The sequence below is a fragment of the Micromonospora globbae genome, assembly GCF_036184225.1.
Taxonomy (GTDB): Bacteria; Actinomycetota; Actinomycetes; order Mycobacteriales; family Micromonosporaceae; genus Micromonospora; species Micromonospora globbae.
Genome location: NZ_CP108084.1, coordinates 1,947,341 through 2,060,488, shown reverse-complemented (window position 1 = coordinate 2,060,488; position 113,148 = coordinate 1,947,341). Strand labels below are relative to the sequence as shown.

Genomic DNA, 113,148 nt, shown 5'->3' with positions numbered 1-113,148 from the left:
TCGACCTGACCACCGCCGACGAGGAGAAGCTGCGCGAGCTGCGCTGGGTGGACCTGTCCACCGTGTTCCAGAGCAGCATGAACTCGCTCAACCCGGTGATCCGGGTGCACGCCCAGTTCGCCGACACGTTCGCCGCGCACAAGGTGCCCGGCGACGTCACCGAACGCGCCACCGAACTGCTCGAACTGGTCGCCCTGGACCGGCGGGTGCTGCGGGCGTACCCGCACGAGCTGTCCGGCGGCATGAAACAGCGGGTGGCCCTCGCGCTCGCCCTCGCCCTGCGCCCCAAGCTCGTGCTGCTCGACGAACCCACCACGGGGCTGGACGTGGTGGTCCAGCGGGGCATCCTCACCCGCCTCGCCGAGCTGCGCCGCGAGCTGGGCTTCGCGGTGCTGTTCATCAGCCACGACCTGGGCACCGTGCTGGAGATGGCCGACCGCGTCATGGTCATGTACGGCGGCGAGATCGTCGAGGACCGCCGCGCCGCCGACATGCTCCGCGAGCCCCGGCACCCGTACAGCCGTGGTCTGCTCGGGTCGTACGCCGACCCGCGCCTGCCCGACGTCCGGGTCAGCTACATCCCCGGCCGGCCGCCGGACCTGTCCCGGCCGCACACCGGCTGCCTCTTCGCCGCCCGCTGCCCGCACGTGGAGGACGCCTGCCGGACGACGCACCCGGACCTGCTGCCCGACCGGCACGGGCTGGTCCGCTGCCTGGTCGCCCAGTCCGACCGGCTGCCAGTGGTGACGCTCGGCAGCGCCGACGCCGCCGCCACCCTCGGCAGCCACTTCCCGGCCACGGGCACCCTCGACCGGCCGGCCGACGCGGCCGAGGCCGCCCCCGTGCTCACGGTCACGGGGGTGAGCAAGCGCTACACCACCCGGCGGGGGCTGCGGACCAGCAGCGTCGAGGCGGTCCGCGACGTGTCCTTCGCGCTGCGCCCCGGCGTCGTGACGGCCCTCGTCGGGCAGAGCGGCAGCGGCAAGTCCACCCTCGCCCGGATCGTCACGGCGGTGGAACGCCCGACCAGCGGCGAGGTCCGGTTCACCGGCGACGACGGCACCGACGTGCGGGTGGACCGGCTGCGGGGCGCGGCCCTGCGCGACTACCGCCGCCACGTGCAGATGGTGTTCCAGGACCCGTTCAGCGCGCTGAACTCGACCCGCACCGTCGCGTACGCGCTGTCCCGGCCGCTGGCCAACTTCGCCGGCCTGCGCGGGGCGGCCGCCCGCGAGCGCGCCGCGCAGCTGCTGGAGAGCGTCGGACTCGCCCCGGCCGGCCAGTTCCTCGACAAGCTGCCGCACCAGCTCTCCGGCGGTCAGCGGCAGCGGGTCGTGACCGCGCGGGCCCTGGCGCCCGACCCGCGGGTGCTCATCGCCGACGAACCGATCTCCATGCTGGACGTGTCGATCCGCGCCGAGATCCTCGAACTGCTCGGCGACCTGGTCCGCGACCGCCGGCTGGCGATGCTCTACATCACCCACGACCTGCTCAGCGCCCGGCTGCTGGCCGACGAGGTGCTGGTGCTCAACCAGGGCGTGCTGGTCGAGCGCGGCCCCACGCGGGAGGTGATCGGGGCGGCCCGCGACGAGTACACGAGGCTGCTGCTCGACTCGATCCCGAACCCGTTCGCGAAGGCGGCCGCCGGTTAGGTCACGCCGCCGACCGGGTGTCACGAAGGGGCCCCCGCGCCACCCGAGGCGTCCGCGGGGGCCCCTTCGCTCACGCGAGCCAGGCGGTGGCCGGCGCTCTCACGCGAGCCAGGTCTGTCGCGCGCGCTCTCACGCGAGCCACGCGGTGGCGCGCGCCGGCAGCTTCTCCTCCGTCGCCGGGGCGCTGGCCAGCAGCAGCCGCCGGCCGTACGGGCGCCAGTCCACCGGCGCGTCCCCGAAGTTGACCAGGCAGGTCGGGCCGTGCTGCCCCCGACGGAAGGCCAGGCAGTCGGCGGGTGCGTCCCGCCAGGTCAGCTCCTCCGGCCGGCCCCGCCACCACGCGCCGCGCAGCGCCAGCGCGGCCCGGGTCACCGCCAGCGGGGAGGCCGGGTCGTCGCTCTGCCGGGCCACCGACCGCGCGCCCCAGCCGGCGGGTTGCGGCAGCCACGGGGTCGCGCCGTCCGGGCCGAAGCCGTACGGCGCCGGGCCGTCGGTCCACGGCAGCGGCACCCGGGCACCGTCGCGGCCCCGGTCGGCGCCGCCGGAGCGCCGGAACACCGGGTCGCGGATCTCCCCGTCGGCGAGCGCCACCTCGGGCAGGCCGAGTTCGTCCCCCGCGTACAGGTAGACCGCGCCGGGCAACGCCAGCATCAGGAGCAGCACCGCCCGGGCGCCGTCGGGCCCCCACCGGTCGGCGGCGCGGCGCACGTCGTGGCTGCCGTGCACCCAGGTGGGCAGCCGCCCGTGCCGTCCCGTGGCGGCCAGCAGCGCGTCGACGCCCTCCCGCCACGGCTGTGCGCGCAGCGGCCAGTAGAGCGGGTCCATGGCGAACGCCTGCCCCAGCTCGTCGGGGCGCAGGTAGGGCGCGAGCACGTCCGGCCCGCCCCAGGTCTCCGCCACCCCGAGCCGGTCGCCCGGGTACGACGCCAGCACCCGCGCCCAGCGGCGGTAGATCTCGTGCACCTCGTCCCGGTCGCTGTACGGCGCCGGGTCGCCCGGCCGCCACCCGTCGGGCAGGTCCGGGTACGCGGGGTCCTTCGACAGCGAGCCGGCGGCGTCGAAGCGCACCCCGTCCACGCCCCGGTCCAGCCAGAACCGCAGCGTCGCGAGGGCGTCGGCGGCCACCTCCGGGTGCTCGTGCCGCAGGTCGGGCTGCTCGCGGTCGAACAGGTGCAGGTACCACTCGCCGTCGCCGAACGGCGTCCACGCCGGGCCGCCGAAGATGGACGGCCAGTTGGTCGGCGGGGTGGCGCCGTCGGGGCCGCGTCCGGGCCGGACGTGGAACCGGGCGCGCTCGGGCGCGCCGGGGCCGGCCGCGCGGGCGGCCACGAACCAGGGGTGCGCCGACGAGACGTGGTTGAGCACCAGGTCGACGACCACCCGCAGGCCCAGCCGGTGCGCGTCGGCGATCACGCCGTCGGCGTCGGCGAGGGTGCCCAGCCGGGGGTCGACGTCGCGGTGGTCGGTGACGTCGTAGCCGGCGTCGTGGTCGGGGCTGGGGTAGAACGGGGTGATCCACAGCGCGTCGACGCCGAGGGAGGCCAGGTAGGGCAGGCGCCCGCGCAGGCCGGGCAGGTCGCCCAGGCCGTCGCCGTCGCCGTCGGCGAACGAGCGGACGTACGCCTCGTAGGTGACGGCCTCGCGCCACCAGGGTGCGGTCATCGCGGGGTCAGCTCCAGCAGGGACAGCGACGGCATGGGCAGGGTCAGCGTCAGGGCCAGCCGGCCGTCGTCGGGTGTGACGGTCCGCGGGGACGCCGCGTCGGCGAGCGTGTCGGCGGCGCGCAGCGCGGCCCACTGCTCCGCGGTGGGCCAGCCGTCGACGCCGAGCCGGCGGGCCGTCGCGGCCAGGTTGGACGTCTCGTCGTCCAGCCGCCGGTGCCGCAGCGTGTACGCCCCGCCGGGCAGGCCGCTCAGCCGCAGCCGTACGTCCCGGCCGAGCCGGCGGCGCTGCGCGGGCCGGTCCAGCACCCCCTGGTCGAGCGTGCCGTTCCACACCACCACGGCCACCCGCCCCGTCTCCGGGTCGACCGACGGCCAGGCCCGCACGAGGGTGCCGGCGCCGTCCCCGACCAGGCGGGCGGGCAGCCGGAGCGGGCCGAGCCGCTCCAGCATCCACAGTGCCCAGAACCGGGGCTTGGCCAGGTTGCCGACCGACAGCAGCCCGAACCCGCCGTGCAGCAGCGCGGGTGGACGGCCCAACTCCTCGAAGTGGTCGCTCGCCACCCAGCAGGCCAGCGCGTCGACCCGGCCGGCCGCCTCCTGCATGCCGGTGGCCACGAACGCGGCCGAGAGCACCGAGTCGTTGACCGGGGCGAAGTGGGTGGGGGAGGGGCCCCACTCGGTCCAGAGCAGCGGGGTGCCGGCGCGCCCGTGCCGGGCCAACGCGGGGCGCAGGTCCAGCGGCGGGCTGCCGTACACGTGGGTGGAGAGGAAGTCCAGCGGCGCGCCCGAGGCGTCGACGTGGTCGAGGAACGGCTCGATCCACCTGGTGGCCGCGGTCGCCGGCCCGCCGACGGGCAGCCCGGGGCAGGCCGCGCGGACCGCGCGGGCGGTCACGTCGTACATCCGCAGGTACTCCTCGCGGGTGCCGGTCCAGAAGCACTCCAGGTCCGGCTCGTTCCACACCTCGACGGCCCAGCGCCGCAGCTCCGCGTCCCCGACCCGGGCCCGCAGGTGCCGGATCAGGTCACCGACCAGCGCCGCCCACCGGTCCCAGTCCTTCGGCGGGCTGGACACCCCGGCGGCGGTGACCTCACGGGACGGGTCGCGGGCCAGCGCCCGGGGCACGAACGACAGCTCCAGCACCGGCCGCAGGCCGGTGGGGGCGAGCGCGTCCAGCACGGCGTCGACGCCCGTGAAGTCGTGCACCGGTTGGCCGTCCACCTCCCGGTAGACCCCCAGGTCGTCGCCGAGGATGCCGTGGGCGCGCACCCGCCGTACGCCCAGCTCGCGGTGCACCCGCCCCAACGCGGCCGCCAGCCCGGCGCCCATCGGTTCGCCGCCGACGCGGTCGGTGCTGAGCAGCAGGCTGAGGTGTTCGGAGCCGACGGTGTCCCGCCACGGCCGGTGCACCGGCCCGGCCGGGCGGGACACGTCCACGTCGACCTCGACACGCGCGTCACCGTCGGCCCGTGCGGCCACCGGCACGGACGCCGTCCCCAGCGGGCCGTCCCCGGGCCGGTCCGGGTCGTGCACCGGGCGCACGGCGTACCGCACGGTCCGTCCGGGCTCGACGGTGGTGTCGGCGTACGGCGGGCCGGGCACCGCGAGCAGGTCCCCGCCCCGGTGGTCGACCACCCGGAACGGGCCGTCGCCGTCGGCGCGGTGCACCAGGTAGCCGGCGGCGCCCGGCACGGGGTCCCAGTCGACGTCGACCTGGCCCCGCCCGGGGCGTACCCGGACACCCCCGGCCGTCCCGGCGGGGGCGTCCGCCGGGGCGCCGGAGGCCGTCGCGCGGGGTGCGGGCGTGGCGGTCACGGCCTCAGCTCCCGGCCACCTCGACGAGGACGGCGCCCGGCTGCGGCAGGTGCAGCTCCACCACGGCGGCCCCGCCCTCGGTGCCGGTCTCGACCTTCTCCGCCGTCAGCGAGTCGACGGCGCGCAGCGCGTCCCACTGCTCGCCCACCGGCCAGTCGCCGATGCCGAGCCGCTCGGCGAGGGTGGTGATGTCGCCGTGCTCGCGGTCGAGGCGGGTCACGGTGACGGTCCGGCCGGCCGCGCCGTCCACGGCGAGGCGGATCCGCCGGGCGAGCGCCGGGTCACCGTCCCGCTTGGACTGGTCGAGGGTGTGCGCCCAGACCAGGACGGCCAGGGTGCCGTCGGCGCGCCGGCTCGCCCAGGTCTGGACGAGGCCGCCGGCGCCGTCGCCGGACGCGCGCACGGGCAGCTCGGTCTCGCCGAGCTGGCTGAGCATCCGCAGCGCGTGGTAGCGCGGCTTGGCGATCCCGCCGACGGTGATCAGGCCGAAGCCGCCGTGCAGCAGCCGCGGCGGGCGGCCCAGCTCCTCGAAGTGGTCGCTCGCCACCCAGTACGACAGGGCGTCGACCCGCCCGGCGGCCGAGCGCATGCCGCTCAGCAGGAAGGTCGCGGCGGACGTGCCGTCGTTGACGGGGTGGAAGTGGGTCGGGGTGACGCCCCACTCGGTCCAGAGGATCCGCGCGTCCGGGAAGCCGAGCCGGGCGAGGGTGGGGCGCAGGTCCAGCGGCGGACTGCCGTACGTGTGGGTGGAGACGAAGTCCACCGGCGCGCCGGAGCGGCGGGCGTGGGACAGCAGCGCGTCGACCCAGCCGGCGGCGGCCGACGACGGCCCGCCGACCGGGATCCGGGGATCGACGTCCTTCACGGCGCGGGCGGTGACGTCGTAGAGCCGCATCCACTCGTCGCGGGTGCCCGACCAGAACACCTCGAGGTTGGCCTCGTTCCACACCTCGAAGTCCCAGGTCAGGACCTCCTCGCCGTACCGCTCCAGCAGGTGGGCGACGAGGGCGCGGACGAGGGCCGCCCAGCGGTCCCAGTCCTTGGGCGGCGAGATGACGCCCCGGTACTCGAAGACCGTCCGCTGCGGGTCGCTGGCCAGGTCGCGGGGCATGAAACCGATCTCGACGACCGGCCGCAGCCCGGTGGAGAGCAGCAGGTCGTAGACCCGGTCGACGCCGGTGAAGTCGAGGACGGGCTCGCCGTCCACCTCCCGGTAGACGCCCAGGTCGTCGTGGAGGATCGAGTGGGCCCGGACGGTCTCGACGCCGATCTCGTCGCGGACCCGGCGCAGCGCCGCGAGCAGTTCCACGCCGATCTCCCGGCCACCGGAGGTGTCGGTGCAGAGCAGTTGGGACAGGCGCTCGCTGCCGATCATCGGCTGCCACGGACGGGCCAGGGGCGCGCCGGTGGCGGCCGCGTCGACGGTCAGGTCGACGGTGGGGACGGTGGCGGCGGCGGGCAGCGAGGCGCAGGTGACGGTGGCGCCGAGCGGCCCGGTCACGGTGACCTCGGGGACGGCCGCCACGGCGTACGCGTAGGGCTGCCCCGGCTCGCCGGTGGTGTCGACGTACCACGTGTCCGGCACGGCGAGGACGTCACCGCCGAGGTGGTCCACGGGGACCAGCTCGCCGTCGACGGCGCCGTCGCGCACCGGCGCGCGGTGCACGAGGTAGCCGACGGCACCGGGCACCGGCGCCCAGGAGAGGTGGACGTGGCCGACCCCGGGGACCGCGGTCAGCCCGTCCGGCGGCGCGAGGACGGGCGTGCCGTCCGTCGTGCCGTCCTCGTCGCTGCGCAGCGCGATCCGCGCCTCCCAGTCGGTCCGGGCGTCGGCCGGGTGGTGGTCGCTGGTGCTCGTCACCGGGGGCACCTCCTGGTGTGTCGGGTCATCCGGTCCGAGCACTGTAACCGGTTTCTGTCGCGGTCGCGCCCCCCGGTCCGCGACTTTTTCGACCAACCTGATCGGCTCCGGTCACCCCGTACGCCGACGCCGGCCGCCGCCCCGGCAGCGATGATCCCTTCCGGACCGGCGCCCGTCGGGCGGCCGCACGTCAGTCCGGCAGGCGGGGCATCTCCGGCCCGGTGTCGCGGCCGAGCAGCACCGCCCGGGTGAGCGCGCTCGTGCCGAACCGGTCCCGCACCGCGTCCACGGCGGCGTCGAGGCGGGCGCCGGGATCGGGGGTGAACGGCAGCGTCAGCTGCACGTGGCTGTCGTCCAGGTTGGTCACGGCGACGCCGACGAGCGTGACGCCGCGCCGCCCGATCTCGGGCAGCGCGGCACACAGCAGCGCCCGGGCGGTGTCGCGGACGAGCCGCGTGTCGTCGGTGGCCTTGCCGAGCGTGTGCGAGCGGGTCGCCCGGGTGTAGTCGGCGAAGCGCAGCCGCAGCACCACCGTCCGGCCGCTGCGTCCGGCCGCGCGCATCCGCCGCGTCACCCGGTCCACGAGGCCCGCGAGGATCGCGTCGAGGTCGGCCGGCGCGTGCGGTCCGCGGCCGAGCGCGTGCTGCGCCCCCATCGATCCCCGCCGGCGGCCCACCTGCACCGGGCGGGGATCGCGGTTGTGCGCGAGCGCGTGCAGGTGGCGGCCCGCGCCCGCGCCGAGCAGCGACACCAGGGCCGCCTCGCCGAGGCGGGCCACCTCGCCGACGGTGCGGATGCGCCGCTCCCGCAGCTTCGCCGCGGTGACCGGCCCGACGCCCCACAGCCGCTCCACCGGCAACGGGTGCAGGAACGCCAGTTCCGCCTCCGGCGGGACGACCAGCAGACCGTCCGGTTTCGCCACGCCGCTGGCGACCTTCGCGAGGAACTTCGTCCGCGCCACCCCCACGGTGATGGGCAGGCCGACCCGCTCGCGCACGGTGCGGCGCAGTCGCGCCGCGATGTCCTCCGGTGGCCCGGCAAGCCGGCGCAGGCCACCCACGTCGAGGAACGCCTCGTCGACCGAGAGCCCCTCGACCAGTGGCGTGGTCTCCCGGAAGATGTCGAACACGGCGCGGCTGGCCGCCGTGTACGCCGACATCCGCGGCGGCACCACGACCGCGTCCGGGCAGAGCCGGCGCGCCTGGCGCCCACCCATCGCGCTGCGTACGCCCCGGGCCTTCGCCTCGTAGCTGGCGGCGAGCACGACACCGCCACCGACGATCACGGGTCGGCCGCGCAGCCGAGGGTCGTCCCGTTGCTCGACCGAGGCGTAGAACGCGTCCAGGTCGGCGTGCAGGATGGTGGCCCCGGTCGACACGAACACATGTTCGCACGGCCGCCGCGATCGTGGCACTGACCTGCCGGAACGTCCGGCGGAGCGCGACCGGTCAGGCGACCCGCGGCGTGGGCGCGACGCGTGGCGCGGGCTCCCTGCGCGGCGCGGACTCCACGCGCGGCGCGGGCACGACGGGCGGCGCGTCGCGGTGCGCCGGCCCGCCGGCCGGGTCGCCGCCCGCCGCGACGGCGGGGCGTCGCACGACGCCGACCCGGGGGTCGGTGCGGTCGGGTGGGGTGGCGTCCGGCGGCGTGGCGGTCGGGTCGGCGGCCGTGACCGCGGCGAGCAGCGCCAGCAGTCGCGGCACGTCGCCCCGCGCCATCCGGAACGAGCCCCGGCAGACCGCGCCGCTCCACAGGGACAGGACCAGGGCCTCCCGGTCCGCGTGGTAGCTGACCCGCATCGTCCGGTCCCCGCCCCGGGTGTCGGCGAACAGGTCACCGAAGCCGGGGATCGGCAGCACCTCGCCCATGGCAACCAGAATGCAACACCCCGGTCACGATCGGCTAGGTCACAGTTGCCGGAACGGCTCCGCGTACGCGAACTCGCCCCGGATCGCCGGCGACCACGCGCTGAGCGGGCGGGCCATGAAGTAGCGCGGTCCCCACTCGGGGACGGGCGGGGTGACACCGTGGTCGACGGCGGGGCGGAAGCCGAACCGCGGGTAGTACTCGGGGTGGCCGAGCAGCACCACGAGCGCCTCGTCGCGGGCGTCGGCCGCGCCGAGCACCGCGTGCATGAGCGCCGAGCCCACCCCGCGGCGCTGCCACTGCGGCAGCACGCCGAGCGGGCCGAGCCCCAGCGCGACCGGCTCGCCCGCCACCCACCCCCGCGTGCACACCACGTGCCCCACCACCTGGCCGGCGGAGTCCGTGGCCACCAGCGACAGGGCGGGCAGCCAGGCCGGGTCGGCGCGCAGCGCGTCGACGAGGGTGGCCTCGACCGGTACGGCGGCGTCCGGCCGGGCGAAGGCGGCGGTGTGCACCGCGCGGACGGCGTCGACGTCGGCGGGGGTCTCGCGTCTGATCAGCACCGGCCCACGATAGGGGCGTCCCCGGATCCGGCGCCGCCGATTTTTCCTCCGGCGTCCGGCTCAGGTCCGGGCGGTCGGCGAGGGTGGGGCGCTGCCGCCCTGCGGCGCCTCGCCGGTCATCAGGCGGACGATCTCGGCGCGGTCCGCGGCCGACGGCAGTCCCCATCCGGGGCGGTAGCCGTACACCTCGTGCAGCGGGGTGGAGCCGGTACGGCCGTCGAGGATCTCCGCGGCGTCGGTGTCGATGAGGCCGGGGTGCTCGACGCCGCAGGCCTCGGCCACCTTCACGAGGTCGCGGCGCAGCGTCCGGACGTAGTTGGCCGCCCGCACCGACTTCCGCGCCGGGTCGAGGCCGCGGGCCAGCCACGCGTTCTGGGTGGCCACACCGGTGGGGCAGGTGTCGGTGTGGCACTTCTGCGCCTGGATGCACCCGATGGCGAGCATGGCCTCCCGGCCGACGTTCACCATGTCGCAGCCGAGCGCGAACGCGACCACGGCGTTGTCGGGCAGGCCGAGCTTGCCGGCGCCCACGAAGACCACCCGCTCGTGCAGACCCCGCTCGGCGAAGATCCGGTAGACCCGGGTGAAGCCCTGCTGGAAGGGGAGCGAGACCGAGTCGGTGAAGATCAGCGGGGCGGCGCCCGTGCCACCCTCGCCGCCGTCGACGGTCACGAAGTCCACGCCTCGCCCGGTGTCCCGCATGAGGTCGGCGAGTTCCTGCCAGAAGGTGAGGTCGCCGACCGCGGACTTGATGCCGACCGGCAGCCCGGTCTCGGCGGCGAGCAGTTCCACCCAGTCCAGCAGGCTGTCGCAGTCGGAGAACTCCGCGTGCCGCGACGGGCTGACGCAGTCCCGCCCCGCCGGGATGCCCCGGGTGGCGGCGATCTCCGCCGAGACCTTCGCGCCGGGCAGCAGGCCACCGAGGCTCGGCTTGGCGCCCTGGCTCAGCTTGATCTCCAGCGCCCGCACGGGCGCCGAGGCCACCAGCTCCTTGAGGCGGGCCAGGCTGAACCGGCCCCGCCCGTCCCGGCAGCCGAAGTACGCGGTGCCGATCTGGAACACCAGCTCACCGCCGTTGCGGTGGTACGGCGACAGTCCACCTTCCCCCGTGTTCTGGAGGCACCCGGCCAGCGCGGCGCCGCGGTTCAACGCCTCGACGGCGTTGCCGGACAGCGACCCGAAGCTCATGCCGGAGATGTTCACGACCGACTCGGGCCGGAAGGCGTGCGTCCGGCCGCGGGCGGCGCCCAGCACCTTGGCGCAGGGCAGCCGCACGTCGTGCCCGGCCTCGGGGGCCGACGGCGGGACGGCACGCCCGAAGGTGCGGTGCTTGATGATCGGGTACCCGGGGGTGTACTCGATGTCGTTGTCCGTGCCGAAGCCGAAGTAGTTGTTCTGCTGCTTCGCCGACGCGTACACCCAGCGGCGCTGGTCCCGGGTGAACGGGCGCTCCTCGTTGTTGCCGGCCACGATGTACTGGCGCAGCTCGGGCCCGATGGCCTCCAGCAGGTACCGCGCGCGGCCCACGACCGGGAAGGTGCGCAACAGCGCGTGGTCGCGCTGGACCAGGTCCCGCGCGGCGAGGGCCGCGACGGCGGCGGCCGCCGCGGGCAGGACTCGACGTGCCCATCTCATGCCCGGACTCTTTCCGGGATCACCGGCGGGCAAACGGCGTGGCGGCGGATCAGCCCTGGGGCGGGGTGATGTCGACCATCCACGGGATGCCGAAGCGGTCGGTGCACATGCCGAACTCGTCGCCCCACATCTGCTTCTCCAGCGGCATGGTCACGACACCGCCCTCGCTGAGCCGCTCCCAGTAGCGGCGCACCTCGTCGGCGTCGTCCCCGCTGACGCTGACGCTGATGGTGGTGCCGGGCGTGTGCTCCATGCCGGGCGGCAGGTCGGACGCCATCAGCGTGAAGCCCCGGTCGGTCTCCAGCATGGCGTGCATGATCTGGTCGGCCGTGCCCGGCTCCGCGGCGCCGAACTCGCCGAACGTGCTCATCCGCAGCGAACCGCCGAAGACCTGCTGGTAGAACTCCATCGCCTCCCGGGCGTTGCCGGGGAAGTTCAGGTACGGGTTGAGTCGCGAAGCCACAGCACCCTCCTTGGTCGTGACCTGCGTCATCGTGGCAGACGAGGTGGCGGTGGACAACGAGGCGCGAGGGCGTTTCCCCTGTTCGGGGCGGCGGGGGGAGCGACCGACCGGCGGTCGACCCCCCGCCGCTTCTCAGCGGTGCCGGAACGACTGCCGGACGACGCCGCCGACGATGGCGCACCAGGTGCTGGCGTTGACCTTGCCGTTGCGCGGCAACCCGTGCAGGGCCTGGAGGTCCTGCACCGCCTTGCGGGTCGCGTAGTCGTACTCGCCGGTGACGGTGACCTCGGCGTACCCCTTGATGTTGAGGATGAACTGGACGGCGCTGACGGGCAGCCCGCTCGCGTCCTTGTCCAGCTCGGGAACCAGGGTCTCCCAGGTCTGCGGGGTGAGGGTGGCGTCGACGTCCACCGGGATGCCGTTGCGGTACTGCCAGTCCTGCACGGCGGCCACGGTGGCGGCGTCGAAGACGCTGTTGACCGGCACCGTGTAGCCCCGGTGGGCGAGCAGGTACTGCACCACCTGCACGGCGGGGGAGCTGACGAAGCGCCACAGGTCGGGCCAGCGGCGGGCCGGCACGTCCGCGAGGTCGGTGCCGAGCCGGGCGAACACCCGGCGGCGGAGCATGGGGAACTGGCGGTAGAACGCGGCGCCGGGGCACTGCGTGTTGCGGAAGTCCCAGTGGCCGAAGATGTCGTGGGCGTGCAGGCCGTACTGCCGGCAGACCGCGACGCAGAGCTTGACCAGGGAGTCCAGCAGCGCCTGCGGCGGCGTCTCCGTGACGTACGTGCCCTCGTTCTCGATCCCGATGGCACGCCCGTTCTCGCCGGGGCAGTGCGCCGCGATCATCTGCCGGTCGCCGGCCTGCAGGCGCTCCAGGCTGCCCCGCCGGCCCTCCAGCACGTAGCCGCCGCGGCTCACGGTGAAGTGCTGCCCGGTGTCCGACCAGCCGTTGCCGTCCATGTGCAGGTCCTGGCAGTCCCGCGCCAGCTTGACGGCCTGCGCCTCGGAGTAGTCGGTGACGTTCGGGAACGCCATGTGGTGGACGATGATCTTGTTGGTGGCGATGGCGCTGACCGACAGCGGGTCGGCCGGCGGGCGCGCCCCCCACTCGTCGCAGCTGATGATCCAGTCGAGGTCCGCGCCCGGGGCCGCCTTCGCCGCGGACGGGAGGGCGAGTTCGCTCCCGACGACCGCGACCGTCGCGGCGCCGAGGCCGGCCCGCAGCAGGGTGCGGCGGTCCAGTTCGGAATGGTCGACGTGCATGGCATCTCCTCTGCGGCCGAGCGGGGGTGTGTGAAAAGTAGCTCCAGAGGCCGCGCGTGATGTGGAGGATATTGCCAGGCGTCGGTGTCGCGCTAGGCCTGTCCTCACTCCTCGATGGCGCCGCCGGTCCGCCGCAGGTGGCGGCGGAACGTGTACGCGGGGTCCGCGGCCCGGCGGGCCAGGTAGTCGTCGAAGGCGGTCTGCCGGCGCAGGGTCTCGCCCGCCCGGATCCGCGCGGCCTGGTCCCGCTCGACCTCCCGGATGCCGGCCGCGGTCGCCAGCACCTCCTCGGCCCGGGCCGCCGGCACGAAGAGCACCCCGTCGTCGTCGCCGAGGACGACGTCGTCCCGGCCCACCTCGTGGCCGCCCACCCGGGCGCTGGTCAGCGCCTCCGGCTCGCGCGGGTCCACGCGGACCGGCCCGAGTGGACAACTGCCGTAGCTGAAGACCGGCACCCCGATCTCGACCAGCTCCGCCGTGTCGCGGTGCAGCCCCCACACCACCAGTCCGGCGACCCCGGCCGCGGCGGCCTCGAGCACCGCGAGGTCACCCACGCACGCCTCGTCCGACCGGCCGCCGTTGTCGACCACGAGCACGTCACCCGGCGCCGCCACGCCGAACGCCTCCAGGAACACGTCCACGCTGCCGTAGTGCCGCGCCGGCAGCACCCGCCCCGCGATCCGCTGGCCCACCACCACGGGCCGCACACCGGCCGGCGCGGCCCGCAGCGGCACCCCGAGGCGTACGCAGGCGTCGGCCAGCAGTGGCGTGGACAGGTCGGCGAAGCGCTCCAGCATGACGGCCTCCTCGGTGCGGGGCCGTCATCGTAGGAGGGGCGGCGCGGTGGGCGGCCAGATCCAATTCCGGGGGCCTGGTCCCGTGCCCCGGGCCGGGGCCCGTCGGGATCGGAGGACTGACGGGCGGAACAGCGGGTATGCGCGGTTCCGCAACGTGGGTGTCGGTCGGGATCGGGGGTGCCATGGGAGCCGCCGTGGTGGTCGCCGTGGTCGTCGTGGTCGTGATCGCGGTGCTCGTGCTGACGCTCAGCCTGCGGATGGTCCAGCAGTACCAGCGCGGGACGTCTTCCGCTTCGGCCGGGTGCTGGAGGGCGTCCGCGAACCCGGCCTGCACCTGATCGTCCCGATCGCCGACCGGATGGTCCGGGTCAGCATGCAGACCACGGTGATCGGCGTGCCGGCGCAGGGAGCGATCACCCGGGACAACGTGACGCTCACCGTCGACGCCGTCGTCTACTACCGGGTGGTCGACCCGGTCAAGGCGCTGGTCAACGTCCACGACTACCCGTCGGCCGTGCTCCAGGTGGCGCAGACCGCACTGCGCTCGGTGATCGGCAAGGCGGACCTGGACACCCTGCTCGGCGACCGGGACCGCATCAACGCGGAGCTGAAGGCGGTGATCGACGCGCCGACGGAGAAGCCGTGGGGTCTGCTCATCGAGCGGGTCGAGGTCAAGGACGTGTCGCTGCCCGAGGGCATGAAGCGGTCGATGTCCCGGCAGGCCGAGGCCGAGCGGGAACGGCGCGCCCGGGTGATCGCGGCCGACGGCGAGTACCAGGCGTCGCGGCGGCTCGCCGACGCCTCGCGGGCGATGGCGGCCACGCCGGGCGCGTACCAGCTCCGTCTGTTGCAGACCGTGGTGGACGTGGCGGCCGAGAAGAACAGCACCCTCGTGATGCCGTTCCCGGTCGAGCTGCTGCGCTTCTTCGACAAGTTCACCCGGTCGCCGGGCGGGCCGGCCTCCGCCGCGCCCCAGGTCGGTTCGCCGGAGCAGCGGGATCTCGGGCCGCTCACCGGGGACGTGGCCGGCGCCGCCGAGGGCGACGGCCACGGGCGCCGGTCGTGACGGTGACCGTGTCGGGAGTGTCCTCCCCGGGCGTTTGAAGCCCGGTGCGCGCCGGGTAGATGCCGGATTTCGACATCCGCGACCTACCCCGGTGTGGAGGACCTTGAATGAGAGACAACGTCGGCGACGCGGTGGGCGACGCCCTCCGCTCGGTGATGCTCTTCGTGCCCAAGGCCGTCGCCTTCGTGGCCATCCTGGTGGTCGGTTGGCTGATCGCGCGGGCCGCGTCGAAGGTCGTGAACCGGATCCTGGAGCGCGTCGGCTTCGACCGTGCCGTCGAGCGGGGCGGCATCCGCCGGGCGCTGAGCCGGTCCCGGTACGACGCGAGCGATCTCGTCGCCCGGCTCGTCCAGTACGCGCTGCTGCTGGTCACCCTCCAGCTCGCGTTCGGCATCTGGGGGCCGAACCCCGTCTCCGACCTGATCGCCGCGGTGATCGCCTGGCTGCCCCGCGCGTTCGTGGCGGTCGTCATCGTCGTGGTGGCCGCCGCCATCGCCAGCGCCGTCCGCGACGTCATCGGTGGCGCGCTCGGCGGCCTCTCGTACGGCCGGGCGCTCGCGACCGTCGCCTACGTCTTCCTCCTCGGGCTCGGGGCCATCGCGGCGCTCGACCAGATCGGCGTCGCCACGGCGATCACCACACCGGTGCTGATCGCCGTGCTGGCCACCCTCGGCGGGATCCTCGTCGTCGGCGTGGGTGGCGGCCTGATCCGTCCGATGCAGAGCCGCTGGGAGACGTCTGACGCGGGCCGAGCAGGAGTCCCGGCAGATCGCCGAGCAGGCCCGCGCGTACCGGGCCGCCCGCCGCGACGCCGAGCGGTCCCGGGCGGCCACGGACGACCCGGACGCCACCCAGGCCACCACGCCCGCCGACCCGGAGGCGACCCAGGTGGTGTCGCCGGCGGCCGACCCGGACGCGACCCAGGTGGTGCCCCGGCCCGCGGACGCCGCCGCGAGCACCGGCACGTCGGTCCCCGGTCCGCGCGGTGCGGACGACAGCGAGGCCACCATGGTCATCCCGCCCGTCGAACGCCCGTCCGACCACCGCTGAGCCGACCGCGACGGGCGTGGGGCCGGCGCCCCACGCCCGTCGCGTTCCCGACCTGTTCGCGATCACGCTGGGATCGGCGGCCTGCCGCCGTTACGATCCTCGGCATGACCTGGCGACATTGATGCACTGTCGACGGCCGCACCCGTGGGCCGCCGCGGACGCCACACCACCGGCGTCCGCTTCGATCCCACGGGAAAGGCCTCATGACCATCACCACCACCCGCGTGCCGGGCGTCCGCCGCGTGACGGCGACGCTCTACGGGTACGCGTTCCTCACGGACTTCGTCCTGCTCTACCCGGTGTACGTGCTGCTGTTCGCCGACGCCGGGCTGTCGGTCGGGCAGATCTCCTCGCTCTTCGTCATCTGGTCGGCCAGCGCCATCCTGCTGGAGGTGCCCTCCGGCGCCTGGGCCGACGCCGTGTCCCGGCGACTGCTGCTGTGCCTCGCGCCGCTGGTCACCGCCGCCGGCTTCGCCGTCTGGGTGCTCCTGCCGTCGTACCCGGCGTTCGCGCTCGGCTTCCTGCTCTGGGGCGCGGGCGCGGCGCTCGGCTCCGGCGCGCTGGAGGCGCTGGTCTTCACCGAACTCGACCGCCTCGGCGCCGCCGGCCGGTACGCCCGGATGATGGGCCGGGCCAGGACCGCCGGGGTGGTCGGGGCGGCCGCCTCGGCGCCGCTGGCCGCTCCGGTGCTCGCCGCCGGCGGCTACCCGGCGGTCGCCGCGGGCAGCATCCTCGCGTGCCTGCTCGCGGCGGCCGTCGCCACCCGGTTCCCGGAGCACCGCGACACCGACGGCGGGGCCGGGTCCGACGAGGACGACCTGGGCTGGGCGGCGAGCCTGCGCGCCGGGCTGGCCGAGGCGCGCACCGTGCCCACCGTCCGCGCGGCCGTGCTGCTGGTCGCGGCGGTGGCCGCGGGCTGGGGCGCCCTCGACGAGTACACCCCGCTCCTGGCCCGGGACACCGGCCTCGACACCGCCACGGTGCCGCTGCTGCTCCTGCTGGTCTGGGTCGGCACGACCGCCGGCGGGCTGCTCGCGCCGGCCGGGGAGCGGCTCACCACCCGCGGGTACGCGGCCCTGCTCTGCCTCGGCGCACTGACCCTCGCCGGTGGGGCGTTGACCGGGCACCCGGCCGGCTTCGTGCTGGTGGCGGTGGCGTTCGGCGCCTTCCAGCTCGCCACCGTGCTGGCCGACGCCCGGTTGCAGGCCCGCATATCCGGCCCGAGTCGCGCCACCGTCACCTCGCTCGCCGGCCTGGCCACCGACGTCACCATCATCGCCGTGTACGCCGGCTACGGGCTCGTCGCCTCGGGCGCGGGCAACGCGGTGGCGTTCGCGGCGGTGGCCGTGCCGTACCTCGGGGTGGCGCTGCTGCTGATCGGCCGTCGCCGGAACCGGAGCCGGCCGCGGCCGGCCGCCGAACCGGCGGCCGTGGGGGACACCGCCCCGGCCACGGCGCCGCCCGCGTGATGATGTGACGGGGGTCACTTCATCGGGTGTCGGGTCGCCGCCGCCGGCTCCGACCCTTCGGTGAGCGGACATCCGGCCGGGGTGCCGCCGTGAGCGACGAGGAGCGACGGGATGACGGCGGTGCCGGGCATGGGTTTCGACGGCTGGTGCGACGAGATCGTCACACAGGCGGAGGCGATGGCGTCGTACCTGAACGGGGCCGACCTGCGGACGCCGGTGCCGTCGTGCCCCGGCTGGACGGTCGGCCAGCTGGTGCGGCACGTGGGCGCGGGGCACCGCTGGGCCGAGGAGACCGTGCGCACCAGAGCCACGTCCCCGCTGCCCGACACCGACCTGCGGGAGCTGTCCGGGCACACCGGCGGCGATCCCGCGGTGCTCGGGCCGTGGCTCGCCGAGGGCGCCGTGGCGCTCGCCCGGACGCTGCGGGCCGCCGGGCCGCGGGCCACGGTGTGGACGCCGATCCCGGGCCGGACGGACGCGGGCTTCTACGCCCGCCGTTTCGCCCACGAGACGCTGGTGCACCGGGCCGACGCCGCCCTCGCCCTCGGCGTGCCGTTCACCGCCGGGCAGGAGGTCGTGATCGACGCGCTGGACGAGTGGATGGCGCTCGACGCGCTGCCCGTCATGCTGGAGCTCAAGCCCGAGCGGCGCGAGCTGCTCGGGCCCGGGCGCACCGTGCACCTGCACGCCACGGACACGGCGCCCGAGGTGGGAGCGGAGTGGCTCGTGGACCTCACGGGGGACGTCGGCGCGTGGCGGCGCGGCCACGCGACGGCCGCTGTCGCCGTGCGCGGGCCCCTCACCGAGCTGCTGCTCACCGTGTACGGGCGCCGCCCGCTCACCGACGGCACGGTCCGGGTGCACGGCGACCGCGGGTTGCTGGAGTTCTGGCTGGCGCGGGTCAGCTTCGGCTGACCCGCGCCAGCTCCCAGGTCACCGTCGGTCGGCCCGCGCCGGCTCCCGGGTCGGCCTCGGTCGGCCGGCGTCTCGTTCCGGTCAGCCGGCCAGGTGCAGGAACGACCACTGGTGGCCGTCGAGGTCGCGGAAGCCGCGCATGTAGAGCGGGCCGGAGTCCTGGCCGGGGCCGAGCGTCGTGCCGCCGGCCGCGACGGCCCGGTCGACCATCTCGTCGACCTGTTCGCGGCTCGACGCGGCGAGGCCGACGATCACCTCCCGGCTGGTGCCGGTGTCGGTGACCGCGACGCCCGTGTACCCGGCGAAGGCCGACGCGATGTGCAGGATCAGCTGCGTCGTCTCGTTGAGCGGCAGCATCATGCTCGTCCCGTCCGGCGCGGGTCGCTCGCCGGTGAACCCGAGCGACCGGAAGAACTCGGCCGAGGTGGCGAGGTCGCGTACCGGCAGGTTGATGAAGGTGCTGATGGTCATCGGTCGTCTCCGTCCGCCTCCAGGAGCCGCTTGAGCGCGGCCAGCCGGTCCCGCCAGTACGCCTTCAGCTGCGCCGCCTGCTCCGCGTCGGTCACCTTCTCGTGCTGCACCGCCACGCGGGACCTCGTCTCGCCGACCGCCTCGAATCCGGCGACGATCCGCGTCGGCCCGCCGGCCCAGTCCGCCCGGAACGTCCGTGGCGGGGTCGCCGTCCGCAGCCGCACCTCGACGTCGGGCAGCCACCGGGCGCGCAGCGACCCGTCGGCGAACGCGGCGAACAGCCGGTCCACCGGCACGGCGACCGTCCGGCTGCCGCCCGCCGTGTAGTCGCCGCCGCGCCGCTGGCCGGGTGCGCGCAGCCCGCGGGCCTGCTCGTACCCCACGGTCACGGTCTGCGCCCACCAGCCGGGCACGTCGTGCACGGTGACGAGCCAGCGGGCGATCTCGGTGTGGGTGTGGGCGGTGCCGCCCCAGTCGTCGAGCAGGCCGAACCACTGCGCCCAGTCCCGCCCGGTGCGCTCGCGCAGCAGGGCGTCGGCGATGCGGTCGGTCTGCGTGGCCGCCGCCGTGGGCGGCGGGGTCGGGGTGGGCGTTTCGCCCTCGTCGGGCCGGTCGGCCCGGGCCAGCAGGTGTCGGCGGGCCGTCGTGTAGCTCTCGCCGGTCTTCACCATGCGGGCGCGTACCCGCGACTTGAAGGACTTCTGACTGGTCATCACATGCTCCCTGGCAACGGCGCGACCGCAGGGACTCACGCTCCCGTCGGCCCCGCCGGCGGTGGGGCATGTGGCACGCGTCCCGAGAGCTCAGGGCCCCCTTTGCCTCCGCGGAGCCGGCGGCGTGAGCGCCGGGAGGGAGGTGCGGCGCGGGACGGCGCCGCCGTCATCGTAACGCCCCGGGAGGGCCGTGCGCAGGCGCCGGGCCGGTCAGCCCGGTTCGGCGTCCAGGTACACCCAGCGCCCGTCGGCCCGGACGAAGCGGCTGCGCTCGGTCAGCGTGCCCGGCCGCCCCGCCGCGCGGTAGTGCGCGCGGAACTCGACGGCGCCGACGGTGTCGAGCAGGCCGCCGCGGTCCGTGGCGAGGATCTCGAGGCGGGTCCAGCGCCGGTCGGGGTCCAGCGTGATCCGGGCGGGTCGGGTGCGCTCGTGCCAGCTCCGCAGCAGGTATCCGGCGTCACCCACGGCGAAGGCGCTGAACCGGGAGCGCATCAGCGCCTCGGCCGTGGCGGCGTCGACCTCACCGCGGTGCAGCGGCCCGCAGCACCCGGCGTACGGCCCGCCGGACCCGCAGGGGCAGGGCGCCGCCCGGTCGCCGGGCGCGCTGCTGCGTCGGCCGCGCTTCGCCACGGTGCCCATCCTGCCGTACCGGTCCGGCCCGCCTGCGTCGCACCCGGGCCGGCGTCAGCCGGTGCGGGTGGCGAAGACGACGACGTTGTCGACGTAGCCGCCGGTCCGCTCGTCGAACCGGCCGCCGCAGGTGACCAGCCGGAGGGTGGCGCCGCCCGCCGGGCCGTAGACCAGGCCGGTGGGGAAGCGGTCCTTCGGGTACCTGCCGACACCGTCCACGGAGAACGTCGCGACCCGCGCGTCGGCGCGCGTGACGCGGATCGTCTGGCCCGGCCGCAGCCGGCCGAGGTCGAAGAAGACGGCGGGGCCCGCCGCGGAGTCCACGTGCCCGACGAGCACGGCGGCGCCGGTCTCGCCCGGGCTGGGGCCGTGGCGGTACCAGCCGGCGACACCGGGCCCGGGCGGCACCTCGAGGGCGTTGGCGGCGTCCACGCCCACCGGGACGACCTCGGCCCGGACACCGATCGCGGGAATCTGCACGAGCGTCGGCGTGGCGTGCGGCAACGCCGGCAGGTCCGGCGCGGACCGGGTGGCCGCCGGCGTGGCGGCCCCCGGCTGCGGTGGGCGGGGCGGGTCGGCGGTCAGCCCGGCGATGACCAGCCCGACGCCACCCGCGCCGAGCAGGGCGACGGCCGCGACGGCGGCACCCCGCCGGCGTGTCGTGCCGTGCCACCGCACGTGCTCACCTCCTCCGGGCGGGCGGATGCCCGCCCCGGCTCGTCGCCGGTGCGGGCACCCGTGGCGTGGTCGAGGTCAGGCGACGGCGGACGCGGCGCGCCGGCGGCGCAGCAGCAGGACGCTGCCGAGGGCGGCGGCGCCGAGCAGCGTGCCGCCGGCGGCCAGCGCGCCCGTGCCGTCGGCGCGACCGCCGGTGCCCGCCGCGGCGCCGCCGATCGGGGTGACGGTGAACGTCGCGCTGCCGGCAGCGGCGCCGTCACCGCAGGTGGCGGTCACGGTGTAGGTGCCGAGCGTGAACCCGGCGGTGAACAGTTCGGCGCTCAGTCCGCCGCCCGGGGCGGTCGTGGTGGAGCGGACGTTCTGGTCGCGGTTGGGGCCGGTGACGTGGAAGATCGCGTCACCGGACGCCGGATCGCAGGTTGTGGCGGTGAGCACCACCGTGCCGCCCACCGGCGTGCTGGCCGGCGACACGACGGTCTCGGCGAGCGCGGCGCCCGGCAACAGGAGTACGCCGAGACCCACGCCGGCCGCCGCCGACACGAGGACTGTCTTCGTCTTCATACGCGTCTTCCCTCACTCTTCGTCCGCTGAGCACGTGGGACGTCGTTCGGGTGGCCAACTCCGCGACTAGCACCGGTGTGCCCAACACTAGGGCGGTTGGCCCCCCGATCCGGTGAAAACGAGAAATCTTCGTTGCCGTCACGTGTCCACCCGGGAGGCAGAGGGAGCTGCGAAAACGCCGGATGGTGGATGCTCAGCCGGCCGGGGCGGGCTCCGGCAACGGGGCGCCCGTCTCCAGCAGCGTCTTGAGGCTGGCGAGCAGCTCCGGCCAGCCGCCGCTGCCGTCGAGCTGCCCGCTGATGGCCCGGTGCATCTCGCTGTCGGGCGAGAAGTCGTCGTGCACGACGGTGAGCCGGACGGCCGCGCCGTACGGCTCGATCTCGAAGGTCACCTTCGAGCGGCGCTCGCCGAGCCGGGCGGCCAGTTCCTCCTCCGACCAGCCGAAGTGCGCGGCGTGTTCCGGCTGGAATCCGTGCCAGCTGTAGCTCAGCCGCCGGTACGGCTCGGCCACCAGCACCCGCTGGCCGAGATCGCGGAACTCGCCGCCCGGCGCGTCCTGCCAGAGCACCGGCGAGCCGGCCCGCCAGTCCGACTTCAGGGCGACCCCGCCCCAGTACCGGCGGGTGAAGGCGGGCTCGGTCAGCGCGGCCCACAGCCGCTCCGGGGTGGTGTTGATGTAGGTGGTGTAGACGAACGTGGGGCTCTCCACGGGCGCACCCTCCAATGCTGCGCGCAGGTCGGCGAGCGCCTCGGCCCGCTGACGGTCGTAGCGACTCATCCACCGGTCGGTGATGGCGACGATCGGCGCCGCGTCGAGGTAGTGCAGCTTCTCCCGGCCCTGCCGTCGCGTGATCACGAGGCCGGCCGACTCCAGCACCGCGAGGTGCTTGCTCACCGCCTGCCGGGTCATGCCGAGCCCGGCGCAGAGGTCGCGCAGGCTCTGCCCGTTGCGCGTGTTCAGGCGGTCGAGCAGCCGCCGGCGGCTGACGTCCGCCAACGCCCGGAACACCTCGTCCACGCCCCACCTCTCAAGGCAACCGATCGGTTGCCTGTCACGTTAGGCAGCCGTGCGGTTGCCTGTCAACCGCGTCGCCGCGTCACCCCGCCGTGTGGCAGCGTGGACGGATGCGATCCTCGGTCGACGTGGACCTCGCCCTCCTCGGGGGCGGCGGCGCGGCCTCCCTGGTCCTGGCCGCGCTCGACCGGCACGGCGTACGGGGGCTGCGGATGGCCGTCGTCGACCCCGTGCACCGGCGCGGCCAGGACCGGACGTGGGCGTTCTGGGACCGGCCCGGCGGCGACCTCGACGCGCTGCTGAGCGCGAGCTGGCCCCGCGCCGAGGTGCTCACGCCCACCGGACGCCGGGTGCTCGACCTGGCCCCGCTGCGGTACGCGATGCTCCGCTCCGGCCCCGTCTACGAACGGGCCGCCGCCGCGGAGCGGCGCCTCGGCGCGACCCGCATGGTCACCGCCGTGGACACGGTCGACGACGACGGCGACCGGGTCCGGGTCCGTACCTCCGACGGGCGGACCCTGCGCGCCGGCTGGGTGCTCGACTCACGGCCGTGCCCGCCCGCCCGGCCCGGCCGCACGAACTGGCTGCAACACTTCCGCGGCTGGTGGCTGGAGGCCGACGCCCCGGTCTTCGACCCCGGGCGGGCCGTGCTCATGGACTTCCGCACCCCGCAGCCCGCCCGCGGCGTCTCCTTCGGCTACGTGCTGCCGGTCAGCGACCGGTACGCCCTGGTGGAGTACACCGAGTTCTCACCCACCCTGCTCACCGGCGCCGGGTACGACGCCGCGCTGGCCGGCTACCGCGACCTGCTCGGCCTCGACCCGGCCCGGCTGACCGTGCGCGAGGTCGAGAACGGCGTCATCCCGATGACCGACGGCCCGTTCGTCGCCCGCCCGTCGCCGCGGGTGGTGCGGCTCGGCACCGCCGGCGGCGCCACCCGGCCCTCCACCGGGTTCACCTTCTCCGCCATGCGCCGGCAGGCCGACCAGATCGCCCGTGCCCTCGCCGCCGGGCGCCCGCCCGTGCCGCGACCCGCCTACCCCCGCCGGCACCGCTGGATGGACGCCGTGGCGTTGCGCGCCCTGGACCGGGGATCGGTCGGCGGCCCCCAGTTCTTCGCGCGCCTCTTCGACCGCAACCCCGCCGAGCGGGTGCTGCGGTTCCTCGACGGCACCACGACGCCCGCCGAGGAACTCGCCGTCATGAGCAGCACCCGGCTGCGGCCGATGGTCACCGCCGCCGTGGGGGACGCCGCGCACCGGCTGCGCGACCGGCTGCGCCCGCCCCGACCGGCGCCCCTGGTGCCGGCGCCCGTGCGCGACGGGGCCTCCCCGCCGGAACGGGCCGGCGCCTGAGCGGCCCGCGCCCGGCCGGCGTCGACCCCCTCAGCGGGCTCCGGCGACCGCGTCGCGGATCAGCACCCGCAGGTCCTCCATCGGGTCGCCGTCGCCCGCGGAGAGCAGCGTCTTCGTCGCCGCCACGGTCAGACCCAGGTCCGGATAGGCGTACGCGACGCTGCCGCCGCTGCCGGAGGACCCGAAGGCGCCGTCGGGCTCCAGCGCGTACCCCAGACCCCAGGCCATGTCCTGGCCGAAGACCCACTCCGGGCCGGGGGCCGTGGCGCGGGTCGTGACCTCGCGCAGCCGCGCGGGCGAGATCAGCCGTACGCCGTCCACCTCGCCGATCAGCGCCGCGAACATCCGCGCGACGGCGCGGGCGGACATCGTGCCGGTGGCCGGCACGTCGGCGGCGAGGAAGTCCCGGCGGCGCCCCACCTCGGCGCCCGGCCGGACACCGGGCGGCGCGACCCGGTCGAAGTGCGGCAGGTTGGCGCTCGCGACGTCGAACAGCGCGGACAGGTTGCGGTCCGCGACCGGGGCGACCCGGTCCAGCCGCGTCTCCGGTACGCCGAGGAACAGCTCGTCGGCCACGCCGAGCGGCCCGGCGACCTCCTCGGCGAGCACCTGCGACACGCGCCGGCCGGTCACCCGGCGGACCACCTCGCCGACCAGCCAGCCGAACGTCCAGGCGTGGTACGCGGTCAGCGCGCCGGGCGGTGCGATCGGCTCGGTGTCCGCGACGATCGCGCACATCCGGTCCCAGTCGGTGAAGTCCTCCACCGTGACGTCGGCCGGCAGGGTCGGCACCCCGGCCGTGTGGGCGAGCACGTGCCGCAGGGTGATGGCGTCCTTGCCGTGCCGGGCGAACTCCGGCCACACCTCGGCGATCCGCAGGTCGTAGTCGAGCCGGCCCTGCTCGGCCAGCACGTGCACCACCGTCGAGGTGAGACCCTTCCCGGTGGACACGCTCCAGATCGGCGTGTCCGCGTCGAGCGGCCGCCCCGTGGCCGGGTCGGCCACCCCCGCCTGCACCTCGACGATCGCCCGACCGTCCAGGTACGCGACGACCTGCACAGCCGACTCCCGCCCGTCGGCGACCAGCTCGTCGATCGCCTTCCGCACCCGCGCCCGCAGGCCGCTCCAGTCGTCACTCACGACGATCAACCCTGCCAGAGCGGGCCCCGTGCCGGCGCGGCAATTTCCGCCGGTCGCGTCCGGCCCGGTCGCGGGGGCCGGGCCGGCCGGCGAGCCGCGCCGGCTCCGGGGCCGGCACCCGGCCCCGGCCCGCCGCCACTACCCTCGGCGGGATGGATCTCGACGATCTTCCCCGGGCCCGGTTCGCGTTTCCCGGCCCGCTGCGGGACCGGCTGGTGGCCGCGATCCTCGCCGGCACGAAGACGTCCACCACCGGCCTCCTGCTCGGCTACGAGCGGGAGGGGGAGCCCCTGCCCCGCGTGGGCCAGCGCTCGGTGGTGGTCGACTCCGCGGAGCGACCGGTCGCGGTGATCGAGGTGACCGAGGTGCGGGTCCTCCGCCTCGCGGACGTCGACCTGGCGCACGTGGTCGACGAGGGCGAGGGCGACACGTCGGTGGCCGGGTGGCGGGCCGGGCACGAGGAGTTCTGGCACGGTCCGGAGGTCCGGGCGGAGTTCGGCGACCCCGACTTCACCGTGGACGACGACACGCTCGTCGTGGCGGAGCGCTTCCGGCTGGTGCGGACCCTCGCGTAGGAGGCGGGACACGCGGGGCCCGACCGCGTCCGGCCGCCCCGGCGGCAGGTAGGTTGCCGGCATGGTGGACGCGGGCAACGTGGTGCGGATCTGGACCGACGGGGCGTGCAGCGGCAACCCCGGCCCGGGCGGCTGGGGCGCCGTCCTGCGCTACGGCGCGCACGAGCGCGAACTGTGCGGCGGCGAGGCGACCCCGACCACCAACAACCGGATGGAGCTGATGGCCGCCATCCAGGCCCTGGAGAGCCTCACCCGGCCGGTCACCGTCGAACTGCACACCGACAGCACGTACGTGCGCAACGGCATCACCAGCTGGCTCGCGTCGTGGAAGCGCAACGGCTGGCTCACCGCGGCGAAGCAGCCGGTGAAGAACGCCGACCTGTGGCAGCGGCTGGAGGCGGCGTGCGCGCGGCACCGGGTCACCTGGCTGTGGGTGAAGGGGCACAACGGCCACCCGGAGAACGAGCGCGCCGACGCCCTGGCCAACCGGGGCATGGCCGAGGCCCGGGCGGCGGTCGGCGCCCGCTGACGGCCGCCGTCACCGGTTGGGGTCGACGGCTCCGGAGACGTCGTCCACGTCGTACCCCGCGCGGCTGGTCTCCCGCGCCGGGAGCGTGTCCTCGGCCGGCAGGTCGGCGAGGTCGTCGCCGGTGTCCGCGCCGGGCAGGGACTCGCCGGGCCGGCGCAGCGACGCCTGGAGTGCGGTGGTGCCGTCCGGCTCGTCGGTGCCGGACCGGTCGAAGCGTTCGTCGGTCATGCCGGACTCCTGCCCTCCTCGGCGTCCCGCAAACACGGCCGCCGGGCGGGATCAGCGGGCTGCGTCGGGGTGGCCGGGCATCCCGGAGCCGCCGGCGCTGCTGCCGGAGGCGCCGCCGGCCACGCCGGATCCGTCGTCCTCGGTGACCACGTCCGGCCGTACGTCGGTGTCGTCCGGGGGCGGGACGTCGGTGTCCGCCTCGACCTGGACCAGCCGGGCCTGACCGGCCTCGTCCTCGGCGTGCTCCGGGTCGACCGGCTGCTCGCCCTGCCGCGTTCTGAACCCCACGGTCGCCTCCCGTCCGCGCCGTCTCCGGTCGGCCGTACCTACCCGGGGGCAAACCGGCGAAACGTCAACCGGCCGGACCGGCCGGGGCGACCGGATCGGGGATCCGGTCCGTCCCGACCGGCGGCGTGCCGGGGTCCCGCAGCGTGCGGCGGCGGGTGACGGCGGTGGCGAGGGCGAGCACCAGCGCCGCGCCCACCACCAGGAAGGCGGCCGCGTTGCCGAACCGGTCGTTGACCGCCCCGCTGGTCGCCGCGCCGAGGGCGGTGCCGAGCTGGCCGGCGGTGAGCAGCCAGCCGTACGCCTCGGCGAGCCGTGGCGCGGGTGTGGCCCGGGCGAGGATCTCGTCGGTGACCGCCAGCCAGGGCGCGAGCCCCAGGCCGAAGACGGCCAGCACCACGGCCATCTGCGCGACGGTACGGGGGAGCGGCAGGGCGAGCGAGGTGACCGCCAGCGTCCCGAGCAACCCGAGGTAGGCGGCGCCGGGGGTGCCCGGACGGCCCAGGCGGGCGAGGAGCAGGCCACCGACCAGGCTCCCGGCGGACCAGACGGCGACCAGCATCCCGGCCTGGTCGGGGTGCCCGACGGCGGCCGCGAACGCGGGCACCAGCACCCACATGGCGCCCATGCAGGTGGTGTAGGCGAGGTGCGTGCCGAGCAGCGTCCGCAGGGTGGCCCGGCCCGGCGGGGGAGTCGGGGCGGCCGCCCGGCGGGCGTCCCCCGGAGCGCGGGGGATGACAAACGCGGTGGCGACCAGCGCGGCGGTGCCCACCGAGGCGAAGCCGAGCAACGCGCCCGCCGGGCCGGTCGCCAGGAGACTCAGGGTCACCACCAGCGGTCCGCCCACGTAGAGCAGTTCCTGCGCGACGGCGTTGAGCGCGTAGGCGCGGCCGAGCGCCGGGGCGGGAACGACCACGGCGAGCCGGGCCCGCCCGCTGCCCATCACCGGCGGGCTGGACAGGCCGGCGCCGGCGGCGAACGCCACGAAGACCCACGGGTCGGTGGCGACCGCGAGACCGAGCAGCGCGACCAGGTGGCCGACGCCGCTGGCGAGCAGCACGGGCCGGTCGCCGAGCCGCCTCAGCAGCCGTCCGGCCACCGGGGCGGTGAGGGCCAGCCCGATCCCGCACGCCGCGCTGGCCGCGCCGGCGGCGGCGAAGCTCCCGGTGTTGTGGTGGCCGAGCAGCACGACGAGCAGGTGCCGCATCGCGACCGGCAGGTAGCCGAGGTTCATCAGGACGATGAGGGCCAGCGCCCGACGCGGTACATTCACAGCTTATGTATCTACCCGACGGTGGTGCGACGAACCTCCTCGGCGCGCTGGCGCTCCTCGTCGGCTCGCGGATGCGGGCGGCGGTCACCGGGCCCGCGGGCGCCGGCGGGGCGCTGGCCGAGGCGCTGGTCGTCCTGAAGGACCAGCCCGGCGTGACCGCCGAATGGCTCCGCCAGGTACTCGGCCTCACCCAGCCCGGAGCGGCCCACCTCGTCCGGCGCCTGCGCGAGCAGGGCTGGCTGGAACGCCGGCCCGGCCCGGACGCGCGCAGCCGCGCCCTGCACCTGACCCCGGCGGGCGTCGCGGCGGCGCGGGACGTCCTGCGGGCCCGCGAGGAGGTCCTCGCCGACCTGCTGGCGCCGCTCGACGCCGAGCAGCGGGAGCAACTCGCCGGCATCGCCCGGACCCTGCTGCGCCACGAGGTCACCGACCGGCGCAGCCTCGCGTACCTCTGCCGGCTCTGCGACCGCGCCCACTGCCCGGCCTGCCCGGTCCACGCGGGCCTGCGCGAGGAGCCCTGACCCCCTCCCGTCCCCCGTCGATCTTGCACTTTCGGCCCCCGATCTGCGGCGTTCGTCCCGTATGCCGGGGCAGAAACTGCAAGATCGCGGAGTTGTCAGCGGGGGCGGCGGGGGCGGCGGCGGGCGGGGACGAGCGGCAGGCTCGTCCAGTGCGGCGGGCGGCGCAGGCGTGCCGGCAGCGCCGTACGCGCGTCGCCGCGCGCCGCGTCGAGCTGCGACTGGTGCACGAAGAGGGCGCGGGACAGGTCCGCCCCGCGCAGGTCGGCGCCGCGCAGGTCCGCCCCGGTGAGGTCGGCCAGGTGCAGGTCGGCGCCGCGCAGGTCGGCGCCGATCAGCAGCGCTCCCCGCAGGTTGGCGCGGCGCAGGTCGGCGCGGCGCAGGTCCGCCCCGAACAGGTGGGCGCCCCGGTGGTCCGCCCCCGGCCGCCCGCCGCGGGACCGGGCCGCGTCACCGGCCCGGGACAGCAGCGGGTTGACGCGGTCCCGGTACGCGCCGACGTCCACCGCCAGCAACTCCTCCGGGCTGCCGGCCGTGACGCGCTCGGTCTCCGCGCGGGCCCGCTCCAGCTCCCCGCGCAGCGCCGCCGGCGGATCCAGCGCCAGCGCCTCGGTCAGGTACCACAGCAGTTCGTGCAGCGGCCGCATCACCGCGAACGTGTCGAACATGAGCGTCGCCGTCTCGGGCGCGGCCCGCCAGTCCCGCCCGCCGAAGGTGACCTGGGCGACCTGCTGCCCGGCGCCGAAGCAGTCGAAGACCGTGCAGCCGGGAAAGCCCCGCGCGCGCAGCTCGGCGTGGATCCCGCACCGGTTGTCGGCGCGCAGGTGGGTGCAGGGCCGTCCGGCGGGCTTGTCGACGGCGAAGTCGGCGGACGCCGCGAAGGCGGGGGCGACGCAGCAGAGCCCGAAGCACCGGGCGCAGTCGGCGCGCAGGTCGTCCCGCGTCGACCGCGACGTCTCCGACATGCTGACCGTTCTCCTACCGCTCGACCCGGACGGCCGGCGTGGACGTGCGGGCCCCGCCCCATTGTCCCGCCCCGCGGGGACTCCCGGCACCGCAGGGGTCGGTCGACGCCCGCCGCCGGTCAGCGCGGGTCGGCGGCGGCGGGGGAGCGCGGCCCCGGGGCACGGCCGTCGGCCGCCCGCTGCGGCGCCAGGCACAGGACCGTCCGGCCGCCGTCGGCGCGCCCGTACTTCTGGTCGAAGTGCCGGGCCACGGCCGCGCGGTCACCGTCGGCCGGCTCCACGAGCGCGAACACCCGCGGGGCGGACCGGGGCGTACGCGGCAGCCGGGCCCGGGCGGTCAGCGGCCCGCTCAGGCGCAACGCCCCGCAGTCGATGTAGTGCCGCTCGTCCACCACCACGTACGGCACCTGCACCTCGGCCACGTCGGACTCCCCGTGGCGCAGGGTCACCGTGGTCGACCAGTACCGCTCCAGCGGCAGGGTCGCCTGGTCGTGCTCCCACAGCTCCTCGAAGCGGGCGTGCACGAACCCGCCCCACGGGCTGTCCATGTCCACCTCGAGCTGCGGGACGTTGAACGACAGCTTGCCGATCGGGAAGAACGAGATGAGCGCCTGCCCGTCCCACTGGTAGAGCTGGATCGACGGCGACGCGTCGTAGATGCGCACCTGGAACCGGCCGCGCTCCTCGGGCGTGAGGTCACCGGCGAAGGCGGCCAGGTGGCGCAGGTTGGCCCGGATCTGCCGGGGGACGTTCACCCGCTGCCGCTCCAGTTCCTCCGAGCGCTGCTGCGCCGCGGTGCAGTCGGGGTCGAGCAGGAGCAGCTGCACCTCGGCGCCGCTGCCCAGGGCCGCCCGCATGGCGGCGAGGGTCGCCTCCCGGTGCCGGTCCTCGAGGAGGATGGTCCACGTGTCGAGGATGCGGACCCGCCGGCAGCTGCCGCGCAGCCGGGCGACGAACGCCTGCTGGTCGAAGCTCAGGTGCTCCTGCACGCGGGCCTTGCGGGCTTCCTCGAACAGCGGGTCGAAGATGACGTACGAGATCGCGGCGAGCACCACGCTCGCGCCGAGGTTGAGCAGCAGGTCGCTGAGGAAGCCGCTGCTGCGCCACGCGGCCAGCAGCATGACGGCGGCCGCACCGAGCAGGCCGCCACCGATCACGAACGCCCTCCGCTGCCGGGGCGTACGACCCCCGCGCCAGCCGTCCGCCCGCCGCATCCGGCCCCCTTCCGGCCCGGCCGCCGGTGCCGGCGCCGGTGATCACGTGGAACGACGAGAGGATACGTGCCCGCTTTGGCGATCGCTGTCCCGTTCGTGACCACGGCCCGCGGTCGTCGTCCGGGCGGTTCGGCGGCTGGGGGCCGCCACGGCCGCCGCGTACGGTGACCGGCGTCGACCCGGAGGGAGGGGTCAGCTCGGTGCGACGCGCCGCCAGTCGTCCGTGGTGAGCGCCGCCGCCTGGGGGCCCATCATGAGCATGCCGCCGTCGACCGGCCAGGACGCGCCGGTGACGTACGCGGCGGCGGGTGAGGCGAGCAGCGCCACGACGGCCGCCACCTCCCGGGCGTCACCCGGCCGCCCCACGGGTATGCCCGGGCGTTCCTGGGTGAACGGGTCGACGTCCTCCTGCCCGGTCATCGGGGTGGAGATCTCGCCCGGCGCCACCGCGTTGACGGTGATCCCGTCGGCGGCCAGCTCCTGTGCCATGACCTTGGTGAGCAGCCCGAGGCCGCCCTTCGCCGCGCAGTACGCGGCCGACCCGACGCGCGGCGCGTGCTCGTGGACGCTGGTGATGTTGACGATGCGCCCGCCCCGGCCGGCCGCGCGCATCCGGCGGGCGGCCCGCTGCGCGCAGAGGAAGGGCCCGTCGAGGTCGACGGAGAGCACGTCGCGCCACTGCTCCCAGCCGGTGTCGACGAAGGGGACCGACGCGCCGGTGCCGGCGTTGTTCACGAGCATCCCGACACCGCCGAGCCGGTCGGCCAGCTCGTCGACGACTCCCGCGGCGTCCGGCAGCCGGGTCAGGTCCATCTCGGCGACCTCGCAGCGGCGGCCGGCGGCGCGCACCCGCGCGGCCGTCCGATCGGCGCCGGCGGGGTCGCCGTACCAGGTGATGCCGACGTCGAAGCCGGCCTCGGCGAGGGCCACCGCGCAGGCCTTGCCGATGCCGGAGTCCGCGCCGGTGACGATGGCGATCCGGGGATAGTCCTCGAAGCGTGCGGGCATGCCGGGCGCAGTACCCGGTTGCGTGCGGCGGAATCACCCGTCGGGCCGGCGGACCGGTGCGGCGGCGACGCCCCGGGCGCGTCGTGCGATGATCCGTGGCCGGAGTTCGGAGGGCCGGTGGCGGCCGAGGGGGTGCGCGTGCAGGTACGGCGGATCGGGCCGGAGCTGGTCGAGGCGGCGGCCGACGTCCTGGCCGACGCCTTCGAGGGGTACGCGTGGACCACCTGGACGGTCGCCGCGGACCGGCACCGGGAGCGCCTCGCCGCGCTGTTCACGCTGACGATCGGGACGGTCGGCCTGCCGTACGGCGACGTGTGGGCCGCCCTCGACGCCGACGGGCGGCCCGCCGCCGTGGCGGTGTGGATGCGGCCGGACCGCCCGGTGCCGGACGAGGTCTGGGCGGCCGTGGCCGCCCGCGACGCCGAACTGGCCGGCGACCGGTACCCGGACATGGTCGCGGCCGAGGCCGCCTGCGCCGCGCTGAGGTCCGCCGAGCCGGCGTTCCTGCTGGCCAGCGTGGGCGTACGCCGGGACCGGCAGGGCCGCGGCCTGGGCGGTCAGGTGCTGCGGCCGGGGCTGGCCGAGCAGGACCGGGCCGGGGTGCCGGCGGTGCTGGAGACCTCGTCGCCGGCGAACGTGCGGTTCTACGAGCGGGTCGGCTTCGCGGTGACCGGGAGCGTCGAGGTGCCCGGGGGCGGTCCGACGGTCTGGGCGATGCGCCGGCCGCCCGGCGGCGACGCGACCGGCGGACCGCGGGCGTGACGCGGCGGGGGCGTGGAGCGGCGCGGGTGTAAGCGCGGCCGCCCCGGGTAGCCGAGCGGCATGCAGCTGGTGGAGGAGTCGCCGTACCGGTTCCGGATCGACCAGCAGGACCCGATGCGGGTGCCGGGCGTCGTCTTCGCGACCCGGTCGCTGCTGCCCGACGCGGGCGCGGACAAGTCCCTCGACCAGGTGGCGAACGTGGCGACCCTGCCCGGGATCGTCGACGCCTCGTACGCGATGCCGGACGTGCACTGGGGCTACGGGTTCCCCATCGGCGGGGTGGCCGCGACCGACGTCGCGCGCGACGGGGTCGTCTCGCCGGGCGGTGTCGGCTTCGACATCTCCTGCGGCGTACGCCTGCTCGCCGCCGACCTCGACCGCGCCGAGCTGGCGCCCCGGATGGAGGGCGTCATGGACGGGCTCGCCGCGTCGACCCCGCGGGGGATGGGCAAGGGCGCCGTCTGGCACCTCACGGACCGGGCGGAACTCGACGGGGTGCTGCGCGGCGGCTCCCGCTACGCCGTGGAGCGCGGCTTCGGCGTCGAGCGGGACCTGGAGCGCTGCGAGGACTACGGGGCCGTCGACGACGCGGACCCGCACGCGGTCAGCGACCGCGCGGTGGAGCGGGGCGCCCGCCAGGTGGGCAGTCTCGGCTCCGGCAACCACTTCCTCGAGGTGCAGGCCGTCGAGGAGGTGTACGACGACGCCGTGGCGGCGGCGTTCGGACTCCACCCCGGCCAGGTCTGCGTGATGATCCACTGCGGGTCGCGCGGGCTGGGTCACCAGATCTGCACCGACTACGTGCGGGGCATGGAGAAGGTGATGTCGCGCTACGGCATCCACGTGCCGGACCGGCAGCTCGCGTGCGCGCCGGTGTCGTCGCACGAGGGCCGGGCCTACCTGGGGGCGATGGCGGCGGCGGCGAACTACGCCCGCGCCAACCGGCAGTTGCTCACCGACGCCGCCCGGAAGGTCTTCGCGCGGGAGACCGGGCGCGAGCTGGATCTGGTCTACGACATCTCGCACAACCTCGCCAAGATCGAGGAGCACGACGTGGACGGCGTCCGGCGCCGCCTCTGCGTGCACCGCAAGGGCGCGACCCGGGCGCTGCCGCCGGGCCACGAGGACCTGCCCGCCGACCTGCGCGACGTGGGCCAGCCCGTGCTCATCCCCGGCTCGATGGGCACCGGCTCGTACGTCCTCACCGGCGTGCCCGGCTCGCCGGCGTTCGCGTCCACCTGCCACGGCGCCGGCCGCGTCCAGAGCCGGAAGCAGGCGGTCAGGGCCGAGAAGGGCGCCGACCCGCGGCGGCAGCTGGAGGCGCAGGACATCGCCGTACGCGGTGTCTCCCGGCGAGGGCTGGCCGAGGAGATGCCGGCGGCGTACAAGGACGTGACGGCCGTGGTGGAGTCCGCCGAGGGCGCCGGGTTGTGCCGGAAGGTGGCCCGGCTCGTGCCGATCGGGGTGGTCAAGGGCTGACGGCGGCCCGCGCGGGCCGATCCCCGCCCGGCGGACGCGGTGTACCCGCCGGGTCAGACGTCCAGGGTCACGGCGCACGACCAGCCACCGGTGTCCGGCCCGAAGCGCAGCTCGTGCAGGGACACGGCCTTCGGCACCGCGCCGACCAGCTCGACGTCCGCGGTGCCGGTCACGCGCCAGCGCACCCGCAGCCCGCCGCTGCCGTCGTCGGTCACCTCGGTGGTCAGTGGCAGCTCGTCGGCCGTGTCCATCCGGAAGATCACCTCGTCGAGGACGCTCACCAGCAGGTCCGCGTCGTCCCCGGCCGGCGCCGCGAACTCGCGCTCGGCGCCCGGCCGGGCGCCGGCGGTGTCGGTGAAGGTCTCGACGAGCGCCGTGACGGCTTCCGCCACGCAGTCCTCCCGGGTCGGCGCCCACGCCTCGATGCGCACGTCGGCGGTGTGCGGCACGCACCGGTGCCCCCGCTCCGCTGGCTGCTCCATTCCCCGATCATCCGGTACGGCCCGCCGCCTGACCGGCCGTCCACCACTCCGAGACGACCGGGCGTCCCGGACGTGGCTCCGGGGGATCCCGGAGCGGTCCCGGAAACCCCGCGCGGGAGGTGGCCCGCCGCCCAATAAGAAGAGAGGCTACAGGTAGCCAATCTTCTGGAGGTGACCGTCATGCCCGTCCGGCGACGTTCCGCGCGCCGCATCCTGCTCGGCGTCCTCGCGGTCGTGCTGGTCGTCTGTTGCGGCGGCGTCGCGGTGGCCGGCTGGGTCGTCGCCCGCGGCGGCACCGACACGGTCGGAAAGGTCGACTTCGTACGGCCGCTGGCCGTGCCGCCGCTGGCGACGTCCCGGACCGACGAGCGGGGCCGCCGCGTGTTCGACCTGCTCGCCCGTGACGGCCGACGCGACTTCCGGGGCGACGGCCGGCTGACCCGCACCGCGGGCTTCAACGGCGACTTCCTCGGCCCGACGCTGCGGGCGAAGCGGGGCGAGGAGGTGGTCGTCAACGTCGTCAACCGGCTCACCGAGGAGACCAACGTGCACTGGCACGGGATGCACCTGCCGGCCCGGATGGACGGCGGCCCGCACCAGTTGGTCCGCCCCGGAGCCACCTGGTCGCCGACGTGGCGGGTGGACCAGCCGGCGGCCACCCTCTGGTACCACCCGCACCCCCACGGCCGTACCGAGGAGCACGTCTACCGGGGGCTCGCCGGCATGTTCATCCTCGACGACGACCGGGAGGCGGCGCTGCCCCTGCCCCGCCGCTACGGCGTGGACGACATCCCGGTGATCGTGCAGGACCGGTCGTTCTCCCGCAGCGGCCAGTTCCGCAAGACCCGCAACATGATCTCCAGCATCGGCGTGCTCGGCGACACCCTGCTCGTCAACGGCACCGTCGCGCCCTACCTCGACGTGCGCACCGAGCGGGTACGACTGCGGCTGCTGAACGGGTCGACGGCCCGGACGTACGACTTCGGCTTCGCCGACGACCGCGCCTTCGCGCTGATCGCCACCGACGGCGGTCTGCTCGACCGGACCGCCCGGCTGCACCGCGTACGCCTCTCGCCCGGCGAGCGGGCCGAGATCGTGGTGGACGTGCGCCCGGGGGAGCGGACCACACTGCGCAGCTTCCCGCCCGACCTCGGCGCGGACGCCCTGAGCCGGCGCTTCGCCGGCGGCGTGGACCGCTTCGACGTGCTGCAACTGCGTGCCGCGTCCACGCTGGCCGACGCGCCGCCGGTGCCCGACGCGCTGGTGCCACCGGACCGGCTCGATCCCGCCGCGGCGGCGACCACCCGGTCGTTCGTGCTGAGCGGCCGGACGATCAACGACCGGTCGATGGACATGGGACGGATCGACGCCGCGGTGACCCGGGGCAGCACCGAGATCTGGGAGGTGGTCAACCGCGACGGCACACCGCACAACTTCCACGTCCACGACGTGCAGTTCCAGGTGCTGTCGGTCGACGGTGGCGCGCCGCCCCCGGAGCTGTCCGGATGGAAGGACACCATCTTCCTCCCTCCACACCGGCCGGTGCGCCTCATCATGCAGTTCACCGACCACAGCGACCCGGACATGCCGTACATGTTCCACTGCCACCTGCTGTGGCACGAGGACGCCGGGATGATGGGCCAGTTCGTGGTGGTCGAGCCCGGCCAGCGACCCGGCCGCCCGCCGGCCGGCGGCCACGCCGGGCACGACTGACCGCGGGCGGCCACGCGGGGCACGACCGACGGCACGCGGGGCGCGACCGACCCGGGCGGCGGCGCGCTAGGGTCACCCGGTGAAGATCACGAAGTTCACCCACTCCTGCGTCCGCATCGAGCACGACGGTGGGGTGCTCGTCATCGACCCGGGAACGTGGAGCGAGCCGGCGGCCCTGGCCGGCGCGGACGCCGTCCTGGTCACCCACGAGCACAGCGACCACGTCGACGCGCTCCGCCTGGCCGGCCTCGGCGTGCCGGTGTACGCCCCGGAGGGCGCCCACCTGCCCGAGCTGGGGTCGGCGGCGGTGATCCCGGTACGCGCCGGCCAGCGGTTCACCGCCGCCGGTCTCCCGGTGGCCGCGGTCGGCGGGCGGCACGCGGTCATCCACGACGGGCAGCCGGACTGCGTCAACCTCGGCTACCTGGTCGCTGACGACGTCTACCACCCGGGTGACTCGCTGCACGTGCCGGACGAGCCCGTGGGGACACTGCTGATCCCGGGCCACGGGTCGTGGATGCGGCTGAGCGAGGCCATCGAGTTCGCCCGGGCCGTGGGCGCGCCCCGCGCGTACACCATCCACGACGCGCAGGTCAACGAGCGCGGACTGGCCAGCGTCACCGGCTGGTTCGCCGAGACCGTCCCCGGCTACCGCCACCTCGCGCCGGGCGAGACCGCCTGACCGGAATCGGGCCGGCCGGCCTCCGGGTCCGGCCGGCCCGCCGGCGCCTCCTCCGGGACGTCGAACGCCGGCGCGGCGCCGGTCAGCACCGCGTGCGCGCCCGGCGTCGCCCCGATCGCGGCCAGTTCCGTCCGTAGCGTGTCGACGAGCCGGGCGACGTCCGCACCGGCCGTCGCGTGCAGCCCCTCGGCCACGATCAGCACCCGCGACGTCTGCGCCCGTACCGCCGACCAGCCGCTCTGCCGGTTGGTCCAGCGCCGCGCGTGGGCGCGCCCCGCCGCGTCGGCGAACGTCACCTCGCCGGGCTCCGGGTGTTCGACGCCGCCGGCGAAGGTCACGTACTCCTCGTCGCCGCGGGCGTGCCGCACCGTGAGGTCCCCGCTGATCCGGTCGGTGTCCAGCACGGCGACCGGGACGGCGTACGCCACCGAGATCGCGTTGCAGAGGTCCACGAGCGGATGCACCCGGGGCAACTCGCCGTCGAGCCGCAGCCGTCGCAGCAACGCCTCCGCGGCGCACCGGTACTGCGTCGGCTTCAGGCCCGTCGCGGCGAAGGCCCGCCGCCACGCCTGGATCTCCGGGAAGCCCGCCTCCGGACCGGTCGCCAGACGGGCGCGGGCGCGGTCGGTGAACGCCTCGACCCGCGACGCCACGGCGAGGTCCGTGGTGATGCCGGCGGCGACCACGACGCCGGCCACGAGGTCCGGGAAGGCCGCCCGGACCGCTGCGGAGTGCTGGAAGCGCACAGGATGCTCCTATCGGTCGGTGAGGACGAGCGAGACGCCGAGCGCCACGAACGTGCCGGCGACGGTACGGCGCAGCCAGGTGGTGACCCGCGGGCGGGCGAGCACCCGGTCCCGCACCGCGGCGGCGGCCACCCCGTAGCCGCTGAACACCACCAGGGTGAGCAGCATGAACACCAGACCGGCCCCGAGCATCCCGCGGGTGGCACCGGCGCCCGCCGGATCGACGAACTGCGGCAGGAACGCCACGAAGAACAGCGTCGGCTTGGGGTTGAGCAGGTTCACGAGCACCGCGGTGACGATCACCCGCAGCGCCGAGCGGGGCGTCGGGTCGGCCGTCGGGGTGAACGCGGTGCGGTCCCGGATCGTCGACCAGGCGACGTAGAGCAGGTACGCCACCCCCGCGTACTTCACCGCGTGGAACGCCGTGGCGCTGGCCGACAGCAGGGCGGCCAGCCCGGTGACCGCCGCGAGCAGGTGCGGCACCGTGCCCAGCGTGCACCCGACCGCGGCGATGAGGCCGGCCCGGGCTCCCCGGGACAGCCCGGCCGACAGCGTGTAGATCACCCCGGTGCCCGGGGTGACGACCACGACGAGCGTGGTGACCAGGAATGCGATGCTCACGACGATCCTCTCCGGTGCGGTGGCGGCACGTGTCGCCCCCCGCACCACTCTGCTGGCAGGATGGTCCGATGAGCAGGGCCAAAACGCACTCGCGCGACAGGTCCAAAAGCGGGGCCGCCGGCGGTGCAGTCGTCGCCCCCCGCGACGGCCTTCGCCGACCGGGCGGCACGACGGCGACGCCCCGCGCCGCGGGATCGGACTTCCTGCACCTCGACATCGCCGAGGCGTCGCCGGGCGGGCGGGCCGCCTGGCTCGCCGACCGCCTGCGCGAGGCGATCGGCGACGGGCGGGTCCCCGTCGGCGGTCGGCTGCCTCCCACCCGGGTTCTCGCCGCCGACCTCGGCGTCTCCCGGGGCGTGGTCACCGAGGCGTACCAGCGGCTCGCGGAGGAGGGGCGCATCGCCGGTCGGGGCCGCGCCGGCACGGTGGTGGTCGCCGCCCCGCCGCCGGCCCGCCCGGCCGTCACGGTCGCCCCGCCCGCACCGGCCGCGCTCTTCCCGTCCGCGCCGGGCAGCGACGTCTTCGACGCCGTACGCACCCTGCCCGCGCGGATCGACCTGACCCCCGGCGTGCCCGACCTGGCGGCGTTCCCCCGCGCGGACTGGCTGCGCGCCGAGCGGGCCGTGCTGCGGCGGCTCGCGGCGGCCGACTTCGGGTACGGCGACCCGTGCGGCGCGCCGGCGCTGCGCGCCGCGGTGGCCGCCTGGCTGGCCCGCAACCGGGGCATCGCCGCCGACCCGGCCGAGGTGGTCGTCACCGCCGGGGTGTCCCAGGCCCTCGGCCTGCTCGCCCAGGCGCTGCGCGCCAGCGGCATCGACCGGATCGCCGTGGAGGAGCCGGGGTCGCTCGGCGTACGCCAGCACCTGAACAACTGGGGCATGGCCACCCCGCCGGTCGCCGTGGACGCGGCCGGGCTGCGGGTGGACGACCTGGCCGCCACCGGCGCCCGCGCCGTCATGCTCACGCCCGCACACCAGTTCCCGACCGGCGTGGTGCTCGACGGCGACCGCCGACGCCGGCTCGTCCGGTGGGCCCGCGACGGCGGGCTGATCGTGGAGGACGACTACGACGCCGAACACCGCTACGACCGGCCGCCCGTACCGGCGCTGCGTGGCCTGCTCCCGGAGCACGTCTGCTACGCCGGCAGCGTGTCGAAGCTGCTCGCCCCCGCGCTGCGGGTCGGGTGGCTGCTCGTACCGCCCCGCTACCGGGACGCCGTGGTGGCCGCGAAGCGCAACGCCGACCTCGGCACCTCGGTGCTGCCGCAACTGGTGCTCGCCGAGCTGATGACCACCGGCGCCCTGGAACGGCAGTTGCGGCTGCTGCGCCGCCGCCACGTACGCCGCCGTGACGCGATGGTCGACGCGGTCGCCCGGCACCTGCCGGGCGCGACGGTGCACGGCGCGGCGGCCGGCCTGCACCTGATGCTCACCCTGGACGGCCCGGTGGCCGACACCGACCTGGCGGCCGCGGCCCTGGACCGTGGGGTGAAGGTGCACCCCCTGTCGTGGCACTGCCAGCGGGAACACCCGCCGGGGCTGGTCCTCGGCTACGCCGCCAACTCCGTCACCGACATCGAGGAGGGCGTGGCGGCGGTCGCCGCCGCGTGGCGACGGCTGCGCGGCCGGTGACGGGTGCCGACGGGGTCACGCCGGGACGCGCGGACCGCCGGCCGCCGCCCCGCCGTCGCCCGCCCGCGGGGTGTGCGGCGCCGTCTCGCGGTGCGGCACGCTCCCGCGCGGACACGCCCGGACGCTTCCGCCCGGCAGCTCCGGCGCGCTCTCGCGCGGCGACGCCGGCCTGCTTCCGCCCGGTGGCGCCGGCGCGCTCTCGCGTGGCAGCACCGTGTGTGGGGCGACGATCTCGGCCGGCGGGAGGTCCGGGCAGGCGATGCGGGCGACGATCCGGGTGACGGCGGCCCGGGCGATGACCTCCGCGTCCGGGACGACGGTGCTCAGCGACGGCCGGACGTACCGCCCCTCCTCGGTGCCGCCGAACCCGATGACGGCCACGTCGTCCGGCACCCGTAGTCCGGCGTCGGTGGCGGCGCGTATCGCGCCGACCGCGAGCGGGTCGCTGTAGCAGAAGATCGCGTCGGGGGGCGGGTCGTGGGCGAGGAGCGACCGGGCGGCGTGGTAGCCGTCCGTCCGTTCCGGCCGAGCCGTGGCGCGGACGTAGGCGGCCGGAGCGTCGATCCCGGCCCGCCGGAGGGCCTGCCGGTAGCCGGCGGTGCGGGACCGGGACGGCCCGGGGTCGGCGCCGATGGCGGCGATCCGGCGGCGCCCGAGGGCCAGCAGGTGCGCGGTGGCGTCCCGGGCCGCCCGGACCATGTCGACGCCGACCCGGTCGCAGCGGTCGTCGCGGCCCTCCCCGAGCAGCACGAGCGGCGTGCCGGCGGTGACCTCGGCGTCGAGCACGTCACGCGGTGGGGCGTTCGTGCCCAGCAGGATCCCGTCGGCCGGGACGTCGCGCCATGCCGCCGTGACGCCGCGAGCGGGCCCGCGCGGCGCGACGACGACCCGGTGGCCCCGCTGCGCGGCGGCGCGGAGGATCGCGCGCGCCACCTCGTCCAGGTGCGGGGTGTCGACGACGAGGGCGAGCAGGCCGGTGCGGCCGGTACGCAGGTGCCGGGCGGCCAGGTGGGGGCGGTAGCCGAGCTGGCCGATGGCGTCGCGGACCCGCCGGCGCAGCGCGTCACTGACGCCCGGGCACCCGTTCACGACATTGGACACCGTCTTGGCCGAGACCCCGGCGAGCCGGGCCACGTCCTTGAGGGTGACCCCCATCGCGCCTCCTCCCGCTCGTCCGCACGCCGCGCCGGTCACCGCGCCCTCTACACCGGCGAAACGGTTTCGCTGGTGTAGCCACGACGCTCGCAGAGGCTGTTACACCTGTCAAGGCGTTACGGTGGTGTCGAGATCGAGGAGGCGGCGGTGCACGACGAGGAGGCGCGGGTCCCACCGGCCGTCCGGCTGGTGCGGGACTTCGTGAACACGTACGAGCCGCAGGTGGACGAGGAGGCCCTGACCGCGCCCGAGCGGCTGCGCGACTGGTTCGCCGACCGGGGGCTCGTCCCGGCCGACGCGCGGCTGCGTCCCGCGGACCTCGCGTTGGCCATCACCGTCCGGGAGGGGCTCCGGTCCGTGCTGCTCGGCCACGCCGGCCACCGTGCCGACCCGGCAGCCCTCGCGGACCTCGACCGGGCCCTGGCCGCGGTGCCCGTACGGATGACGTTCGCCGACGGGGGCCCACGGCTGGCGGCGGCCGGCGGTGGCGCCCTCGGATCGGCGCTGGCCCAGATCCTCGACGCGGTGCGGCGCTGCGCCGAGGAGCAGACGTGGACGAGGCTCAAGGTGTGCGACCGCGACACCTGCCGCTGGGCCTACTACGACGCGTCCCGCAACCAGGCCCGGCGCTGGTGCTCGATGGCCGGGTGCGGCAACTACGTGAAGATGCGGCGCGCCTACGCCGCCCGGAAGCGGCGGACCGGCGCGGCATCCGGCCAGGATTCCGCCGGCGTCGACACGACCCCGTGAGGGCGGGCGCGGCCCGCCGGTGACGGGGCCCGCGCCGGCCCGACGGTGACGCGGCCGGCGCTTGCCCGACGGTGACGCGCGCGCCGGCCCGGCGAGGGAGCCCGGCGCGGGCGGGGAGGCTACGAACGGGGCGTGGCGGCGTCGGCGTCCCGGGGCCGGACGGCGCACACCTCGCGGAGTGCGCTCAGGGCTCCCCGTGGTTGCCCGCCCAGTGACCGCCCACCGCCGGGCTGTCCGCCTGGATGGGGACGGCGTTGCCGTCCAGGTCGTTCTCGACGACCCGGCAGTTGAGGCAGCTTCCCCGCTCGGTGATCCACAGGCCGTGGGTCTGCGTGCCGGGGCCGTTGTCGCGGATCAGGTTGCCGCGGATCGTGAGGGAGTCGACGGTGGCGTTGAGCGTGACGCCGGCCCGGTTGGCCGGCGGGTCCGGCAGCTCGTACGGGGTTCCGGGCAGCGGGGTGTCGGCGCTCCAGCCGGTCCGGACGCCGGGGCGCACGGGCGCGAGCGTCAGGGTGTTCTCGTCGTTGGCGGCCACCACGGCGTACCGGTCGCCGACGCGCAGCACCTTGCCCCGGTGCCCGTCCTTCGGCCAGGACGCCTCCCGGTCGATGACGGTCGTGTCGCTGTAACGGACCGACCCGCCTCCGCCGCTGGTCGCCGGCGCGCACTGGCGGCCGTTGTTGCGGACGCGGTTGTTGATGACGACGCTGTCGCGCAGCGGTCGGTCGAAGCGGAGCCCGTCGAGGCTGTTGCCCCAGATGTCGTTGCTCTCGATGACGATCTCCTCGGCGGTGGTCTGGTCACCGTCGCCGAGGTCCTGGTGGTGGTAGCCGTAGCGGCCGTTGCCGCTGATGCGGTTTCCGCGCACCGTGTACGGGCCGCACGTGTTGCCGATGCTGACGCCGTCGCGCAGGTTGCCGTCGATGACGCAGTCGGTGAGCAGCCCGCCCTTGCCGGGGATGCCGGTGGTGCCCTTGGCGGAGACCTGGAAACCGGCCTCGAGGTTCCCGGTCATCGTGCAGCCGGTGACGATGAGCCCGTCGGCGCCCCAGTCGGAGATGCCGAACCGGTTGCCCTGCGCGTGGCACCCGATGATCCGGATGCCGCGCGGCTGCGGGCTCGCCGCGTTCTGCATCTCCAGGAAGATGCCGTTGGTCGCGTTGCCCACGGCGCTGCAGTTGGTGATCGTCAGCCGTTCCACGCTGCCCCACCCGCCGACGCCGATGCCGATGCCGGCGCCGCCCATCTCGAGCCCGCTGTCCAGCCGGCCGCACCCGACGACCCGTACGGCGTCGATCAGCGTGTCCTGGAGGAAGTCGCAGCCGAACCCGGTGGCGGCCGTGTGGTGGATGTACAGGTTGCGGAAGAGGCCGCCGATCACGTACTGCAGGCCGAGGCCCTTGGCGAGGGGGCTGTAGGCGGCCGTCGACACGCCCGATCCGTCGATCTCGAAGTCGGCGAACGTGCAGTAGGCCAGGTGCCGGTCCGGGCTCGCGCCGTGCAGTTGCGCCGTGTAGAACGCGAGCGGCACCGGTTCGGCCCGGTTGCCCTCGTTGCTGAGGAGGAACCGGGTGGCGCCCGGCCCCGCGCCCATCAGCGACACCCCGCTGCGCCACACCGTGCCGGCGTCCCGGATCAGGTAGACGCCGGGAGGGCAGTAGATGACCCGGGCCCGCCCGTCGGCGTCGTACGCGTCGCCGAGGCGGTCCACGAGCGCCGCGAGCGCCGGCTGGTCGTTGGTCGTGCCGTCGCCGGTCATGCCGTTCTCCCGGGCGTCGGACATGAGCGGCGCGCCCGCCACGGCGTGCGGACGGATGCCGGCGGCCGTCGTGGTCATCTGCTGCGGCATGGCCCCCTCCTCTGTGCCGAAGGTACGGCCGGCCGCCGGGCGGTGGAGTCGGAACGGAGGAGACGGGACGGCGGCGGACGGGCCGGGACGAGGGGCCCGGACCGGCGTCGTGCCGGCCCGGGCCCGTCGCCGCCGGTTCAGCGCAGGGCGCCGCCGGTTCAGCGCAGGGCGTCGCCGTGGGCGTCGTGGCTGCGGCCGGCGCCGTGCGACCTGCCGGGGCCGCGCGGCACGCCGTTCACGGCCGAGGTGTCGTACGCGAACGTGATCATCGCGGTGGCGATGGCGTCCGCGTTGACGTCGAGCGCGTACGTGTTGACGTTGCCGTACAGGTCGTACTCGGCGTCGAGTTGCGCGTACAGGCTCGCGTCGCCGCCGTCGGCGACCGGGTCCAGGCTGTCGCACGGCTCGTGGTAGCACGGGTCGTACTGGGCGCCCGCCACGCCGCCGTAGCGGGCCACGTCCTCGTCGGTCTTGAGCACCTCGGCGCCGGTGAAGAGCCCGCCGGCGGGGATGCCGACGGCGATGAACGGACCGTAGTCGGAGCGGCCGGTGAAGTCGGCCGGGTTGGTCGGCAGCCCGCGGCTGGCGAAGAAGGACTCGAAGACGTCCTCGATCTGGGCCGAGCCGGCCGGGCCGGGGCCGGCGCCGGTCTGCGCGGAGTCGTCGCCGTCGTAGACGCCGAAGACGTAGTTGGGCGAGCCGATCATGTCGAAGTTGAGGTACAGCGCGATGTCGTCGACCTGCTCCTCGCTGAGGCTGTCGACGTAGACGGTGGACCCGACGAGGTTGGCCTCCTCGGCGCCCCACCACGCGAACCGGAGCCGGTTGTTCGGCTTGACCTTGGCCATCTGCAACGCGACCTCGAGGAGCGCGGCGCTCCCGGTGCCGTTGTCGTTGATGCCCGCCGTGTCGGGCTCGGAGTCGAGGTGCGCCCCGGCCATCACCACGTTGTCGCGCCGGCCGGTGCGGCTCTCCGCGATGACGTTCTCCGTCTCGCGGACCTCGGAGGTCGTCTGCGCGGTGATCCGCACGGTGAGGTCCGGCGTGGCGGCGAACTGCTCGCCGAGGTAATAGGAGACCGACACGGCCGGGATGCCCACCGGCTCGCCGAGCGTGCCGGCGAACAGCGCGTAGCGGTCGACGTTGGTCACCGGGTCGCCGTCGCCCTGGTTCATGAGGATCGCCCCGATCGCGCCGGCGGCCTCGGCGTTGACCACCTTCTGCCCGAACGGGCAGCCGCCGCGCTGCAACAGCGCGATCCGGCCGGTCACCGCCGGCGTGAAGTCGCTCGCCTCGCAGCCCGACGTGGACGCCCGGGGCGGGGTGAGGGCGAGGTCGACCGGTACGACGAGACCCGTGACGTCCCCCGCTCCCGAGAAGTCCATGAGGTCGTAGTCGGTGCCGTCGGTGTAGCTCGTCGCCGGCGGGGGTGCCACGCGGGTGAACGTGGACCCGAACTCCTCGAAGAAGTTGAACTCGAAGGGCTGCCGGGTGACCGTGTAGCCGGCCTTCGCGAGCGTGCGTGCCACGTAGTCCGCGCTCGCGTCGTACCCCGGCAGGCCGGAGGCACGGTTGCCGCCGTTGGCGTCGGCGATGGCCTGGAACGCGTCGAGGTGGCGGAGGATCCCCTTGAGGGTGACCGCCTTCGTGAGCTTCCGGGCCGAGTTGTTGTTGGGATGGGCCTGGACCGGGCTGGCCAGCGCCAGCGATCCCGTCAGGGTCGCCGCCAGCGCCGAGGCCAGCACCCGTCGGACTCTCCGAGACACCACGATGTGCCCTCTCTCGCTGCCACGTCCGGCCGCCGTCGCCCCCGTGCCGGACGAACCTCGACCGTCGCACACGACATCGATGATCAGCACGGACGTTCGGACGAAAGCTTCGCCCGTCGAGCGGGACGACCGCGGCGCGGGTGCGGGTGGACGGTCCCGGATGGATCCCCAGTACTCGTAATTTACGAAATAATATTGACACGTCCTCGTAACCGGATGGAGGATCCGTGGCGACACGGATCAGGGGCGCGCGACCGGAGCCGGCGGCCCGCCGTCGCGCCCGCCACCCCCGGCAGCGAAGGAATCCGATGTGAAACGACACGCGCTCACCGCCCTGCTGGCCCTCACGGCCGGCCTGCTGGTCGCACCCCCACCCGCGCACGCCGCGCCGGCGACCGGCGCCCCCGCCCGGACGGCGACCGAGCAGGTGTTGAGCCCCACGCCGTACCAGGGCTGGAACACCTACTTCGGCCTCGGCGGCAACTTCACCGAACAATCCGTACGCGAGGTCGCCGACGCCCTCGTCTCCCGCGGCCTGGCCCGGGCCGGCTACGACATCGTCTGGCTCGACGGCGGCTGGCAGGACCCGGAACCCCGGACGCCCGCCGGTGACCTGCGGGCCGACCGGACCCGCTTCCCCAACGGGCTGAAGCCCCTGGTCGACTACATCCACGCCAAGGGCCTGCGGGCGGGCATCTACACCGACGTGGGGCCGTACATCCCCGGCCGGTGCGGCCTCGGCAGCGGCGGCGGCTACTACCAGCGCGACGCCGACCAGTTCGCCGCCTGGGAGTTCGACGCGGTCAAGGTGGACTTCCTCTGCGGGATCGCCGCCGACCTGGACCCGAAGACCGCCTACACGGAGTTCGCACGGGCGCTGCGGAACAACGCCAGCGGCCGTCCGATGATCTTCAACCTGTGCAACCCGGTCACCTCACCGGACTGGGGCGACTACCCGGAGGAGCAGCAGTCCACCTACTCCTGGACGTACGCCCCGGAGATCGCGCAGTCCTGGCGGACCTACACCGACGTGGGCTTCGTCGGTGACATCAAGTTCACCGACGTGCTGCGCAACTACGACGCGAACGCGCGGCACCCCGAGGTCGCCGGGCCCGGCCGCTACAACGACCCGGACTACCTCGCCCCGCAGCTCGGCATGACCGACGAGGAGTTCCGCACGCAGATGACGCTCTGGTCGGTGGCGGCCGCGCCGCTGGTCATCGGCAGTGACGTGCGCACCCTCAGCGCCACCTCGGTCGGCATCCTCACCGACCCGGACGTGCTCGCCATCAACCAGGACCCGGCCGTCGTCCAGGCCGTCCGCGTGGGCCCCGCCGGCACCACGGAGACCTGGGTGAAGCGCCTCGCCAACGGCGACCGCGCCGTCGTGCTGCTCAACCGCGGCGACACCCCGCGGATCCTCACGACGACGGCGTCCGCCGTCGGCCTGTCCGGAGACCGGTTCACCCTGCGCAACGCCTGGACCGACGCGGTCACCGAGAGCGCCGGCACCATCAGCGCGGCCGTGCCCGCGCACGGCGCGGCGCTGTTCCGGGTCGGCCGGGCGCACGGCGCCCCGGGCGTCCCGCACCTGACCGCCGGTCTCCCGCAGGTGACGACGGTCGACGGCGACCCGCTGCCCGAGGGCAGCGCTCCCGTGCTCGCCGGCGGTGACGAGGCGACCGTCGAGGTGACCGTCCGCAACGACGGCGTGCGGCCCGTGTTCGACCCGCGCGTCGACCTGGCCGCGCCGGACGGCTGGGCGGTGCGCCCGACGCGCCACGCGCCGAAGCTGCTGGCCCCCGGCGACCGGACCACCGTCGCGTTCACGGTGACCCTGCCGGCCGCCGCCGCTCCCGGCGCCGCGACGCTGACCGCCACCACCTCGTACGACGTGCTCGGCCACGGGCGGCTGCGGCAGCGTACGGCCTCGACGCTCGTGGTCGCCCCGCCGCCGCCCGACGGTGAGGTCGTCCTGTCGCACCACACCTGGATCAGCGCGACGAGCGGGTGGATGAGCCCGACCGTCGACCGCAGCGTCGGCGGCGGGTCGCCGATCAGCATGCTCGGCCAGGTGTACGCCACCGGCATCGGCGTCGCGTCCCCGTCCACTGTCCGCTACTACGTCGGCGACCGGTGCGACCGGCTCACCGCTGTCGTGGGCATCGACGACGCCGTCCGCAACGTCGGGCCGGAGGGCGGCACCGCGACCTTCCGGGTCGTGGGCGACGGCCGGGTGCTGTACGACAGCGGCGTCGTGACCCGCGACGCCGTCCGCGACGTCGACGTCGACCTGAACGGCGTCCGGGTGCTCGACCTGGTGGTCGGTGACGCGGGCGACGGCGGCTACAACGACCGGGCCAACTGGGCGGGCCTCACCGCCACCTGCTGACCGACGGTCGCGCCCGGGTGACGCCGTCACCCGGGCGCGACCCGGTCGGCCGGGGGGAGCGGGGAGGTCAGCGGCCGACGCCGGCGATGATCCGGGCGAGCGCGGCCGGCTCGGCGAGGTGGGGGAAGTGACCACCGCCGGGCAGGACGTGGACGCTCACCCCGGGCAGCATCGACTCCAACCATTCCCGGTACGCCGCGGAGGGCTCCTTTCCGGCGACGTAGTGGTACGGGACGCCGGACGCGCGGATCCGTTCCAGCCTCCGCACCCACTGCGCGGTGAACGCCTCGTCCGTCGCTGTGAGGATCTCGTCCCAGTACCCGAGGAGCAGGTCCTGCCGGACGGTGGTGGCGGTGCGGACCAGCTCCTGGGCGGCAGAGTCGAGCTGGTCGACGCCCATCCCGGCCAGCAGCGTCTCCCAGAGCGCGAGGTGGTCCGGGCCGCGCAGCACCGGCTCGTTGCGCCGCACCAGGTCACCGAACGGACCCAGCAGCAGACGCTGGTCCACGTTCACCACGCCGCGGGTGGGGTGGCGGGCGGCGTACGCCGACACGATGGCGCCGCCGATCGAGTGCCCGACCATCACCGGCCGGTCGAGCCCGGCGTCGGTCACCGCGCCGTGGAGGACGTCGGCGACGTCGTCGGTGCGGTAGGAGTCGAACGCCGGGGACCCGCCGTGCCCGGGCAGGTCGAGGGCGAGCGCCCGCCGGCCCGGGTCGAGGGCGGCCAGCTCGCGCAGGGTCGGCCCCCACTGGCTCCGGTCGTACGTCAGGCCGTGCACCAGGACCACCGGCGGCCGGTGGTCGTCGACCCCGTGACTGTCGGCCGCCAGCCCACCGAACCGCCGCCGTGCGTCGCGCATCTCGTCTCCCGCCACCCCGCCGGGCCCGGGCCGGGGCCGACGTGACAGATCAGCCGATCCTAGTTCGCGCCGGGCCGGTCGATGCCCGGGCGGGTCCGGCAGTCCCCGCGCCGGCGTGGCCGGCGGGTCAGGTCTCGTGCACGGGAGCGTTCAGGCGGGCGTCGGCCGCCGACTGGCCGGCGGTGTCGCCGACCGCCTCGCAGACGGCCGCCGCGTCGACCCAGTGCCGGCGCGCCTCGTCCGGGTCGCCGAGGGCGTCCGCCGCGTCACCGAGGTAGAGCAGCGTACGGCCCAGCCCGGCGGTGGGCCGCCCGCCCTCGCGCAGCCGCCGGCTCTCGGCGAGCAGCTCGTACGCCTGCCGCGCCCGCCCGGCGCCCGGTCGCGCCCCGGGGCTCCCATCCCGCACCGCGGAGCGGCTGGCCAGCATCGTGGCGCCGGCGTTGAGCAGCGCCGCCGCCCGGCTGGTCGGGTCGTTCACCGACTCGTACTCGCGCAGCGCCGCCCGCCACGCCTGCGCCGCGTCCAAGTGCTCGCCGAGACCCGCGTGGACCAGCACCAGGTTCGTGAGCGCCGCCGCGTACCCGCGGGCGTCCCCGAGGGCGCGGAACGTGTTGGCGGCCCGGACCAGGTGGTGGTGCGCTGCCTCCAGTTCGCCCCGGGCCAGCCGGGCCGCACCCAGCCCCAGGTCGGTGAGCGCGTGCCCGGCCCGGTCCGCGCCCGAACGGTGCCGCCGGGACACCTCCAGGTGCTCCACGGCGTCGTCGAGCTGGCCCAGGTCGAGCAGGGCCAGGCCGAGGTTCATCCGGGCCTGGGCGGTGCCGCGCCGCCCGCGTTCGGCGACCGCCAGGGTCAGCGCGGCGGCGGCGCCCTGCGGATCGTGGCGGCGCCGGCGCAGCACACCCAGCTCGTTGTGCGCCCAGCCGGCGATCTCCGGCCGGTCGTCGGCCGTCGGCGTGGCCAGCACGGTGCGGCACACCTGCTCCCACTCGTCCAGCCGCTCGGCGTGCGCGAGCCAGCCGCAGAGCGCCACGGCGAGCCGGAACCACCACCGGCGTACGCGGCGCGGCAGCGTCTCGGCCGCGCCGGCCGGCACCCGCACCACCGCGAGCAGCAGCTCCTGGTGCAGGTCGAACCAGCCGTACGGGTCGTCGTCCAGCGGCAGCGACCACTCCCGGTCCGGCGGCGACCCGAGCGCGGCGAGGTTGGTCACGTGCCGTTCGGCCCGCCGGGCCAGGTGGCGGGTCAGCCGGGCCTGTGCCGCCACCCGGCGGCGCACCGGTTCCGCGTCACGCAGGTGCAGCCGGGCGTAGTCGGCGAGCAGCGGGCGGATCTCGTACCGGTCGCCGGGCGCGCCGACCACGAACGCGGCGGCGGCCAGCTCGTCGAGGAGCGTCGCCACCTGATCGGGGCGGCGGCCGGCCAGCGCGGCGATGGCCGGCCGGTCCACCGGCGCCGGGGTGAGCGACATGAGCCGGTAGAGCCGCCGCGCCTCGGCCGACAGCGCCCGGTACGCGGTGTCCCGCTCGGTCACCAGGCGGGCCGCCGGCGACACGCCGACGCGCTGGTGCGGGGGCGTCTCCACGGCCCGGCGCAGGGCGTCGAGCACGTCCGCGTGCCGCCAGCCGTGCTGCGCGGTGCGGTAGCCCAGCGCGCGGACGGTCCGGGGCTGCCGCCCGCACAGGTCCACGATCGACCGCACGGCCGGGTCCGTGCGCGGATCCGCCCGGCGGGCCCGGGCGGCCGGCGCGGCCTGACCGGCGGCGGCGAACAGCTCGACCGCCTCCGCCGGGCCCGGCTCGGCGATCCAGTGCGCCACCACTCCGTCGAGCCCGGTGAGGGCGGGACCGCCGGCCAGCAGCAGCCGGCAGGTGCGCGCGGTCGGCGGCAGCAGTGGCCGGACCTGCTCCGGCCGGTCCACGTTGTCCAGCACGAGCAGGATCTTGCGGCCGTCGAGCTGCCCGCGCAGCGCGTCCGCGGCCCGGGCGAGCGCGTCGGCGCGGCCGGAGACCGGGGGCGGCGTGCCGAGGATCCGGGCCAGCGCCGTGAGCACCTGGCGTGCCGAGGCGGGACGCCCGCCGCGGCGCAGGTCGAGGTAGTAGTGCCCGTCGGGGAAGTCCTCCCGGCACAGGTTGGCCGCCTGCACGGCGCACGCCGACGTGCCCACACCCCGCCGGCCCAGCACGGCCACGGCGTGCTCGCGGGCCAGCAGGCCGACGACGGCCGCCACGTGCTCGGCCCGTCCGGTGAAGCCGGCCGGGTAGGGCAGGGTGGGGCCGCCGGTGGCGGGCGCCGCCACGACGTCCGTCGGCTCGGCGCCGACCTGCCGGTCGGCCCGCCGACGGCGCACCTCGAAGATCACCCAGCCGATCCCGCCACTGACGGCGACGGCGATGCTGGCCGGCCCGAGGACGCTGCCGGCCAGCTCGGAGAGCAGGTTGCTGGCCAGGTTGGCGACGACCCCGCTGACGAGCGTGCCGACGGCGACCAGCACGGGCCACCGGGACGGCCGGCCGCCGCCGGGGCCGGTCGGGGCGCTCACCGTACGCCCCCGGAGACGAGGCCGGCGACCAGTTGCCGCCGGGCCAGCACGACGAGCACCACCGGCAGCACCGACGCGATCACGGAGCCGGCGGCGAGCACGCCGCTGCCCGCCACGAAGCCGCGCGTCTGCCCGGCGAGGAAGAGGCCCAGCGGTGCCGCGTCGGGGCCGCTGAACAGCAGCCCGACGACCAGGTCGTTCCACACCTGCACGAACTCCAGGACCGACACGGCGAGGATCGCCGGCCGGCACTGCCGTGCCAGGCGGTTCAGCGTGCCCCACCAGTTGCGTCCCGTCAGGCGGGCGGCACGCACCCGGTCCGCCGGCAGGTCGGCGAAGGCGTTGCGCAGCACCAGCACGGCGAACGGCACGCCCAGCGCCACGTGCACGAGGGCCAGGCCGCGGGCGGTGCCGGAGGACAGCACCACCCCGAGCACCTCGTTGACCGGCCCGGCGATCACCTGCACCGGTACGACGACCGCGGTCATCAGCAGCAGCCCGGTCACCTGCGCGGCCGGCCCGGTCAGCCAGGCCAGCGGGTACGCGGCGAGCAGCGCGACCACGAGCACCGTGGCGGTCACGCCGGTGGCCAGCAGCAGGGTGAACGCGAGCGACCGCCACAGCTCCCCGCCGGTGACCAGTTCCCGGTAGGAGGCGAGGCTGGGCGGCGCGGACCACCAGCCCCGCGCCGCCGCCTCGACGGGCCCGTGCAGCGACGTCGCCACGAGGACGGCGAGCGGCACGAGCCAGGCCACCGCGGCGCCGGCCGCGAGCAGCCGCAACGGCCGCCGGGGCGGCGCGGACGCCGGATCCGCCTCGGGCGGGTCGACGGCCCGCGGCGGTGGCCACGCCTGCCGGACGAAGAGCGCCGCCACCAGCATGCCGGCGGCCACCGCCACGAGCCAGATCACGCCGAGTGCCGCGCCCTCCCCGGTGGTGGTGCCCCCGGACGTCTGCCACACCCGCAGGGCCAGCACGGACGCCTCGTCGCGCACCGAGCCCGGCGTCATCACGAGGATGAGGTCGAAGGTCCGGCTGGTGCCGAGGGCGACCAGCGCGAAGACCACCGCGACGGTACGCAGCAGCAGGGGCCGCCACTGCGCGTCCCACAGCACGTGCCGGCGGCCGCCGCCGTAGGCGCGGACCGCGTCGGCGAGGCTCGACGGCAGCCGGTCCAGGGCGGCGCGGAAGACGAGCACGGCGAGCCCCACCCACGCCCAGACGAAGGCGGACATCAGCGCCACGGTGACCAGGCCCGGGCCGAGCAGCTGCGGAACAGCGTCCCCGGTGCGCCCGGTCAGCCGTGCGGCGATCAGCGTCGCCAGTCCACGGGACGGATCCGGGTCGTACATCAGGCGGAACGTGACACCGGTGACCACCAGCGGCAGCGCGGTCGGCACCACGAGGATCAGCCGGACCAGCCCGCCCTCCTGGGAGCGGCGGGACGCGGCGGCGAGCAGGTAGCCCAGCCCGGTCACGACGGCGGGGACGAGCAGCGCCCAGAGCAGCGTACGGCCGACCACCGCGCCGGTGCCGGGCGCGGCCAGCGCGGCCCGGAAGTGCGCGGCGCCCACCCAGCGCCCGTCGCTGGTGACGCTGGCGTGCACGGTGCGCAGCACCGGCCAGAGCACCAGGCCGCCGAGGAGCAGCGCGGCGGGCAGCAGCAGCGCCGACGTGGCCCCCGCCGCCGGGTAGGCCCGCCCGCGGCGGGGCGGCCCGACGTCGTCGAGCACGACCGGTTCACCGAGCACGGGCAGCCGGCTCATCGACCACCACCCGCGTTGCGTGCTGCCGCCGCCAGCTGGCGGGTCGCCCGGCGGACCGCCTCGGAGGCCCGTACGCCGCCGGTCACGTCGGCGAAGAAGTCCTGCATGATCCGCCAGATGCCGACCCCGTCGGAGCCGGTGAACGGCCCGGGCAGCCGGTCGGAGAGGTCGAACCGCAGGGTGCCGGCGGTGCGCATCTCGCGCGCCAGCCGCCGGCGCACCGGGTCGGCGTACCGGTCGAGCGGGACGACGGTGTCCGGCGACAGGTAGCCGCCCGCGCGCAGCCAGGGCGCGAACGCGTCCGCCCCGGTGAGCCAGCGGACGAAGTCGACACCGGCGCGGGAGCCGGCGAAGGCCACGGCGGCGTCGCCGCCCACGACGAGCGGGCCGTCACCGGGCCGGCTGCCGGGAAACCGGAACGCCGCCGGCTCCTCCGGCCCGCGCCGGAAGCGGCGGACCACGCTGTCGGCGAAGTCGCCCTCGAACGCCATCACCGCCCGCCGGGTGTGCACGACCTGGATGATCGACTCCTCGTACTGGGTGAGCAGGGCGCGGCGCCCTCCGCCCGGGAACGCGCCGTCGACGCTCCAGATCTCGGCGAGCCGGTCCAGCGTGTCCCGGACCGGCCGGCCCGCCCAGTCGGCGTCCGGGCCGGCGAGGGCGTCGTAGCCGTCGGGCGCCACGTCGGCGAGCACGTTCTCGAACCAGTCGGTGAGGACCCAGCCGTCGGCCGCGCCGATCGCGAGCGGGGCCGGGCCGCCGTCGCGGCGGGCCCGCGCCGCGAGCCGGCGGGTGAGCGCCACCAGGTCGTCCCAGGTGGCCGGTGGCTGCGGCAGCGCCGACGGCAGGTGCCAGAACAGCGACTTGTGCGCGGCCTTCACCCAGACGCCGTAGCGCCGCCCGCCGCTGTCGAGCAGGGCGGCGAGGCCGTCGGGGACGCCGTGGCCGGGCGCCGGGGTGAGCGGGCTGAGCCAGCCCCGCCGCGCGTACTCGGTGACGAGGCCGGGCCGGGGGAGGATGGCCACGTCCGGGCTGGTGCCCGCGAGCTGCCGGGCCCGCAGGAAGGCGTCGATGTCGTTGCCGGCGCTGACCACGTGCACCGGGGAGCCGTAGCGGGCCACCACGGCGCGGAACGGGGCCAGCTCCCCGCCGCTCCAGACGACCGCCACCTGCACGCCCCGCCCGCCGCCGGCGCAGCCGGCCGTGGCCGCGGCGGCGCCGGCGGCGGCCGCGCGCAGCAGCGTCCGGCGGCGCAGCCGCCCCGGTGCGGTCACCGCCCCACCGCCTCGCCGAGCAGGTCGACCTGCTCGGGGATCTCGTCGAGCGTCGCGGGGTCGGCGGTGCAGACCAGTACGGCCACGCCGGGGGCGTCCGGCGGGGAGAGCCGGGGGACGAGGTCGGCGAGCCGCCCGCCACCGGCCATCCCGGACGGCAGGTCGACGACGAGCACCTCGGGCAGGCAGGCGGCGGCGCGCGCGAGGGCCACCCGGAACCGTTGGGCGTCGGAGAGCAGGTGGGGCAGCAGCGCGAGGGTGGGGGTCAGCTCCAGCCGCTCCACCACGGTCGCCGCCCAGTCGTCGGCCATCTCGCGGACCCGCTCCCGCTTGCGCTGGCCGTACTCGATGTTGCGCCGCACGGTCAGCTGGGGCAGCAGCGCCCCGCCGGCCGGCACGTACCCCATCTGGCGGCGCGGGGGCGGCAGGTCGGTGACGTCCCGCTCGCCGACCAGGATCCGGCCGGACCGCGGTGGGGCGAGGCCGACCAGCACGCGGGCGACCGCGGTGCCGATCCGGGGCGGTGCCACGAGGGCGGCCATCCGGCCCGCCGGTACGTCCAGGGTCACCGGCCCGGTGCCGGGGACGGCGACCAACGCGCGCAGCCGTAGCGTGACCCTCACCTCCGGTGATGTCGATCCCGTCCCAGGGTGGCACATCCCGCCGACCGTCGATGCCCCGGCAGCTCCACTGTGGATCTTCCCGCGTACCTGACAGTAGGTGTCAGCGACGCGGCCGTAGCGTCCCGGCATGGCATTTCGCGACAAGGACCTGCGCGTGCCGGGACCGGTCACGGTCGCCGGCCGGCGCCTCAAGCGCTACCACGTCGACCAGCCGGAGCGGCCGATCGAACCGGAGGTGGAGAAGGCGGCGTACGACCTGCTGCCCGGCCTGCTCCCGGAACCCGACGGCACCCCGCCGGCGGGCTGGATGGTGCTCCACCGGGGGACGGACACCGGCGCCTACCTGCTCGCCTACTGCTGGACGTGGGTCAACCTCGTCGAGGTACGCATCGCCGTGGCCGGGCAGCCGGTGCTGGGCTGCCCCGACGAGGACCCGGCCCACTTCGTCCCGCTGCACCGGCCGGCGGTGGGCTGCGTCTGGGAACTGGGCGTGCTGGAGCACGAGCGGGCCGCCTGGGCCCGGCACGTGCTCGCACCGGAGCGGCCGGACGTCGAGGCGTACGTCGCCGACACGCGCGCCGAGGGGCCGGTGGGCGCCTGACGGGCGGCGTCGAGGTCGGCGCGGGGCCGGGGGTGGTTCAGGCCGGTGGGGGAGCGGCACCCCGGTAGATGGCGGCCAGCCACACGTCGAGCAGCACGTCCACGACGTCCGTCTCGGCCACGGCGGGCCCGTCGCCGGCCAGGGTGGCGTACAGGACCCGCTCGTTCATCGAGTTCAGCGCGATCGCCAGGGCCCGGGCCGGCAGACCGTCGGGCGCGGCGCCCCGGCGGCGCTCGGCCTCGATGGCCGCCTCGGTGCACCGCACCCAGCGCTCCAGCACGGCGGCCCACAGGTCGCGCACCTCGGCGTTCGTGCCGCGCACCTGCGCGCACGCCACCGCGACCGCCCGGTGCGCGCCGAACGTGTCGTGGAACCGACGGATCAGGTCCCGCCAGCGGGCCGGCGGGTCCTCGGCGACCCGGTCCAGCACACCGGCGGCCGCGGCGTCGGCCTCCTCCGTGACCCGGTCGAGGAGGGTGAGCAGCACCGCGTCCTTGGACGGGAAGTAGAAGTAGAAGGTCGGCCGGGAGATGCCGGCACCGCGGGCCAGGTCGTCGATGGAGATGTCGGCGAACGCCCGGTGCCGCAGCAGGCGCTCGGCGGTGGCCAGGATGGCCCGCTCCCGGTGGTCGCCCGGCGAGCGGCCGGGCCGCCGTCCGCGCGGGGTCCCGCTCCCGGCGGCGGCACGGGCGATCGTCATGGCGGTCGATACTACCGGCTATCAACACCGTGTCGAGAATCTCGACGCGGTGTTGACCGGTGTCGACGGTGGTGGATAGGGTCCGGACCACGCCACCCGGGGAGCTGTCATGGCCTGCGAACACGTCGACGTGCTCATCGTCGGCGCCGGGCTGTCCGGTGTCGGCGCCGCCTGCCACCTGCGGCGCCGCTGTCCGGAGAAGACGTACGCGCTGCTGGAGGCCCGCGACGCCCTCGGCGGCACCTGGGACCTGTTCCGCTACCCGGGCGTCCGGTCCGACTCGGACATGTTCACCCTCGGCTACTCCTTCCGCCCGTGGACCGGCCCGACGTCCATCGCCGACGGCGGCGCGATCCGCGCGTACATCCGCGACACCGCCCGCGAGTACGGCGTCGACCGGCACATCCGCTACCGGCACCGTGTCGTCCGCGCCGACTGGGACAGCGCCACCGCACGGTGGACGGTCCACGCCCACCGCGACGACACCGGCGAGACCGTGCGGCTGACCTGCGGCTTCCTCCACGTCTGCGCCGGCTACTACCGCTACGACGCCGGTCACACCCCGGACCTGCCCGGCCTGGACCGGTTCGCCGGGCGGGTCGTCCACCCGCAGCACTGGCCGGCCGACCTGGACCACGCCGGCAGGCGGGTGGTGGTGATCGGCAGCGGCGCCACCGCGGTCACGCTCGTCCCGGCGCTGGCCGCGCGGGCCGCCCACGTCACGATGCTCCAACGCTCGCCCTCGTACGTCCTCGCGCTACGGTCCCGCGACGCCCTCGCCGACACGCTGCGACGCCGGCTGCCCGCACGCGCGTACCACGCCGCGGTGCGCGGCAAGAACGTCCTGGTCACCACGGCCACCTACCAGCTGAGCCGGCGGGCCCCCGGCCTCGTGCGCCGGTTGCTGCGCCGGGGCGTGGCCCGGCGGCTGCCGGCCGGCTTCGACGTCGACCGGCACTTCTCGCCCCGCTACGACCCGTGGGACCAGCGGCTGTGCATCACCCCCGACGGCGACTTCTTCGCGGCGCTGGCCGACGGCCGCGCGTCGGTGGTCACGGACACCATCGACACGTTCACCGCGCACGGGATCCGGCTGGCCTCCGGTGAGGAACTGCCCGCCGACGTCGTCGTCACCGCCACCGGGCTGAACCTGCGGGTGCTCGGCGGCATGGCGCTGCGCGTCGACGGCGTCGAGGTCGACCCGGCCCGGACGGTCGCGTACAAGGGCATGATGCTCTCCGGCGTGCCGAACCTCGCGCTGACCATCGGCTACACCAACGCCTCGTGGACGCTGAAGGCCGACCTGGTGGCCGCGTACGTCTGCCGGCTGCTGCGGCACCTGGACCGCACCGGCCAGCAGATCGTCACGCCGCGCCCGCCACCCGACGACGAACGGGTGCCGCTGATCGACCTGCGCTCCGGGTACGTGCTGCGTAGCCTGGACGCGTTGCCCCGGCAGGGCCGGAAGGCGCCGTGGCGGCTGCACCAGAACTACCTCCGCGACCTGCTGCTCATGCGGCACGGGCGGATCGACGACGAGGGAGTGCGGTTCTCCCGGGCCGGCAGCCCCGAGAGGAGTCCGACGCGTGCGTAGCTTCGACTTCGCCGGGGGCACGGCCGTGGTCACCGGCGCCGCGGGCGGCATCGGGGAAGCCCTCGCGTACGCCCTGGCCCGCCGCGGCAGTCACCTCGTGCTGCTCGACCGCGACGCCGCGCGCCTCGACACGGTGGTCGCCGCGGTCCGCGCCACGCACCCGGACCTGGCCGTCGACCCGTGGGTGGTCGACCTGGCCGACGCGGCGGCGACCGCCCGGACCGCCGCCGAGATCGGGCGGCGGCACCCCCGGATCCGGCTGCTCGTCAACAACGCCGGCGTCGCCCTCGGCGGCCGGTTCGACCAGGTGACCGTCGAGGAGTTCGGCTGGGTCGTCGACGTGAACTTCCGGGCCGTGGTGCAGCTGACGCACACGCTGCTGCCCGCCCTCCGGGCCGAACCGGGCGCGCACCTGGTCAACGTGTCCAGCCTCTTCGGCCTCATCGCCCCCGCCGGCCAGGCGGCCTACGCGGCGAGCAAGTTCGCCGTCCGCGGGTTCACCGAGGCCCTGCGGCACGAACTGGCCGACGACGGGATCGGCGTGACCTGCGTGCACCCCGGCGGGATCCGGACGCGGATCGCCGCCGACGCCCGCGTCGGCAGCGGGGTCGCCATCGAGGAGTACGAACAGGGCCTGCGCCAGTTCGAGAAGCTGCTCACCATCCCGCCGGCCCGGGCCGCCGAGGTGATCCTGCGCGGCGTGGCGCGCCGGCGCGGGCGGGTGCTCGTCGGCTGGTCGGCGAGGGTGCCCGACCTGCTGGCCCGGGTGGCGCCCGCCTCGTACGGTCGGGTGCTCGCCTTCGGCGTGCGGCGGCGCGCCGCGCCGCCCCGGCCGGACGTGCCGGCGGCCGAGTCCACCGCACCGGCGCCTGGTGTGCCCGCCCAGCGTCGTGCGTCCCGATCCGCGGGCGACCAGGTAGAGGAGACGGCATGAGCGTGGCAGAGCGGCCCCGTCATGTGACCGTCGCCGGGCGGCGCGTCCGGCACCGGATCGACGGCCACGGAGAGCCGGTCGTGCTGCTGCACGGCATCGGCCGGAGCCTGCGCGACTTCACCGAGCAGCACACGCTGCTGTCCGAGCGGTTCCGGGTGCACAGCGTCGACCTGCCGGGCTACGGCGGCTCGATGCCGATGGCCGAGCCGTACGGCCTGCCGTCGCTGGCGCGGTTCGTCGGTCGTTACCTCGACGTGGTCGGCGTCCGCCGCCCGGCGCACCTGGTCGGCAACTCCCTCGGCGGCGCGGTGGCCATGCAGCTCGCCGTGACCGAGCCGGAACGGGTGGCGAGCCTCGCGCTGGTCACCAGCGCCGGCTTCGGCCAGGAGGTGGCGCTCGCGCTGCGCCTGCTCGCGCTGCGGCCGTTGGGTCGGCTGCTGCTGCGCCCCAGCCGGGCGTCCGCCCGCCGCGTCGAGCGGGCCCTCTTCCACGACCCCACCTTCGTGACCGAGGAGCGGATCGCGCACGCCCTGGAGATCGCCCGCCTGCCCTACACGGCGCGCGTGATGCTGGAGACCCTGCGCAGCCTCGGCGGCTTCCGCGGCGTGCACCCACGGTGGCGGGAGGAACTGCTCGCCCGCGTGGCGAAGCTGGACGTGCCGACGCTCGTGGTCTGGGGCGACCGCGACCTCATCCTGCCCCCGGCGCATCTCGACGCCGCCCGCGTCCTGCTGCCCGCCGCGCGCACCCACCTGTTCCGCGACTGCGGCCACCTGCCGCAGGTCGAGCGGGCCGAGGAGTTCCATCGGCTGCTGCTCGACTTCTGGGGCGTGCCGGACGCCGCGAGAGGCCCGTCGGTGACCCGCACGGTGTCCCTGAGCGACCTGCCGGGCGGGGCGGGAGCCGCCGGCGCCACCGGCACGCCGGCCGGCGCCGGCTGACGTACGCGGCCGGCGGCACCCGCGCCGGGCGTGCCGGCCGGCGGTGCGTCACGGCGGGGTGCTGCCCCGCTTCTCCTCCTGGGCGAGCACGGCCTCCCGGTGCTCGGGGTCGTCGCGGCGCAGCAGCTCGGCGGCGAGCCGCGGGTCGTCGGCCAGCCGCGCGCGGTTGCGGTGCAGGAACGTCTCGAACCCGCCCGTGTACGGGCACGCCAGGTCGCCGAGCGCCCGCTCCGGCGAGTACCGGCAGCCGAGGCAGTAGTCGCTGATCTCGTCGATGTCCGTGCCGTCGACCGCGTACGGGCGGGTCTCCACGTGGGACAGGTCGGCGTCGTGGCTCATCCCGAGCACCGTCGCGTTCATCACCCAGTCCGTGCCGTCGACGAACACGCGCTGGAACCAGTCGACCAGCTCGGCCGGGCGCCACCCGCGTTGCAGCGCGTAGTTGCCGAGCACCAGCAGCCGGGGGACGTGGTGCGTGAACGCGTGGTCGCGTACGGCGGCCAGCACGTCGGCGAGGCAGCGCGCCTCCACGGCGTCGGCGTCCAGGTCGGCGAACCACTGCGGCAGCGGCTCGGTGGCGGCCGGCCACCCGGCCCCCGGGCGGCGGGGCTCGACGTACCAGTACAGCTGCCAGAGGAACTCCCGCCAGCCGAGCAGCCCGCGGAGGAACCGCTCCACGGCCGACCGTGGGGCCAGCCCGTCGCGCCACGCCCGCTCCGCGGCGCGCACCGCCGGCTCGGCGTCGAGCAGGCCCAGGTTGAACGACGAGGAGAGCCCGCTGTGGGCCAGCAGCGGGTCCTGCGCGCTCATCACCTCGGCGTAGCGGTCGTACTCGGGCAGCCGGTACCGCAGGAAGTGCGCCAGCCGGGCCTGCGCCTCGGCGTGCGTGGCCGGGAACCGGCGGGGACCGTCCCGGCCCACGAACCGCACCCCGTCGGCGGCCCAGCGGTCCAGGTCGCGGCGTACCTGCGCGTCGATCTCGTCCTCGACGACCGGGGGCGGCGCCGGCACGGGCGACGCGGCGCTGGCCGGCCGGGGCCGGCGCCGCGGTGCGGGGTCGCCGGCCGGGGCGGTGAGCACGCCGTGGTGGCGCAGCGCGTACCGGTAGAAGTCGACCATCCGCAGCGGGCCGCGCCGCCCGTCGGCCCAGGCCGCGAAGTCCGCCTGCCCGGTGACGAACCCGCGCGCCGGCAGCACCGCGAGGCCGGGCACCGAGCGGACGAAGCGCATCGCCGCCCGCGAGTGCGGGTGGCACACCTCCACCGGCCCGCCGACCTGCGCCAGCGCCTCCCGGAAGGTGCCGGTGCGCAGCAGCAGAGCCCGGTCGCCGAGTTCGGCGGCACGGTGCCGGAGCGCCGAGAGGATCAGGTGCGCCTTCTGCCGGTGCAGGGGGCGACGCCGGAACAGCTCCCGCGCCTCCACGAGCAGGACCGGCTGGTCGGGATCGTCGAGGAAATGCGGCCCGAGCTGATCGGCCAGCAGCCAGCGGCGGGGAGACATGGCCCAATTCTGCCCACATCCGGGCGGCTGTGCCCCATACCGGATGGGTACGGGGGTCCGCGTTCCGGACGCCGGCGGCCGGACTCCGGTCACCTGCGGACGTGTCCGGCGGTGGACGATGTGGACCGCCGCCGGGCCACCACGGTGACCGCCACCAGGACGAAGAGCAGGCCCGCGAGGAGGTGCGCCGGCACCGGCCCGAGTGGGGTGAGCAACGCCAGCGCGGCCACGATCGGGTAGGCGGCGCGCGCCGGACCGCGCTGCTGGCGGCGGACGTGCAGCGCCCAGAGGGTGAGCAGGTAGACGGCCACCGGAACGGCGATCGCGTACGCGCTGCCGACCCCGGAGAGGTGCGCCTGGTGGCGTTCGTGGTCCACCCGCACCGCGAGCCCGGCGCCGACGGCCGCGACCGAGGCGAAGATCAGATAGTGGCCGTACCCCCAGAACAGCGCGCGGCGCAGCCGGGTCGACACCTCGACGGGCCGGTCGAAGTAGAGCCACCAGAGCGCGAACACGATCACGGCGCCGGCCGCGGCCAGGGACCACAGGGAGCGCTGGCCGGCGTCCACACCGGTCTGGACCGCGACCGACGTGGCCAGCACCACCTCACCGAGGACGATGAGGGTGAACAACCCGTACCGCTCGACGATGTGCCGGGGATGCCACGGCGTCATCCCGGGACGCTCGGCGACCGCCGGCACCAGCAGTTCGGCGAGCACCAGCACCACGAAGGAGCCCACCCGCCACCCGTCGGGTAGGTGAAGCCGCAGGATCCAGCCGAGCTGCACGACGGCCACCCCGACCGCGTACCGGACGGCCGCCGCCCGGTGCCCGGGGTCGCCGGCCGCCGCGCGGATCCAGTGTGTGACGGCGGCGAGGCGCATCACCACGTACCCGTAGGTGATCGTCGTGAAGTCGCCCACCTCGAACGCGCGGGGCACCCCGGCGGCGAGGATCAACGCGCCCGCGATCTCCACCAGCGTCGTGATCCGGTAGACGTCGTCGTCGGTGTCGTAGGCGGAGGCGAACCACGTGACGTTCATCCACGCCCACCAGATGGCGAAGAAGACCATCAGGTAGCCGCCCACCGCGTGCCCGACGCGGCCCTCGGCCACGTCGTGGTGCAGGCCCGCGGCCGCCTGGGCCACCGCCACCACGAAGCACAGGTCGAAGAAGAGCTCCAGCGGGGTGGCGCTGCGGTGGGGCTCGTCCGGCCGCCGCGCGGTCATCCGCCGGTACCACGGGCGCACGGACCCGGTCTGGCTCACGCGCGCTCCTCGGGCCGGCCGTCGTCCACACGATAGCCAGCCCTCCGGCCGGTCGGGGCCGAATCTCCGGCCCGCGCCGGCCGTACCCGCGAGCGCCGCGGTGCGGTGGATCCGGCGGTACGGCGGATACGGCGGGCGGCCGAGCGGGAGAGTGGTCCGGTGGCCGACGATCGCCTGAGACTCTTCCTCGCCGGGGACGTGATGACCGGACGCGGCGTGGACGCCGTGCTCCCGCACCCGGGCCCGCCCGAGCTGCGCGAGGAACTGGTCCGGGACGCGCGGGACTACGTCGGGCTGGCCGAGCGGGCGTCCGGCCCGCTGCCGCGCCCCGTACCCCCGTCGTGGCCGTGGGGCGCGGCCCTCGACCTGCTCGACGACCTCCGCCCCGACGTGCGCGTCGTCAACCTGGAGACCGCCGTGACGGGGCGGGGCGCGCACGAGCCCGGCAAGGCCGTGCACTACCGGATGCACCCGGCCAACGTGCCGTGCCTCACCGCGGCGCGGCTCGACGTCTGCGCGCTGGCCAACAACCACGTGCTCGACTTCGGCCCCGACGGTCTCGCCGACACGCTCGACGCGCTCGCCGGCGCGGGCATCGCGACGGCCGGCGCCGGCCGGGACGCGGACGCGGCCTGGCGTCCCGTCCGGGTCCCGATGCCCGGTGGCCGCCGGCTGCTCGTCTTCGCGGTGGCCGCCGCGTCGAGCGGCGTGCCGCCGTACTGGGCCGCCGGGCCCGACCGGCCCGGCGTGGCCCACCTGCCGGAGGTGACGGCGGCGTCGGCGGACGCGCTCGCCGAGCGGATCGCCGCGCAGGCCGGGCCGGCGGACCGGGTGCTGGTCTCCGTGCACTGGGGGTCCAACTGGGGGTACGCGGTGGCGCCGGAGCAGCGGGAGTTCGCCCGCCGCCTCGTCGAGGCCGGGGTCGACGTGGTGCACGGCCACTCGTCGCACCACCCGCGACCCGTGGAGGTCCACCGTGGCCGGCTCGTCCTCTACGGGTGCGGCGACCTCCTCGACGACTACGAGGGGATCAGCGGCCGGGAGGAGTACCGGCCGCAGCTGCGGCTGCTCTGGCTGCCCACGCTCGACGCCGCGACCGGTGAGCTGCGCGAGCTGCGGGCGGTGCCGGTGCGGATGCGCCGGATGCGGCTGGAGCGGGCGACGGCGGACGAGGCCCGCTGGCTCGCCGACCTGCTCACCCGGCTCGGCGAGCCGTTCGCGGTGTGCGCCGACGGGCTGCTGCGCGCGACCCGCCACGGGGCGGAGGGACGGGGGTGAGGCCGGCGGGTCGGCGGGCGCCCGTCGTTCGACGGTGATCGACGTGAGCGCCGCGCGAACCTAGGATCGGGGTGAACCGATCTTCGGGATCACCCCCTGGCCGCACCCCGGCCACCAGCCCGACCGAAGGGAGACGCTGTGCGTCGACCCCCCTATCTCGCCCTGCTCGGCGTCGGAGTCTCCGGCGTCCTGGTCCTCAGCGCGGCCCCGGCGGCGGCGGCTCCCCGGCCCACGGCCGCCGCACCGGGCATCGTGGTCAGTGACGGCATGACCCAGCCGGTGTTCTCGCTCGCCGACGCCATCGAGGAGCGGGTGTACGTCCAGACGCCCGTGGACACCGACCACGACGGCCGCCTCGACCGGGTGGCCATCGACATCTCCCGGCCCCGGGAGACCGCCACCGAGGGCTTCAAGGTGCCCGTCATCTTCGAGCACAGCCCGTACCGCAAGGACACCTGGGGCGACGTGCCGTACCCGAGCGTCCTGGTGGACGCGCTGCCGCAGAACGGCGTCACCCGCTCCGGGCTGCGTTCCCTCGACATGGGGGTCCAGCGCGCCGAGGCGAAGGCCAACCTGCCCGGCTCGCTGGACGACTACTACGTCCCGCGCGGCTACGCCGTGGTGCTCGGCCAGAGCGTCGGCACCGCCGACTCGGACGGCTGCCCGACCAGCGGCGACCAGGCGGAGACCCTCGGCACCAAGGCGGTCATCGACTGGCTGAACGGGCGGGCGAAGGCCTTCGACGCCAACGGCGCGCCGGTCACGGCGGACTGGACCACGGGCGCGGTCGGCATGACGGGGGTGTCCTACAACGGCACCCTGCCCAACCAGGTCGCCACGACCGGCGTGGAGGGACTCCGGACGATCGTGCCGGTCTCGGCCATCAGCAGCTGGTACGACTACTACCGGGCCAACGGTCTGGTCGTCGCCCCCGGCACCTACCAGGGCGAGGACACCGACGTCCTCGCGCAGTTCACCGCCGGGCGGGCGCGGGCGGAGGGGCGCTGCGCCGACGAGATCGCCGCGCTCACCGCGGAGCAGGACCGGGTGACCGGCGACTACTCGAGGTTCTGGGCCGACCGTGACTACCTCGACGCCCGCCGCGTGGAGGCCAGCGTCTTCGTGGTGCACGGCCTCAACGACTGGAACGTGAAGACCGAGCACTTCGCCGGCTGGTGGGACGAGCTCGCGAAGCGTCACGTGCCGCGCAAGATCTGGCTGCACCAGGGCGGGCACGGCGGCCCCGGCAACAACGCGTCGGTGACCCTGCCGGACGGTCGGACGTGGACCTACAAGCAGACCGAGAACCGCTGGTTCGACTACTGGCTGTGGAACGTGCCCAACGGCATCATGGACGAGCCGACCGCGGTGCTCCAGCGCGAGGACCGGGTGTACACGACGTACGCCAACTGGCCGGACCCGGCCGCCCGTGAGGTGGCCGTGAAGCTGGCCGCGACGGATGCCGCCCGGCCGGGCACCCTCACCTCGGGCCACCGGCCGAAGGCCAGGGTCGAGCAGAGCTTCGTCGACGAGGGCCGGACGATCCACCCGGACACCCTCGTGGCCGACCCGGACGCGGCGAGCCCGAACCGTCTCGCGTACCTGTCCCCGGCGTTGACCGACGAGGTCCGCATCTCCGGACGCCCGGAGATGCGGCTGCGGATGGCGATCGACAACAAGCCGGACGCCAACCTCACCGCCTACCTGGTCGACTACGGCCCTGCCGGCTCGACGGCCGAGCCGAGGGTGGTGACCCGGGGCTGGATGGACCCGCAGAACCGCACGGACCCGTCCCGCACGCGGCCGGTCAAGCAGGGCAAGCTGTACGACTACCGCTGGACCCTGGAGCCGAAGGACTACGTCTTCCCGGCGGGCCACCGCATCGGCGTCGTCGTCTTCTCCACCGACCAGGAGTACACGCTGCTGCCGCTGGGCGGCACGAAGCTGCGGGTCGCGCCGAACGACAGCGAGGTGCGGCTGCCGGTGGTCGGGGGCCGGACGGCGCTCGGCTTCTGAGAGCGACCGCCGCCGCGCCGCGGCGGTGAGGTGAGCAGGTGGGGCGGCCTCCGTGGCCGCCCCACCGGTGTCTGCGCCGGTCGACGGCGCCCGCCCCGGCGGCCGGCCGTCACCGGCGGCGGTGGGCCGACGACGCCCGGCACACCGGCCGCCGGAGGTGGTACGCGCCACGCCGCGCGGCCCACCCCGGCACGCGCCTCCACCATGGGCGCACGATAGATACATGACGCATCCCTCGGCGCCCTCCCGGGCCGCCGCGCCGTCCGCCGCGGAGCGCGCGTACCGCCACCTCAAGCAGGCCATCCTCGAGCAGGTCTACCCCGGCGGGTCGCTCGTCAGCGAGGGGGAGATCGCCGAGGCGACCGGTGTCTCCCGGACGCCGGTGCGCGAGGCGCTGCTGCGGCTGGAGTCGGAAGGGCTCGTGAAGCTCTACCCGAAGCGGGGCGCCCTGATCCGGCCGGTGTCCGCCCGCGAGATCGCCGACGTCGTCGAGGCCCGCCGCCTGGTCGAGCTGCACGCCGCCGAGCGGGTCTGGGCCCGCCGCGCCGAGCTCAAGGCCGACCTCGGTCGCTGGCTGACCGAGATGCGCGCCGCGCACGCGGCCGGTGACCTGAGCGCGTTGATGGCCGCCGACCGGGCCTTCCACGCCACCGTGGTGGACGCCGCCGGCAACGAGATCCTCGCCGAGCTGTACCAGCGGCTGCGCGACCGGCAGCTGCGCATGGGCGAGGCGAGCTTCCGCCTCTCGCCCGGCTGGGCCGACGTGGCGCTGACCGAGCACGCCGCGCAGCTCGCGGCCCTCGACGACGACGATCCGGCACGGTGGCTGGCCGCCGTCGCGGCACACATCGACAACTCGGCGACCGTGCTGCGGACCCTGCGGTGAGCGCCGCCCCCACCGTCTCCCGCCGCTCCGCCCTGCTCGTCTGGGGCGTGGCCCTCGCCGCGTACGTGGCGGCCGTCTTCCACCGCAGCTCCCTCGGCGTCACCGGGGTCGACGCCGCGGACCGGTTCCACATCAACGCCTCCGCGCTGGCCACCTTCTCCGTGGCCCAGCTCGCCGTGTACGCGGCGATGCAGATCCCGGTCGGGATGCTGCTCGACCGGTTCGGCTCGCGGCGACTGCTCGTCGTCGGCGGCGTGCTCATGGTCGCCGGCCAGCTCTGCTTCGCCCTCGCCACCGACGTGCGGCTCGCCGTCGTGGCGCGGATCCTCGTCGGGCTCGGCGACGCGATGACCTTCATCAGCGTGCTGCGGATCGTGACGTTCTGGTTCCCGGGCCGCACCAACCCGCTCGTCGTGCAGCTCACCGGCACCCTGGGCCAGCTCGGCGCGATCCTCGGCGCCGTACCCCTGGTGGCGCTGCTGCACCACGCCGGCTGGACCCCGGCGTTCCTCGTCGCCGCGGCGCTGGGCGCGACGGCCGTGCTGCTGGTGCTCGTCGCCGTGCGGGACACGCCCCACCGCGAGACCGCCCCGGGGTCACCCCGGCCGGCAACGGTCCGCCCGGTCCTCGCCGCCGCCTGGGCCCACCCGGGCACCCGGCTCGGCCTGTGGACGCACTTCGTCACCCAGTTCTCCGGCACCGTCTTCGCCCTGCTCTGGGGTTACCCGTTCCTGGTGCAGGGGCAGGGCCTCACGCCCACCGCGGCAGCGTCCCTGCTCACCGTGATGACGGTCGCGGGCCTCCTCGTCGGCCCGCTGCTGGCCCACCTCTGCGGCCGGCACCCGCTGCGCCGCTCGGTGCTGGTCTTCACGGTGGTGGCCACCACCGCGGCCGCCTGGACCGTGGTGCTCGCCTGGCCCGGGCCCGCTCCCCGGTGGCTGCTCGTCGTGCTGGTGCTCGTGCTGGCCGTCAACGGCCCCGCCTCGATGATCGGCTTCGACTACGCCCGGACCTTCAACCCGGCCAGCCGGATGGGCAGCGCCTCCGGCATCGTGAACGTCGGCGGCTTCGTGGCCTCGATCATCCTGGTGCTCGCCGTCGGCGTGGTGCTCGACCTCGCCACCCCGTCCGGCCGTGGCACGCCGGACCTGGCCGCGTTCCGCTGGGCGTTCGCCGTGCAGTACGCGCTCTGGGCGCTCGGCGCCGTCCAGGTGCTCCGCTACCGCAACGCGGCCCGCCGCCGGCTCGCCGCCGACGCGGCGTCCGCCGAACCGGTCACCCTGCCGGGCGCGGCCGGCGGGGCGGTGGCCGTCAACCGCGCGAGCGGCGGGGCGTGAGGCCGTCGAGCACCAGCGTCAGCCCGGCGCCGACCAGCCAGACGTCCTTGGCCAGCCCGGTGCCCGCCTCGGTGGGGCGTACGCTGCCGGGCTGGCGCAGCCCCGGCGTCTTCAGGTAGAGCTGCACCAGGCCGGCGCCGAAGGCGGTCAGCCCGAGACCGACCAGGGCCGACGGGACGAAGGGGACGAGCAGCGCCGCCCCCAGCGCCACCTCGCTGTACGACAGCAGCTTGGCGAACCGGTCCGGCGGGATCTGCCGCAGCTGGGGGATGGCGCCGACGGCCATGCCGTGCATCCCCTGCGCCGCCTCGCCCTCCAGGTTCCGCTTCGACAGGCCCGAGTTGAGCACGAACGCGCCGACGGCGGCGCGGAGCGGCACGTGTGCCACCTTCATGATTACTCCCTGCGGTGAGAGTCGGACCGTGCCCCCGCCTACCCCGGGGCCGGCCGAGCTAACCCGCCCGTACGGCGTCGCCCGCCGGTCCGGTGCGCCGGGCTGGTCCGGTTTGCTCGGGCTGGTCCGGCGTGCTCGGGCTGGTCCGGCGTGTCGGGGCTCTAGGCCGGGCGCGAAGATCGCGATAGGTTCAGCCCGGGCCGACCGGCGGTCGTGCCGCGCGCCGACCGGCCGCCCCCGACACCACCGCTTGAGCAGGAGGGGAAACCGTGAGCCAGGAGGTCCGGGGAGTCATCTCCCGCAGCAAGGGCGCGCCCGTCGAGGTCACCACCATCGTGGTGCCGGACCCGGGGCCCGGTGAGGCGGTCGTCCGGATCCAGTCGTGCGGGGTCTGCCACACCGACCTGCACTACCGCGAGGGCGGCATCACCGACGACTACCCCTTCCTGCTCGGGCACGAGGCGGCCGGCATCGTCGAGGAGGTGGGCGAGGGTGTCACCGAGGTGTCCCCGGGCGACTTCGTCATCCTCAACTGGCGGGCGGTCTGCGGGGTCTGCCGGGCCTGCCGGCGTGGCCGCCCCTGGTACTGCTTCGCCACGCACAACGCTTCGCAGAAGATGACCCTCACCGACGGCACCGAGCTGGCCCCCGCCCTGGGCATCGGCGCATTCGCCGAGAAGACGCTCGTGCACGCCGGGCAGTGCACGAAGGTGGACCCGGCCGCCCGGCCCGCCGCCGTGGGGCTGCTCGGCTGCGGGATCATGGCCGGTCTCGGCGCGGCGATGAACACCGGTGGCGTGACCCGCGGCGACTCGGTGGCCGTGATCGGCTGCGGCGGTGTCGGGGACGCGGCCGTCGCGGGCGCGGCGCTGGCGGGCGCGACGACGATCGTCGCGATCGACACCGACGCGCGCAAGCTCGACTGGGCCCGCCGGTTCGGCGCCACCCACACCGTCGACGCCTCCGCCGAGGACCCGGTCGAGGCGATCCGCGCCGCCACCGGCGGCTTCGGCGCCGACGTGGTCATCGACGCGGTGGGCCGCCCGGAGACGTGGAAGCAGGCCTTCTACGGCCGCGACCTCGCCGGGACCGTGGTGCTGGTCGGCGTGCCGACCCCGGAGATGACCGTCGAGGTGCCGCTGCTCGACGTGTTCGGCCGCGGCGGCGCCCTCAAGTCGAGCTGGTACGGCGACTGCCTGCCCAGCCGCGACTTCCCGATGCTGACCTCGCTCTACCTGCAGGGCCGCCTCGACCTCGACGCGTTCGTCACCGAGGAGATCGCCCTGGACCAGGTCGAGGAGGCGTTCGCCCGGATGCACCGCGGCGACGTGCTGCGGTCGGTGGTGGTGTTCCCGTGACCGCCCGCGTCGACCACGCCGTCACCTCCGGCACCTTCTCCCTCGACGGGCAGACCTTCGACGTCGACAACAACGTCTGGGTGGTCGGCGACGACGACGAGTGCGTCGTCCTGGACGCGCCGCACGACGCCGACGCGATCCTGACGGTGGTGGGGGAGCGCCGGGTCCGCGCGATCCTCGCCACGCACGCGCACGACGACCACGTCCGGGCCGCCCCGGCGCTGGCCCGGGCCACGGGGGCGCCGGTACTGCTGCACCCGGCCGACCGGGTGCTGTGGGACCTGGTCCACCCGGACGTGGCACCCGGCGGCGACCTGCGGGACGGCGCCACCGTCGAGGTGGCCGGCATCGCGCTGCGGGTGCTGCACACCCCAGGTCACAGCCCCGGCGCCTGCAGCTTCCACGCGCCGGCGCTGGGCGCCGTGTTCACCGGCGACACCCTCTTCGCCGGCGGACCGGGCGCCACCGGCCGCTCGTACAGCGACTTCGGCACGATCATCGAGTCGATCCGGACCCGGCTGCTCACCCTGCCGCCCGAGACGGTCGTCCACACCGGGCACGGCGACGACACCAGCATCGGCGCCGAGGCGCCGCACCTCGACGAGTGGATCGCGCGCGGCCACTGACCCGAGGCGGTCGTGGAGTCCGGGACCGCCGCCGGTGCCGGCGGCGGTCCCGCGAGCGCCGCCCGCCGCCGCGGGGGTCAGCGCTCGTCTGGGCCGCCCAGCACCGGCTTGACGTCGAGCACCGGGGTGCCGTCCAGCGCCTCCAGGTCCGCCACCCGCACGCGCAGGCCGTCGACGGCCAGCAGGCGTACGCGGTGCAGCCCGATCGGATTCGGCCGGTGGGGCGACCGGGTGGCGAACACACCGGTCTCCGGCCGGGACACGTCCCCGCGCGGGTGCACCGTCAGCACGTCCCGGCGGGCCCGGTCGAGCCAGGTGAGCACCAGCACGTCGGTGCCGGGGCGCAGGTCCCGTACGGCCGGCGCGACCTCCGGCACGAAGACCAGCCAGGACTCGGGCGCGCCCTCGTCGCCCTGCTTCGGCGCGGTCGCCGCATCGGTGAGCGGCGACTCGACCCAGCCGACGGGCCGCAGGACGTGCCGTACCTCGCTCATCCGGGCTCCTCGCCGTACGCCATGGGGTTCCACACCCTATCGTCCGGTCCCGGCCGCCGGGGGCCCGCGTGTCCGGGGCGGCTAGGATCGGTCGGCGTGCCCCACGATGCCGCCGACCGTCCGCCCGCCGTCCGTCAACTCCGGCTCGTCGTCGAGGCCGAGGACTACGAATCGGCGGTCGCGTTCTTCCGCGACGCGCTCGGCCTTCCCGAGCAGGCCGCCTTCTCCGGTGACGGTGACGCCCGGGTCGTCATCTTGGACGCCGGACGGGCGACCCTGGAGATCGCGAACCCGGCGCAGAAGCGGATGATCGACGACGTCGAGGTGGGCCGGCAGGTGGCGCCTCGCATCCGGGTCGCGTTCGAGGTCGACGACGCCAGGGCCGCGACCGCGCGCCTGGTCGCCGCCGGTGCGGAGGAGATCGCCCCGCCGACCGTCACCCCCTGGCAGTCGCTGAACGCCCGCCTCGACGCGCCGGCCGACCTCCACATCACCGTCTTCCAGGAGCTGCGCACCCTCGAGGAGCGGTCGACGCTCGACGGCTTCGGCACCGACGGCGACCGGGAGCGCTGACCCCCGGTCGATCCGCTGGGCGGTTGCCGCTCGCACCGCTGCGGCGCCGCCGACACCGGTTGGAATCACCGCCCTCCCGCCGCTGTTGGTGACGCGGGCGGCTTCGGTGGTGCTGACACCGACATCCTGGTCGCCCGCGCTCGCGTCGACCCGTCGCCCGCTGCATGCGGCTCGGCCCCTGTCGATGCGGCGTTTCCGCCGCGCCCGGTGCCTGTCGGCTCGACTGATCAATATCGGACCGGTCGCGTCGTCCGTCGGGTTCGCGTCGCCTGACCGGACGGCACGACGCGGCGTCTCGGCCGGCCTGTGCTGACTGTCCGTGTTCCCGAGGTGACCGGGATCGCATCCGGCCGGGGCCTGCGCATATCCGGAATGACCGACAGGCCAACCTCGTTGTGTCCCCCGTACCGCCCGAGCACAAACCCGTTTCCGGTGCGGACATCCCCCGAGGAGTGCTCATCCCCGAGCGCTTCGCATGATCGAAAGGGCAACCATCGTGAAGCTGGACTTCACTCGATGGCTCCCGGCCATCGCGAAGGACTCTTACCGCAAGACCGCACTGAGCGTCGTGGGTGTTGCCGCCATCGGCGGCCTCGCACTCGGGCCGACCGCAGTGGCCGCCCCCGTCACTGCCGGACCCCACGAGGGTGCCATCGCCGCCATCGACCTCGCCACCGGCAAGCCGGGGGCGGAGCGGCACGACGACCAGGCCAAGTCGGGCCTGACCACCGGGTCCGGCCACGGCAACCCGTTCAGCGCCAAGCCGAGCCGGGACAAGCTCGTCCCGTACGGCGTCCAGGGCGCCCAGTCGCGCATCCCGCTGGACGACGCGCAGCTCTCCAACGCCAAGGCCATCATCGAGGCCGCCAAGAAGACCGGCGTGGGTGAGCGGGGCGCGGTGATCGGCGTGGCCACGTCGCTGCAGGAGTCGAAGCTGTACAACCTCGGCCACCTCGGCGCGTACAACGACCACGACTCGCAGGGCCTGTTCCAGCAGCGCCCGTCGTCCGGTTGGGGCACGCCCGACCAGATCACCGACCCGGACTACTCCGCCACCGCGTTCTTCAACGCGCTGAAGAACGTCGACGGGTGGCAGGGCCTGCCGCTGACCCAGGCCGCGCAGACCGTGCAGGTCTCGGCGTACCCGTTCGCGTACGCCCAGTGGGAGGACCAAGCGGCGGACATCGTCCAGCAGCTCTGGTGAGTGTGTCGACGTTCGGCCGGCCCCGGTAGGGGCCGGCCGTTTGTCGTGTTCGGGCCGGGCGCGCCGGCGCTGGGGGCGGTCTGTTGCGACATGTTGCGCGGCGCGCCGGTCGGGCGGCCAGGGTCCGGCCATCCGGTATGCCGGGTGTCGGGCCGCATGGGGTGGACCTGCTCGCCCCGTGCGGTGGCGGATCGCCGGCTGTCCGGTATGGGGTGGTCTGGGGTGTGGCCGGTGGCACTCGGGGGCCGGAATCGTGGGCGGGCCGGGGTCGTTGAACACCCCTGACGGCCGAGGCAGCAGGCCCCCCGGCCTGCGTGGCCCGCCCGATCGGCGGGACCCCCGGGAATGATGGCCGGCCGCCGGTCGTTGAACACCGAACCACGGCCCCGGTAGGGCACCGCCCCGCCGCCGCCCCCCGGCCTGGCGCCGGGGAATGACGGCCGGCCCCGGGTCGTTGGATACGGACCCGGCCCGGTGCGGCACCCCCGCCCACCACGCGCCGTGGAACCCCCCGAGACTTCCCCCCCTTTCGAGCACGCCCGTGCTCGTCCCCCTGAGATCCACGCCCCGATCCCCCGAACGGGTGTGGACCTTCACCCCCCGAGGAGCTTTGATCATGAACACGATCCTGCGGAAGAGCATGCTCAGTGTCGCTGGTCTGGCCTTCGCCACCGGTGTGGCCGCCGGCCCCGTGACCGCCCACGCCGCCCCGGTGCACGAGGCGAAGCCCGTCGCGGTCGTCCACACCGACAAGCCGGGCGTGGACACGGCGAAGCTGATCCCGCACGGCACCCAGGGCGCCCAGTCCCGCATCGCCCTGAACGACGAGCAGACCGCGAACGCGAAGGCGATCATCGCGGCGACGAAGAAGAACGGCCTGCCCGAGCGGGCGGCGGTCATCTCCATCGCCACGAGCCTTCAGGAATCCAAGCTGGAGAACCTGGGCCACCTCGGTGACCGCAACGACCACGACTCGCTGGGCCTGTTCCAGCAGCGCCCGAGCTCGGGTTGGGGCACGCCGGAGCAGATCACCGACCCCGAGTACTCCACCACCGCGTTCCTCAAGGGCCTGAAGCAGGTCGACGGCTGGCAGGACATGCCCCTGACCGACGCCGCCCAGACCGTGCAGGTATCGGCCTACCCCGACGCCTACGCCCAGTGGGAACAGCAGGCCGCCGACCTCGTCGCCCAGCACTGGAACAGCTGACAACCGCAACCACACGATGGCCGGCACCCCGAGGGTGCCGGCCATCGTCGTGTCCCGGCCGGCCCACCCCGTCGCGGTGATCATGAGGTTGGCGGGGGCGAGCCGGACAATCCTCCCCGCCAACCTCATGATCGACGGGGTAGGGTCGGGGGCGTCGGCGGTCTCAGGGGTCGTGGCGGCCGAGGATGATGTCCACGACGGCGGCGACCAGCGCGAGCGCGATGATGATGGTCGCCACCACGAGGGCGTGCTCGAACGCCGACGTCCAGTCGCCCCGGCTGCTGGCCAGCGCGGCGAAGAACACCGAGCCGACCGCGGCGATGCCGGCGGCCGCCCCGATCCGCTGCCCGGTCTGGAGCATGCCGGCGCCGCTGCCCGCCTGCGGTACGGGCACCTCGGAGAGGGTGAGCGTCTGGTTCGGCGCGATCACCAGCCCGCTGCCCAGGCCGGCGAGGAGCAGGGGCGCCGCCGTCACCCACGGCACCGGCGCGTTCGGGAAGAGCCGGAGGGCCAGTGCCGTGCCGGCGAGGCCGAGGACCACGGCGAGCAGCCCGCCGGCGACCAGTGGTCGGCCCAGGCGGTTGACGATGCGGCCACCGAGCGCGGAGGCGGCCGCCGAGCCGAGCGCGAACGGGGTGATGGCCAGGCCGGCGATCAGGGCGCTGTAGCCGTGCCCGTTCTGCAGGAAGAGCGTGAAGATGAAGAAGATCGCCGTGAACCCGCCGAAGTAGATGAGGGCGATCAGCGCGCCCAACGTGTACGACCGGAAACGGAACAGCTTCAGGTCGAACAGCGGCTGCCGTTGCCGCGCGTACCGCCGTTCCCACAGCGCGAACGCGAGCAGCACCAGCAGCCCGACGGGGATGAGCGTCCACTTCCACGGCGTCCGCCACTGCTGTTCCTGCACGAGCGGCAGCAGCACGAGCAGGACGCCGACGCCGAGCAGCACCACCCCCACGGGGTCGAGTCGGTGCTGGTCCCCGTGCCCCTTGACCCGGCTGGGGAGCAGCCGCCACCCGAGGATCATCGCGATGATGCCGACCGGCACGTTGACGAAGAAGACGTACCGCCAGCCGTGGTCCTGGCCGCCGAGGGCGATGAGCAGTCCGCCGAGCAGCGGCCCGACGGCGGTGGAGATGCCGATGGTGGCGCCCAGCAGCCCGAAGGGGCGCGCCCGCTCGGGCCCGCGGAACATCTCCTGGATGACGCCGGTGACCTGGGGGTTGACGATGCCGGCCGCGGCGCCCTGGAGGAGTCGGGCGATGACGAGCCAGGTGGGGGAGGGCGCCAGGCCGGCGAACGCGCTGGTGAGGGTGAACAGTCCGATCCCGAAGACGAACGCGTTGCGCCGGCCCCGGGCGTCGCCGAAGCGTCCGGCGGGGACGAGGACGAGGCCGAACGTCAGCGCGTACCCGGAGAGAACCCACTGGAGGTCACTGGGCGACGCGTGGAGTGCCCGGTCCAGAGAGGGCACGGCCACGTTGACGATGCTGACGTCGAGCAACGTCATGAACGCGGCGACCAGGCCGACCCCGAGGGCCTGCCAGCGTCGCCGGTTCTCTGCTGGGTCGATGTCGGCCGGCTGGGTACCCGCCGCGCTCATCGTGCCCCCCGTCGACCGTCGATCATGTACCCCTGACCGCTACCCCGGCCAGCGGGGGAGGAACCCTCGCGAAGGTCACGCCATCTGGCGCGCGCAGAACCGCGGACCGAAATCCAGCCCGGCCATCGGCGAGTCCTCCCGGTGCAGCAGGTTCTTCTCGGTGAGCAGGTGCAGCGGAGTGTGCAGCTGCTCCTCGGTCAGCCCGGCCTCCTCGGCGATCATGTCGGGGTACGGTACCTGTCCGCGGGCCTCCAGTGCGGCGACCGCCTGGTACACCCGTTCCTCGATCTCCGACAGTTGCACCCGCTGCATCATGTCCTCCTTCGGTCGCGCCCGCCGCTGGACCGGCGGTTGCGCTGCGCGGTTACCCCTTGGCCGCCCGAAGATGCCCACCCGAAAGGGGGGCGGACCGGGCGGCGCGGGGCCCTGCCGGCGGTCGGGGCGCGCCGGGGTGCCCTAGGCTGCATCCGTGATCGTCTGGGATCTCGCCGTGGTGGGGGCAGGCCCCGCCGGGCTCTCCGCCGCGTACGCCGCGGCCCGCGCGGGCGTACGCACCCTGGTCGTCGAGCGGGCCGCCCATCCGCGGTACAAGACCTGCGGCGGTGGCCTGATCGGCACGTCGCTGGCCGCCGTCCAGGACCGGATCGAGGTGCCCGCCCACGACCGCGTCGACCGGGTGACGTTCACCCGCAACGGGCGGCGCCAGTTCAGCCGCCGGCACGGTGGGCCGCTCATCACGATGGTGCGCCGGGAGGAGTTCGACGACCGGTTGCGCGCCGCCGCGGTGGAGGCCGGGGCCGAGGTACGCGAGCGGGCCCCGGTGCGGGCGCTCGAACAGGACGCGGACGGCGTACGCCTGCGGTTGGCCGACGGCTCCACCGTGCGGGCGCGGACGGTGATCGGCGCGGACGGCTCCTCCGGGGTCACCGCCCGGCACGTGGGCGTCCGCTACCGGCAGGTGGACCTGGGGCTGGAGCTGGAGATCGAGGTGCCGCCGGAGCAGCAGGAGCGGTGGCGCCGCCACGTGCTGCTGGACTGGGGGCCGCTGCCCGGGTCGTACGCCTGGGTCTTCCCGAAGGGCGACCGGCTCACCGTCGGTGTGATCGCGGCGCGCGGGGAGGGGGAGCGCACGCGGGACTACCTGCGGGCGTTCGTCGACCGGCTCGGCCTGGCCGACGCCCCGGCCGCGCACGACTCCGGGCACCTGACCCGCTGCCGGGCGGAGGATTCCCCGCTGCGCCACGGGCGGGTGCTGGTCGTCGGGGACGCCGCCGGGCTGCTCGAACCGTGGAGCCGGGAGGGGATCAGCTACGCGCTGCGCTCCGGTGAGCTGGCGGGCGCGGCGGTGGCCGAGGGTGACCTGGGCGCGTACGAGCGGGCGGTGGCCGAGCGGTTGGTGCCCTCGATGCGGGCCGGCCATCGGTTACTCGATCTCTTCTCGCGCCGGCCGGAGGCGTTCCACGGCCTCGTGGCGACCCCGCCCGGCTGGCGGATGTTCGTGCGGTTCTGCCAGGGCCGGGCGAGCTTCGACCAGGCGATGGCGCGTCCGGAGGTGCGGGCCGTCCTCGCGGTGCTGGACCGCCTGCCGGGGCCTCGCCGCCGTGACCGGCGGGACGCCGTGTCGGCCTGACCCCGCCGTCGGCCTGACCCCGTCCGGGGAGCCCGCACGCGCGTCCCACCTCGACGTGACAGTCCCGGAGGTCGGGCCGCCCCACCGTGACCCGCTGCGGACGCGGCCTGGGTCGGCTCGGCCCGGGGCCTGTCGCCGCCGGTCACCGACGCACCCGTTCGTCGCGCAGTCCTTCTACCACCCAGGATCCTAGGATGCCTTACGCGATGTGAGGTCCGCGGGAACCGACAAGGCACCCGACGACGGGAGCCGCGACCAGCGGCCGAGTGGGGGAGTCGCCCGCGGCCCGACGGGTGCTCGTGTCCGTGCCGTGCCGGGGCGAGAATGGACCTGCGCGAGAGGGGGTGCCCGATGAGCGACGACCACGGTGGGCCGAGCACCGACCACGGCGAGCCGAGCTTCACCGAGGAGGAGTACGCGTTCCTCCGGCACGTGCGGTTCGGCGAGCTGCCGCCCGCGGTCCGGCCCGAGGAGCGGATCGCGCTCACCGAGTCGGATCCGGGTCGGGTGCTGCCGGTCGACGACCCGGAGCGCTGGGACCTGCGGCACGGCGCCTGAGGCCGGTGCCGGTGACGCGGACGGGCCGCGGGTTCACCCCACGGCCCGTCCTGGGCGTCGGTCAGAAGACGGGCACGCCGTCGCGGACGAGCCGCCAGTTCGGCTGGAAGAAGTCGGCCGGGTCGATCGTGCCCTTCTCCTGCGCCCAGTCGATCAGCAGCTGGCGGATCTCCTGCTGCTCGTTGTAGACCTGGGTCTTGACGATGCCGGGGAAGTTCCCGCCACCACTGCGGCGGTAGTTGTTCACCGCCACGACGAACTGCGCGTCGTCGGCCACCGGGGTGTCCGTGCCGGGCAGCACGAGCCGGGTGATCCGCTGGCCCACCGGCTTGGCGATGTCGATGTCGTAGTCGACGCCGGAGAGGGCGTCGTAGTTGTAGTCGGGCACCAACGGGTCGCTGATGGTCTCCGGGTCGACCGGGGCGCCGGGAGCGAGCGTCACGAAGTACTTCGCCGAGTACTCCAGGTAGGCGCGCACCTCGGCGCCGGTGAGCACGACCGCCTCGAGCGTGTTGTCGAAGACGTAGAGCCCCGCCACGTCGCGGATCTTCACGTCGCCGGCGGGGAAGACCGCCGTGCGGCTGAACGGCGAGGCCTGCGACAGCACCGGCAGGTCGGCGTACTGGGTGCCGGCCAGCGCCTTGGTGACCGTCTCGGCCTGGACGTGGTTGATGAAGTCCAGGATCGGGGTGTCCTTGTACCGCGACTCCACGGTCGACATCTCCACCGTGGCCCGGGCGACGACCTGGTTGACGTACGCCACGGTCTTGGCGTGCTGGGCGCGCACGGCCGCGAGGACCTTGGGGTCCTCCACGACGGTGTTGGTGTTCAGCATGGTGGCGGACTTCTTGGTGATCGTCCACCGGCCGCGCTCGCGGGCGAGCGTGAAGTCCATCCGGGTGAGGCGCTGGCCCCACTTCGACGGCTCGGACAGCAGCACCTGCTCGCCGGTCTTCTCGTTGGTCACGAACCGCTCGACGACCTCGTTGTGCGCGTGTCCGAAGAGGATGGCGTCGATCCCGGGCACCTGCTGGGCGATCAGCGCCACGGGGTTCTCGTTCGGCAGCTCCGGTCCGTAGCTGGAGGTGCCGCTGTCGCCGCCGTGCGCCGAGATCAGCACGATGTCGGCGCCGCGCTCGCGCATGATCGGCACGTACTTCGCCGCGGTCGCGATCATGTCGTCGAAGCGCAGCCTGCCCTCGACGTTGCCGCGGTCCCAGATGGCCACGCCGGGGTTCGTGAGGCCGAGGATGCCGACCCGCAGGGTCGGTGCGGCGAAGCCGAGGGAGACCTTCTTGATGACGTACGGCAGGAAGGCCGGCTTGCCGGTCTTCGCGTTGATCGCGTTGGCGGCCAGGGCCGGGAAGCCGAGCTGGCGGATCCAGAGGTCCAGCAGCGGCAGGCCGTAGTTGAACTCGTGGTTGCCCAGCGTCACGGCGTCGTAGTCGATGATGTTCATGGCGCGGGCCATGGGGTGCTTCTCGCCGGTGCTGGTGATCGGCTCCTGCTTGGCGTAGAAGGTGGCCAGCGGAGTGCCCTGGATGGTGTCGCCGGCGTCGAGCACGAGCGTGGCCTTGCCGCGCCGCTCGGCGCGGATCTGGTTGATGAGCGTGGCCAGCTTCGCGACGCCGATGTCGTTGTGCTTGCTGTCGTCGTACTCGGCGTCGCCGTAGTAGTCCCAGTTGTAGACGTTCCCGTGGGTGTCGGACGTACCCAGGAGGGTGAGGTCCCAGGTGCGCTTCCCGGCCGCGCCGGCCGCGTGCGCGGGTGCGGCGGCGACGAGCGGGGCGGCGGCCGCGGCGGCGGCCGCGGCGAGCACCTGCCGGCGCGAGGGACCGGAGGGAGAGGTCATGATGTGCCCTTCCATGGGGGTGGACGCGCCGGTGGGCGCCGAGCGCACCATAACCACCGCTCGTCACTCCTGTTACAGGGGCCCGATCAGTCACCGTCCGTGAGCGCCGTCGGGGCGGGAGGTCGGCGCCGGGTGCCGGCGTCGCGTCCGGCGGTTTCCGGGCGATGTGCCCGGGTAGGGCGGTGGGGGACCGTTCCGGCAGGTGCGCGAGGAGACGTCGGTGAGTGAGGACCAGTACCGCCAGCAGGACCCGACCAGCCAGTACGGCCAGCGTTCGGGGCAGCCGAAGCAGCAGCAGAACCCGCCCGGGGTCACCGGGCGGATGACCCCTCGGCCGGACCACGGCGAGGAGTCCTACCGGGGCAGCGACCGGCTCGCCGGCAAGCGGGCGCTCATCACCGGCGGTGACTCCGGCATCGGCCGGGCCGTCGCCATCGCGTTCGCCCGGGAGGGCGCCGACGTGCTGATCTCGTACCTGGGCGAGGAGGAGGACGCCGACGCCCGGGACACCGTCCGGCTCGTCGAGGAGGCCGGGCGGCGCGGGGTGGCCGTCCGCGGCGACCTCGCCGACGAGCGGCACTGCGAGGCGCTGGTGGAGCGGGCGGTCGCCGACCTCGGTGGGTTGGACATCCTCGTCAACGTCGCGGGCTACCAGATGTCCCAGGAGAAGGGCATCCTCGGCGTCAGCACCGAACAGTTCGACCGGGTGATGAAGACCAACCTGTACGCGCTGTTCTGGCTCTGCAAGGCCGCGCTCCCGCACATGCCCGACGGCTCGGTGATCATCAACACGGCGTCGATCCAGGCGTACGAGCCGTCGCCGCAGCTCATCGACTACGCCACGACGAAGGCGGGGATCGCGAACTTCACGAAGGCCCTCGCCGCCGGCGTCGCCGACCGGGGCATCCGGGTGAACGCGGTCGCCCCCGGCGCGGTGTGGACGCCGCTGATCCCGGCCACGATGCCCGAGGAGGCGGTGGAGTCGTTCGGCGCCAGCTCGCCGATCGGGCGGCCGGGGCAGCCGGCCGAGCTGGCGCCCGCGTACGTCTTCTTCGCCTCCCAGGAGTCGAGCTTCGTGACGGGGGAGGTGCTGGGCGTGACGGGTGGCCGCCCGATCACCTGAGTCGCGGGGCGCCGTCGGGTGGCGGCCCGGCCGGCGGTCAGCGGGGCCAGGTGGCGAGGCGCTGCCGGACCCGCGCCACCGCCGCGGCATCGAGGCCGTAGCGGGCGAACCGCTGCGCGGGGATGCGATCCAGGTAGCGGCCGGCGGCGCGGACGTCCTCCGGGTCGAGGGCGGGGTCGACCTGACGGGCCAGGTCGAGCAGCTCCGCCACGTCGTAGTGGTCGAGGGCCGCGGCGACGTCGATGTAGTCGCGTACCTCGCGCCGGTTCACGAGGGCGGCGATCTTGTTGGCGACGAGGTCGCGGACGTCCATGACCGGGCCGAGATCCATCACGACGGGGCTGCGGTGCCGGTCGAGGCGGGCCAGGCTCAGCCGGATCTGCCGGCCGTCCCGGCTCACCACGAAGTCCTTCATGTCCTGCTCGTAGCCCTCGAACAGGTCGGCGACGTCGCCGTCCGGGTCGGCGTCGGCCACCTCGAAGCCGGCCCGTTCGAGGGCGGTACGCACACCCGCGGCGGCGGCCGCGGCGGCGCCCTCGACGTCGGCGAAGAGGTCGACGTCCTCGGTGGGGCGGGCGACCAGCCCGTGCGCGGCCCAGGCCACGCCGCCGCCGAGGACGAACCGGTGCGGTCCGGCGGCCGTGAGCGCCACGCGGGCCACCTCGCGGTAGAACTCGTGCAGGTGGGGTGCGTTCACGCGTCGCGCAGCGCCGGGTGGCGCTCCTCCCACGCCCGGCGTACGCCGCGGGGAAGGTTGAGCAGGGGCCACACCTGGCGCAGGGTGCGACCGTCGATCAGCTGGCGCAGGTCCTCGGTGCGGGTGGTCTCGCGCAGCACGTTCTCGTAGAGCCAGAGCAACTGGTCGGGGTCGGCGAGGTCGAACGTGCGCTCGGCGTTCCACATGAGGCGTACCGGCAGCTCGACGATGCCGTGCGTGGGTCCGGTGAGTTCGGCGAGGGTGGGGGTGACCACCGCAGGGCGCCCCGGTCGGGCCAGGAAGGCCACGCCGGCGAGGCTCGGTGAAGTGCCCTGCATGGTGCCAGGGTAACGCCCGCCGGGCCGGCCGGTGTTGATCGACTGCGTTTCGTGCGGGCCGAGGCGTGATCGACTCGTCGTGCGGGGCGGCGGCTGGCTGGTCGGGTGGGCGATCCCGGGCGGTCCGGGGCTTGTGGTCCGCCGGTGACGGGGCTGCGCGGGTTTGGTCGAGTCGGCGCCGGCCGCCCGGCGGCTCCGGATGTCCGGTATGCCGTGGTGTCGGCGGTGTGGGGCTGATCTGCCGGTCGGGGGTGCCGGCGGATCGCCGGCTGTCCGGTTGTGGGTGGTCTGGGGTGTGGTCGGTGGCACCCTGGGGCCGGAATCGTGGGCGGGCCGGGGTCGTTGAACACCCCTGACGGCCGAGGCAGCAGGCCCCCGGCCCCGGTGGCCCGCCGGCACAGGTGAGGTCCCGGGAATGATGGCCGGCCGCCGGTCGTTGCACACCGATCCACGGCCCCGGTAGGGCACCGCCCCGCCGCCGCCCCCCCGGCCTGGCGCCGGGGAATGACGGCCGGCCCGGGTCGTTGGACACGGACCCGGCCCGGTGCGGCACCCCCGCCCACCACAGGCCGCGGACCCCCCGAGACTTTCCCCCCTTCGAGCGCACCCGTGTGCTCGTCCCCCGAGATCCACGCCCCGATCCCCCGAACGGGCGTGGACCTTCACCCCCGAGGAGCTTTCATCATGAACACGATCCTGCGTAAGAGCGTGCTCGGTATCGCTGGTCTGGCGTTCGCCGGTGGCGTGGTCGGTGGCCCGATCGCGGCCCACACCAGCGGCCACCACGCGGTCGACGCGCGGCCGGTGGCGGTCGTGCAGGCGGACAAGCCGGGCGTGGACACGGCGAAGCTGATCCCGCACGGCACCCAGGGTGCGCAGTCGCGTATCGAGCTGAACGACGAGCAGGTCGCGAACGTCAAGGCGATCATCGCGGCGACGAAGAAGAACGGCCTGCCCGAGCGGGCGGCGGTCATCTCCATCGCCACGAGCCTTCAGGAATCCAAGCTGGAGAACCTGGGCCACCTCGGCGACGCCAACGACCACGACTCGCTGGGCCTGTTCCAGCAGCGCCCGAGCTCGGGTTGGGGCACGCCGGAGCAGATCACCGACCCCGAGTACTCCACCACCGCGTTCCTCAAGGGCCTGAAGCAGGTCGACGGCTGGCAGGACATGCCCCTGACCGACGCCGCCCAGACCGTGCAGGTGTCGGCGTACCCGGACGCCTACGCCCAGTGGGAGCAGCAGGCCGCCGACCTGGTCGCCCAGCACTGGAACAGCTGACACCCCCACAGCTAACCACCACACAGACCTGACATACAGGGGGAAACACGCTGGCCGGCACCCGAACGGGTGCCGGCCAGCGGCATGTCCGCACCCGGCGTCCACCCGGCGTCCACCGAAGGCGGGAGCGACGGGGAATCCGCCCGCTCGGGTCGCGCGGTCACGGCCGCTGCCTTATGTTCATGGGGTCGGGCGTCGCGGACGTGAGGAGGTGTCGGGTGGGCATCCGGACCTTCATCGAGGGTTGGCCGGTCTACCGGCAGCTCACCGGCACGGATCCGCTGGGTCGGGGCGCGGCGGCGCAGTCGGAGCGCTCCGCGGAGCTGACCGCCCGCACCGAGACCGCCGATCGGGTGGCCCGCTCGGTGTGCCCGTACTGCGCGGTCGGCTGCGGCCAGCGGGTGTACGTCCAGGACGGTCGCGTCACCCAGATCGAGGGTGACTGGGACAGCCCGATCTCCCGTGGCCGGCTGTGTCCGAAGGGCGCGGCCAGCAAGAGCCTCGTGACGAGCCCCCTGCGCCAGACGAAGGTCCGCTACCGCCGACCGTACGGCACGGAGTGGGAGGACCTGGATCTCGCCGTCGCGCTCGACATGATCGCCGACCGGGTGCTCGCCGCGCGCGAGCAGACCTGGGAGGACGTGGACGACGAGGGCCGGCCGCTGAACCGCACCCTGGGCATCTCCAGCCTGGGCGGGGCGACGCTGGACAACGAGGAGAACTACCTCATCAAGAAGCTGTTCACGGCGATGGGGGCGCTCCAGATCGAGAACCAGGCCCGTATTTGACACTCCGCCACCGTCCCCGGTCTGGGGACCAGCTTCGGTCGCGGTGGTGCGACGGACTTCCAGCAGGACGTCGCCAACGCTGACGTCATCGTCATCCAGGGCTCGAACATGGCCGAGGCCCACCCGGTGGGTTTCCAGTGGGTGATGGAGGCGAAGCGTCGCGGCGCCAAGGTCTTCCACGTCGATCCGCGGTTCACGCGGACCAGCGCGCTGGCCGACACGTACCTGCCGATCCGGGCGGGCACGGACATCGCCCTGCTCGGCGGGGTGGTGCGCTACATCCTGGAGAACGAGCTCGATTTCCGGGAGTACGTGCTGGCCTACACGAACGCGGCCACGATCGTCAGCGACCAGTTCGTCGACACCGAGGACGGCGACGGCATCTTCTCCGGATTCAAGCCGGAGACCGGCACGTACGACCAGACCTCCTGGCAGTACGCGGGCCAGGAGAACGGGGGCGGTGCCGAGGACACGGAGGAGGCGCGGGAGACCGCGGCCGGGCTGCGGCACGAGTCGCACGGGAGCCCGATCCCCGGCGTGGTGCGGCGGGACGAGACGTTGCAGCACCCGAACTGCGTCTACCAGATCCTGAAGCGGCACTACGCCCGCTACACGCCGGAGATGGTGGAGCGGGTCTGCGGCATCCCGCAGGACAAGTTCCTGGAGTTGGCGCGTGCGTGGACGGAGAACTCGGGCCGGGAACGCACCGGGGTGCTCATCTACTCGGTCGGCTGGACGCAGCACAGCGTCGGCGTGCAGTACATCCGCACCGGCGCGATCATCCAGAGCCTGCTGGGCAACATCGGCCGCCCGGGCGGCGGGGTCCTGGCGCTGCGCGGGCACGCGAGCATCCAGGGGTCCACCGACATCCCGACGCTGTTCAACCTGCTTCCCGGCTACCTGCCGATGCCGCACCACGCGACGCACCCCACGTTCGACGCGTGGGCGAGCAGCATCCGGCACCCGGGCCAGAAGGGCTACTGGGGCCACGCCCGCGCCTACTGCGCCAGCCTGTTGAAGGCGTACTGGGGTGACAAGGCGACGCCGGAGAACGACTTCTGCTACGGCTACATGCCGCGGCTGACCGGCGACCACGGCACCTACCAGCAGGTGCTCAACATGATCGACGGCAAGGTGAAGGGGTACTTCCTGCTCGGGCAGAACCCGGCGGTCGGCTCGGCGCACGGGCGGGCGCAGCGGCTGGGCATGGCCAACCTGGACTGGCTCGTGGTCCGCGACCTGTTCATGATCGAGAGCGCGACGTTCTGGAAGAACGCTCCGGAGGTGGCCACCGGCGAGATCGTGCCGGAGCAGTGCCGCACCGAGGTGTTCTTCCTGCCGGCCGCCTCGCACGTGGAGAAGGAGGGCACGTTCACGCAGACCCAGCGTCTCCTCCAGTGGCGGGAGAAGGCCGTGGAGCCGCCGGGCGACTGCCGCTCCGAACTGTGGTTCTTCTACCACCTGGGACGCAAGCTGCGGGAGAAGCTGGCCGGCTCGGACAAGCCCCGCGACCGCGCGCTGCTGGACCTCGCCTGGGACTACCCGACGGAGGGTCCGCTCGCCGAGCCGAGCGCCGAGGCGGTCCTGCGCGAGATCAACGGGTTCGAGGTGGCGACCGGCCGTCCGCTCGGCGGCTTCACCGAGGCCCGCGACGACGGCTCCACGGCGATGGGCTGCTGGATCTACAGCGGCGTGTACGCCGACGGGGTGAACCAGGCGGCGCGCCGCAAGCCGCGGCACGAGCAGAACTGGGTGGCCGGGGAGTGGGGCTGGGCGTGGCCGGCGAACCGGCGGACCCTCTACAACCGTGCCTCCGCCGACCGCGAGGGGCGGCCGTGGAGCGAGCGGAAGAAGTACGTCTGGTGGGACGAGGAGAAGGGCGAGTGGACCGGCTACGACGTGCCGGACTTCGAGAAGACGAAGCCTCCGTCGTACCGGCCGGCGCCCGGCACGTCCGGGCCGGAGGGCATCGCCGGTGACGACGCGTTCGTCATGCAGGGCGACGGCAAGGCCTGGTTGTACGCGCCCACCGGGGTGGTGGACGGGCCGATGCCGACGCACTACGAGCCGGCCGAGTCGCCGCTGCGCAACCCGCTCTACCGGCAGCAGGCGAACCCGACCCGGAAGGTGTACCCGCACCCGGTGAACTCGGTGAACCCGAGCCCGCCCGAGGAGCACTCGCAGGTCTTCCCGTACGTGTTCACGGTCAGCCGGCTCACCGAGCACCACACGGCCGGCGGGATGAGCCGCACGGTGCCGCCGCTGGCCGAGCTGCAGCCGGAGATGTTCGTGGAGGTGTCCCCGGAACTGGCCGCCGAGGCGGGGCTCACCCACCTCGGGTGGGCGCACCTGGTCAGCGGCCGGGCGGTCATCGAGGCGAAGGTCCTGGTCACCGACCGGCTCACTCCGTTGCGGGTGGAGGATCGCATCATCCACCAGGTCTGGCTGCCGTACCACTTCGGCTTCGAGGGCCTGGTGACCGGCGACTCGGCGAACGACCTGTTCGGGATCACCCTCGACCCCAACGTGCTGATCCAGGAGAGCAAGGTGGGCACCTGCGACGTGCGGTCAGGCCGCCGCCCCACGGGCGCGGCGCTGCGCGAGCTGGTCGAGGACTACCGGCGGCGCGCCGGCATCACACCGGAACGGCACGCGCCGGTGGTCACCCCCGCCGACGGGGAGGGCGCGCGATGACGCCGGACCCGAACAGCCTCTACGGCCCGCTCGACCCGGCGCCCGAGGCCGGGTGGTCGCAGGCCCCGCCGCGGATGGGCTTCTTCACCGACACGAGCGTGTGCATCGGCTGCAAGGCCTGCGAGGTGGCCTGCAAGGAGTGGAACGACGTGCCCACGTCCGGCCTGGACCTGCTGGGCATGTCGTACGACAACACGGGCGCGTTGACGGCGAACTCGTGGCGGCACGTGGCCTTCGTCGAGCAGCCCCGCCCGGCGGGGCACCGGACGCCGCCGTTCGCCGGCAACCCGACGGACGGCTCGGTCAGCCCCGCGTCGGCGGCGGTCGCGGCGGGGACGGGCAACCCGACCGGCACCGATCCCGGGGTGCCGCCCGGCGACCCGGACGCGGCGGCGCGGATGGCGGCCGGGCCGGAGTTCCTCGGCATGCCCGGCTCGCAGCCGCCGGGGCGCACGGGCACGGCCGACGGGCGCAGCGACTTCCGCTGGCTGATGATGTCCGACGTGTGCAAGCACTGCACGCACGCCGCCTGCCTCGACGTCTGCCCGACCGGGGCGCTGTTCCGCACCGAGTTCGGCACGGTGGTGGTGCAGGAGGACATCTGCAACGGCTGCGGCTACTGCATCCCCGCCTGCCCGTACGGGGTCATCGACCAGCGCAAGGGTGACGGCCGGGCGTGGAAGTGCACGCTGTGCTACGACCGGATCGGGGCCGGGAAGACGCCCGCGTGCGCGCAGGCCTGCCCCACGGAGTCGATCCAGTACGGGCCGCTGGAGGAGTTGCGCGAGCGGGCCGCCGCCCGGGTGGCCACGCTGCACGAGCGGGGGGTGCCGGAGGCCCGGCTCTACGGCCACGACGCGGACGACGGGGTGGGCGGCGACGGCGCGTTCTTCCTGCTGCTCGACGAGCCGGAGGTGTACGGGCTGCCACCGGACCCGGTGGTCACGACCCGTGACCTGCCGAAGATGTGGAAGCGGGCCGGCCTGGCCGCCCTGGCCATGGCGGCCGCCGCCGTGGCCGCGTTCGTCGGAGGTTCCTCGTGACGTCGGACCAGCCGGTCGGCGACCGGTTCCGTCAGTTCCGCGACCGGGTCGACGGGGGCGGGCAGCCGTCCGGCGGGCCGGGCGGCGAGGGCGCGGTGAGCCGCCGCCGGGGCGGCCGCCGCGGCGGTGAGGAACTGCGCGTCCCGGAGGCCGAGTTCGTCTCCTACTACGGCCGGCCGATCATCAAGCCGCCGGTGTGGAAGTGGGACATCGCCGCGTACCTGTTCACCGGCGGGCTGGCGGCCGGCTCGTCGCTGCTGGCCGCGGGCGGACAGCTCACCGGCCGGCCGGCGCTGCGCCGCGCCGGCCGGGTCACGGCGCTCGCGGCGATCGGCGCGAGCACCGCCTTCCTGATCCGGGACCTGGGCCGGCCGGAACGCTTCCACCACATGCTGCGGGTCGCGAAGCCCACCTCCCCGATGTCGATGGGCACCTGGATCCTCGCCGCGTTCGGACCGGCGGCCGGGGTGGCCGCCGTCGCCGAGGCGGCGCCGCTGCTGCCCGCCGGTGGCCTGCTCGGCCTGGCGGGCCGGGTGCTGCCGCCGATCGGGCGGGTCGCCGGGCTGGCCGCCGCGGCCACCGCCCCGGCGCTGGCCACCTACACCGGCGTGCTGCTCGCCGACACGGCCGTGCCGTCGTGGCACGAGGTGTACCCGGAACTGCCCGTCGTGTTCGCCGGCAGCGCGCTGGCCAGCGGCGCCGGTGTCGGACTGATCGCCGCGCCGGCGGAGCAGGCGGGCCCGGCGCGCCGCATGGCCCTGGCGGGCGCGGCCCTGGAGGTCGGCGCGGCGAGCCGGATGGAGTCCCGCCTCGGACTGCTCGCCGAGCCGTACCGCACCGGCCGGCCCGGAACGCTGCTCCGCGCCGGCCGGGTGCTCACCGCCGCCGGCACGGTCGGCGCGCTGACCGGCCGCCGCAGCCGGGTGCTGTCGGTGGTGTCCGGCGCCGCGTTGCTCGCCGGCTCGCTGGCCACCCGGTTCGGGGTCTTCCACGCCGGGCTGGCCTCGGCGCGGGATCCGAAGTACACGGTCGTGCCGCAACGGGAACGGCTCGGCCGACGCCCGAAGACCACGGCCGTCGCCGCCGACTGAGCGGCCCGCCGCCGGCCCCGCACCACGACCGGGCCGCCGATCGACCGGCTTTCCACCTCGCCGCGCGGCGCCGCGGCCGTTGTGGTCAAATGCTCGGTGGAGGCGTTCAGGCGGCTGGTGCCCCTCCCGGTCTTCAAAACCGGTGTGGTCCGGGACCCGGGCCAGGCGGGTTCGATTCCCGTCCGTCTCCGCCAAGTGTGGTGGGGGATGACGTGATGCGCGACGGGCAGGTCGACCCGCGTCGCCGCGTACCCCGCACCGACCTGCTCCTCGCCGACCCCGGGCTGGCGGCCGCGACGGCCGTGCTCGGCCGCGACCGGGTCAAGGCCGCCGTGGTCGCCGCCCAGGAGCGGGCGCGCCGCGGGGAGATCGCGCCCGAGGAGGTCCGCGACGCCGCCGTGGCGGCGCTGCCGGCGCCCGCGCCACGGGCGGTGCTCAACGCCACCGGGGTCGTGCTGCACACCAACCTTGGCCGCGCCGCGCTGTCCCGCCCCGCGGTCGACGCGCTCGTCACCGCGGCCGGGCACACCGACGTCGAGCTGGACCTGGCCACCGGCCGGCGGGCCCGCCGCGGCCGGGACGCCATCGCCGCGCTGGCCGCCGCCGTGCCGGCGGCGGGCGCCGTGCACGTGGTGAACAACGGGGCCGCGGCGCTGGTGCTCGCGGCGACCGCGCTCGCCGCCGGACGGGAGATCGTCGTGAGCCGCGGCGAGCTGGTGGAGATCGGCGACGGGTTCCGGCTGCCGGACCTGCTGGTCAGCACGGGCGCCCGGTTGCGTGAGGTGGGGACCACCAACCGCACCACCCTCGCCGACTACGCCGCCGCGGTCGGCCCGGAAACCGGCTTCCTGCTCAAGGTCCACCCGTCGAACTTCCGGGTCACCGGGTTCACCTCGGCCGTCGGCGTACGCGAGCTGGCGACCCTCGGCGTGCCGGTGGTCGTCGACATCGGCTCGGGCCTGCTGGCCCGGGACCCGCTGCTGCCCGACGAGCCGGACGCGGCGGGCGCGCTGCGCGCCGGGGCGCACCTGGTCACGGCGAGCGGCGACAAGCTCCTCGGCGGCCCCCAGGCCGGCCTGCTGCTCGGCGACGCCGACCTGGTGGAGCGGCTGCGCCGGCATCCGCTGGCCCGGGCGTTGCGGGTGGACAAGCTCACCCTCGCCGCCCTCGCGGCGACCCTGCACCGGCCCGACACGCCGACCCGGGCGGCGCTGCACGCCGACCCGGGCGCCCTGCGCGTCCGCACCGAACGGCTGCGGGACCGCCTCGCCGCGGACGGGCACAAGGCCGAGGTGGTGCCGGCGGTGGCGGTGGTCGGCGGGGGCGGCGCGCCCGGCGTCGAGCTGGACTCGTGGGCGTTGAGCCTGCCGGAGCGGTACGCGGCGCCGCTGCGTACCGGGGAGCCGCCGGTGCTGGGCCGGGTGGAGCGGGGCCGGCTCCTGCTGGACCTGCGCTGCGTGCCGCCGGAGGCCGACGAGGCGGTACGCGCGGCGGTGCTCGCGGTGCCGGGGGACGACTGACGTGTGGGTCGTCGCCACCGCGGGGCACGTGGACCACGGCAAGTCCACCCTGGTGCGGGCGCTGACCGGGATGGAACCGGACCGGTGGGCCGAGGAACGCCGCCGGGGCATGACGATCGACCTCGGCTTCGCCTGGACGGCGTTGCCCTCCGGCGGCACGGTCGCGTTCGTCGACGTGCCCGGGCACGAACGGTTCGTGCCGAACATGCTGGCCGGCGTCGGCCCGGTGCCGGCGGCGCTCGTCGTGGTGGCGGCCGACGAGGGCTGGATGCCGCAGTCGGCCGAGCACCTGGCCGCGCTCCACGCGCTCGGGGTCGCGTACGGCCTGCTCGCCGTGACCCGCGCGGACCTGGCCGATCCGGGCCCGGCGACGGCGCGGGCGCTCACGGAGATCGCCGCGACGTCCCTCGGCGCGGTGGAGGCGGTGCCCGTCAGCGGCGTGACCGGGGCGGGACTGCCGGAGCTGCGCGCGGCGCTGGACCGGCTCGCCGTGCGGCTGCCGGCGCCGGACGTGGACGGGCCGGTGCGGCTGTGGGTGGACCGCAGCTTCACCATCCGGGGCAGCGGCACGGTCGTCACCGGCACGCTCGGCGGCGGGCGGCTGCGTGTCGGCGACGAGTTGGAGCTCGCGGGCACCGGCGAGACGGTGCGGGTGCGTGGCCTCCAGTCGCTGGGCGTGCCCACGCCCGAGGTCAGCGCGGTGGCCCGGGTGGCGGTGAACCTGCGCGGCACCCCGCGGGAGCGGCTGGCCCGCGGGGACGCCCTGCTCAGCCCGGGTCGGTTCCACCGCACCGACCTGGTGGACGTCCGCGTCGCGGGCGACCCGGCGGCGGACCTGCCGGCCGCCCTCACCCTGCACGTCGGCTCGGCCGCGGTGCCGGTCCGGGTCCGCCCGCTCGGCCCGGACACGGCCCGGCTTCGGCTGGCGCGGCCGTTGCCGCTGCTGATCGGTGACCGGGCCCTCCTGCGCGACCCGGGCCGCCACCACGTGGCCGGCGGCGTGACGCTGCTCGACGTGGCCCCGCCGCCGCTGGCCAGACGGGGAGCGGCGGCCGCCCGCGCCATCGTGCTGGCCGGGCTCGACGGCCGGCCGGACCTGGCCGGTGAGCTGCGCCGCCGCCGGCTGGTCCGCGCCGCCGACCTGACCCGGATGGGGGTGCCGGTGCACGCCCGTCCGGTGGCCGGCGACTGGCTGGCCGACCCGGGGCACTGGGAGCGGACGGGTGCCCGGCTGGCCGAGGAGGTCGCCCGGCACGCCCGGGAGCATCCGCTGGAGCCGGGAATCCCGGTGGAGACGCTCCGGCAGCGGCTCGCCCTGCCGGACCGGGCGCTGGTGGAGGCGCTTGTCCGCCCGCCACTGCGGGTACGCGGCGGACGGGTCACCGCCTCGACCGTCGACGCGCTGCCCGAGCCGGTGGCCCGCGCGGTGCAGCGCATCCGCGCCGAGTTCGGTGACCGGCCCTTCCGGGCGCCGGAGGCCAACCGCCTCGCCGACCTGGGCCTCGGGCCGCGGGAGATCGGCGCGGCCGTGCGCGCGGGCGCGCTGCTGCGCCTGGCCGACAACGTGGTGCTGCTGCCCGACGTCCTCGACGAGGCGGTGCGGGTGCTCGCGGGCCTGCCGCAGCCGTTCACCCTCTCCGCGGCCCGGCAGGCCCTGGACACCACCCGGCGGGTGGCCGTCCCGTTGCTGGAACTGCTGGACCGCCGCGGCGCGACGCGGCGGCTGCCCGACGACGCGCGGATCGTGGTCGGCTGAGCCGGCCAACCGGCCCTGCCGGGGCCCGGCCGTCACCTACGGTGACGCCATGGACCCTTCCGCGGTCTGGCGGGACAAGCAGCACAAGTGGCGGATCGAGGCGTACCGGGCGCCCGACCTGCGGTTCGCGATCTTCGCCACCAACGGCACCACCGAGTCCGCGCCGCTGTGGCTGTTCGGGATGTCGGCGCTGGCCCGGTGGCTGATGACGCACGCCATCTCGCTGGACGACCTGGAGAGCGACTGACCGCGGCGGCGCCGGCCGCGGTGGGGTGACCTGGACGCCGCACCGGGTACGCGGGGCGGGCCGACGGGCGGACGGGGGTGCACGGATGGGCGGTCAGCTCGGACAGCTCGCGCTGGTGGCGGTGCTCGTGCTGGTCAACGCCGCCCTGTCCGGCAGCGAGATGGCGCTCGTGACGCTGCGCGAGGGTCAGGTGCGCCGGCTGGGCCGCCGGGCCCGCGCCGGTGAGCGGCTGGTACGCCTCTCCCGCGACCCGAACCGCTACCTTGCCACCATCCAGCTGGGCATCACCCTCGCCGGCTTCCTGGCGTCCGCGGCGGCCGCGGTGGCGCTGGCCGAGCCGCTGGTCGGCCCGCTGCGCTTCCTCGGCGGCCTGGCCCGCCCCACCGCCGTCGTCGTCGTGACGGTGGTGCTGACGTTCGTGACGCTGGTCGTCGGTGAACTCGCGCCGAAGCGGCTCGCCATGCAGCGGGCCGAGCGGTGGGCGCTGCTGAGCGCGGGCCCACTGGACCTTCTCGCGCGGCTGTCCCGGCCGGCGGTCTGGCTGCTCAGCGTCACCACGAACGTGGTGGTGCGGCTGGCCGGCGGGGACCCGCGGGCACGGCGGGAGGAGGTGACCGAGGAGGAACTGCGGGAGATGCTGGTGAGCCAGCGGGGCCTGTCCGCCCAGCAGCGGGAGATCCTCACCGGCGCGTTCGACATCGCCGGCCGGACCCTGCGGGAGATCCTCGTGGCCCGGCGGGACGTCACCGCGCTGCCGGCCACGCTCGCCCCCGCCGAGGGCATGCGCCGCCTCGCCGCCGCGGGCCGCTCCCGGGCACCGGTGACCGGGCCGGGCGGCCTGGACGACGTGCTGGGGGTCGTGCACATCCGCGACCTGGTGGACCCGGCGCCGGGCACCGTCGGGGACCGCGCCCGCCCGCCGCTGCTGCTGCCCGCCACCCTGCCGGTCTCCGACGCGCTGCGGCAGCTGCGGCAGGAGCACCAGCAGCTCGCGCTCGTGGTCGACGAGCACGGCGGCATCGACGGCATGATCACCCTGGAGGACCTGCTGTCGGAGGTGGTCGGCGAGCTGTACGACGAGACCGACCGGGACGTCTGCGGGGTGGTCCGGGAGCCCGACGGCGGGCTGCTGCTGCCCGGCGACTTCCCGCTGCACGACCTGCCCGACGTGGGGGTGCGGCTGACCTTCCCGCTGTCGCGCGAGTACACCACGGTGGCGGGGCTCGTGCTGTCCCGGCTGGGCCGTCTGCCCGCCGGAGCGGGGGAGACCGTGCGGCTGCCCGGGCTCACCATCGAGGTGGTGGAGGTCGCCGACCGGGCCGTACGCCGGGTCCGGCTGCGCGGGTTCGCGCCCAACGGCTGACGTCGCGCCACCCCGCGCCCCGGACGGGGGACGGCGTGGTGGTTCGACCCCGCCCGGCCCGTACGCTGCGTAGCGTCACGAACGTGAAGGACCGAGGCTTGCGTACGTTCCTGACGGTGCTCGCCGGGCTCGCCGTGATCTACTTCGGCACCTCGGGCCGCGACCCGGAGGAGGGACGCGGGCTCACCGGCGGTCTGGTGCTGCTCGCCCTGCTCGCCTCGCTGCTGGTGTGGCACCTGACCAAGCCGTCCCAGCCCGCGAAGTGACCCGCCGCTCCGGCGGGTCCGCCATCCGCGGCGGCGAGGCGTCCGATCGTGGCGGTGACGGCCCGGCCGTCACCGGGCGGCCCGGGTGATCTCCTCGGCCGGTTCCTCGCCCAACGCCACCCGCACGAGCGCCGAGGCCAGCCGCCCGAACTCGGCGCCGCCGACCAGCCCGGCGAGCCGGGGCGCCGCCGTGGGCAGGCCGAGGCGCTTCGCCCCGGCGAGCGCCCGCCGGTCGACGAACGGCCGCAGGTCCGCCCACACCGTCTGTGCCTCCCGCAGGAAGATGTCCGCGCCCGTGGGGCCGATGCCGGGGAACTCGGTGAGCAGCCGCCGCAGCCCCGCGGGCTGGTCGCCGCCCTCCCGGTGCAGCCGGCGCAGGTCCCCCCGCCAGCGGTCCAGGCACAGGCGGGCGCCGTCACCGAGCATCCTGGCCGTCCGCTCGTCGTAGCGGCGGTAGTGGCCGCGGCCCAGCGCGTCGACGCGGTCCTGCCAGCTCGCCGCCTCCATCGCCTGCGGCGTCCGGTAGCCGGCGGCGAAGAGTTCCCGCGCCGCGGCCATCGCGACGCACGCGCGGATCCGCGTGCTCAGCAGCGTGGCGAGCACCAGCAGCTGGTACAGCGGCGCCGGCCGGTCGGCCAGCTTGATGCCGGCCTCCTCGGCGTACGTGCGTCCGTGCCGGTCCAGCAGGGCCCGCGCCACGGCTCGGTCGTCACCCACCCGGTCCGTGTACCCGCCCGGCGCCCGGCTAGCCCATCGGCGGTGCGACGGTGCCAGCCCGGCGGCGGCGCGGCGATTGCCGCCGACGGCGGCGGGTATCCGACCGCGGAGGCGGTCGATCCCGTCAGCCGTCCACCCGGGAAGGGAGACACCGGTGGTCAATCCGCAGCAGGAGGAGTTGCGCCGCAACGACAAGGGCGCCACGAGCCAGTACAGCAAGGGCCCGAAGCCGACCGGCCACCCGCTCAACCGCGGGTCGTCCAAGGGCGACCAGGGCCGGCCGGTGCCGAAGGGCCAGGCCTCGCCGTACGGCCCGTCCGGTGAGCTGGCCGAGGACGAGAGCGACACGCGGGGTTAGCGTCGCCGACGCTTCGCGGGCGGTCGCAGCCGGTTCCACGTGGCTGCGGCCGCCAACCCGTACGCGAGGTGCGGCACGATGTCGGAGATCCAGTCCGCCCGCCGCCAGGTGCGCGGGTCGGTGATCCTCAGCACGGTCATCGAGCCGTCCGACATGGTCATCACGCTGCCGCCCAGCAGGGGAGTGGCCCACGCCAGCGACTGCCGGCGACCCCGGGCCAGCAGCGCGAAGCCGACACCGGCGGCGACGCCGATGCCGTAGCCCAGCACGGGTCCGAGCCCCGAGCGCCGGTTCGACGCCTTCTCCGGCGACCCCAGGTCCACGTGCGCGATGTCGGCGAGCCGCCCGGCCACCTGCTCCGGGGTGCTGCTCGCCGGGCGACCCCGCAGTGCCATGTCGAGGTAGCTCACCACGTTCAGGGCGGCGCTGCCGACGGCGCCCGCGATGGCGCCGTCGGTCAGCCCGGTCGTCCTCACTTCGGGTCGCCCGGTTCGCGCTCGCCCTTGGGGCCGTACACCCGCTCACCGCGGATCACGCCGCGCTGGCCCCGGTCCTCCTGGAGGATCCGGTTCGCGACCTGGTTCGCCCGACCGTCGGGCACCCGCCGTCCGGAGTCGTCGATCGCGTTGCGCAGCCGCGCGCGCTGCTTGTCGTACGCGTTGCTGCCCGGCCGTGGTCCTGGCATCACTGCCTCCTCCGGTCGCTGGATGGCTCCCCGGCGTCTACCCGCTCCCGGGCCCGGCAACCGTGGTCGGCGGCGGGGTGGGAGCGGCCGGCACCGGACGGCCGGGGCGACCGCGGCACGGTGGGTAAGCGGGGGAGCGACCCGGCACGGCGCGGTCAGCGGGGGCCGCGCACCACGGCGACCGGACAGTCCGCGTGGTGCAGCGCCGACTGGCTCACCGACCCCAGCAGCAACCCGGTGAACTCCCCGCGCCCCTGCCCGCCGACCACCACGAGCTGGGCGGTGCGGGACGCCTCGGTGAGCACGCGGCCGGGCCGGCCGCGTACCGCCCGGCGGGTGACGCGCAGCTGCGGATAGCGGTCGCCGAGGCCGGCCAGCGACTCGGCGAGCACCCGGTCCTCCTCGCCGTGCAGCTGCGCCGGGTCGTACACGAGGGGCTGCATGTCGCCGGGGCCGGTGGAGACCGGGTGGCGGTAGGCGTGCAGGGCCAGCAGGTCGGTGTCGCGGGCGGCGGCCGTCTCGGCGGCGAACTCGATGGCCAGCGCCGACAGCTCGGATCCGTCCACACCGACCACCACGGGCCCGTCGGTGCGGAACGTGCCGCGCGCCACCAGCACGGGGCAGTCGGCGTACGAGGCGACCTGGATGGCCACCGACCCGACGACCAGGGCGGAGAACCCGCCCAGCCCCCGGTCGCCGAGCACGATCAGCGCGGCGGTCGGCGTCTCGCCGAGCAGCACGGCGGCGGCCTCACCGTCGATGATCTCGCCGGAGACCCGGATGCCCGGTGCGGTGGCCTCGGCCTCGGCGACGGCCGCGCTGACGAGTTGTTCGGCCTGGTCGCGGAGGCCGCCGCCGGGCGCGCCGGCGGGGGCGGTGAGCGGGACGTGCAGCAGCGGCCAGACGAACCCGTGCACGACGCGCAGGGGGCGCTGTCGACGGGCCGCCTCGGTGGCGGCGAGGCGCACCGCGCGCAGCGCGGGTTCCGAGCCGTCCACGCCGACCACCACCGCCGCGCCGTCCGACGAGTTCACCCCGCGCACCTCCCGTGGCGCCAGTATCCCGGCCGGCCCGGTGGTCGCGGAGCGATACCGCGCAGGACGCCCGGTCGGTACGCTGGCGACGTCCACCGGGGAGGGAGCGTCATCGATGGGTGAACCCGATCGGCCGAGCACCGCACGCATGATCGATTTCTGGCTCGGCGGGGAACACCACTTCCCGGTCGACGTCGCGGCGGCGCGCGCGTTCGAGCAGGCGTACGGGCCGTGCGCGCCGGTGTTCCGCGCGCTGCGGGCGTTCCTCGGCCGGGCGGTGCGGGCCGTCGCCGACCGGGGCGTGGACGGGTTCCTCGTCTTCGGCGCCGGCGTGCCGACCATGGGCAACGTGCACGAGGCGGCGCCCGAGGCGACGGTGCTCTACACGGACGTGGACCCGGTGACCATCCGGCTCGGGCAGCGCATCCTCGCCGGCAGCGACCGGGCCGGCTACGGCTACGGGGACGCCACCGACATCGGCACGATCGACCCCGCCCAGCTGCACCGGTTCGTGCCGGGGTGGGGGAGGAGGCCGGTGGGGATCGTGTTCCTCGGCCTGGCCGCGTTCCTGGACGACGCGACGCTGTCCCGCACGCTCGACGAGCTGTACGCCGCGGCGGCGCCGGGCAGCTGCCTGGCCATCGACTTCGACACCGAGGAGCTGGCCGGCTACCCGGAGGCGCTGGCCATGATGGGGCCGTCGTTCCGGATGCGCGCGCCGGCGTCGTTCCGGCCGCTGCTGGGCCGCTGGGAGCCCACCGAGGACGGGATCGTCCCGGTCACGCACTGGCGACCGGAGGAGCCGCCGCCCGCGCTGCCCGACGCCTTCCACGGCGCCGTGGCGGTCCGCGGGGACGACTGACGGGTGCGTCACCGCCGGCGGGCACCACCCCGCCGGCCGCTGCGGGCTGTCCGTATGATGCTTGCCCCGTAGCAAATTTTTCGGAGGAACAACGATGGTGGACGCCCCCGGCCCGGTGTCGCGTACCCTGCGCGCGGCGCCGCCCGACCAGCTGGCCGAGGCCGCCGACCGCGCGATCCGGTCGGCGTTGGGCGCCACCCGGACGGACGTGTTCATCGCCGACTACCGGATCAACGGCCTCTGGCCGGTGCTCGACCCGGAGCCGCCGTCGGCCGGCTTCCTCGCCTGCGAGGGGGTGGCACAGCGCTGCTTCAGCAGCCAGCAGCCGGTCCACGACGCCGCCGGCGACGGGCGGTGCCGGCTCTACCTGCCGCTGTCGGTGTGGGGTGAGCGGCTCGGCGTGCTGATGATCGAGCTGCCCGGCGTACCCGACCGGGCCCTGGAGGAGCGGGCCCTGGACATCGCCGGTGACCTGGCGGTGGCGCTGCGCGCGGCCGACCGGGAGACCGACCGCTACCGGCGGGTGCGGCGCCGGGAGCGGCTGAGCATGGCCGCCGAGATGCAGTGGGAGCTGCTGCCCGGCCGCAGCGTCACGCAGCGGGCGTTCCACCTGGCGGGCCAGCTCGAACCGGCGTACACGGTGGGGGGCGACCACTTCGACTGGTCGGTGGACGGTGACCGGTTGACCGTCACCGTGCTCAACGGCGACGGCACGGGACTCGCGGCGTCGCTGCTCACGGCGGTGGCCGTCAACGCGATGCGCAACGCCCGCCGCTCGGGGGGCGGTCTGGTCGAGCAGGCGGAGCTGGCCTCGGACACGCTCTACTACCAGCACCGCGGCCGCCGGTACGTGGCGACGCTCCTGCTGGAGCTGGACGTGCGCACCGGGCGGGTGCGGGCGGTGGACGCCGGCTCGCCGCACGTGCTGCGGCTGAGGGGCGGGGCGGTGGAGCAGATCACGTTGGACCAGCAGCTGCCGCTGGGGATGTTCGCCGAGGCCCGGTACGACCTCCAGGAGTTCACGCTGGTGCCGGGGGACCGGGTCTTCGTGGTGAGCGACGGGGTGTGGGCCGCGAACCCGGAGGGGAAGGAACCGTACGGCGAGCGCGTGATGGCGCGGGCCATGCGGTCCACACGGTTGCAGCCGGCGGCGGAGGCAGTTGGTACGGTGTTGCGCGAACTACGTGCCTACCACGCCGACACCGACCTGCGCGACGACGCGGTCGTGGTCTGCCTGGACTGGCACGGTGTCGACGGCCGGGACGCCGGATGAGGGGCGAGGCGGCCGGGTACGAGCGGGACGACGGCAGGGGACATCGGGTGGAACGACCTCCGGATCTCGCCGCGGCGATCGTCGCCGCCGCCGACGCGCTGGTCGACGTGCTGGACTCGGCCGCGTCCCGGCACCACCTGTCGGTGTCGCCGACGCAGCTGCGCGTGCTGTCGCTGATCAGCGCCCGTCCGGAGACGAACGTCAACCGGCTCGCCGAGCTGCTGGACGTGGTCCCCTCCTCGGCGAGCCGCCTCTGTGACCGGCTGGAGGCGACCGGCCTGCTGCGCCGGGCCGCGGACCAGCGCGACCGGCGGGAGGTGCGGCTGACCCCCACGGCGGCCGGCGAGCAGCTCCTGCGGGAGCTGGCCGAGCGGCGGCACCGAGCGGTACGGGCTGTGCTCGACCGGATGTCGCCGCGGGCCCAGCACGAACTCCTGCTGGCGCTGCTCTCGTTCCAGCAGGCCGCCACTCCCGCGCCCGCCGAGGCGCCGGCGGAGCAGGCCGTCCGTACCGCCTGATGGGCCACCCTTCCAGGGTCGGCTCTTTCACCACTAGTATCCTAGGACGCTCTACGGGTGGTGCGGCCCGCCACACAAGAGCAAGGAAGATCGCCACGAGGATCACGGCCTCCGGAGCGCCGGAGCAGCCCGATATAGTGGCAGCGCACACGGCCCGCGATCACCGATCGCGGGCCGACGTCAGGGGAGGTCCCGTCCGGCGGGGCCGCGGTGAGGGTGCCGGCGACCGCCGGCCCGACAACGCGTACGCCCTCCCGCAGCGCCCGTCTCGGACGCCGGGCGCCGGGGCGTGTCGCTAAGGAGGTTCGGTGTCGCGTCGGCCGGCGGGGGCAGAGCAGGCACGGGCCTCGGACGGCGCGGCGACCGGCCGGGTGCTCACCGTGCCCAACCTGATCAGCTTCCTGCGGCTGCTCGGTGTGCCGCTCTTCCTCTATCTGCTGCTGGTGGCCCACGCCGACGTCGCCGCGATCGTGGTGCTCGCCGTGGGCGGCACCACGGACTGGGTGGACGGCTGGGTGGCCCGCCGGCTGCGCCAGGTGAGCCGGCTGGGGGAGCTGCTCGACCCGCTCGCCGACCGCCTCTACATCCTCGCCACGCTGGTGGCGTTCACGGCCCGCGAGGTCGTGCCCTGGCAGTTCACCGCGGCGCTGCTGGCCCGGGAGCTGCTGCTGCTCGGGTCGTTGGCGGTGCTGCGCCGCTACGGGTACGGCCCGCCGCCGGTGCACTACGTGGGCAAGACGGCGACGTTCGTGCTCCTGGCCGCGTTCCCGACCCTGCTGCTGGCGGCCGCCGTACCCTCGGCGGCCACGGTGGCCGGCGCCCTCGGCTGGGGTCTGGCCTGGTGGGGTCTGGTGCTCTACTGGGTGGCGGGGGCCATGTACGTGATCCAGGCGGCCCGGCTCATCCGGGCGGCCCGCGGCGCGGGGGTCGCGACGTGAGCGCCGAACGGGGTGACGGCGGGCGCCCGGCCCGGGTGTACGCGCCGGACTTCCTCACCGAACTCTTCCGCAACCCGCTGGAGCCGGGGTACGTGGCCGCGGCGGAACGCAAGCGGCGGAACCCTCCGCCGGCATGGCGTACGCGCTCGGCCCGCTCCGTCAGTCTCGTGGTGCTGGTGCTGCTCGGCTTCCTCCTGGCGGTGGCCTACCGGCAGACGATGGAGGAGGAGCCGGGGCGCAGCCAGGCGCGCTCGGGTCTGGTGGAGCAGATCAAGGAGCGGGAGCGGCAGACCGACGAGCTGTCCGCGCGCGCCGACCAGTTGCGGGAGGAGGTCGGCCGGCAGCGGGACGCGGCGTTGAGCGGTTCGACCGCGGCGCGGCTGCGGGACCTCGAGGCGGGCACCGGGATGGGCCGGGTGCGCGGTGACGGTGTGGTGGTGCGGTTGGCGGACGCGCCGGGTGACGCGGACGCGGTGACGGGCACCGGGGCGGGGCCGCCGCAGGTGCTGTACACCGATCTGCAGGGCGTGGCGAACGCGTTGTGGAGCGCCGGCGCGGAGGCGGTGGCGATCAACGGGCAGCGGTTGACCGCGACGTCGACGATCCGCTCGGCGGGGAAGGCCATCCTCGTGGATTTCCGTCCGGTGACCGGGCCGTACGAGGTGGCGGCGATCGGGCCGGGTTCGATGAAGCGGCGGTTCGAGCAGAGCCGCATCGCGGCGCTGATGCGCGAGGTGGCCGACAAGACCGGGCTGTCGTTCGGGGTGCGGGAGGCGGACGACCTCACCCTGCCGGCCGCGCCCGAGCCGCGGCTACGCTACGCGGAGCCGCCGGGCAGCCCGAGCCCTTCGCCGTCGGGTGACCGGTCCGCCAGTCCCGGGCCGTCCGGCTCGGGGACGTCTCCCAGCCCCTCCGGAGGTGGTCGATGATCGCGGTGCTGGCGTTGCTCGCCGGTGTGGTTCTCGGGGTGTGGCTCGATCCCACGGTGCCCGCGGCGTTGCAGCCCTACCTGCCGATCGCGGTGGTGGCAGCGCTGGACGCGGTCTTCGGCGGGGTGCGGGCGAAGCTCGACCGGATCTTCGACGACAAGCAGTTCGTGGTGTCGTTCATCTCGAACGTGCTGGTGGCGGCGTTGATCGTGTACCTGGGCGACCAGTTGGGCGTGGGTGGTCAGCTGTCCACGGGTGTGGTGGTCGTGCTGGGGGTGCGGATTTTCGGAAACGTGGCGGCGATCCGCCGGCACCTGTTCCGGGCGTAGGTTCTAGGCGATGAGCGACGAGCAGACCGAGACCGGCACCGGGTGGCCGCAGCCGGCGGGGCCGGGGCGTCCGGCGGGGCCGGCGGGTGAGCCGGATCCGCGGCCGGACGCGCCGGATCCGGACGAGCTGAGCCCGTTGGCGCCGCGGGAGAAGCCGGGTGACGGTGAGCGTTCCGGCGCCGAGGGCGGCGACGTGGAGCCGGTCGAGGACGCGACGGTGGAGTTGTCGTCAACGCCGGCGTCCGCGCCGGCGGGGCGTGGGCGGGTGTCGGCGGCGAGTGTGATGATCGCCGCGTTGCTGGCGCTGCTGGGGTTCACCCTGGTGGTGCAGTTGAAGACGACGTCGACGGATCCGGCGTCGGGTGCGACGCGGCAGGAGGACCTGGTGCGGATCCTGTCGGATCTGGATGCCCGGGAGAATCGGCTGCGGCAGGACATCGCGGCGTTGGAGGAGAGCCAGCGCCAGTTGCGCTCTGGTGAGCAGGGGCGGCAGGCGGCGCTGGAGGAGGCGACCCGGCGGGCCGACGAGCTGGGCATCCTGGCGGGCACGCTGCCGGCGACGGGGCCGGGGTTGAGTGTGCGGTTCGAGGCGGGCGCCAAGCCGATCTCGGCGGTGCACGTGCTGGACGCGGTGCAGGAGTTGCGGGGCGCGGGCGCGGAGGCGATGCAGATCTCCGGTGGGGATCGGGCGACGGTGCGGATCATCGCGTCGACGTACTTCCTGGACGGGGAGAACGGGTCGTTGATCGTGGACGGGCGGCGGTTGACGGGGCCGTACACGATCACGGTGATCGGTGATCCGGCCACGATGCGTACGGCGTTGAACATTCCCGGTGGGGTGGTGGCGTCGGTTCAGGGTGACGGCGGTACGGTGCACGTTGAGGATCGTGAGGTTGCCGAGGTTTCGGCGCTGCACGCGCCGATCAAGCTGGAGCACGCCCGTCCGGTCTCCTGACCGGCGCGGCCACCGGGGGTGGAGGCCCTCGGTGCGATGGATGAAGGACGCGTCTGTTGATTCCTGAGGATCTGCGATACACCGCCGAGCACGAGTGGGTGGCGGGTGACGGTTCGGGCACGGTCCGGATCGGCATCACGCACTTCGCGCAGGACGCGCTGGGTGACATCGTGTACGTCCAGCTGCCTGATCCGGGGACGGCCGTGGCGGCCGGTGAGTCGTTGGGTGAGATCGAGTCGACGAAGAGTGTGTCGGAGATCTACGCCCCGGTGAGCGGCACGGTGGCCGCGCGCAACGAGGCGCTCGGCGACACCCCTGAGGTGATCAACACTGACCCGTACGGTGCGGGTTGGTTGGTGGAGATCACGCCGGACGATCCGACGGCTGTGGACGGGCTGTTGACCCCGGGTGCCTACCGCGAGCTCACCGAGAGCTGAGTGTGCTTGATCCGGTGCGCCCGTCGAGTCCGCGCGTCCGGTTGCCCTGCATTTCGGCGCTGGCTAGGCTCGCCCAGTCGACCGAGAACCCATTAGTTGAGCGTTGCGGAATTGCCTTCCCGGGCACGGGGAGCCAGCCGCCGGGTGATGGACTGCCCGGCGGCCAGACCCGCCATTACCCGACGCCGACCGAACAGATCCGTGAGGTGGTCCCATGACGCGCCCAGACGACGAGTTCCCCCCGCTCGACGTCACTTCGACGCTCAATCTCGGTTCGCTCGACGAAGTGCTGGAGGGGCCGGACACCGACGTGGTGCCGAGCCGGATGTCCGGTTCGCTGCCGCCGGGTATGGCGCTGCTGGTGGTTCGTCGTGGTCCGAACGCGGGGGCCCGGTTCCTGTTGGATCACGACGTGACGACCAGTGGCCGGCACCCCGACAGTGACATTTTCCTCGATGATGTGACGGTGTCGCGGCGGCACGCGGAGTTTCACCGGGATGGTGGGACGTTCACGGTGCGGGACGTGGGGAGCCTGAACGGCACCTACGTGAACCGGGAGCGGGTCGAGGCGGCCACGTTGAGCAATGGTGACGAGGTGCAGATCGGTAAGTTCCGGGTGGTGTTCATCGCCGGTCCGCGTCCGGAGGAGGAGGCCGGCCGGGGGTGAACGAGCCTGCGGCCTCCACGTCACCGGGGGCGGCCCGGTCCCAGCCGCTGATGAGCATCGGTGAGGTGCTGGGGCAGTTGCGGGTGGAGTTCCCCGACGTCACGATCTCGAAGTTGCGGTTCCTCGAGGCCGAGGGGCTGGTCGAGCCGCAGCGGACGGCGGCGGGTTACCGGAAGTACAGCTGGGACGATGTGGCGCGGTTGCGGTATGTGCTGACCGCGCAGCGGGACCAGTATCTGCCGTTGCGGGTTATCCGGGAGCACCTGGCCGAGTGGGATGCGGGCGGTGTGGCGCCGGGTCGGTCGCGGCCGACGTTGGTGGCGGTCGGTCCGGGTGGCGAGGTGCCGGGTCGGGCCGCGGAGGAGCCGGCCGAGTCGTCGGAGGTGCGGCTCGGCCGGTCGGATCTGCTGGCCCGTAGTGGGTTGGACGAGTCGACGCTGGGCGAGTTGGAGCGGCTCGGTGTGGTGGTGTCCGATCCGCCGGGCTGGTACGACGGCGACGCGTTGATCATCGCGCGGGCGGTGGCGGGTCTGGCGGCGTACGGGTTGGAGCCGCGGCATCTGCGGGGTTACCGGACGGCGGCGGACCGGGAGGTCGGTCTGTTCGCTCAGTTGGTGGCGCCGTTGGCGCGGCAGAGTGATCCGGCGGCGCGGGCGCGGGCGGCGGAGACGGCGCGGGAGTTGGTGGCGTTGTCGCAGCAGTTGCACGCGGCGTTGGTGCGGGTGGGGTTGCGGTCGACGTTGGGCCGGTGAGTGGCGGCGGACCGGTGCGGAAAGATCTGCGTCGGGAAGCGTGTCGTAGGCTTGCCGGGGTAACCCCTCTCTGGCGCGGGCGTGGTGCGCGAAGCGCATGGGACGACCGTGTCGCGGTCCGTGTACCGTGCAGGGAAGGGCGCGGTGCGGCGTAGGTGACAACGACACGGAGGCGGCGGTGCGCGAGCTGAGCGTGGTCGGGGTTCGGGTGGAGCTGCCGAGCAACCAGCCGATCGTCCTGCTCAGGGAGGTCGAGGGGGACCGCTATCTGCCGATCTGGATCGGCGCGGTCGAGGCGACGGCGATTGCCTACGAGCAGCAGGGGGTCAAGCCGGCCCGGCCGTTGACGCACGATCTTCTGCGGGACGTGTTGGCGGCGCTGGAGGCGCCGTTGCGGGCGGTGGAGATCACCGAGTTGAAGGAGAACGTCTTCTACGCCGATCTGTTGATCGGGGATGGCGTGCGGGTGTCGGCGCGGCCGAGCGATTCGATCGCGTTGGCGTTGCGGGTGGGTGCTCCCATTCGTTGTGCCGAGCAGGTCCTCAGTGAGGCGGGGATCGTCATCCCGGATGAGCAGGAGGACGAGGTGGAGAAGTTCCGCGAGTTCCTGGAGCAGGTGCGTCCGGAGGATTTCGCGGGCTGAGCCGCACCGGCGGGCTGGTGTCGGTGGCGGGGCCGGTGGTCACGGTGTGTGACACCGGCTCCGATTTGGTGATCTTCGTTGTGGCTGCGCGGCGTGTCGCGGCCGTTTCTCCCTGGTAACCCGTGAGGGCCGCTATAGGGTTGCCGTGTCGAGGGGTCGCGTCCCGGAAACGACGCGGCACCGCACGGGCGGGGAGGTTGTCCGGATGCACGAGCCGCGGAACGTCGATGCGGGTACGGAACTGGACGAGCCGGGTGTGGCGCCGCCGGGTTCGGCGACGGACAGTGACGGGTCGGTGGGCTACCGGGGGGTGACGGCCTGCCACGCGGTGGGCATCAGCTACCGGCAGTTGGACTACTGGGCTCGTACGGGGCTGGTGGTGCCGAGCGTGCGGGACGCCTCGGGTTCGGGTACGCAGCGGTTGTACTCGTTCCGCGATCTGGTGGTGTTGAAGGTCGTGAAGCGGCTGTTGGACGCCGGGGTGTCGTTGCAGAACATCCGGAAGGCGATCGACGCGTTGCGGTCGCGTGGGGTGGAGGATCTGGCCGGGATCACGTTGATCTCGGACGGCACGACGGTGTACGAGTGCCGGTCCCCGGAGGAGGTCGTCGACCTGTTGCAGGGCGGCCAGGGGGTGTTCGGCATCGCGATCGGTGGGGCCTTCAAGGAGATCCAGGGGTCGCTGTCGCATCTGCCGGCGGAGCCCGCGGCGGGTGCCGGGTCGGCGGGTGAGCCGTCGGTGCCCGAGGGTTCGGTGGGTGACGAGCTGGCGGCCCGGCGGGCGCGGCGGCGGGCTGGCTGAGGCGGGCGACGACGCTGGCGGCCCGGCAGAGCCGGGCGGGCGGCGGGGCGGCAACCCCGGTGGGCTGGCCGCGGTCGGTCGGTTGGTTGGTCGGCGTGGTGTCCCGTGGAGCCCGCGGGCGGCCCGAGCGGCGCCTCGGAGGGTCTCTTTCCGCGGCGGTTGGCGGCGGGATCGTGCCGCCGGGCGGGGATCTGTGACGTTCGGTGCGGGCGACGCGCCCATGCTTGTTGCAATTTTCGTGGTGACTGTCCGTATATGTGGAGGGGCGCCTGCCGGGGTGATCGCCCGTTCGGTGGGGCGGGCCGTCCTGCTGGCGGATCATGGCCTGTCGGGTCGGCCGATGCTGGTCAGGCGATCGGCCATCCGCTGTCTGTGGTGGTCAGGGGGCGGGAAGCCGCTGCGAGAGGCCGGTCGCCAGACTGCTTCCGCAGTGGACGGTCGCTCGTCGACGGTGACGCACGGTGCGGCGGCATTCGCGTGGTGTGGTGATCAACGACCGGCCTTTCGTCACCGTACGTGGTGGACGGTGTCAGGAATCCGATAGGGGGGCCATGACCGGCGCGGCGCGACGCGCTATGGTCCGTCACGCGGTTGGCCCGGGTGGGTGCGCGTCGTCGCGGCGTCGCCTGCCGACCGGGCTGGCCGTTGCCCCTCCGCGCCACCCTCGCGCGACCCCTCCAGGAAGGAACGACCGTGACGGTTACGGACGCAACCACCCCTGTCTCGCACTACGAGCGGATCGGCGGTGCCAGCTCGGTGAAGGCGGCCGTCGAGCTGTTCTACGAGAAGGTGCTCGCCGACCCGGAGCTCGCCGGGTACTTCACCGATGTGGACATGGTGGGTCAGCGCCGGCACCTGGCGCTGATGCTGACCGTGGTGCTCGGTGGGCCGAACGAGTACGCCGGCCGGGGGTTGGCCGAGGCGCACAAGCCGTTGAACATTCCGGTGGCGCACTACGCGAAGGTCGGTGCGCACCTCATCACGACGCTGACCGAGCTGGGGGTGCCGGCGGACGTGCTGGCGCACGTGCAGGCGGTGCTGGGTGAGGTGCAGGACCAGGTGGTGACCACCGGGAACCGTCCGGGCGTCTGAGCGTGGACGCGGCACGGCTCAAGCAGAGCTGGTCCCTGGTCGCCGCGCACGGCGACCAGGTGCCGCTCTACTTCTACTCGACGTTGTTCCTGACCCACCCCGAGACCCGGCAGATGTTCCCCACGAACATGGCCGGTCAGCGGGACCGGCTGGTGACCGCGTTGGCGCACATCGTGACCAACGTGGACCAGGTGGACCGGCTCGTGGGGTTCCTGCGGGACCTCGGCGCCGACCACCGCAAGTTCGCGGTGCGGCCCGAGCACTACCCGGCCGTCGGTGAGGCGCTGCTCGCCACGCTGGCGCACTTCCTGGGCGACCAGTGGTCCGAGGAGCTGGCCCAGGACTGGGCGGCGGCGTACGGGCTGGTGTCCCAGGTCATGATCGAGGCGGCGCAGGCGGCGGAGGCGGTGAACCCGCCGTGGTGGGTCGCCGAGATCGTGGCGCACGAGCGGCGTACGTTCGACGTGGCGGTGCTGACGCTGCGGCCGCAGTACCTCCTGCCGTTCACGCCGGGACAGTCGATCGGGGTGTCGCATCCGACGGTGCGGTCGTGGCGGTACTACTCGCCGGCGAACGCGCCGCGGGCGGACGGCACGCTGGAGCTGCACGTGCGGGCGGCGCCGGGCGGCGCCGTGTCGTCGCGGCTGGTGTACGGGTCGGCGGTGGGTGACCAGTTGCACCTGGCCGCGCCCGTGGGTGACCGGTTGACGCTGTGGTCGGCCGGGTCCAGCGACCTGCTGCTGCTGGCCGGCGGCACCGGCTGGGCGCCGGTGAAGGCGCTCGTGGAACAGGTGGCGGCCGAGGGCTCGCAGCGCCGCGTCGACCTGTACGTGGGGGCCCGCTCGCGCAGCGAGTTCTACGACAGCGACGCGATCGACAAGTTGGCGGCGTCGTTCCCGTGGCTGACGGTGACGTACGTGGTCAGCATGGACCCGCTGCGGCCGGGCGGGTTCCAGCACGTGGCCGACCGGGCGCTGGCCGACGGGGACTGGCGGTCGCGGCACGTGTTCGTGTGCGGCTCGGACGAGATGGTCGCCCACTCGGTGCAGGCGTTGACCCAGGCCGGCTACCACGCCGGGCAGCTGCACCACGAGGGGTTCGGCCAGCACTGGTACGGGCCGGCGTGGCGGACGGCGGTGGACGAGGCCGTCGTCCCTGACAACTCCCCCGGAGGTGCCCGGTGAGCGCGACGAGCAGGCTCGCGAGCGCCGTGGCCGTGAACGAAAGGTCAGCCCGGTGACGACGATCAGCAGGTACGACGGGGTGCAGGCGCCCGGCGGTGTCCAGGTGCGGATGACGGCCGACCGGGTGCGCCGGTGGGAGTTCTCGTCGGCGTCGTTCACCCGCCGCGGGTACGACAACGCCGAGGTGGACCGGTTCCGGATGCAGGTGGCCGACGAGCTGGACCTGCTGTCGACGCAGATCGCGAACCTGCGGGCGGAGAACGAGCGGCTCACCGACCGGGTGGAGCTGCACCGGCACGGGGTGATCCCGAGCAAGAACGCCGCGGTGCCCATGCCGGCCGCGAAGGAGGTGAACCTGCTCTCGGCGGCGCAGCGGGAGGCGGAGCAGATCATCGCGCAGGCGCACGACTACGCGCGCCGGGTCGCGGAGTACGCGCGCGCCCAGTACGAGAGCTACATGCAGGCGGCGGTCGAGGAGGCGAGGCAGGAGGCCGAGCGGGCGGTGTCGGAGTACCGGAGCGCGGCGGGGCCGAGCTTCGACGACTCGGTGGCGACCCGGGAGGCGCTGCGGATCTTCGGCGAGATGATGATCTCCCACATGCAGGCGGCGGCGCGGCATCTCGACGACGGCAGTGAGCAGTTGGCGCGTACGGTGAACCGGCTCGTGGGGGAGGCGGTGGGCGCGGGAGCCCAGCAGACGGCGCTACCTCCGCGACACCAGCAACGCTGACCCCACCCCCGTCTCCGGGCCACCCGCCTGGACCCTCTCCGGTGATCATGAGGTTATTGCCGGCGCCGTCGGCGTGTCGTGGCGGTAACTTCATGATCACCCGGGCCACGCGATCACCGGGGCCGCGCGCCCGGCACGGGGACACGGGGACCGGGGACGTGGGGGACCGGGGGTCAGCGGGTGGCCGTCGTTACGGCTTCGGCCACCGGGGTGTCGCCGTTGACGAGTTCCAGGACGAGGCCGGCGGTCGCCGGGGCGTCGAGGAGGGCGACCAGCACCCCGGCCACGTCGGCGCGGGTGACGGCGCCGCGGGGCACGCGCCGCTCCAGGGTGACGCGCCCGGTCGGCGGGTCGTCGGTGAGCCGGCCGGGTCGCAGCACCGTCCAGTCGAGGTCACGGCCGGTGACGTCGTCCTCGGCGGCCTTCTTCGCCCGCAGGTAGGCGGCGAACACCTCGTCGGTGCCCGGGCGCGGCGCGTCCTCCACGCCCATCGAGGAGACCAGCAGGTAGCGGCGGACGCCGGCGCGTTGCGCGGCGTCGGCGAGCAGCACGGCGGCGGCCCGGTCGACGGTGTCCTTGCGGGCGGCGCCGCTGCCCGGGCCGGCGCCGTCGGCGTGGACCACCGCGTCGGCGCCGGCGAGGTGACCGGCCAGCTCGTCGACGCCGACGCGCTCCAGGTCGGCGAGGACCGGCTGGGCGCCGACGGCGGTCAGGTCGGCGGCGTGGTCGGGGTTGCGGATCAGGCCGACGGCGGTGTCGCCGCGGCCGGCGAGTTCCCGCAGCAGCAGCCGGGCGATCTTGCCGTGCCCTCCGGCGATGACGACGCGCATACCTGCAACCTAGCCGCCGGTCCTGGTCGCCGCGCCGGCGAGCCGCGCCCTGTCGCCGGGTGGGCGAGCCCAGCGCCGCAGCGATCGGTGCGAGGTAGGGCCCGAGCACGCGCCATCGCCCTGTGAGCGAGGCCCGGCACGGGCCGCGCGTTCGCCGGGCGGGGCTCGGTGAGGCAGCATGGACGCGTGACGGAGACGATCGACGAGCTGGTCGAGCGGGTGGCCGGCGGCGGTGTCGTGGTGCTCAGCGGGGCGGGTCTGTCCACCGAGTCGGGCATCCCCGACTACCGGGGGCCCAGCGGGGTGGCGCGGCGGCACACCCCGATGACGTACCAGACGTTCACCCGGGATCCGCTGGCCCGGCGGCGCTACTGGGCGCGCAGCCACCTGGGGTGGCGGTTGATGGCGCGGGCACAGCCGAACGACGGGCACCGGGCGGTGGCCCGGTTGCAGCACGGCGGCCTGGTCGACGCGGTGATCACGCAGAACGTCGACGGGTTGCACACGGCGGCGGGCAGCCCGGAGGTGGTGGAGCTGCACGGCCGCCTCGACGAGGTGGTGTGCCTCGACTGCGGCAACCGGACCTCGCGGGAGGAACTGGACCGGCGGCTGCGGGAGGCGAACCCCGGGTTCGACGCGCGGGTGGCCGCCGTCAACCCCGACGGCGACGTGGACCTCGACGAGGCCGCGGAAGCGGCGTTCCGGGTGGTCGACTGCACGTTCTGCGGCACGGGCACGCTGAAACCGGACGTGGTGTTCTTCGGCGAGACCGTGCCTGCGCCCCGGGTGGCGCGCTGCTTCGCACTGGTGGAGCGGGCGCGGCTGCTGCTGGTGCTGGGCTCGTCGTTGACGGTGATGTCGGGGCGGCGGTTCGTGCTGCGGGCGGCGAAGCTCGGCATTCCCGTGGTGATCGTCAACCAGGGTCCGACGCGCGGTGACGCGTACGCGGCGCTGACCGTGGACGCGCCGCTGGGCCGGGTGCTGCCGGCGCTGGCCGACCGCGCCGTCGCGGCGGAGCCGGGCACGGCCCGGGTGGTGGCCGCAACCGGCTGACCCGCGCGTGGAGCCCGACCGGGCCGGGCCCGACAGCCGCACCCGCGCCGGCCGGCCGACCCGACCGGGGACCCCGCCGGGGCGGGCCCGGCGGCCGGGGCTGCCGCCGACCCCGGGACCAGGCATGATCACCGCCACCGGGGTACGACATCCGTGGGAAACCCTCCCGCTGGTAGCGTTGACCATGCCGGTAACACCCACGGGGGAGAGACCGCCCAGCAGTACCCGGGGCGGCGCCGAAGGGGCAAATCCTCCCCGGAACCTCTCAGGCAAAAGGACCTCGTGGGGCAGGCACTGTGGAGCGCCGTGCGGGCGCGACAGAGGGGGAGGCCGACTGTCGACCTCGCCCCGGGAGCGCAGCCCATGACCACAGAGCAGTTCGCCACCCGTCACATCGGCCCCGGCCCGGACGACGAACGCCGGATGCTGGAGACCGTCGGCTACAGCTCGATCGACGAGCTGATGGACGCGGCGATCCCCGAGGTGATCCGCTGGCACGGCACCCTGGACCTGCCGGAGCCGGCCACCGAGGCCGAGGCGCTCGCCGAGCTGAGGGCCCTCGCGGCCCGCAACACCGTCGCCGTCTCCATGATCGGCCTGGGCTACCACGGCACGCACACCCCGGCGGTGATCCGCCGCAACGTGCTGGAGGACCCGGCGTGGTACACGGCGTACACGCCGTACCAGCCGGAGATCAGCCAGGGCCGGTTGGAGGCGCTGCTGAACTTCCAGACGATGGTGACCGACCTGACCGGTCTGGCCACCGCGAACGCCTCGATGCTCGACGAGGGCACCGCCGCGGCCGAGGCCATGACCCTCGCCCGCCGGGCGTCGAAGAGCAAGAGCCCGGTGTACGTGGTCGACGCCGACGCGCTGCCGCAGACCATCGCGGTGATCAGCAGCCGGGCGGAGCCGCTCGGCATCGAGGTGCGGGTGCTCGACCTGGACGTCGAGGAGCTGCCCGGGGAGTTCTTCGGTCTGCACCTGCAATACCCGGGTGCGTCCGGTGCGGTCCGCGACCACGCGGCCCTCGTGGCGGCGGCGCACGGGGCCGGCGCGCTGGTGACCGTCGCCGCGGACCTGCTGGCGTTGACGCTGCTGCGCCCGCCCGGCGAGATCGGCGCGGACATCGCCGCCGGCACCACGCAGCGGTTCGGCGTACCGATGGGGTTCGGTGGCCCGCACGCCGGCTACCTGGCGGTGCGGTCGGGGCTGGAGCGGATGCTGCCCGGCCGGCTGGTGGGTGTGTCCCGCGACGCGGACGGCAACCCGGCCTACCGGCTGGCGTTGCAGACCCGTGAGCAGCACATCCGGCGGGAGAAGGCGACCAGCAACATCTGCACGGCGCAGGTGCTGCTGGCGGTGATGGCCGGCATGTACGCGGTGTACCACGGCCCGGACGGGCTGCGGCGCATCGCCCGGCGTACGCACGCGATGGCGGCGCGGCTCGCGGCGGCGCTGCGCGGCGGCGGCGTCGAGGTGGTGCACGACGCGTTCTTCGACACGGTGCTGGCGCGGGTGCCCGGCGGCGCGGAGGCGGTCGTGGCGGCCGCCGCCGAGCGGGGGGTGAACCTGCGGCTGGCCGACGCCGACCACGTCGGTGTGTCGTGCGACGAGACGACCACCGACGCGCACCTGGCCGTGGTGTGCGCCGCGTTCGGGGTGCCCGCCCCGGGGGCGGGGGCCGAGGAGGCGCTGCCGGCGGGCCTGGCCCGTACGTCGGAGTTCCTCACCCACCCGGTGTTCACCAGCCACCACTCGGAGACGGCGATGCTGCGGTACCTGCGGCGGCTGGCCGACTTCGACTACGCCCTGGACCGCGGCATGATCCCGCTGGGCTCGTGCACGATGAAGCTGAACGCCACCACCGAGATGGAGCCGATCAGCTGGGCGGAGTTCGCGCACGTCCACCCGTTCGCGCCGGCCGAGCAGACCGCCGGCTACCGGGAGATGATCGCCCAGTTGGAGGGGTGGCTGGCCGAGGTGACGGGCTACGACGCGGTGAGCGTGCAGCCCAACGCTGGGTCGCAGGGGGAGCTGGCCGGGCTGCTGGCGATCCGCGCGTACCACCGGGACCGGGGCGAGGGGCACCGGGACGTGTGCCTGATCCCGTCGTCGGCGCACGGCACGAACGCGGCCAGCGCCGTCATGGCCGGCATGCGGGTGGTCGTGGTGGCGTGCGACGCCGACGGCAACGTGGACCTGGTGGACCTCGACGCGAAGATCGACAAGCATCGGGACGCCCTGGCGGCGATCATGGTGACGTACCCGTCGACGCACGGGGTGTACGAGACGGGCATCGCCCAGCTGTGCGCGAAGGTGCACGACGCCGGCGGGCAGGTGTACGTCGACGGGGCGAACCTCAACGCGCTGGTCGGGTTCGCCAAGCCGGGGAAGTTCGGTGCCGACGTGTCGCACCTGAACCTGCACAAGACGTTCTGCATCCCGCACGGCGGCGGCGGGCCGGGTGTGGGGCCGGTGGCGGTGCGGGCACACCTGGCGCCGTACCTGCCGGGTGACCCGCTGGGCGGGCGGGCCGCGGGGCGGCCGGCGATCTCGGCGGCCCGGTACGGGTCGGCGGGGATCCTGCCGATCCCGTGGGCGTACCTGCGGATGATGGGCGCGTCGGGGCTGACCCGGGCAACCGGGGTGGCGGTGCTGGCCGCGAACTACGTGGCGGCGCGGCTGCGCAACCACTACCCGGTGTTGTACGCCGGCAACAAGGGCCTCGTGGCGCACGAGTGCATCCTCGACCTGCGGCCGTTGACGAAGGCGACCGGGGTGAGCGTCGACGACGTGGCGAAGCGGCTGATCGACTACGGCTTCCACGCGCCGACGATGTCGTTCCCGGTGGCGGGGACGCTCATGGTGGAGCCGACGGAGAGTGAGGACCTGGCCGAGCTGGACCGGTTCTGCGACGCGATGATCGCGATCCGGGCGGAGATCGACAAGGTGGGTTCCGGTGAGTGGCCGGCGGGGGACAATCCCCTGGCCAACGCGCCGCACACGGCGGCGATGGTCAGCGGGGACGAGTGGCCGCACCCGTACCCGCGGTCGGTGGGCGCGTACCCGGCCGGGGTGGACCGGGCGGGGAAGTACTGGCCGCCGGTGCGGCGGATCGACGGCGCGTACGGCGACCGGAACCTGGTCTGCTCGTGCCCGTCGCCGGAGGCGTTCGAGAGCTGAGCGGGTGTGCCGGGGCGGTCGCCGGTGGCCGCCCCGGCCGCGTCGTACCGGCCGGCGGCGGCCACGGTGACGGGCCGG

105 protein-coding genes, 1 tRNA gene, 4 pseudogenes and 1 riboswitch (1 of these 111 running past the window's edge) are annotated in these 113,148 nt (G+C 74.9%); of the genes and pseudogenes, 61 read left to right on the top strand and 49 right to left on the bottom strand.

The window, feature by feature from the left end; translation table 11 throughout:
* Positions 1-1,652, top strand: the 3' portion of a protein-coding gene (locus tag OG994_RS09210; protein ID WP_328852836.1) for an ABC transporter ATP-binding protein. Its footprint begins 220 nt before the window's first position; the window shows 1,652 of its 1,872 coding nt (coding positions 221-1,872); the start codon falls outside the window, past its left edge; it ends in the stop codon at positions 1,650-1,652.
* 129 nt (positions 1,653-1,781) lie between these two features.
* Here OG994_RS09210 and OG994_RS09205 read toward each other — a convergent pair whose 3' ends face one another.
* The 10 genes from OG994_RS09205 to OG994_RS09160 all read right to left on the bottom strand — a co-directional run bounded on the left by OG994_RS09205 (position 1,782) and on the right by OG994_RS09160 (position 13,582).
* The gene (locus OG994_RS09205) at positions 1,782-3,314 is read right to left on the bottom strand and encodes an alpha-amylase family glycosyl hydrolase (RefSeq protein WP_328852835.1); all 1,533 of its coding nucleotides are present in this window, start codon (positions 3,312-3,314) and stop codon (positions 1,782-1,784) included.
* Positions 3,311-5,131, bottom strand: a complete 1,821-nt coding sequence (locus OG994_RS09200) for a GH39 family glycosyl hydrolase (RefSeq protein WP_328852834.1) — start codon at positions 5,129-5,131, stop codon at positions 3,311-3,313. The genes OG994_RS09205 and OG994_RS09200 overlap by 4 nt, the downstream gene beginning before the upstream one ends.
* 4 nt (positions 5,132-5,135) lie before the next feature.
* Entirely contained in the window at positions 5,136-6,992 is a 1,857-nt protein-coding gene (locus tag OG994_RS09195) for a GH39 family glycosyl hydrolase (RefSeq protein ID WP_328852833.1), read from the bottom strand.
* 190 nt (positions 6,993-7,182) lie between these two features.
* Positions 7,183-8,370: a DNA polymerase IV gene (gene dinB, locus OG994_RS09190; protein ID WP_328852832.1), complete on the bottom strand. Its 1,188-nt coding sequence runs from the start codon at positions 8,368-8,370 to the stop codon at positions 7,183-7,185.
* 70 nt (positions 8,371-8,440) lie between these two features.
* Entirely contained in the window at positions 8,441-8,860 is a 420-nt protein-coding gene (locus OG994_RS09185) for a hypothetical protein (protein ID WP_120329149.1), read from the bottom strand.
* 39 nt (positions 8,861-8,899) lie between these two features.
* Entirely contained in the window at positions 8,900-9,421 is a 522-nt protein-coding gene (locus OG994_RS09180; RefSeq protein WP_328852831.1) for a GNAT family N-acetyltransferase, read from the bottom strand.
* A 60-nt stretch (positions 9,422-9,481) separates the two neighbouring features.
* Complete coding sequence (locus OG994_RS09175; RefSeq protein ID WP_328852830.1) at positions 9,482-11,056, bottom strand: FMN-binding glutamate synthase family protein; 1,575 nt, start codon at positions 11,054-11,056, stop codon at positions 9,482-9,484.
* Between the two features lie 49 nt (positions 11,057-11,105).
* Positions 11,106-11,519 carry a VOC family protein gene (locus OG994_RS09170; protein WP_328852829.1) on the bottom strand — a complete coding sequence of 138 codons (414 nt, stop codon included), beginning with the start codon at positions 11,517-11,519 and terminating at the stop codon, positions 11,106-11,108.
* A gap of 132 nt (positions 11,520-11,651) precedes the next feature.
* Positions 11,652-12,785 (bottom strand): peptidoglycan recognition protein family protein, encoded by a 1,134-nt coding sequence (locus OG994_RS09165; RefSeq protein ID WP_328852828.1) that lies wholly within the window; start codon positions 12,783-12,785, stop codon positions 11,652-11,654.
* A 104-nt stretch (positions 12,786-12,889) separates the two neighbouring features.
* On the bottom strand, positions 12,890-13,582 hold the full coding sequence (locus OG994_RS09160; RefSeq protein ID WP_120331275.1) for an RraA family protein: 693 nt from the start codon (positions 13,580-13,582) through the stop codon (positions 12,890-12,892).
* Between the two features lie 182 nt (positions 13,583-13,764).
* Here OG994_RS09160 and OG994_RS09155 point away from each other — a divergent pair.
* The 4 genes and pseudogenes from OG994_RS09155 to OG994_RS09140 all read left to right on the top strand — a co-directional run bounded on the left by OG994_RS09155 (position 13,765) and on the right by OG994_RS09140 (position 18,082).
* Positions 13,765-14,648: pseudogene (locus tag OG994_RS09155) on the top strand (slipin family protein).
* Between the two features lie 107 nt (positions 14,649-14,755).
* A pseudogene (locus OG994_RS09150) lies at positions 14,756-15,698 on the top strand (membrane protein).
* A 203-nt stretch (positions 15,699-15,901) separates the two neighbouring features.
* Complete coding sequence (locus OG994_RS09145) at positions 15,902-17,167, top strand: MFS transporter (protein ID WP_407942577.1); 1,266 nt, start codon at positions 15,902-15,904, stop codon at positions 17,165-17,167.
* A 111-nt stretch (positions 17,168-17,278) separates the two neighbouring features.
* Positions 17,279-18,082 carry a maleylpyruvate isomerase family mycothiol-dependent enzyme gene (locus OG994_RS09140; protein ID WP_328852827.1) on the top strand — a complete coding sequence of 268 codons (804 nt, stop codon included), beginning with the start codon at positions 17,279-17,281 and terminating at the stop codon, positions 18,080-18,082.
* Positions 18,083-18,163: 81 nt separating this feature from the next.
* Here OG994_RS09140 and OG994_RS09135 read toward each other — a convergent pair whose 3' ends face one another.
* The 6 genes from OG994_RS09135 to OG994_RS09110 all read right to left on the bottom strand — a co-directional run bounded on the left by OG994_RS09135 (position 18,164) and on the right by OG994_RS09110 (position 22,153).
* Positions 18,164-18,553, bottom strand: coding sequence for a VOC family protein (locus tag OG994_RS09135; RefSeq protein ID WP_328852826.1), 390 nt, complete (start codon positions 18,551-18,553; stop codon positions 18,164-18,166).
* Positions 18,550-19,266 carry a hypothetical protein gene (locus OG994_RS09130; RefSeq protein ID WP_192902281.1) on the bottom strand — a complete coding sequence of 239 codons (717 nt, stop codon included), beginning with the start codon at positions 19,264-19,266 and terminating at the stop codon, positions 18,550-18,552. Before OG994_RS09130 ends, OG994_RS09135 begins: the two co-directional genes overlap by 4 nt.
* A 210-nt stretch (positions 19,267-19,476) precedes the next feature.
* The gene (locus OG994_RS09125) at positions 19,477-19,905 is read right to left on the bottom strand and encodes a YchJ family protein (protein WP_407942576.1); all 429 of its coding nucleotides are present in this window, start codon (positions 19,903-19,905) and stop codon (positions 19,477-19,479) included.
* Between the two features lie 45 nt (positions 19,906-19,950).
* Positions 19,951-20,574 carry a class F sortase gene (locus tag OG994_RS09120; protein WP_328852824.1) on the bottom strand — a complete coding sequence of 208 codons (624 nt, stop codon included), beginning with the start codon at positions 20,572-20,574 and terminating at the stop codon, positions 19,951-19,953.
* A 75-nt stretch (positions 20,575-20,649) separates the two neighbouring features.
* Positions 20,650-21,135: a hypothetical protein gene (locus OG994_RS09115; protein ID WP_328852823.1), complete on the bottom strand. Its 486-nt coding sequence runs from the start codon at positions 21,133-21,135 to the stop codon at positions 20,650-20,652.
* Between the two features lie 193 nt (positions 21,136-21,328).
* Complete coding sequence (locus OG994_RS09110) at positions 21,329-22,153, bottom strand: ArsR/SmtB family transcription factor (protein WP_328852822.1); 825 nt, start codon at positions 22,151-22,153, stop codon at positions 21,329-21,331.
* A 107-nt stretch (positions 22,154-22,260) separates the two neighbouring features.
* Between OG994_RS09110 and OG994_RS09105 the strand changes: the two genes are divergently transcribed.
* Entirely contained in the window at positions 22,261-23,505 is a 1,245-nt protein-coding gene (locus OG994_RS09105) for a lycopene cyclase family protein (RefSeq protein ID WP_328852821.1), read from the top strand.
* Between the two features lie 30 nt (positions 23,506-23,535).
* On the opposite strand, the gene OG994_RS09100 is transcribed toward OG994_RS09105, so the two are convergent.
* Positions 23,536-24,645: a serine hydrolase domain-containing protein gene (locus tag OG994_RS09100; RefSeq protein ID WP_328852820.1), complete on the bottom strand. Its 1,110-nt coding sequence runs from the start codon at positions 24,643-24,645 to the stop codon at positions 23,536-23,538.
* 152 nt (positions 24,646-24,797) lie between these two features.
* Between OG994_RS09100 and OG994_RS09095 the strand changes: the two genes are divergently transcribed.
* A complete protein-coding gene (locus OG994_RS09095; protein WP_120331359.1) occupies positions 24,798-25,220 on the top strand; it encodes an ASCH domain-containing protein in 423 nt (140 codons plus the stop codon).
* Positions 25,221-25,281: 61 nt separating this feature from the next.
* Positions 25,282-25,749 carry a ribonuclease HI gene (gene rnhA / locus OG994_RS09090; RefSeq protein WP_328852819.1) on the top strand — a complete coding sequence of 156 codons (468 nt, stop codon included), beginning with the start codon at positions 25,282-25,284 and terminating at the stop codon, positions 25,747-25,749.
* Positions 25,750-25,758: 9 nt separating this feature from the next.
* Here the strand turns inward: rnhA and OG994_RS09085 are convergent, their stop codons facing one another.
* The 3 genes from OG994_RS09085 to OG994_RS09075 form a co-directional block, all read right to left on the bottom strand.
* Complete coding sequence (locus OG994_RS09085; RefSeq protein ID WP_120331286.1) at positions 25,759-25,977, bottom strand: hypothetical protein; 219 nt, start codon at positions 25,975-25,977, stop codon at positions 25,759-25,761.
* Positions 25,978-26,028: 51 nt separating this feature from the next.
* On the bottom strand, positions 26,029-26,265 hold the full coding sequence (locus OG994_RS09080; RefSeq protein WP_120331287.1) for a preprotein translocase YidC: 237 nt from the start codon (positions 26,263-26,265) through the stop codon (positions 26,029-26,031).
* Between the two features lie 64 nt (positions 26,266-26,329).
* Positions 26,330-27,535 carry an MFS transporter gene (locus OG994_RS09075; protein ID WP_328852818.1) on the bottom strand — a complete coding sequence of 402 codons (1,206 nt, stop codon included), beginning with the start codon at positions 27,533-27,535 and terminating at the stop codon, positions 26,330-26,332.
* 5 nt (positions 27,536-27,540) lie between these two features.
* On the opposite strand from OG994_RS09075, the gene OG994_RS09070 reads away from it, so the two are divergent.
* The gene (locus OG994_RS09070; protein WP_120331289.1) at positions 27,541-28,056 is read left to right on the top strand and encodes a MarR family winged helix-turn-helix transcriptional regulator; all 516 of its coding nucleotides are present in this window, start codon (positions 27,541-27,543) and stop codon (positions 28,054-28,056) included.
* Positions 28,057-28,151: 95 nt separating this feature from the next.
* Here OG994_RS09070 and OG994_RS09065 read toward each other — a convergent pair whose 3' ends face one another.
* The 3 genes from OG994_RS09065 to OG994_RS09055 form a co-directional block, all read right to left on the bottom strand.
* Positions 28,152-29,018 carry a pentapeptide repeat-containing protein gene (locus OG994_RS09065; protein ID WP_328852817.1) on the bottom strand — a complete coding sequence of 289 codons (867 nt, stop codon included), beginning with the start codon at positions 29,016-29,018 and terminating at the stop codon, positions 28,152-28,154.
* A 119-nt stretch (positions 29,019-29,137) separates the two neighbouring features.
* Positions 29,138-30,232: a DUF5919 domain-containing protein gene (locus OG994_RS09060; RefSeq protein WP_328852816.1), complete on the bottom strand. Its 1,095-nt coding sequence runs from the start codon at positions 30,230-30,232 to the stop codon at positions 29,138-29,140.
* A 192-nt stretch (positions 30,233-30,424) separates the two neighbouring features.
* Entirely contained in the window at positions 30,425-31,240 is an 816-nt protein-coding gene (locus tag OG994_RS09055; protein ID WP_120331292.1) for an SDR family oxidoreductase, read from the bottom strand.
* Positions 31,241-31,378: 138 nt separating this feature from the next.
* Between OG994_RS09055 and OG994_RS09050 the strand changes: the two genes are divergently transcribed.
* Together OG994_RS09050 and OG994_RS09045 are read left to right on the top strand one after the other, a co-directional pair.
* Positions 31,379-32,002, top strand: a complete 624-nt coding sequence (locus tag OG994_RS09050) for a GNAT family N-acetyltransferase (RefSeq protein ID WP_328853693.1) — start codon at positions 31,379-31,381, stop codon at positions 32,000-32,002.
* 60 nt (positions 32,003-32,062) lie between these two features.
* The gene (locus OG994_RS09045; protein ID WP_328852815.1) at positions 32,063-33,481 is read left to right on the top strand and encodes an RtcB family protein; all 1,419 of its coding nucleotides are present in this window, start codon (positions 32,063-32,065) and stop codon (positions 33,479-33,481) included.
* Between the two features lie 53 nt (positions 33,482-33,534).
* On the opposite strand, the gene OG994_RS09040 is transcribed toward OG994_RS09045, so the two are convergent.
* Complete coding sequence (locus OG994_RS09040) at positions 33,535-33,963, bottom strand: archease (protein WP_120331294.1); 429 nt, start codon at positions 33,961-33,963, stop codon at positions 33,535-33,537.
* A gap of 180 nt (positions 33,964-34,143) precedes the next feature.
* Here OG994_RS09040 and OG994_RS09035 point away from each other — a divergent pair, with 180 nt between their 5' ends.
* A complete protein-coding gene (locus OG994_RS09035) occupies positions 34,144-35,676 on the top strand; it encodes a multicopper oxidase family protein (protein ID WP_328852814.1) in 1,533 nt (510 codons plus the stop codon).
* 79 nt (positions 35,677-35,755) lie between these two features.
* Positions 35,756-36,358, top strand: coding sequence for an MBL fold metallo-hydrolase (locus OG994_RS09030; protein ID WP_328852813.1), 603 nt, complete (start codon positions 35,756-35,758; stop codon positions 36,356-36,358).
* Here OG994_RS09030 and OG994_RS09025 read toward each other — a convergent pair.
* Positions 36,325-37,104, bottom strand: a complete 780-nt coding sequence (locus OG994_RS09025; protein WP_328852812.1) for a B3/B4 domain-containing protein — start codon at positions 37,102-37,104, stop codon at positions 36,325-36,327. The genes OG994_RS09030 and OG994_RS09025 overlap by 34 nt on opposite strands.
* 9 nt (positions 37,105-37,113) lie before the next feature.
* Complete coding sequence (locus OG994_RS09020; protein ID WP_328852811.1) at positions 37,114-37,725, bottom strand: LysE family translocator; 612 nt, start codon at positions 37,723-37,725, stop codon at positions 37,114-37,116.
* 68 nt (positions 37,726-37,793) lie between these two features.
* Between OG994_RS09020 and pdxR the strand changes: the two genes are divergently transcribed.
* On the top strand, positions 37,794-39,356 hold the full coding sequence (gene pdxR, locus OG994_RS09015) for a MocR-like pyridoxine biosynthesis transcription factor PdxR (protein WP_328852810.1): 1,563 nt from the start codon (positions 37,794-37,796) through the stop codon (positions 39,354-39,356).
* Positions 39,357-39,371: 15 nt separating this feature from the next.
* On the opposite strand, the gene OG994_RS09010 is transcribed toward pdxR, so the two are convergent.
* Positions 39,372-40,511 (bottom strand): LacI family DNA-binding transcriptional regulator, encoded by a 1,140-nt coding sequence (locus OG994_RS09010; RefSeq protein ID WP_328852809.1) that lies wholly within the window; start codon positions 40,509-40,511, stop codon positions 39,372-39,374.
* Between the two features lie 147 nt (positions 40,512-40,658).
* On the opposite strand from OG994_RS09010, the gene OG994_RS09005 reads away from it, so the two are divergent.
* Positions 40,659-41,261: a CGNR zinc finger domain-containing protein gene (locus OG994_RS09005; RefSeq protein ID WP_328852808.1), complete on the top strand. Its 603-nt coding sequence runs from the start codon at positions 40,659-40,661 to the stop codon at positions 41,259-41,261.
* 184 nt (positions 41,262-41,445) lie between these two features.
* Here OG994_RS09005 and OG994_RS09000 read toward each other — a convergent pair whose 3' ends face one another.
* Positions 41,446-43,110 (bottom strand): right-handed parallel beta-helix repeat-containing protein, encoded by a 1,665-nt coding sequence (locus OG994_RS09000; protein WP_120331301.1) that lies wholly within the window; start codon positions 43,108-43,110, stop codon positions 41,446-41,448.
* 158 nt (positions 43,111-43,268) lie between these two features.
* On the bottom strand, positions 43,269-44,855 hold the full coding sequence (locus OG994_RS08995) for a M28 family peptidase (RefSeq protein WP_328852807.1): 1,587 nt from the start codon (positions 44,853-44,855) through the stop codon (positions 43,269-43,271).
* 334 nt (positions 44,856-45,189) lie between these two features.
* Between OG994_RS08995 and OG994_RS08990 the strand changes: the two genes are divergently transcribed.
* Positions 45,190-47,271 carry an NPCBM/NEW2 domain-containing protein gene (locus OG994_RS08990; RefSeq protein ID WP_328852806.1) on the top strand — a complete coding sequence of 694 codons (2,082 nt, stop codon included), beginning with the start codon at positions 45,190-45,192 and terminating at the stop codon, positions 47,269-47,271.
* A 67-nt stretch (positions 47,272-47,338) separates the two neighbouring features.
* Here the strand turns inward: OG994_RS08990 and OG994_RS08985 are convergent, their stop codons facing one another.
* The 5 genes from OG994_RS08985 to OG994_RS08965 form a co-directional block, all read right to left on the bottom strand.
* The gene (locus OG994_RS08985) at positions 47,339-48,133 is read right to left on the bottom strand and encodes an alpha/beta fold hydrolase (RefSeq protein ID WP_328852805.1); all 795 of its coding nucleotides are present in this window, start codon (positions 48,131-48,133) and stop codon (positions 47,339-47,341) included.
* 127 nt (positions 48,134-48,260) lie between these two features.
* Entirely contained in the window at positions 48,261-50,672 is a 2,412-nt protein-coding gene (locus OG994_RS08980) for a tetratricopeptide repeat protein (protein ID WP_328852804.1), read from the bottom strand.
* Positions 50,669-52,438, bottom strand: coding sequence for an ABC transporter permease subunit (locus OG994_RS08975; protein WP_328852803.1), 1,770 nt, complete (start codon positions 52,436-52,438; stop codon positions 50,669-50,671). Before OG994_RS08975 ends, OG994_RS08980 begins: the two co-directional genes overlap by 4 nt.
* Positions 52,435-53,712, bottom strand: coding sequence for an extracellular solute-binding protein (locus OG994_RS08970; RefSeq protein ID WP_328852802.1), 1,278 nt, complete (start codon positions 53,710-53,712; stop codon positions 52,435-52,437). Before OG994_RS08970 ends, OG994_RS08975 begins: the two co-directional genes overlap by 4 nt.
* A complete protein-coding gene (locus tag OG994_RS08965) occupies positions 53,709-54,335 on the bottom strand; it encodes an ATP-binding cassette domain-containing protein (protein WP_328852801.1) in 627 nt (208 codons plus the stop codon). Before OG994_RS08965 ends, OG994_RS08970 begins: the two co-directional genes overlap by 4 nt.
* 127 nt (positions 54,336-54,462) lie before the next feature.
* On the opposite strand from OG994_RS08965, the gene OG994_RS08960 reads away from it, so the two are divergent.
* A complete protein-coding gene (locus tag OG994_RS08960; protein WP_328852800.1) occupies positions 54,463-54,936 on the top strand; it encodes a hypothetical protein in 474 nt (157 codons plus the stop codon).
* Positions 54,937-54,973: 37 nt separating this feature from the next.
* On the opposite strand, the gene OG994_RS08955 is transcribed toward OG994_RS08960, so the two are convergent.
* Positions 54,974-55,636: a TetR/AcrR family transcriptional regulator gene (locus OG994_RS08955; RefSeq protein WP_328852799.1), complete on the bottom strand. Its 663-nt coding sequence runs from the start codon at positions 55,634-55,636 to the stop codon at positions 54,974-54,976.
* A 109-nt stretch (positions 55,637-55,745) separates the two neighbouring features.
* Here OG994_RS08955 and OG994_RS08950 point away from each other — a divergent pair, with 109 nt between their 5' ends.
* Genes OG994_RS08950 through OG994_RS08940 form a run of 3 tightly spaced genes read left to right on the top strand, consistent with a single transcriptional unit; the run spans position 55,746 to position 59,105 of the window.
* Positions 55,746-57,230, top strand: a complete 1,485-nt coding sequence (locus OG994_RS08950; RefSeq protein WP_328852798.1) for a flavin-containing monooxygenase — start codon at positions 55,746-55,748, stop codon at positions 57,228-57,230.
* Positions 57,223-58,164, top strand: a complete 942-nt coding sequence (locus OG994_RS08945) for an SDR family NAD(P)-dependent oxidoreductase (protein WP_328852797.1) — start codon at positions 57,223-57,225, stop codon at positions 58,162-58,164. The genes OG994_RS08950 and OG994_RS08945 overlap by 8 nt, the downstream gene beginning before the upstream one ends.
* Positions 58,161-59,105 carry an alpha/beta fold hydrolase gene (locus OG994_RS08940; RefSeq protein WP_328852796.1) on the top strand — a complete coding sequence of 315 codons (945 nt, stop codon included), beginning with the start codon at positions 58,161-58,163 and terminating at the stop codon, positions 59,103-59,105. The genes OG994_RS08945 and OG994_RS08940 overlap by 4 nt, the downstream gene beginning before the upstream one ends.
* A gap of 48 nt (positions 59,106-59,153) precedes the next feature.
* On the opposite strand, the gene OG994_RS08935 is transcribed toward OG994_RS08940, so the two are convergent.
* On the bottom strand, positions 59,154-60,605 hold the full coding sequence (locus tag OG994_RS08935; RefSeq protein WP_120331314.1) for a cryptochrome/photolyase family protein: 1,452 nt from the start codon (positions 60,603-60,605) through the stop codon (positions 59,154-59,156).
* A gap of 89 nt (positions 60,606-60,694) precedes the next feature.
* Positions 60,695-61,873, bottom strand: coding sequence for a low temperature requirement protein A (locus OG994_RS08930; protein WP_328852795.1), 1,179 nt, complete (start codon positions 61,871-61,873; stop codon positions 60,695-60,697).
* A gap of 159 nt (positions 61,874-62,032) precedes the next feature.
* On the opposite strand from OG994_RS08930, the gene OG994_RS08925 reads away from it, so the two are divergent.
* The 4 genes from OG994_RS08925 (at position 62,033) to OG994_RS08910 (ending at position 67,390) form a co-directional block, all read left to right on the top strand.
* On the top strand, positions 62,033-63,151 hold the full coding sequence (locus OG994_RS08925) for a CapA family protein (RefSeq protein ID WP_328852794.1): 1,119 nt from the start codon (positions 62,033-62,035) through the stop codon (positions 63,149-63,151).
* A 138-nt stretch (positions 63,152-63,289) separates the two neighbouring features.
* Complete coding sequence (locus tag OG994_RS08920) at positions 63,290-65,167, top strand: Xaa-Pro dipeptidyl-peptidase (protein ID WP_328852793.1); 1,878 nt, start codon at positions 63,290-63,292, stop codon at positions 65,165-65,167.
* Between the two features lie 223 nt (positions 65,168-65,390).
* Positions 65,391-66,053 (top strand): GntR family transcriptional regulator, encoded by a 663-nt coding sequence (locus OG994_RS08915; protein ID WP_328852792.1) that lies wholly within the window; start codon positions 65,391-65,393, stop codon positions 66,051-66,053.
* Entirely contained in the window at positions 66,050-67,390 is a 1,341-nt protein-coding gene (locus OG994_RS08910; RefSeq protein ID WP_328852791.1) for an MFS transporter, read from the top strand. Before OG994_RS08915 ends, OG994_RS08910 begins: the two co-directional genes overlap by 4 nt.
* On the opposite strand, the gene OG994_RS08905 is transcribed toward OG994_RS08910, so the two are convergent.
* Positions 67,365-67,784: a hypothetical protein gene (locus OG994_RS08905; RefSeq protein ID WP_120331319.1), complete on the bottom strand. Its 420-nt coding sequence runs from the start codon at positions 67,782-67,784 to the stop codon at positions 67,365-67,367. The two genes, OG994_RS08910 and OG994_RS08905, sit on opposite strands and share 26 nt — an antisense overlap.
* A gap of 269 nt (positions 67,785-68,053) precedes the next feature.
* Here OG994_RS08905 and OG994_RS08900 point away from each other — a divergent pair, with 269 nt between their 5' ends.
* Complete coding sequence (locus OG994_RS08900; RefSeq protein WP_120331320.1) at positions 68,054-69,142, top strand: S-(hydroxymethyl)mycothiol dehydrogenase; 1,089 nt, start codon at positions 68,054-68,056, stop codon at positions 69,140-69,142.
* Positions 69,139-69,768: an MBL fold metallo-hydrolase gene (locus tag OG994_RS08895; protein ID WP_120331321.1), complete on the top strand. Its 630-nt coding sequence runs from the start codon at positions 69,139-69,141 to the stop codon at positions 69,766-69,768. Before OG994_RS08900 ends, OG994_RS08895 begins: the two co-directional genes overlap by 4 nt.
* Positions 69,769-69,845: 77 nt before the next feature.
* On the opposite strand, the gene tsaA is transcribed toward OG994_RS08895, so the two are convergent.
* On the bottom strand, positions 69,846-70,262 hold the full coding sequence (gene tsaA, locus OG994_RS08890) for a tRNA (N6-threonylcarbamoyladenosine(37)-N6)-methyltransferase TrmO (RefSeq protein ID WP_328852790.1): 417 nt from the start codon (positions 70,260-70,262) through the stop codon (positions 69,846-69,848).
* A 96-nt stretch (positions 70,263-70,358) separates the two neighbouring features.
* Between tsaA and OG994_RS08885 the strand changes: the two genes are divergently transcribed.
* The 4 genes and pseudogenes from OG994_RS08885 (at position 70,359) to OG994_RS08875 (ending at position 73,246) form a co-directional block, all read left to right on the top strand.
* Positions 70,359-70,835, top strand: a complete 477-nt coding sequence (locus OG994_RS08885) for a VOC family protein (RefSeq protein ID WP_120331323.1) — start codon at positions 70,359-70,361, stop codon at positions 70,833-70,835.
* Positions 70,836-71,331: 496 nt separating this feature from the next.
* A pseudogene (locus tag OG994_RS31675) lies at positions 71,332-71,517 on the top strand (hypothetical protein); the annotation flags it as partial.
* Positions 71,518-71,595: 78 nt separating this feature from the next.
* Positions 71,596-72,039: pseudogene (locus OG994_RS31670) on the top strand (hypothetical protein); the annotation flags it as partial.
* Positions 72,040-72,655: 616 nt separating this feature from the next.
* On the top strand, positions 72,656-73,246 hold the full coding sequence (locus OG994_RS08875; protein WP_328852789.1) for a hypothetical protein: 591 nt from the start codon (positions 72,656-72,658) through the stop codon (positions 73,244-73,246).
* 163 nt (positions 73,247-73,409) lie between these two features.
* On the opposite strand, the gene OG994_RS08870 is transcribed toward OG994_RS08875, so the two are convergent.
* Complete coding sequence (locus OG994_RS08870) at positions 73,410-74,849, bottom strand: MFS transporter (RefSeq protein ID WP_328852788.1); 1,440 nt, start codon at positions 74,847-74,849, stop codon at positions 73,410-73,412.
* A 75-nt stretch (positions 74,850-74,924) separates the two neighbouring features.
* Positions 74,925-75,161 carry a hypothetical protein gene (locus OG994_RS08865; protein WP_120331362.1) on the bottom strand — a complete coding sequence of 79 codons (237 nt, stop codon included), beginning with the start codon at positions 75,159-75,161 and terminating at the stop codon, positions 74,925-74,927.
* 157 nt (positions 75,162-75,318) lie between these two features.
* Here OG994_RS08865 and OG994_RS08860 point away from each other — a divergent pair, with 157 nt between their 5' ends.
* Positions 75,319-76,479, top strand: a complete 1,161-nt coding sequence (locus OG994_RS08860) for a geranylgeranyl reductase family protein (protein WP_120331327.1) — start codon at positions 75,319-75,321, stop codon at positions 76,477-76,479.
* 351 nt (positions 76,480-76,830) lie between these two features.
* A complete protein-coding gene (locus OG994_RS08855; RefSeq protein WP_328852787.1) occupies positions 76,831-77,037 on the top strand; it encodes a hypothetical protein in 207 nt (68 codons plus the stop codon).
* 61 nt (positions 77,038-77,098) lie between these two features.
* On the opposite strand, the gene OG994_RS08850 is transcribed toward OG994_RS08855, so the two are convergent.
* The gene (locus OG994_RS08850; RefSeq protein WP_328852786.1) at positions 77,099-78,889 is read right to left on the bottom strand and encodes a bifunctional metallophosphatase/5'-nucleotidase; all 1,791 of its coding nucleotides are present in this window, start codon (positions 78,887-78,889) and stop codon (positions 77,099-77,101) included.
* Positions 78,890-79,109: 220 nt separating this feature from the next.
* Here OG994_RS08850 and OG994_RS08845 point away from each other — a divergent pair, with 220 nt between their 5' ends.
* Positions 79,110-80,012, top strand: a complete 903-nt coding sequence (locus tag OG994_RS08845) for an SDR family oxidoreductase (RefSeq protein WP_328852785.1) — start codon at positions 79,110-79,112, stop codon at positions 80,010-80,012.
* Between the two features lie 37 nt (positions 80,013-80,049).
* Here the strand turns inward: OG994_RS08845 and OG994_RS08840 are convergent, their stop codons facing one another.
* Together OG994_RS08840 and OG994_RS08835 are read right to left on the bottom strand one after the other, a co-directional pair.
* Positions 80,050-80,709, bottom strand: coding sequence for a nucleotidyl transferase AbiEii/AbiGii toxin family protein (locus tag OG994_RS08840; RefSeq protein ID WP_240033178.1), 660 nt, complete (start codon positions 80,707-80,709; stop codon positions 80,050-80,052).
* Positions 80,706-81,047, bottom strand: a complete 342-nt coding sequence (locus OG994_RS08835; RefSeq protein WP_120331329.1) for a hypothetical protein — start codon at positions 81,045-81,047, stop codon at positions 80,706-80,708. Before OG994_RS08835 ends, OG994_RS08840 begins: the two co-directional genes overlap by 4 nt.
* A gap of 684 nt (positions 81,048-81,731) precedes the next feature.
* On the opposite strand from OG994_RS08835, the gene OG994_RS08830 reads away from it, so the two are divergent.
* The 10 genes from OG994_RS08830 (at position 81,732) to OG994_RS08785 (ending at position 93,096) form a co-directional block, all read left to right on the top strand.
* Positions 81,732-82,328 carry a hypothetical protein gene (locus OG994_RS08830; protein WP_328852784.1) on the top strand — a complete coding sequence of 199 codons (597 nt, stop codon included), beginning with the start codon at positions 81,732-81,734 and terminating at the stop codon, positions 82,326-82,328.
* A gap of 182 nt (positions 82,329-82,510) precedes the next feature.
* The gene (gene fdh, locus OG994_RS08825; RefSeq protein ID WP_407942575.1) at positions 82,511-85,810 is read left to right on the top strand and encodes a formate dehydrogenase; all 3,300 of its coding nucleotides are present in this window, start codon (positions 82,511-82,513) and stop codon (positions 85,808-85,810) included.
* Positions 85,807-86,853: a 4Fe-4S dicluster domain-containing protein gene (locus OG994_RS08820; RefSeq protein ID WP_328852782.1), complete on the top strand. Its 1,047-nt coding sequence runs from the start codon at positions 85,807-85,809 to the stop codon at positions 86,851-86,853. The genes fdh and OG994_RS08820 overlap by 4 nt, the downstream gene beginning before the upstream one ends.
* On the top strand, positions 86,850-87,944 hold the full coding sequence (gene nrfD, locus OG994_RS08815) for an NrfD/PsrC family molybdoenzyme membrane anchor subunit (protein WP_328852781.1): 1,095 nt from the start codon (positions 86,850-86,852) through the stop codon (positions 87,942-87,944). Before OG994_RS08820 ends, nrfD begins: the two co-directional genes overlap by 4 nt.
* A 98-nt stretch (positions 87,945-88,042) precedes the next feature.
* Positions 88,043-88,138, top strand: a tRNA-Sec gene (locus OG994_RS08810).
* Positions 88,139-88,159: 21 nt separating this feature from the next.
* The gene (selA, locus tag OG994_RS08805) at positions 88,160-89,464 is read left to right on the top strand and encodes an L-seryl-tRNA(Sec) selenium transferase (protein ID WP_328852780.1); all 1,305 of its coding nucleotides are present in this window, start codon (positions 88,160-88,162) and stop codon (positions 89,462-89,464) included.
* A gap of 1 nt (position 89,465) precedes the next feature.
* Complete coding sequence (selB, locus tag OG994_RS08800) at positions 89,466-91,220, top strand: selenocysteine-specific translation elongation factor (protein WP_328852779.1); 1,755 nt, start codon at positions 89,466-89,468, stop codon at positions 91,218-91,220.
* A 49-nt stretch (positions 91,221-91,269) separates the two neighbouring features.
* Positions 91,270-91,467, top strand: coding sequence for a hypothetical protein (locus OG994_RS08795; RefSeq protein ID WP_120331337.1), 198 nt, complete (start codon positions 91,270-91,272; stop codon positions 91,465-91,467).
* Between the two features lie 85 nt (positions 91,468-91,552).
* Positions 91,553-92,830, top strand: a complete 1,278-nt coding sequence (locus OG994_RS08790; protein WP_328852778.1) for a hemolysin family protein — start codon at positions 91,553-91,555, stop codon at positions 92,828-92,830.
* A 98-nt stretch (positions 92,831-92,928) separates the two neighbouring features.
* Positions 92,929-93,096: an amidophosphoribosyltransferase gene (locus OG994_RS08785; RefSeq protein WP_192902284.1), complete on the top strand. Its 168-nt coding sequence runs from the start codon at positions 92,929-92,931 to the stop codon at positions 93,094-93,096.
* Between the two features lie 69 nt (positions 93,097-93,165).
* On the opposite strand, the gene OG994_RS08780 is transcribed toward OG994_RS08785, so the two are convergent.
* On the bottom strand, positions 93,166-93,813 hold the full coding sequence (locus OG994_RS08780) for a hypothetical protein (RefSeq protein ID WP_120331340.1): 648 nt from the start codon (positions 93,811-93,813) through the stop codon (positions 93,166-93,168).
* A gap of 154 nt (positions 93,814-93,967) precedes the next feature.
* On the opposite strand from OG994_RS08780, the gene OG994_RS08775 reads away from it, so the two are divergent.
* On the top strand, positions 93,968-94,171 hold the full coding sequence (locus OG994_RS08775; protein ID WP_120331341.1) for a hypothetical protein: 204 nt from the start codon (positions 93,968-93,970) through the stop codon (positions 94,169-94,171).
* Here OG994_RS08775 and OG994_RS08770 read toward each other — a convergent pair.
* The 3 genes from OG994_RS08770 to OG994_RS08760 form a co-directional block, all read right to left on the bottom strand.
* A complete protein-coding gene (locus OG994_RS08770; RefSeq protein ID WP_120331342.1) occupies positions 94,168-94,647 on the bottom strand; it encodes a hypothetical protein in 480 nt (159 codons plus the stop codon). The two genes, OG994_RS08775 and OG994_RS08770, sit on opposite strands and share 4 nt — an antisense overlap.
* Positions 94,644-94,856: a phosphatidylethanolamine-binding protein gene (locus tag OG994_RS08765; protein WP_120331343.1), complete on the bottom strand. Its 213-nt coding sequence runs from the start codon at positions 94,854-94,856 to the stop codon at positions 94,644-94,646. The genes OG994_RS08770 and OG994_RS08765 overlap by 4 nt, the downstream gene beginning before the upstream one ends.
* A 155-nt stretch (positions 94,857-95,011) precedes the next feature.
* Positions 95,012-95,890: a universal stress protein gene (locus OG994_RS08760; protein ID WP_328852777.1), complete on the bottom strand. Its 879-nt coding sequence runs from the start codon at positions 95,888-95,890 to the stop codon at positions 95,012-95,014.
* 115 nt (positions 95,891-96,005) lie between these two features.
* Between OG994_RS08760 and OG994_RS08755 the strand changes: the two genes are divergently transcribed.
* The 15 genes from OG994_RS08755 to OG994_RS08685 all read left to right on the top strand — a co-directional run bounded on the left by OG994_RS08755 (position 96,006) and on the right by OG994_RS08685 (position 108,001).
* Positions 96,006-96,752: an SAM-dependent methyltransferase gene (locus tag OG994_RS08755; RefSeq protein ID WP_328852776.1), complete on the top strand. Its 747-nt coding sequence runs from the start codon at positions 96,006-96,008 to the stop codon at positions 96,750-96,752.
* Between the two features lie 94 nt (positions 96,753-96,846).
* Positions 96,847-98,025 (top strand): PP2C family protein-serine/threonine phosphatase, encoded by a 1,179-nt coding sequence (locus tag OG994_RS08750; RefSeq protein WP_328852775.1) that lies wholly within the window; start codon positions 96,847-96,849, stop codon positions 98,023-98,025.
* 47 nt (positions 98,026-98,072) lie between these two features.
* Complete coding sequence (locus OG994_RS08745) at positions 98,073-98,543, top strand: MarR family transcriptional regulator (protein WP_120331347.1); 471 nt, start codon at positions 98,073-98,075, stop codon at positions 98,541-98,543.
* Positions 98,544-98,851: 308 nt separating this feature from the next.
* Positions 98,852-99,481: a CDP-alcohol phosphatidyltransferase family protein gene (locus OG994_RS08740; protein ID WP_328852774.1), complete on the top strand. Its 630-nt coding sequence runs from the start codon at positions 98,852-98,854 to the stop codon at positions 99,479-99,481.
* Positions 99,478-100,410, top strand: a complete 933-nt coding sequence (locus OG994_RS08735; protein ID WP_120331349.1) for a DUF881 domain-containing protein — start codon at positions 99,478-99,480, stop codon at positions 100,408-100,410. The genes OG994_RS08740 and OG994_RS08735 overlap by 4 nt, the downstream gene beginning before the upstream one ends.
* The gene (locus tag OG994_RS08730) at positions 100,407-100,739 is read left to right on the top strand and encodes a small basic family protein (protein WP_091588778.1); all 333 of its coding nucleotides are present in this window, start codon (positions 100,407-100,409) and stop codon (positions 100,737-100,739) included. Before OG994_RS08735 ends, OG994_RS08730 begins: the two co-directional genes overlap by 4 nt.
* A gap of 10 nt (positions 100,740-100,749) precedes the next feature.
* Entirely contained in the window at positions 100,750-101,694 is a 945-nt protein-coding gene (locus OG994_RS08725; protein WP_120331350.1) for a DUF881 domain-containing protein, read from the top strand.
* A gap of 56 nt (positions 101,695-101,750) precedes the next feature.
* Positions 101,751-102,131, top strand: a complete 381-nt coding sequence (gene gcvH, locus OG994_RS08720; RefSeq protein WP_120331351.1) for a glycine cleavage system protein GcvH — start codon at positions 101,751-101,753, stop codon at positions 102,129-102,131.
* A gap of 214 nt (positions 102,132-102,345) precedes the next feature.
* Positions 102,346-102,798, top strand: coding sequence for an oxoglutarate dehydrogenase inhibitor Odhl (gene odhI / locus OG994_RS08715; RefSeq protein WP_007071101.1), 453 nt, complete (start codon positions 102,346-102,348; stop codon positions 102,796-102,798).
* Positions 102,799-102,848: 50 nt separating this feature from the next.
* Positions 102,849-103,550 carry a transcriptional regulator FtsR gene (gene ftsR / locus OG994_RS08710; RefSeq protein WP_328853692.1) on the top strand — a complete coding sequence of 234 codons (702 nt, stop codon included), beginning with the start codon at positions 102,849-102,851 and terminating at the stop codon, positions 103,548-103,550.
* 178 nt (positions 103,551-103,728) lie between these two features.
* Positions 103,729-104,193, top strand: coding sequence for a bifunctional nuclease family protein (locus tag OG994_RS08705; RefSeq protein WP_120331353.1), 465 nt, complete (start codon positions 103,729-103,731; stop codon positions 104,191-104,193).
* Positions 104,194-104,398: 205 nt separating this feature from the next.
* Positions 104,399-104,995, top strand: coding sequence for a MerR family transcriptional regulator (locus OG994_RS08700; RefSeq protein ID WP_120331354.1), 597 nt, complete (start codon positions 104,399-104,401; stop codon positions 104,993-104,995).
* A gap of 693 nt (positions 104,996-105,688) precedes the next feature.
* On the top strand, positions 105,689-106,087 hold the full coding sequence (locus OG994_RS08695) for a group I truncated hemoglobin (RefSeq protein WP_120331355.1): 399 nt from the start codon (positions 105,689-105,691) through the stop codon (positions 106,085-106,087).
* Between the two features lie 2 nt (positions 106,088-106,089).
* Entirely contained in the window at positions 106,090-107,271 is a 1,182-nt protein-coding gene (locus OG994_RS08690; protein ID WP_328852773.1) for a globin domain-containing protein, read from the top strand.
* Between the two features lie 52 nt (positions 107,272-107,323).
* Positions 107,324-108,001: a DivIVA domain-containing protein gene (locus OG994_RS08685; protein ID WP_240033179.1), complete on the top strand. Its 678-nt coding sequence runs from the start codon at positions 107,324-107,326 to the stop codon at positions 107,999-108,001.
* A gap of 173 nt (positions 108,002-108,174) precedes the next feature.
* Here OG994_RS08685 and OG994_RS08680 read toward each other — a convergent pair whose 3' ends face one another.
* Positions 108,175-108,831, bottom strand: a complete 657-nt coding sequence (locus tag OG994_RS08680) for an SDR family oxidoreductase (RefSeq protein WP_328852772.1) — start codon at positions 108,829-108,831, stop codon at positions 108,175-108,177.
* A 168-nt stretch (positions 108,832-108,999) separates the two neighbouring features.
* Between OG994_RS08680 and OG994_RS08675 the strand changes: the two genes are divergently transcribed.
* On the top strand, positions 109,000-109,884 hold the full coding sequence (locus OG994_RS08675) for an NAD-dependent protein deacetylase (protein ID WP_407942574.1): 885 nt from the start codon (positions 109,000-109,002) through the stop codon (positions 109,882-109,884).
* A gap of 192 nt (positions 109,885-110,076) precedes the next feature.
* Positions 110,077-110,175, top strand: a riboswitch (glycine riboswitch).
* Positions 110,176-110,247: 72 nt separating this feature from the next.
* Positions 110,248-113,070 carry an aminomethyl-transferring glycine dehydrogenase gene (gene gcvP, locus OG994_RS08670; protein WP_328852770.1) on the top strand — a complete coding sequence of 941 codons (2,823 nt, stop codon included), beginning with the start codon at positions 110,248-110,250 and terminating at the stop codon, positions 113,068-113,070.
* The last annotated feature ends 78 nt before the right edge of the window (positions 113,071-113,148 follow it).

What these genes read in the sequence shown, in the direction of transcription:
- OG994_RS09205 (WP_328852835.1), bottom strand. Translation starts at nt 3,314, where the DNA reads ATGACCGCACCCTGGTGGCGCGAGGCCGTCACCTACGAGGCGTACGTC.
- OG994_RS09185 (WP_120329149.1), bottom strand. Translation starts at nt 8,860, where the DNA reads ATGGGCGAGGTGCTGCCGATCCCCGGCTTCGGTGACCTGTTCGCCGAC.
- OG994_RS09175 (WP_328852830.1), bottom strand. Translation starts at nt 11,056, where the DNA reads ATGAGATGGGCACGTCGAGTCCTGCCCGCGGCGGCCGCCGCCGTCGCG.
- OG994_RS09165 (WP_328852828.1), bottom strand. Translation starts at nt 12,785, where the DNA reads ATGCACGTCGACCATTCCGAACTGGACCGCCGCACCCTGCTGCGGGCC.
- OG994_RS09160 (WP_120331275.1), bottom strand. Translation starts at nt 13,582, where the DNA reads ATGCTGGAGCGCTTCGCCGACCTGTCCACGCCACTGCTGGCCGACGCC.
- OG994_RS09145 (WP_407942577.1), top strand. Translation starts at nt 15,902, where the DNA reads ATGACCATCACCACCACCCGCGTGCCGGGCGTCCGCCGCGTGACGGCG.
- OG994_RS09140 (WP_328852827.1), top strand. Translation starts at nt 17,279, where the DNA reads ATGACGGCGGTGCCGGGCATGGGTTTCGACGGCTGGTGCGACGAGATC.
- OG994_RS09135 (WP_328852826.1), bottom strand. Translation starts at nt 18,553, where the DNA reads ATGACCATCAGCACCTTCATCAACCTGCCGGTACGCGACCTCGCCACC.
- OG994_RS09130 (WP_192902281.1), bottom strand. Translation starts at nt 19,266, where the DNA reads ATGACCAGTCAGAAGTCCTTCAAGTCGCGGGTACGCGCCCGCATGGTG.
- OG994_RS09125 (WP_407942576.1), bottom strand. Translation starts at nt 19,905, where the DNA reads ATGGGCACCGTGGCGAAGCGCGGCCGACGCAGCAGCGCGCCCGGCGAC.
- OG994_RS09115 (WP_328852823.1), bottom strand. Translation starts at nt 21,135, where the DNA reads ATGAAGACGAAGACAGTCCTCGTGTCGGCGGCGGCCGGCGTGGGTCTC.
- OG994_RS09105 (WP_328852821.1), top strand. Translation starts at nt 22,261, where the DNA reads ATGCGATCCTCGGTCGACGTGGACCTCGCCCTCCTCGGGGGCGGCGGC.
- OG994_RS09095 (WP_120331359.1), top strand. Translation starts at nt 24,798, where the DNA reads ATGGATCTCGACGATCTTCCCCGGGCCCGGTTCGCGTTTCCCGGCCCG.
- rnhA (WP_328852819.1), top strand. Translation starts at nt 25,282, where the DNA reads ATGGTGGACGCGGGCAACGTGGTGCGGATCTGGACCGACGGGGCGTGC.
- OG994_RS09085 (WP_120331286.1), bottom strand. Translation starts at nt 25,977, where the DNA reads ATGACCGACGAACGCTTCGACCGGTCCGGCACCGACGAGCCGGACGGC.
- OG994_RS09070 (WP_120331289.1), top strand. Translation starts at nt 27,541, where the DNA reads ATGTATCTACCCGACGGTGGTGCGACGAACCTCCTCGGCGCGCTGGCG.
- OG994_RS09065 (WP_328852817.1), bottom strand. Translation starts at nt 29,018, where the DNA reads ATGTCGGAGACGTCGCGGTCGACGCGGGACGACCTGCGCGCCGACTGC.
- OG994_RS09060 (WP_328852816.1), bottom strand. Translation starts at nt 30,232, where the DNA reads ATGCGGCGGGCGGACGGCTGGCGCGGGGGTCGTACGCCCCGGCAGCGG.
- OG994_RS09055 (WP_120331292.1), bottom strand. Translation starts at nt 31,240, where the DNA reads ATGCCCGCACGCTTCGAGGACTATCCCCGGATCGCCATCGTCACCGGC.
- OG994_RS09045 (WP_328852815.1), top strand. Translation starts at nt 32,063, where the DNA reads ATGCAGCTGGTGGAGGAGTCGCCGTACCGGTTCCGGATCGACCAGCAG.
- OG994_RS09040 (WP_120331294.1), bottom strand. Translation starts at nt 33,963, where the DNA reads ATGGAGCAGCCAGCGGAGCGGGGGCACCGGTGCGTGCCGCACACCGCC.
- OG994_RS09035 (WP_328852814.1), top strand. Translation starts at nt 34,144, where the DNA reads ATGCCCGTCCGGCGACGTTCCGCGCGCCGCATCCTGCTCGGCGTCCTC.
- pdxR (WP_328852810.1), top strand. Translation starts at nt 37,794, where the DNA reads ATGAGCAGGGCCAAAACGCACTCGCGCGACAGGTCCAAAAGCGGGGCC.
- OG994_RS09010 (WP_328852809.1), bottom strand. Translation starts at nt 40,511, where the DNA reads ATGGGGGTCACCCTCAAGGACGTGGCCCGGCTCGCCGGGGTCTCGGCC.
- OG994_RS09000 (WP_120331301.1), bottom strand. Translation starts at nt 43,110, where the DNA reads ATGCCGCAGCAGATGACCACGACGGCCGCCGGCATCCGTCCGCACGCC.
- OG994_RS08985 (WP_328852805.1), bottom strand. Translation starts at nt 48,133, where the DNA reads ATGCGCGACGCACGGCGGCGGTTCGGTGGGCTGGCGGCCGACAGTCAC.
- OG994_RS08975 (WP_328852803.1), bottom strand. Translation starts at nt 52,438, where the DNA reads ATGAGCCGGCTGCCCGTGCTCGGTGAACCGGTCGTGCTCGACGACGTC.
- OG994_RS08960 (WP_328852800.1), top strand. Translation starts at nt 54,463, where the DNA reads ATGGCATTTCGCGACAAGGACCTGCGCGTGCCGGGACCGGTCACGGTC.
- OG994_RS08955 (WP_328852799.1), bottom strand. Translation starts at nt 55,636, where the DNA reads ATGACGATCGCCCGTGCCGCCGCCGGGAGCGGGACCCCGCGCGGACGG.
- OG994_RS08950 (WP_328852798.1), top strand. Translation starts at nt 55,746, where the DNA reads ATGGCCTGCGAACACGTCGACGTGCTCATCGTCGGCGCCGGGCTGTCC.
- OG994_RS08940 (WP_328852796.1), top strand. Translation starts at nt 58,161, where the DNA reads ATGAGCGTGGCAGAGCGGCCCCGTCATGTGACCGTCGCCGGGCGGCGC.
- OG994_RS08935 (WP_120331314.1), bottom strand. Translation starts at nt 60,605, where the DNA reads ATGTCTCCCCGCCGCTGGCTGCTGGCCGATCAGCTCGGGCCGCATTTC.
- OG994_RS08915 (WP_328852792.1), top strand. Translation starts at nt 65,391, where the DNA reads ATGACGCATCCCTCGGCGCCCTCCCGGGCCGCCGCGCCGTCCGCCGCG.
- OG994_RS08905 (WP_120331319.1), bottom strand. Translation starts at nt 67,784, where the DNA reads ATGAAGGTGGCACACGTGCCGCTCCGCGCCGCCGTCGGCGCGTTCGTG.
- tsaA (WP_328852790.1), bottom strand. Translation starts at nt 70,262, where the DNA reads ATGAGCGAGGTACGGCACGTCCTGCGGCCCGTCGGCTGGGTCGAGTCG.
- OG994_RS08875 (WP_328852789.1), top strand. Translation starts at nt 72,656, where the DNA reads ATGAACACGATCCTGCGGAAGAGCATGCTCAGTGTCGCTGGTCTGGCC.
- OG994_RS08870 (WP_328852788.1), bottom strand. Translation starts at nt 74,849, where the DNA reads ATGAGCGCGGCGGGTACCCAGCCGGCCGACATCGACCCAGCAGAGAAC.
- OG994_RS08865 (WP_120331362.1), bottom strand. Translation starts at nt 75,161, where the DNA reads ATGCAGCGGGTGCAACTGTCGGAGATCGAGGAACGGGTGTACCAGGCG.
- OG994_RS08855 (WP_328852787.1), top strand. Translation starts at nt 76,831, where the DNA reads ATGAGCGACGACCACGGTGGGCCGAGCACCGACCACGGCGAGCCGAGC.
- OG994_RS08850 (WP_328852786.1), bottom strand. Translation starts at nt 78,889, where the DNA reads ATGACCTCTCCCTCCGGTCCCTCGCGCCGGCAGGTGCTCGCCGCGGCC.
- OG994_RS08835 (WP_120331329.1), bottom strand. Translation starts at nt 81,047, where the DNA reads ATGCAGGGCACTTCACCGAGCCTCGCCGGCGTGGCCTTCCTGGCCCGA.
- OG994_RS08830 (WP_328852784.1), top strand. Translation starts at nt 81,732, where the DNA reads ATGAACACGATCCTGCGTAAGAGCGTGCTCGGTATCGCTGGTCTGGCG.
- OG994_RS08820 (WP_328852782.1), top strand. Translation starts at nt 85,807, where the DNA reads ATGACGCCGGACCCGAACAGCCTCTACGGCCCGCTCGACCCGGCGCCC.
- selA (WP_328852780.1), top strand. Translation starts at nt 88,160, where the DNA reads ATGCGCGACGGGCAGGTCGACCCGCGTCGCCGCGTACCCCGCACCGAC.
- OG994_RS08795 (WP_120331337.1), top strand. Translation starts at nt 91,270, where the DNA reads ATGGACCCTTCCGCGGTCTGGCGGGACAAGCAGCACAAGTGGCGGATC.
- OG994_RS08790 (WP_328852778.1), top strand. Translation starts at nt 91,553, where the DNA reads ATGGGCGGTCAGCTCGGACAGCTCGCGCTGGTGGCGGTGCTCGTGCTG.
- OG994_RS08765 (WP_120331343.1), bottom strand. Translation starts at nt 94,856, where the DNA reads ATGCCAGGACCACGGCCGGGCAGCAACGCGTACGACAAGCAGCGCGCG.
- OG994_RS08755 (WP_328852776.1), top strand. Translation starts at nt 96,006, where the DNA reads ATGGGTGAACCCGATCGGCCGAGCACCGCACGCATGATCGATTTCTGG.
- OG994_RS08750 (WP_328852775.1), top strand. Translation starts at nt 96,847, where the DNA reads ATGGTGGACGCCCCCGGCCCGGTGTCGCGTACCCTGCGCGCGGCGCCG.
- OG994_RS08730 (WP_091588778.1), top strand. Translation starts at nt 100,407, where the DNA reads ATGATCGCGGTGCTGGCGTTGCTCGCCGGTGTGGTTCTCGGGGTGTGG.
- OG994_RS08725 (WP_120331350.1), top strand. Translation starts at nt 100,750, where the DNA reads ATGAGCGACGAGCAGACCGAGACCGGCACCGGGTGGCCGCAGCCGGCG.
- odhI (WP_007071101.1), top strand. Translation starts at nt 102,346, where the DNA reads ATGACGCGCCCAGACGACGAGTTCCCCCCGCTCGACGTCACTTCGACG.
- ftsR (WP_328853692.1), top strand. Translation starts at nt 102,849, where the DNA reads ATGAGCATCGGTGAGGTGCTGGGGCAGTTGCGGGTGGAGTTCCCCGAC.
- OG994_RS08700 (WP_120331354.1), top strand. Translation starts at nt 104,399, where the DNA reads ATGCACGAGCCGCGGAACGTCGATGCGGGTACGGAACTGGACGAGCCG.
- OG994_RS08680 (WP_328852772.1), bottom strand. Translation starts at nt 108,831, where the DNA reads ATGCGCGTCGTCATCGCCGGAGGGCACGGCAAGATCGCCCGGCTGCTG.
- gcvP (WP_328852770.1), top strand. Translation starts at nt 110,248, where the DNA reads ATGACCACAGAGCAGTTCGCCACCCGTCACATCGGCCCCGGCCCGGAC.